Source organism: Bradyrhizobium sp. SZCCHNR1051 (genome assembly GCF_032489615.1).
GTDB lineage: Bacteria > Pseudomonadota > Alphaproteobacteria > Rhizobiales > Xanthobacteraceae > Bradyrhizobium.
This window is the reverse complement of sequence record NZ_JAUEYJ010000015.1, coordinates 114,135-211,728: the sequence shown is the minus strand read 5'-3', so window position 1 is coordinate 211,728 and position 97,594 is coordinate 114,135. Positions and strand designations below refer to the sequence as shown.

The window sequence follows — 97,594 nt, the reverse complement described above, 5'->3', positions numbered from 1 at the left end:
CACGGCGCACGTTATAGGCGCTCTCCCCGGGGATCGGCTGTCTTGCCCCCGTCGCCGGCGGATCATCATCACCGCCGGCTTGGCATCAGCACCGCGATGCCAGGACCACACCACTTCGCCGTCGCCTCGCTCCGTTCGTCGGCGCGGGCTTTGACACCCGGCTGCGGAGCAACGCGCCCATCGCCTCCCCAGCCCGACGCTCGTGACGATCGCGAAACGTCCCTCTTCAGCGAGCCGGGATGCGCGAGAATGTGGAGGTGATTTGCCCGACAACGCAAGTGAGGAGTCCGCGACAAACTGGCACGACGGGCAGTTGGCGCATGTAGGGCATGCGTGGACTGCTCGTCGGGCAGATGATCCATCGCACGACGACCGGGCGTCCGTGAGTCGCCTCGCCCCTCCCCCATCGTCATGGCCATGCTCGGTCACAGCCATCCACGTCGTGGTCATCACGAAGAAAGACGTGGATGCCCGGGCCTTCGTCGCGGGCCCCGCGCTGAACGGGGCAGCGAGGGCGGTCGAGATAGCGAGCGAAGCTCACGAGTTTTCTGCACTGAAGATCATCTAGCCGGCCTCCGCAACCGCGGGGGTGGTGGAGCTAGAGTGAGTTCGTAATGATCGAATCACTTTTGACCACGAGGAGGCGAAGATGATGTACGGCGGGATCGATCTGCATTCCAACAACAGCGTGATCGTGGTGATCGACGAGGCGGATCGCGTCGTGGGACAGAAGCGCTTGCCGAATGAGATATCCAAGATCATCCTCTTTCTGAAGCCCTGGCAAAGCGAGATGAAGGGTGTCGTCGTCGAGTCGACCTACAACTGGTATTGGCTGGTCGATGGCCTGCAGGAAGCTGGCTTCCACGTGCATCTCGCCAACACATCCGCTATCAAACAATATGAAGGACTGAAGCACAGCGGCGACGAGGCCGACGCGCAGCATCTCGCTCACTTGCTTCGGCTGGCTATCCTGCCGACGGGAACGATCCTGCCGAAGGAGCACCGCGTCGTGCGAGATCTGGCGCGCAAGCGCATGCAGCTGGTGCATTCGTGCACGGCGCATGTCCTCGCGGTGGAAAACATCCTGACCCGACAGTTGGGCAGACGAATGACCAGCAACCAGATCAAGCGACTGACCAACGACACGATTGACAGCTTGCCGTTGGTCGCCGATGTGGGCTTGGCAATCAAGGCGAACGTCGCCGTCATTGCGACACTGCAGGCGCAAATCGAGGTTCTCGAGATACGCCTGCAGGAATGCGTCAAACGCCAACCGCAATATCGCCTGCTAACCAGTGTGCCAGGGATCGGTCAGACGCTAGCGACCGTCATTCTCCTGGAAACCGGTCCAATCGAACGGTTCGCTGACGTCGGCAATTTTGTATCATACGCGCGCTGCGTCGACAGTGTGCACACCAGCAATCGCAAGAAGAAAGGCGAAGGCAACGTCAAGAACGGCAACAAATATCTTGCCTGGGCATTCGTCGAGGCGGCGAACTTCGCCAGGCGCTTTTGCCCCGAGGCCAGCCGATTCCATGAACGCAAGAAGGCCAGGACCAACAACATCGTTGCGACCAAAGCGCTGGCGCATAAGCTGGCCCGGGCCTGCTACCACATCCTGAAGGAGGGCAAGCCGTTCGATATAACGCGCTGCTTTGCCTGAAGGACGACGACGATCCGGTGAGCCGCGTACGGTGACTGGAGCTGCAACCAGCTGCACTGAATTGGACGCCGGATCGCCGTCACCAACTGCACGATAGCGGATCGCCCGAACTGCAAGCCATCCGGAGATTGGCGCCGGCACGCCGACAGCCATGGTTCTGTGAAACTCTTTTGGATGCGGGACGGCACCAACGTTCTTCTGGGGCGGCTATGCCGCCAGGGCAAGGTCTCGATTGGGCCGCTGCTTGATCCTCATGGGTGTCTGGCGCGATCCGCGATGCGGGCGCAGCCAACGACCGAAGAAACGGGCGCGGTTCAAAACGACGCAGCTGGATACGACGACAAGAATGAATTGGCAGCTGGCGCTGCCAAAAAAAAAAGCTCTGCGGCACTTGACGAACGGCCGGCTAATGGGTGTCACCGTAATCAACCCGGGTTGATCAAGCCCAGATCGCTCGGCTGATCTCGCTAATTCTTGAAGACATCCCCTGTGACGAGGACCAGATCACATCGGAACTCGTCAGAGGTCTTGCCGCCTGCATCTTCAATCCGGTGGTAGCAGGTGTTGTTGCCGAACGGCCTGTTCTCAAATTTACCATTCTTGTCCTGCACGATCTCGGCTCGGATCTTCCCGCCCAGCATGTTGAACAGGACGTGTGCCTTATCGCCTTTGCAGGCAAGAATGATGGCGTCACCGCCGTCTTCCAGGCCCCCGGCGCTCACGGCTTCTTTCAGGCAGTCGTTGATGCTTGCGACGATCAGATCCTTCGATCCGACTTCAGCGGCGGCGGACACACTCGGCAGAGCGAGACAGATGAACATTATGAACTTCTTCATGACGACGGCTCTCCGGGCCGGATTGAACGATTGATCGCCTCACCCTAACCACTTGGGACGATGAGGAATGCCTGCTTTGACAGCCGAGAAACTGGGCGCAAGTCAGGCAGACAACGCAAGAGCTCGTCCAAATCTCGGCGTGCGACATCGGCCGAAGTCCCGTGCCCATTTTTTGGCGCGGCATTGGCAATTTCATTGAGAACCTGCACCCTGATCGCGCCACTGAACCGTTCCGACCGACATGGCCGAGAGGCTGAAGGCCCTGGAACGGGAGAACCGTGAGCTTCGGCAGGCCAATGAGATCCTACGCAAGGCAAGCGCCTATTTTGCGACGGCGGAGCTCGACCGCCGGTCCAAGCCATGATCGCCTTCATCGACGATCACCGTGGGACATATGGGGTCGAGCCGATCTGCAAGGTCTTGCCGATCGCCCCTTCGACCTACCACGCCCATGAGGCCAAGCGGCGCGATCCGACCAAGCTGTCGGCGCGCGCTAAGCAGGACGCCGGGCTGAAGATTGATCTGGTACGAAATCATCGACGGAGCACCAATCGTCTGATTGCGGCCTATCCGCGTTATTTTAGGCTGAAGTAGAGCCTATGCTGACGATACGTCTGGTCGTTCTGCTTTCTTTAGCGCGGAGCTATTCCCATTTTGTTTGAGTGCAGGTCTAGATTGGCGCCAGCTTTGATCAGGCCGCAGCCAACTTCAGTGAGGGCGCGAAATACTTGCGCTTCTCGAGACCCATGATCTCAAGGCTGCCTACGCCCTCACTCCTACCCGATCGTTCCCGGCGGCTTGCTCGTCACGTCATAAACCACCCGGTTCATGCCCTTCACCTCATTGATGATGCGCGTCGCGACGCTACCCAGAAACGTCATGTCGAACGGATAGAAGTCCACGGTCGTGCTATCGGTCGGGGTCGCTGCGCGTCGGCCAACGCAGTGGTCACACGTTCGGCTGCTGCTCAGCGCTCGATCAGTCTTCCCAAGTCACCCAAGACGTGCCAGGTTAGCATAAAACAACCAGGAGGACACACTCTATGCGCCTTGAGCCAGCACTCTCGCGTTCAATGCCCGCAACAGAACCACTGAACATCGGCGGCGACTGGAAAAATGAGCTCCGGTCAGAGATGCACCTAGATCAGAATGGGGCAACTCTCACGGGGCACTACAAGAGTTATAAGAACGACGCCGGCCAGATTGCGGCGGAAGGTCCCTTGGTCGGCTGGGTGAGCGGCAAGCTTGTGACCTTCTCCGTGAATTGGAACGGACTAGACTCGATCACGTCGTGGGTCGGGCAGCATATTGAAGACCAGGACGGGCCGCGGCTGGTGACACTATGGCAGATGACGAAAGCTGTTCCCGACGGCAGCGAATGGGAATCCATCAACGCCGGAGCCGACACATTCTGGCGGGTCTAACGACCCGCTGCCGCCCCCTACTCCCACTCGATTGTCTCGTGCTAGATTAAGGCGTTGATCTTGAAGGCTTTTGCGCAGGTATCGTTTCAGGGCGCCGATCGCGAGACCGACGATTTGGTTTGATCTTGATTCCACAGGAATATCTTGTGCGCTCATGCCGAGCGCCCGTTCGGCAACTATCGGCTGCTATTGCCTACACGGCAATGAGCAACTTCTAACCTTGGTGCCAGCAGCTCATGAATGAGAGCTGAGCGGGAACGACAATTCAACTCCGAAAGCAGCGCGTCGGCCAGGCGATATCAGGAAAAGGCTGCAGAGGCGCATGATGCTCAAGTCGCCTCGTTACGGGGACGTGCAACCATATCATCTCGAGTTGCCCAAATACGAGCACTGTCCGCTACTCGAGCAGCCCCGAGTCGTTCGTCAATTGCAAACTTCCCAAGTTGATCCCGTGTTGCACGCGATATAGCAGCGAGCCGGCGGGGATCCGAAGCGGCGCGACTACGCCAGCGAGCCAGTTACGTGCGTTGGCCGGGCGGCGGGTGGGGAAGGCCACCCCACCCTGGACAACGACAACAGTCCTCCTAACCACTGCCGCGTCCCCACTTCAGGCAACAACCCGTGGCCGACTTTCACAAGCCGCGAAGTGTGACCAAGTCGTTCTCATGCCTCCAGGCTTCGAGAGGTCACATCGAGCCATGCCTGGAGCGAGCTCAAGAGCATGAGAGCCCTCAAACATTCCCGCCGGCGACATTCCTGCCCACGAGCCAGCCGAAGACCAGCGCCGGACCCAACGTGATTCCGGGCCCGGGATAGGCCCCTTCCATGATCGAGGCCATGTCGTTGCCACAGGCGAACAGGCCAGGAATGGATGAGCCATCCGCGCGCAACACCCGCCCGCGCGCATCGGTGACGAGGCCCGCAGACATGCCGAGATCGGCCGGATAAACCGCGACGGCATGGAAAGGCGGCTCCAGGATCGGCGCGACGCAGGGATTGGGATGCTGATCGGCGTCGCCGAGCGCACGCTGATAGATGTTGCCGCCGCGGCCGAAGGCGGGATCCTCGCCGCGCACCGCACCGGCGTTGAACTCCGCGACGGTTGCAGTCAATGCCTGTGCCGGGACGCCGATCGTCTCCGCGAGCGCGTTCAGACTGTCGGCACGCTTGAGATAGCCCGCGGCGACGTCACGCGCGACACTGCGCGTGAACGGCTTGATCTTGCCGATGCCGTATCTCCACAGGAAGCGGCGATCGCAGATCAGCCAGGCGGGAATGGCCGCAGCGTGATCGAGCTGCGCGCGCACGAACTCATGGTAGGATACCGCCTCGTTGACGAAGCGGCGGCCGGTGCCATCGACCGCGATCAGGCCGGGCTTGGCGCGGTCGGTGACCGTGTGCGGGAAGACGCCACGGCTGCCGTCGGCCCGTGTGAAGGTCGAAGCCGGCACCCAGAACGCGCCCGCTTTCGTCGGCGCCGACAGGCACGCGCCCAGGGCCATGGCCAGCTGCGCACCGCGTGGTGCGGCGCCGGGGTCGACGGTGGCCGACAGCAGGCCGGCGGCCTCAGGCACATAGCAGCGGCGCAGCTCGGCATCATGCGACAGCCCGCCGGTCGCGAGCACCACGCCGCGCCTTGCGGTGATCCAGGAGCGGCCGGAGCGATCGATAATTTCGAGCCCCGAGACCCTGCCCTGCGCGTCGGCCTCAAGCTGCTGGGCGGAGGTGCCGGTCCGTATCACGACGCCACGATCGAGTGCCGAGCGCAGCAGCCGCGCCGCCAGCGCGTTGCCGAGATAAAGCGTCGTGCCGCGCCGCGCCGTGAGCCGCTGCAGGCCATAGCGCACGATCAACCTGGCCGCATGCAGGGCCGAGCGCAACGATCGGCCGGCACGGCGCAGATGCGGGATATCCTGGCGGCTGATCATCATGCCGCCGAACAGCATGAACTCCGGCAGCGGATCGCGCAGCAGCGCAAAGGCGTCGCCGAGGCCGCGCGCATCGAATGGCAGCGGCTCAAGCACCCTGCCTCCCGCGGTGGCACCGGGCAGGTCGGGATAATAATCCGGATAGGTCGGCACCGGCTGCAGCCGCAGCGCAGTGCGGACCTCGAGATCGCGCAAGGCTTCGTCGCCGAATGCAAGGAATGTCTCGAGCCGCGTGCGGTCCTGCCCCGGCACGGTCCGGTCCAAATACGTGCGCGCCGCCTCCAGCGTATCCGCCCGCCCCTCCGCGGCCGCCTTGTGATTGGCAGGAATCCAGACCATGCCGCCGGAGATGGCGGTGGTGCCGCCGACGAATTCGGCCTGCTCCAGCAGCAGCACCGAGCAGCCGTCAGCCGCGGCGATGGTTGCCGCCGTCATGCCACCCGCGCCGGCTCCGACGACGACGACATCGAACGTCTCGCCGGCGTGCAGCGCCGCCGTCATGCTCACACCATGCCGCCATTGGGCTGCACGATCTGGCCCTGGATCCAGGAGGCCTCGCCGGAGGCCAGGAAGCGCACCACCTCCGCAATCTCGCCCGGCTTGCCGATGCGATTGAACGGGCTCAACGCCGCCATGCGCTGCTTGGCCTCCTCGGTCTTGCCGGCATTGAAAAGATCAGTGTCGACGGGACCGGGCGCCACCGCATTGACGCGAACACCGCGCGCCGAGAGCTCCTTCGCCATCGACCGCACCAGGCTTTCGACCGCTGCCTTGGTTGCCGCATAGGGCCCGGTGCCCGGCACCGCATGGCGGACCAGCGATGTCGTGATCGCGACGATGGCGCCGCCGTCGCGCACGCGCCGCGCTGCCTCCGCCAGCACGTTGAAGGCACCCAGGACGTTGACCTCCATCAACAGCCGAAAGTCCTCCGGCCTGAAGCTCGCGAGCGGGCCTGCCGGCACGTTGATGCCGGCGTTGGCAATGACGGCCTGCGGCGCAGCACCGAGGTCGGCGGCAACTTGCGCGAAGACCTGCGCGACCGACGCGGCATCGCGAATGTCGACCTTGTATTGTCTGCCGGGCCCTCCGTCCGACGGGTGATGGGTGGCGTAGGTCGAGGCCACCTGCCAGCCGGCGACGGCAAACGCCCGCGCGCAGGCGGCGCCGATGCCGCGGGAGCCGCCGAAGATGAGAACGATCGGAGAAGAAGTGGTCATTTTCGATTCCTTGATGGAGATGGTGTCTTCGCCATCGCGGCCCGCGTCGCTTCGATCGTCGCCTCGATGCCTTTTTGCAGATCGTAGCGCGGCTGGTAGCCGAGCTCCGCTTTGGCGCGGCCGATATCGAGCGCGCCCTTGACGGCGCTCAGCACGCGGCCGCCATGATGATAGGGACCGGTGTCGCCGACCGTGATTCTCGCACCGGGAATGGCGCGATTGACGGCGTCGGCCGTGTCGCGCAGCGTCGGTGCCACACCGGTCGCGACATTATAGGCGTCGAAGCTGTGATGCGGCTTGTCGAGCGCGAGCAGCACGCCAGCCACGGTATCGTCGATATAAACCTGATCAACCGCGAGATTGCCGCCGTCCTCCTGATGGAATGGCTCGCCGCGCAATGCGGCTTCGATGAAGGTGCGGGGCATGCGCAGGCGCGGCAGATGCGGTCCGTAGACCCAGCAGGTCCGCACATTGATGCATTCGAGACCGTGATCGCGCGAATAGACGCGACCATAGTGCTCGGCTGCGAGCTTGGTCACGCCGTAGACGCTGGCCGGCTTCTGCGGGTGCTCCTCGTCGATCACGGCGGATTGGAAGTCGCCATAGGTCTCCTCGGTCGAGATCTGCACGACGCGCCTGACGCCGGAGAGCCGCATCGCCTCGAACAGGTTGATCGCGCCCTCGACATTGACCCGCAGCGCCTTCAACGGAATGTCAGCGGCCTGAACCACACCGACCACCGCGGCGGCATGAATGACTGCATCGGGACGGAATGTCTGGAACGCTCGCAGCACTTCATGCCATTCGCCGAGATCGATCGCAGCGTTGACGAGTGGCTGTTGTTGCGAGGCGAGTGCGGCCATGGCCGGCGAGACCACCAGGTCGATGGCGATGACGCGATCGCCGCGCGCGAGCAGCGCCTGCGCGATGGCCGTGCCGAGCCAGCCGCAGGCGCCGGTGACCAGAATGGTCTTGCTCGTGGTCATGCCCGGCCCCTCACCGCGGCGCCGGCTCCTCGTCGGTCGGCGGGCTGGTGATCACGAGGAACAGCAGCGGGTCGTTGCCGGTGCAGTGGAATTCGTGCACCACGCCCGGCGGAATGTAGGTGACGTCGTTGGCGCGGACCAGCCGGCGCTCGCCATCGAGGATCAGGATGCCCTCGCCCGACAGCACGTGATAGATCTGCTCCTGCACCTTGTGGGAATGGCTCTCGACATGCGCGCCGGGCTCGTAGGAGGAGATGCGATAGTCGAAGAAGCGGCTGCCTGTGGTATCCGGTGTCACGATCGCCTTGGACAGCGCCTGATTGAAGTGGCCAGGATACTGGGTCCAGAAGATCTCGGCGAGATTGCGCGTGGCCGCCTTCTTCTCTTTCGCGGCATTCGCAAAGGCCGTCGGTCCGGGTACGACGATCGTCATGTCTCATCTCCTCAGGAAAGTTCAGATCGCGCCCGCGAGCAGACGCCGATTAGTTGCGAGCATGTGACGCTCATGTGCTGTTGGCCGCGCGTTGCACCGCGTCAGCGGCCTGGGTGATGCCGAGCAAGCGCCCCTGCAGCTCGTGATCGGCCGCGAGCGCAGCGGCGTCACCGACATGGGCCACGCGCCCGTTCACCAGCACATAGGCGCGGTCCGCCATCGCCAGCACGCTCTCGGCATGATGCTCCACGATGACGAGGCTCGCGCGCGACCTCAATTTGGACACGGCGTCGCGGACCTCCTGCACCACGGCGGGCGCCAAGCCCTCGAACGGCTCGTCGAGCAGAATCAACCGGCTCGGCACCATCAACGCGCGCGCGATCGCCACCATCTGCCGCTCGCCGCCGGAGAGATTTTCGGCACGCGCCTTGTGCAGGATGCGCAGCTTCGAGAACAGATCGAACACGTCGTCGAGCGACGCGCCGCCGGCGCGGGTCGCGAGCTTGAGATTCTCCTGTACGGTCAGGTTCGGAAACAGCCGGCGCCCTTCCGGCACCAGCGAGATGCCAAGACGGTTGATCTCGTCCGGCCGTAGCCGGTTGAGCTCCCTGCCGTCGAACGTGATGCGACCGCCGCTCGCCGGCACCGTGCCTGTGATGGCCCGCAGCGCGGTGGTCTTGCCGACGCCGTTGCGCCCTAGCAGCGCCACCACTTCGCCAGGCCGCACGGCCAGGTCGAGCCCGTCGAGCACGGTGCCACCGCCGTAGCCGGCGCGCACGCCCTCGAGCCTGAGCAGCGGCTCGGCGGCGGCGCTGCCGGGAAGCGGCGTCACATTGGTCGCCCGCGACGGAGCCGCCGCGACTTGGCCACGGGCTGTGCCGAGATAGGCCGTGACAACTTCGGGATGCGCCGCCACCTCCGCCGGCTCGCCGTCGGCGATCAGCCGCCCCTGATGCAACACCGTGATGCGGTCGGACATGGCCAGCACGCGGTCGATGTCATGCTCGATCAGCAGCACGGCGTGGGACTTCGCCAGCCGCATGATCAACTCGCCTACGATCTTGCGGTCCGACTCCGCCAGACCGGCCAGCGGCTCGTCGAGCAGAAGGAGCTTGGCATCGATCGCGAGCGACACCGCGATCTCCAAGAGCCGCTTCTCACCATGCGCCAGCGCGGAGCAAAGCTCGGCGGCTCGATCGGCGAGGCCTACGGCATCGAGCAGCGACCACACCTTCGCGTTTGCAGCCGCATCGTCATAGGCATCGCGCCAAAGACCCGTCCATTGCCGGTTGGCAGCCTGCACCGCGATACGCACGTTCTCGAACGCGGTGAGGTTGGGAAAGACGCTCAGGATCTGGAACGAGCGGGCGATGCCGAGCCGCGCGCGCTTGTACGGCGACAACTGATCGATGGGCATGCCCTCGAACAGGATGGTGCCGGCGTTGGCCCGGAGCACACCGGTCAGCAGATTGAACAACGTGGTCTTGCCGGCGCCGTTGGGGCCGATCAGGCTGTGCAGTCCGGTCCGGCTCATCTCGAAGGACACGTCGTTCTGGGTCACGATCGAGCCGAAATGCTTGGACAGGTTGCGGATCGCAAGAATTGGCACCTCTGAGGCCGTCGCCGCAGCCTGGCGTGCACGATCCGGCGCGTAAGGAACGATGTCGCGCGGCCGCGATGGAATGACATTGCGCGTCAGGGTCCAGCGGCTGCGGCCGGCGATGCGCTGGAAGATGCCGTGAATGCCCTCATCTGACAGCAGCGCGAAGGCGATGATGATGGGGGCGAAGACCAGCCACCAATTCTCCGTGATGGCGCTGAGCCGGTCCTCCAAAACGATGAAGACGATGGCGCCCCACAACGGCCCCAGGAAATGATGCACGCCGCCCAGCGCCGCCATCAGCACCGGATCGCCGGCATGCTCCCAGTTCAGATTGTTGGCGTAGACGCCCTGCAGCAGCAGCGCCATCAAACCTCCGGCGACGCCGATGCCGCCGCCGGCAATGACGAGCGCAATCAGCTTGGTGCGGTAGGTGTCGAAACCCAGGCTTGCGACCCGCTGCTCATTGTCGCGCAACGCCTGCATCAGTCGGCCGAACGGCGCATGCGCCAGCCGCCACATCATCCACAACGAGCCGATCACCACGACGAGCGTGAACCCGTGGAAGGCAAGCGCGGAGCGAAACAGCGGACGCGCGACGTTCTGCAGGCCGTTCTCGCCTCCGGTCACTGAGGTCCATTTGAACGCAATCTCGAACGCGATCTGGGAGCACGCCAGCGTCAGCAGCGAAAAGTAGAGTCCGCGCCGGCGAAGGATGATGGCGCCGACGATCAGCGCCAGCAGCAGCGAAAATGCCACCGCGATCGCCAGACCGGTGATTTCGTTGGCGCCCGGCATGAAGCCAAGGCCGATTGCCAGCGCATAGCTCGCGCAGCCGAAGAAGAAGGACGCGCCGAACGGCACCAGGCCGAGATAGCCGATCAGGAAGTTCACCTCCGCGCCGTAGAGCGTGTAGATGGCGATCTGGGTGACGCGATGGATCGGCATGCCCACAGCGAGCGCGATGCCGGAGGCGAGCGCCAGTATCGCGACCGCCACGAGCACCGGGTGACTTGCGAGCCCCTGCAGCACGGGCTTGGCCGTCGTCATTCGAAACGCTCCCAGCGCTCGCCGAATAGTCCGCGCGGCCGCAGCAGCATGATCGCGAACATCAAGGCATACATCGATGCGGCGGCCGCCTCTGGCCAGAACTGAATGGTCAGCGAGGTGACGATTCCAACCGCGAGTCCGGCGACCACTGCGCCCCGAAAGGAGCCGAGCCCTCCGATGGCCACGATCACAAACGCTGGCATCACCGCATTGGCAGCCATTGACGGCGACACCGTCCACAGCGGCGCGGCCAGCACCCCAGCGATCGCCGCCAGCATGCAGCCGAGCCCGAAGACCGCGGTGAGCACCCGCGGCAGATTGATGCCGAGCAACTCCACCATCTCCGGGTCCCGGCTGCCGGCACGCAGGATCCGGCCATAGGGTGTGAACGCCAGGAAGCCCCATAGGCCGAGCAAGGTCGCGGTTGTCGCGCCGAGCACGGCCACGCGATATTTGGTGATCAGGAGAGGACCAACTTCAACGATCCCTGCAAAGGCCGGCGGGGGATTGAACGGCTTGCCGTCGGCGCCCCATGCATAGCGGATCACCGCTTCGATCAGCAGCGCCAGCGCAAAGGTCACGATCAGGCTGAGCAACGGCTCCTTGCCGTAGAGGCGGCGGATGATCGTCACCTCCACAGCCATGCCGATCAGCCCGACCACCGGAGGCGCCAGGATCACGGCGCTCCAGCCGAATAGCTGGAACAGCTGCCAGGCCACGTAGGCCCCCAGCGCGAAGAAGGCGCCATGCGCGAAGTTGATGACGCCGAGCAGGCCGAAGGTGATCGACAGACCTACGGCGATCAGCACGTAGATGAAGCCGAGCACGAGTCCATTGGCCGCCTGGGAGACGAGAGTGTCGAGCATCGTTCGAGCCTGTCGGTGCGCTGCAGGAACCGGGGTCGCCCCGCCTCACAGCGACGGCAGGCTACAGCCGATATCCTCCTTGGTACCGAACGCCTTCGCCGTCTCCTCGGCGGTCGCCGAGGTGTTCTTCAGCACCTCGAAATAGTCGAACTTGTCGGTGATCTGCTTCTTGATCTGGACGATGACGGCCGGGCGCACCAGCTGGTGATCCCAGTCGCGGAAGAAGAATGGAAACTCGCCTTCGGTGTTCTTCCACTGCTCGAGATGCGCCACGAGCTGAGCGGCCTCGGTCGACTTCGCCGCCTCGATCGATTCCAACAGCGCCCGCATGCCGATCCAGCCCGACCACGTCTTGTCCGATGGCGGCTGATTGTACTTCTTCTTGAAATCCTCGATCAGCTTCTGCTCGGCGGCGGTATTCTTCGGATTGTTGTAGTACCACGGCTTGATGTAGATGCCGGTCGAGGCCTGCGGCCCGACGTCCCAGAAGTCGGTGTCCGTGACGGCGACCGCCGCATAGGGGATCTTGTCCTTCATCCCCATCTCGTTCCACTGCTTCAGGAAGTTGGAGAAGTCGCCGCCCACCAGGCCGCCGACGATCACGTCCGGTTTGGCCTGGCGGATCTTGAGGATGTAGGAGCTGTAGTCCGCGGTGTTGATCGGCACCTCGTCGACCCCGACCTCGGTGGCGCCGACCTGCTTCAGCATCGCGCGCGAGGCGCGCAGGATGTCCTGGCCGAAGGCATATGACGCCGTGATGAAATAGACCTTCTTGCCGATGCTGGAGACGTAGGGCATCAGGCCGGCCATCTGAACCGGCACGGTCGCCTGGGTGCGGAACGTGTACTTGCTGCAGCTCTTGCCGGTGATCTCGCTGGCCGCGGCGCCGGTCAGGATCAGCGGCACCTTCTCGCGATTGGCAACGCTCATCATGGCGAGCGCCGAGGACGAGTAGTTGCCGCCGACCACGGCGACCACCTTGCTCTCGTCGACAAGCCGCTGCATGTTCTGCTGCGACACCTGGGGATTGGGCTCGTCGAGCCAGACCAGCTCGATCGGGCGACCCAGCACCTTGCTGCCGGCCTGCTCGACCGCAAGCGCGCTGCCGCGTTGCAGGTACTCACCGATCGAGGCGCCCGGCCCCTGCTTGGCATAGATCATGCCGATGCGGACGGGCCCATCGGACTGGGCTCGCGCGGGACCGCCGACGCCGAGCACGGATGCGGCAGCCACGCCGGCCGACGCGCGCATGAAAGATCGCCGGTTCAGATCACGCTTCAACATGGTGCTCCTCCCTCTCGATGTTGTTATCTTTGTTTTGTATCGTCAGTCGCGTTTGTAAGGCTTGCCGAACACCGGCTCCTTGAATGGGATCGGCGGCAGCTCCCAGGTGCCCGTCGATGGCGGGCGCACCTCGGCGTCGACATGCAGATCGATCACGCAGGGGCGGCGGTTCTTGATCGCGGTCTCGACTGCACCGCGCAGGTCGGCGCTGCGGGTCACCGTCACGCCGTCAGCGCCGCAGGCGCGCGCCCAGGCGGCAAAGTCGGGGTTGTAGCGATCCCCGCCGGGCCCCTGATTGCCGCGATAGAACGCGGTGCCGAGCTCGCGGCCCTCGAACAGGCCATACTGCAAATCGCGGATCGCGCTCCAGGCGAAGTTGTTCCAGACGATCCAGACGCACGGCAGGTCATATTCGACGGCAGTGGCGACGACATATGGCGCCATCATGAAGCCGCCGTCGCCGACCACCGCGACGCAGGGACGGTCGGGCGCGGCCAGCTGCGCGCCGAGCACGCCGCAGACGCCGAACCCCATCGACGAAAAACCCCAGCTGTTCATCATGCTCTGCGGCCGCTTCGGCTGCCAGAACTGCATGAACCAGTTGTGATGCACGCCGGAGTCGAGCGACAGGATGACGTCGTCCGGCAGCACGTCCTGCAGGGCGCCGACGACATATTCCGGCCGGATCGGCGTGGTGTCGGCGCTGAAGTGCGGCCGCACGAACGCCTCCCACTCCGCCTTCCAGGTCCCGATCTGGTCGCGCCACGCCGCGAAATTTTCGCGGCGGATCGCGGGGCGACGCTCCAGCGCCGCGAGCAGTTGCCCGGCGAAGGTCTTGGCGTCGGCGATGATGCCGAGCGTCGGCGGATAGTTGCGGCCGAGCTCCGCCGGATCGATGTCGACCTGCAGCAGCCTGGTCGACGGGAAATTCCAGGAATAGCCCTGGTGCCAGCTCGACGACGAGCGATCGTCGAAACGCGTTCCGATGCAGAGCACGAGATCGGCATGACGGCCGGCCTGGTTGGCGGGATAAGCGCCGTTGCGGCCGATGAAGCCGAGCGTCAGTGGATCATCCGACGGCACGCAGCCCATGCCATTGGGCGAGGTGATGACCGGAATGCCGTAGCGGCTCTGCAACGCACTGATCTCAGGGCCGGCTTCCGAGAGGGTCGTGCCCTGCCCGATGAAGAACACCGGCCGCCTGGCGGCTTCGATCAGATCGAGCGCCTTGGTAACGTCGGCCTCGCTCGCACTCGGCCGGTGACTGCCGTGAACATGCGACAGCGCCGGCAGCTCGACGTCGGCCTCCTCCTGGAAAACATTGTACGGGATATCGAGATTGACCGGGCCGGGACGTCCCGTGACCATGGTGTCGAAGGCTTGGCGCAGCGCCAGCGGCAGCATGTCGACGCGGCTCGGCTGGAACGAGCGTTTCACCACCGGGCGCAGCACCTGGGCGAAATCGGCCTGGTTGTGCGCGTACAATTCCTGGAACGGCGCGCGATTGGCCTGCGACGTCGGAACGTTGGCGGTGATCGCGAGGAAGCTCGAGGAGTCCGACAACGCAGTCGCGAGCGACATCACCATGTTGGCCGAGCCCGGCCCGGTCGACGTCAGGGTCGCGACCGGACTGTGCTTGACGCGGAAATAGGCGTCGGCCATGTGACCGGCGCATTGCTCGTGGCGGGGCGACACCAGCTTGACGCGATCACGGACCTGGTAGAGCGCGTCAAGGATGCCGACGTTGCCGTGGCCGCAGATGCCGATCACGAAAGGCACCTTCTGCTTGACGAGATATTCGGCGATGACTTCGCCGCCCTTCATCTTGGTCATGGTCAGATCCTTGTCAGGTAGCGGTCCGCGTCATGCGAGGATCGTCACGATGCGCTCTTCGCTCATTTCGCGGATGGCGTAATGCGGCCCTTCGCGGCCGAACCCGGAGTCCTTGGATCCGCCATACGGCATGAGGTCCACGCGGGAGCTCGGCGTCTCGTTGATGTGAACGCCACCGACTTGCAATTGCCGCGCGGCCTGCAGAGCCTCGTCCAAGCGCTTTGTGAAAATGCCCGTGGCAAGCCCATAGGGTGTGTCGTTGACGCGCGCGATCGCCTCGTCCAGCACATCGAAGGGCGCGATGCACATCACGGGTCCGAACACTTCTTGGCAGCCGAGCGGCGTCGCCTTGTCGACATTCGTGAGCAGCGTTGGAGGAACCACGGCGCCCACCCGCGCGCCACCGACCAGACGCCGCGCGCCGTTCTGCTCGGCCAGCGCGATCCAGGCCTCGATGCGCTGAGCGGCGGCCTCGCTGACGACCGGCCCAACAACGGTGTCGTCCTCGCCGGGGTCTCCGTAGGGCAGCCCGGCAACGAGCTCTGAAAGTCTCTGCTCCACCTGCCCGATCAGCGAACGCTGCACCAGCAGCACCTGGATCGATGTGCAGACCTGGCCGGCCTTGCGGAAGCCGGCGTTGACGACCTTCGGCAGTGCAATATCGAGGTCGGCGTCCTCGCAGATCAGGCAGTGCGAGATCGAGCCGAGCTCCATCTGGGTTCGGCGTAGTCCCGCCTTGCTTTGGATGATGCGGCCAATTTCTGTGCTGCCGGTGAAAGCGAAGAACTTCACGGCAGCTTCGCTCATCATCCAATCGGCAACCTCGCTATCGCCATGGACTACCGACATCAGGCCCGATGGCAGACCGGCTGCGATCAGGCACTCGGCCATGATGCAGGACGTCATCGGCGTATGCAGCGACGGTTTCAGCACCACGGCGTTACCAGCCGCCAGTGCAGGCGCAACCTTGTGCGCCACCGTATTGAGCGGAGCATTGAACGGCGTAATCGCGGCCACGACGCCGAGCGGCACACGGATGGTGAAACCGATACGGCCTTTCTGGCCAGCTGCTCCCTCCATCGGCACCATCTCGCCGGCCAGCCGCCGCGCCTCTTCGGCGGAGAGCCGAAACGTCGTCGCACAGCGCTGGAGTTCGCCCATTGCATCGCGGCGTGGAAAGCCCGCCTCCTGGCGCAGCACCTCCACCAGCTCCGACGCACGCTTCTCTAGCTCGACCGCAGCGCGATCGAGGATGAGGCCGCGATCATAGGGCGTCAGCACATTGGCTTGGAACGCCCGCTCCGCGGCGATCATGCAGGTGCGGACCTGCTCGCGCGACGGCAGATGCGCGGACATGGCGGGCTGTAGGCGATATTTGTCGAGCACGGCGACGGTGTGCGTACCCTTCACCCATTCCCCGGCGATCAAGAGGCGGCACGATGGCAGTTCGGCCGACGCCTGTCTCTGAACCGCAGCGTCCGCCATCGTCTGGTTCCTCCCAAAGGGGTCTTACGCCTGTTACCCTCGTCCTTAGAGAGAAATTGACATTAGCAAAAATACTGTTTTGGATTAGTTGCTATAAGCTGAGCATATAGCTCGGCGGAAACGTCTCGTTCTTCCCCGGCAGTGCGGTGCCCGCCCATGGATTTGCGTCAGTTGCGCTATTTCGCCCAGATCGTCGAGAGCGGCAGTTTGTCGAAGGCGTCGCGCTGCCTGTTCGTTGCGCAGCCCGCCTTGAGCCAGCAGATCGCAAAGCTCGAGGAGGAAGTGGGCAGGCCCTTGCTACAGCGCTCCTCGCGCGGCGTGATCCCGACCGAGAACGGCCTTGCGCTCTACCATCACGCCCGTTTCATGCTGCGGCAGCTCGACCATGCGCTGTCGATTGCCCGCCAGGATTCGGCAGAGGTGAGCGGCATGGTGTCGGTCGGCTTACCCGCAACGACCGTGCTCGCGATCGGGCTGCCACTCACCAAGTGCATCCGCGCCAAATATCCCGGTATCCTGCTCAATGTCGTCGAGGGAATGAGCGGCCACATCGCTCACATGATGCGGCTTGGCCAGCTCGACCTGGCCATCCTGTTCAACAACGACGTGTCGTCCAAGCTCGACGCGATTCCGCTGCTCGACGAGGAACTGTTCGTGCTTCTCCCTGCCGACAGCCCGCTGGTGCCGCGCCACCGTTGCAGCATCACAGTTGCAGAAGTTGCAAAGCTGCCCCTGATCCTGCCGACGGGAACTCATGGCCTGCGCCGGCGTGTAGCTGCAGAGTTCGAGCGGCGCAACATCACGCCGAATGTGGTCGCCGAGATCGATTCGCTCTCGCTGGTGATGAGCTGCGTCGGTGAGGGCATCGGAGTCACCATCAAGCCGATGTCGGCGCTGCAGGCAGGAGGACGAAGCAGCGAGGACTGGCGCGCCCTGCCGATCTCGGACGCCCGGATCACGCGACGCAACTATGTCTATTCGATCAAGCCGGACCTGTTGGCGCCTGCAGCCCTTGCCGTCGCCAAGGAGCTCCAGGATATGGCGCGAACGCTCGTCACATCCGGACAATGGCGCGGCGTCAGCCTGGTCGACGACTCCATGTCCTCCGCGATCCCGCCGGCGGCCTAGCGCACGCGCCGACCGTCTGACCGGCGGATCGCGACTGCATCGCGATCCGCCCCCGGCCCGGTCTCGTCTACTTCAGCGCCGCCTGCCCGGCCAGAGATACGACGTTGTCCTGGGCGCCCGACCCACCACTCACACCGACGGCACCGATGATCTTGCCGTCCACCATCAGCAGATTGCCGCCCCGCGATGCGATCACGTCATCGAGCGTGGCGAGATAGGCGAAATACGCGCCTTTGCCGAGCAACGTCTCGAACACCAGCGTGGGGCGTCGATAACGTGCCGCCGTGCGCGCCTTGTGCTGAGACAAGCCGATCGACGCATATTGGCAATTGTCCTGCTTTTCGAAATAGACCAGATCGCCGCTCGGATTGACCACGGCGATGCAGAATGCGTTCCAGTTGCGCTTCGTCGTCTCGGCAACGGCCGCAGCAGCCACCTTCTTGGCCATCTCCAGGCTGATCGGCTCGCCATAAGGCGGCGGATTCAGTGCATCCGCGACCGCGTCGTTGGGGTTGTCGGTGTTCGATGTCTGGGCGAGGCTGCTCGATAAGTGCAAAGCTGCGACGCATGCGATGATGCTCAAAATGGCCCGATAGTGCATGTCTTCCTCCCGACCCTGTTGCCTTCTCGTGCTCGTCGGCCAGCCTGGCCGCCTTGTTTCGCTCGACGAGGCGTGTCGTTCTCTGCCTCCGTTGGCGCGCGCTCCGCGCCGGCGGCACCCGGCGCGTCTCTACGCTTCATTCCGACCGCCGCGCTTCCAAGCTGCCGATATCTTCGGGCTGCCCTGTTTGCATCTCCAACGGTGTCATACGCTGCAGGTCAGCGCCGCTCGTCTCGGGCAAAGCCATCGCGGCGATGAAAGCAAGTCCATAGGCGGCGAGCGCGCAAAGGCCCATCGACAAGCCAAGAGGATGCGACGCAGCAAGCACGCCCACGGTCGCAGGCACGACCGAGCCAAACCCACGCCCGCCGCCGAGGCAGAAGCCCTGCCCGCTCGCACGAATCTCGGTCGGAAACAATTCGGCAAAGGTCGGCAACATTCCTGATGCCAACCCACCCTGGAACGCGCCCAGAAAGAAGCTGAGCAGGATCGTCGTGTTGGCGCCGATCGGAGCAAGCAGGTAGATGCTCGCGTTCACGGCCTGGCATAGCAGGAAGATCATGAATGCGGGACGCCGGCCCGTGCGATCCGAAAGCCAGCCATAGAGCAAGGGTCCGACCAACGAACCCAGGATGTTCATGGCAAGATAGCCTGCACTGCTCCCCACCGTCAGGTTGAGGACGGTGCGCAGATAGGTCGGCAGCCACGTGATCATCACATAGGCACCGCCGAAAATGCCGGTGGCCATCGTGACCGCCGCCACGGTACGCCGCACATGGGCCCTGGTGAAGATCGTCCAGGCCGGCAGTCCGGCTGTCTTGTCCGCGCGGCTTTGACGATAAAGCCCGGACTCCGGCACAAGGCGGCGAATGAAGAACACGAGAAAGGCCGGCGCGATCCCGACCGCAAAGAACACGCGCCAGCCAAGCTCTTCAGGAAACAGCGATGAAATCACGGGGAGCAGCGCGACGGAAATCGCATAACCCACCGCGTAGCTGCTCTGCACCGACGCGGCCACCCGGCCGCGCAGCGCGGGCCTGACGACCTCGCTGATCAGGACGCCACCCACGGCCGCCTCACCGCCGTAGCCGAGGCCCTGGAGAAAACGCACGATCAGCAAGAAGTTGAAGCCCGTCGCAAAAGCCGATGCGAGCGTGAACAGGGCGACCCAGAGGATCGTCAGTTGCAGGACCTTGATGCGGCCGATGCGATCGGCAAGGATCCCTCCGCCCCAGCCACCGACGGCTGCACCGACGAGGGCTGCGGTCGCGAGATAGCCGGCTTCAGGGCGCGTCAGTCCGATTGTTGCAATCAGCGCCGGGATGACCAGCGCATAGATCGTCGAATCCAACGAATCGAGACCAAAGCCCGCGAAGCAAGCCCAATACGTCCGGCGTTCGACCTCGTCGAGTTCGGAATACCAGCCCAGTTTCATGATCATTCACTTTCAGGCCAGGACGCGAACCAGATGCGCTTCTTCGTTGGCCGGGAGAACAAGCGCGAGTGCAGTACAATCGGGTGGCCGCATGGACCATGCAGGCGCACTTTCTGCGCGGGCCTGCCGGTCGTGCCCATCATGATTGCCGACAGCTTCATCGCCCGCCAATTGGAGATAGACGGAATTCCAGGACAGCCAAAATACGATTTGGCGTTGGCGCTCATAAGCGAAAGATATGGCTTGGCCGGAGCTCACCGCGGCATCACGGGGCGACCTTGGCGGTGACAAATCCACTTTGATTGAGCGCTCGGCGTACTGTGCCATTCGCCTTGGCATCAGCAAGAAATCCGGCCGCCCACTCCCGCGCCGTCACTTTGCCCTTCGGGACGACCACGACGACGCCCGTTGATTGGATGACCTCGTTCAAGACCCGGCTGCCCGGCAGGCGCCGCGATAGCTCCTCCAATGCTTCCATGCCCATGGCGAGGGCGTCGAGCCGACTCTGACCGATCAAGTCAGCGGCCGCTTCGGGTTTGACGAATTTCGTAACGCTGGCACTTTTCATGCTCGCCTCGACCGTTCTGGACGTCGAGGTGCCTTCGATGCAGCCAACCCGGATTCCCGGACGGTCGATCTCGGCAACGGAGGTGATGTCCGAGCCGGCGCGAATGAGATACCCGCTCATATAGGCGACATAAGCGGGTCCCTGATCGACGAACTGCTCTCGCTTCCGATCCGCAGGCATGAAGGACAGATCCCACGCGCCTTTGCTGCCGGCGGCCGCGATTTCGTCCGAGCTCTGATATTCTACGAGCTCGAGCGGCACATTGAGCTTGCCTGCGGCCGCCTTGGCCAGTTCGACTGTCACGCCGACAGGCCTGCCTGTCGCCGGATCGCGTGTCGTCCAGAACGCCGAGGCGGCCGGCCCGACCGCAACAGCGACGCGCAACACGCCGGTCGGAGCGATCTCGCGCGCATCCTGCGCAGCTGCTCCCGCCATCATGGCCGAGAAGCCCAGGCAAAGACTTGCGATGGCACAACAAAGCGATGCAAGCGGACCGGTCGATTTCATGCGTGGTCTGGCGCGATCCGACATGGGTACCGCCGTGCTGACAATGTGCCGGTCTTTCATAGCGTCGGATTCCACGATGATGGGATCAGCCGATAGCCGGCGCCGTCTTTCTCGACGTGTCCGACCGACGGGAACGCGAAGTGGAATCCGATCACGATCGCCTTCTCCGCGGCCGCCATGTCGTAGAACTTGTGGCGGGTCTGCTGCGCAAGATCGGGGTCGGTGTCGAAGACGACGTGCCAATCCGGATGTCGCAGGAAGAATTCCGGGATGTTGGTGACATCGGATTGGATCAGAACCTTCGCGTTGCCCGACGCGACCGCGAACGAGGTGTGACCTGGCGTGTGGCCGGGGGTCGCGATCGACGTGATCCCCGGAGCGACCTCCTTGTCCCAGTCATATTTCGTCACCTTCGACTCGATACCGGCGAAGGTTTTCCTCACATTGGCGAAGTAGTTCTTCATCATCTCGCTGGACTGCGCCTTGGCCGCGTTGTCCTCGCTGGTCCAGAAGTCCCAATCCTTCGCAGGCACCATGATCTCGGCATTCGGGAACGCCATCGATCCGTCGGCTGCGCGGATGCCGTTGGTATGGTCGGGGTGCAGATGCGACAGCAGCACGACATCGATGGCCTTCAGATCGACGCCTGCCGCAGCAAGGTTCTGCAGGGTTCGGCCGACCGCGCCCTTGCTGGGCTCGAGATTGGCCACACCGTTCCCGGTGTCGATCAGCACGAGCTTGCTGCCGGTATTGATGATTTGGGGGTTGAAGGGGATGGTCACCATCCCTTTCGGCATGTAGGCGGCGTCGGCGGCGGCGACCGCCTCCTCCCTGGACGCGTTGGTGACGAACTTGTCCGGAACCGGAAACGTGCGCGCACCGTCATTGATGGACATGCACTCGAACGATCCCACCTTGTAGCGGTAGAAGCCGGCTGCCTGCGCGCCGGCCGGATTCATAGCCGCTCCGGCGGGCGCCGTGCCGAGGCGAGTAGCGGCCGCAGTCCCTGCCAAGGCTGCGCCGGCCAACAACTGACGACGGTTGAGATTGATCACGTGCCCCTCCTTCTGGTCGATCCAACGACGATGAAATTGAACGCGGCGCGGGACCTCAGACGATCCTGATCGACATGTTAGTTCGCGTCGTGATGTCGTCTTCATGTCTCTCAGTCCCAGAACGGGACGCCCCGTGAAGGCTCCCCGTGGCGTTTTGCTTCAGTGGGCCAGCGGATCAGGCCTCATCTGCACCTTGTAAACCTTCGCCGACGCCTCCTTGCCGCCCTCGCCGTGGAAGCTCGCGCGCGTGCCGGTCGTGGTCCACAGACCTCGTCCCTTCCAGCCGGTGTCGGGATCGTCGATATCGCTTCTCATCGCCATGACAGCCGATCACGCCGCGAATAGTGCGCGCAACCGGCCGATGTCGTCGATTTCTTCGAGCCGCCCGACCATGTCGATCAGCTTCTCCGTCTTCTCACGCCCCAGAACGGGCGTCATCAGATCCCTGGTCTTGGCGTTGACGGCCTCCGTGCTCAGCGGATTCTCCCTGGTGCCCGGCGGATGCCTAGTGAAATGATCGACCTTGCGGCCATCGACCAGAGTCACCTCGACGATCGCACCGCGTGGCGCGGCCGGATCCATCAGACTCTTGTCGCCTACAAGCGTCACCTTCCCACGCTGCTCCAGGATCATCGGGTCGCGCATCAGCGCGACATCATGGCTGTCGGCGAATGAGACGGCCCCCTTGACCAAGGCGAGTGCGACGAGATGCTGACAGTTCACGTCGGGCATGGCGCTGTCGCCGACGATGCCCATCGCGTCGGTCGGAAGCTTGACCAGGATGCTGCGGACGTTGTCTGGAGTGAGCCCGTGCTGTCGGCGCAGCGTGAGCAGCGCATCCAGCGGCGACTGGATCGGATAGCCGACCGAAAAGGTCTTGATGGCGGTTTCCGTGACGTAGAAGCGGCTGCCGAGATCCTTGACCATCTCCTCCGGCTTCGGATCGCTCGACAGCGCGATGAACAGGTTGTGGGTGCCATCGAGCACGTCATCGACGCCGGTGAGCCCCGCCATCACCATGTCGACGGCCATGACGCCGTTGCGCGCGCCCATGCCGGCGAAATCGAATGCCTTCTCGATGTGGTCCTTGTCCTTCACCCAACTCCACAGCCCTGAGACCTGCTGCGCCGAATAGGAAATGGCGTGACGCATGCCCCGCTCGTCCAGCCGGGCCAGCGAGGCCGCCGCGCCGAGCGCACCGAATGTCGACGACGTGCCCTCGGCGCTGCGATGCGAGCCGCGCACCAGGTCCGGCCCGAGCGCCATCAGAAGCCGGCAGGTCAAGTCGTAGCCGAGCACAACGGCGCGGATCACGTCGCGCCCGCTGCAATGCTCCCGTTCAGCCATCGCGAGCGCGGCAGGGATGACCGCGCACCCCGGATGCGCCTTGGTGACCGGTTCGAAATCGTCGGTCTCGTCGGCGTGAGCGCACATGGCGTTTGCCATCGCCGCATTGACGGCCGTCGTCCGGAAGTCGGAGCCGACGACGGACGCCTGCGGCGCGCCGCCGAGGCTGCGCACGTATTTCAGCGCCATCTCGCCCGGATGCATCCGAGCGCCGGACACCATGGCGCCGAGCGTGTCGAACATGCGGTGCTTGCATGCGAGCACCACCTGCTCCGGCAGCTCCTGGTCGCGCGCCGCGACCATGTAGCGCGCCAAGCGTTCGGTTACGCCCGAGCCGGCGGCACGGGAGAAACGGATCGGCATCGCCGAGATCGCAGCAAACGCCCCCGCCGATTGCAGGAGCCGGCGACGTGACAGCTGGGCCCCGTTCTCCATGGTCACGCCGACGCCGACATCTTCGCGATGTCGGCTGCGCTCGACAGGCCCTCGACATTCCAGCAGGCGTCCATGATCCGCCGGATCGATGCGGCAGGAACGATGCCGTCGGCGAGATCGGAGAACTTCGCCTCGAGCTGCTGGTCGGTCATCGGCACTTCAACGCTGCCGACGGCGTGCTCGATGCGGCGGCTGAGCTTCCGCCCATCCTTCAGCACGATCGTCATCTCGACCTGCTCCGGCTTGATCTCGGGCGCGATGACCGGAATGACCTTGCTACGCAGCGACAGCACCGTCGGATCGGTTACCGCGCGATCGCTGAACTGCTTCTCTCCGCCCGCGCCTTCCACGATCGCCACGGCCACCGCGTGATAGATGCTGAACTTGCCCTCGAGCCCCTGCTGCGGCGTCTTCTTGCCGGTCAGCTCGAGCACGAGCGGATTGACCTTGAGATCGACGTGATCGATCCGGTCGCCCGTCAGCCTGTTCTCGTTGCGCAGCTGGATCGCGGCGTCGATCGCCGGATGCAGCACGATGCCGCAGGCGAACGGCTTGTAGGTGTTGAGCGCGGCTTCGTAACGCTTGCCGAGATCGCCGACGATCTCGCCATAGTCCTGCTTCGTGCTGATCGTGTTGGCCCAGCCGCGCTTCGCCTCGATCATCCCGTCCGACGACGTGAAATTCTTCGACGCCAGAATGGCGGCGAATATGCCGTTCGATGCCGCGCGGCCGGGGTTGAAGCTCTTGTTCATGGACCCGAACGATTCGCGCAGGCCGACCGGCTGCGACGCGGCGAGGCCCAGCGCCCAGGTCATTTGCTGCTCGTTGAGCTTCAACAGCTTGCCGGCAGCCGCAGCCGCACCGAACACCCCGGCAGTCCCGGTGATGTGCCAGCCGACATCGTAGTGGTTCGGATAGACGGCGTTGCCGATCCTGCACTCGGTCTCGACACCGAGGACGAGCGCATTCAAGAACTCCTTTCCGGAGACCGGCTGCATTTCCGAGAGCGCAATGATCGCTGAAACCACCGGGCCGGCCGGATGGATGATCGTCTTCAGATGGGTGTCGTCGAAATCGAAGATGTGGCTGGACACGCCGTTGATGAAGGCGGCGTTCATGATGTCGAACCGCTCGCGCCGGCCGAACAGCGACGCCTGCTGCGGGCCTGAGAACGGTGCCAGCGCGGCAACCGCAATATCAACCGTTTCATGTCGCGACCCGCCGATCGCGACGCCGACCCAGTTCAGCAGCGTCCTCACGCCTTCCTTGCGGACCTTGACCGGCAGATCATCATATCCCGCCGAGACGATGTACCGCGCAAGCGTACGCGCGACCTCCTTGGGCGGCGCCGCGGCGGGCGCCGCCGGTGCCTCAGCCTGTGCAAAAGCCGCATTCGCGCCGACCGCGGACAAGGGAAGAGCGGCGGCGGCCTGAAGCAGGGTCCTGCGATCAGTGTACATGTGACGTCTCCCGGGCTTTGAACGAGGCCAATTGCGCGGCGAGCCGGACCGCGCTTTCGAGCGCGCCGGTGTTTGCGACGCCCTTGCCGACGATGTCGAACGCCGTGCCGTGCGAGGGCGTGGTGAAGACGGTCTCGAGGCCGGCCGTGACGGTCACTCCGCGATTGAAGCCGCGCAGCTTCGTCGCGATCTGCCCCTGGTCATGATACATCGCGACGACGCTGTCGAACTCGCCGGCAAAGGCGCGAATGTAAACCGTATCCGCCGGATACGGACCGCTGCAGACAATGCCCTGTTTCGCAATCGCCTCGACCGTCGGCTTGATCATCTCGATCTCGTCGCGACCGAACAAGCCGCCCTCGCCGGCATGCGGATTCAGCGCGGCCACGGCGATCCGCGGCGCGGCGACTCCGGATCTCCGCATCATCCTGTCGACGAGGACCACCGCATCGGTGATCCGCGGCGGGCTGATGTCGTTCAGCGCCTCGCGCAGGGACTGGTGCCCGGTGACGCGCGACATCCATTGTCCATCCAACACGTTCATTTCAGAAAAATAGGTACGGTGCCCGAGCAGGTCCGCGAACATCTTGTGCTCGTCCGGGTACCTCCAGCCGCCGTCGAACATCGCCCGCTTGTTCAAGGGCGCGAAGGTGATGGCATCGATCGCGCCGTCCTTGGCGAGATCGATCGCCCGCGACAGCGTCTCTCCGGTGAGCCGCCCGGACTCGGCGCTGGCCTTTCCGATCGGGTGCCTCGACGGATCGGTGTTGCCGAGATCGATCAGCTGGATCTTGCCGGAAACCCAGGAAGCCTCGCTGGGGGAGCCGATCCGCTCGATATCGAAGCTCACGCCGGCATGCGCCATTCCCATCTCCAGCACGCGGGCATCGCCCACCACGACGAGGCGCGCCGCATCGGCCAGGCGGTGATCGGAGAGGATTCGCGCCGTCTGCTCAGGACCGATACCGGTGCAATCACCGGGAACCAGCGCCACGATTGGCAAGTCTTCACAGAGAACCATGGATCCTACTTTGCTGCTTTCATCTGGACGACCCGCCCCCAATCGTCGTGGTCGAATTCACCATCCCATTTCGCCACCACGATCGCGGCCACTGCGTTGCCGATCGTGTTGGTGATGGCGCGCGCCAGCGACATGAAGCGGTCTACTCCGAGCAATAGCGCGAGGCCTTCGACAGGCAGCCCGGCCGCAACGATGGTCGCCGCCAACGCGGCGAACGCCCCGCCCGTGACACCGGCTGCGCCCTTGCTGGTGAACAGCATCACGACAAACAGGCTCAACTGCTGCGCCGTGCTCAGCTCGATGCCGTAGACCTGCGCCACGAAGATCGTGCTCAGCGGCAATGTCAGCGCCACGCCGTCGAGATTGAAGGAGTAGCCGGACGGAATGACGAGACCGGTCACGGCGCGTCCCACCCCCGCCCTTGGCAGCTTCTCCATCATTCCGGGAATCGCGGTCTCCGACGACGACGTTCCGAGCACGACGAGAAGCTCGGGGCGCAACAGCCGGAGCAGGTCCATCAGCCGGATGCCGACCAGACGGCAGATCATTCCCAGGACGACGAAGATGAAGAACGCCATCATCCCCCAGGCCGTCCCGACCAGGAGCGCGAGGGCGTACAATGTGGCGGCGCCGAACTTGCCGACCGTGAAAGCCATGGCGCCGAAGGCCCCGATCGGTGCCAGCATGACGACGACATGGACCACGCTGAACACGAGCGCGGTCAACCGCTCCATACCCGAGCGCAGCGGCAGCGCCTTTTCGCCGAGCATCAAGAGGCCGATGCCGCACAGCAGCGCGAGCACGAGAACCTGAAGCACGTCGCCGCTGGCAAACGCGCCGAAGAAGCTTTCGGGGATCATGTGCTGGATATAGGCCGACAACGAGCCGACATGGGTCTGCGCATAGCGGGCCACGGCTTCGGCCTGTTGCGGGGTGGCGTGCGCCACCCCCGCGCCGGGCTGGACCCATCGCACCACGACGAAGCTGAACAGCAGGCAGAGCGTCGTGACGATTTCGAAATACAGGAAGGCCTTGAGTCCGATGCGTCCGACCGCCTTCATGTCGCCGACCTGCGCGATGCCCGTCACCACAACCAGGAACACCAGCGGCGCGATCGTGACCTTGATGAGCGAGATGAAGCCGTCGGCGAGCGGTTTGAATTCGAGTGCCGCAGCCGGAAACAGCGCGCCGACGAGTGCACCGAGCACGGCGCCCGCCACGATCAGGACATAAGGCTCCCGCCAAAGCGAGCCGGCACGAGGCGCAGCAGCCTGCGTCGGGAGCGCCTCGGACAAAGGAGTCGTAGTGATCGTCAATTCCGTGTCCTCCCGCCTCGTGCTCTTCGGCGCTGCAAACAGCGTCTCCGCGGCCCTTATCTTTGGCCTGACATTGGACCAGCCGGTGCCGCGGTGCTAATGCCAGATTGGAATAATTCAATAACGAATTGGCATCATGGACCTGAGCTGGATCGAGGATTTCCTCGCTATTGCGGAGGACGGCGGCTTCTCCCGCGCAGCGCTGCGCCGGCACGTGACGCAGCCAGCCTTGAGCCGGCGGATCAAGTCGCTGGAAGCGTGGCTTGGAGCGCCTCTGTTCGAGCGCAGCACCCATGTCGTGAAGCTGACGCCGGCAGGGGAGAGTTTTCGTCCGGTGGCGGAGGACGTCATTCGCAGGCTGTCAAACGGCCGCGAGGAGGCCCTGGAAGCGGCGCGCCTCAAGGCCGAGACCGTTCAATTCGTCGCCACCCACGCACTGTCGCAGACGTTCTTTCCGGACTGGATCCGCCGGGTCGATCGTGCGCGATCCGGTTCCGCCGTTCAGCTCGTGGCGTCGAACTTCGCCGGGTGTGAGAAGCTCCTGCTCGAGGCCCATGCGCATTTCATGCTGGCGCATTACCACCCATCGCTCGCCAGCCGCCTGGACAACGATCGCTTTCAGCGCATCGATCTCGCCGACGATGTCCTGGTCCCGATCAGCGCGACCGGTTACAAGGCCGTCACGCGCAGCGGTCGCCGGCGGCAATCGATGCCGCGGTTTGCGCTGCCTGGCTCTGCGGACAAGCCGCTGCCCTATCTCGCCTATCATCCAGGTTCCGGCGTGGGCCGCATCGTGACCGCCTTCCTCGCGACGAAGCAGCCGAGCGCCATGCTGCTCCCCAGCTTCTCAGCACCGGTGATGCTGCTCATCAACATGGCCCGAGAAGGCCGCGGGATCACCTGGGCTCCACGCAGCCTGGTCGAACTCGATCTCCAGAGCGGCCGATTGGTAAGAGCCGGCCCGAAGGACTGGGACATCAAGATCAACATATGCCTCATCCGCGCGCGGGCGCGGATGATCCATGCCGCTGAGAGTCTTTGGAGCACCGCAAGGAAGCTGGTAGCCACTTAGCCAATTGGCGAGAATTGGTTGCACAGCCAGCGTTGAGGTCAGCCCAGGCAGGGCTTCGGCCTCGCGCTCCATTTCCGCATTTCCTGCGCCTCTTCGACCCGCTACGGCTCGATTCATGTCTCTGGGCAGGCATAACGAGATGTCTGCCGGCAATCGCCTCTGCCTCGACCTCACTTGTCCCAAGATCGCGTAGCTTGATCACAAATATCGGGTCTACAGTCCCCCCGGCGGCAATGTGACCGCGAACGGCGTCGGCATCGCCACCGGCGCCTATACCTCGCTGGGCTGACGCCGGAATTGTCCGGCCGCCGCATGCCGATCCTGTCGAACTCGCTGGTGACGCGCGCGCTCACTGCGGCCGAGCTCGCGGCGACCGGCTTCAAGACCCGGCAGGTGATCTCCGACACGCGCACTTTGCGCTTCTACTACCGGCTGCTGCCGGACGACCGCGTCCAGATCGGCAGCCGGAGCGCCATCACTGGCGCCGACGCTACGCATGACCGGCACCTCCAGCTCCTGATCGACGGCCTGCATCGCAAGTTTCCCGCGCTCACAGGCATCGAGATCGATTATTCGTGGTGGGGCTGGGTCGATGTCAGCCACGACATGATGCCGCGCATCGTGCGTCCCGATGCCCAGGCGAAGCTGGTCTATGCGCTCGGCTATGGCGGCAACGGCGTCTCCTATTCGGCGCAGGCCGGCCGCCGGATGGCGCAGATGCTCGCGGGCCAAGCCTTCAAGGGGCAGGATCTGCCGATCTTCACCTCGGCGCTGCCGACGCATCCCTTCGCGCCGTTCCGCCGCATCGGCCAGCGCCTGCTCTATCGCTGGTATCACCTGCGCGACGAGGCGAGTTGAGGCGCCTCTCGCCGCATGTCGGTCCGACGAGCGTGCGCCTGCAGCAGCAGGGGTTCATGCCGTCGCTTCCCTGATCTCCACACGGATCGGAGTCGGATCGAAACCGTTGCATGGATTGTTCACCTGCGGACAGTTCGAGATCACGAACAGCACGTCCATCTCCGCGGTCACGTCGACGTAGTTGCCCGGCGCGGACGGGCCGTCGAGCACGGTGAAATTGCCGGAGGGCTCGATCGGGACGTTCATGAAGAAGTTCAGGTTGGAGACGATGTCGCGCTTGGTCAGGCCGTGCCGCGACAGCTCCAGGATGAAGTTTTCGCGGCAGGCATGCAGGTAGCGCGTCGCCTCGCCGAAGCGCACGGCATTGCTCTCGCAGGAGCAGCAGCCGGCCGAGGTATCGTGGCGGCCGCAGGTGTCGGCGGTGATCCGCGCCATCACCCGTCCGCGGTTGGAGATCAGCCGCGTCCCAAGCTCGAGATAGGCCGAGCCCTGGACGCGCAAGGTGTCCTGCGCGCTGTAGCGCTCGGCGGTGTCCGCGGCGACGTAGATCAGCGCGTCCACCGCCTGCTCGCCCTCGCTGTCGATGATGCGGAGCGTCTGGCCCCTCTTCAGCACCCGCGACCAGGGCTGCTCGGCGGGAATGTCGAAGCTGTAGACGAGATGGCCGCGATCGGTCGATGACATGATCACGCTCCTCAGGCGAACAGCTGATCGGTGAAGGCGTAGGCGCGCACCGCTTCCGGCGAGGCCCTGCGGCAGACATCATCATCAGCAGGCGGCGGCAGCCGGTGCCGGACCAGCGTGATCGGCGTGGTCGCTGCCGGCCGCGCCGGATCGAGCGGATGGGCGCAGTTGGAGACCGCGACGATCAGGTTCATCTCGGCGCGCAGATCGACGAAGTCGCTGGCGCGCTTGCGCGCAGCGTGCCAGACGAAGCGCCCGTTTGCGTCCGTCGTCACCGGCGCAAAGAAGGTCACGCAAGGCGGGATGTCGCGCAGGCTCAGTCCGATCTTGGCAGCGGCCGAGATGAAATTCGCCTGCGTGTTGCGCGTCACCTCGCCATAGGCCGCCAACGTCGAGTCAGGGGTCGAGCCGCCGACCAGCAGATCATGCGCGCCGGAGGTATCCTCGATCACCGACAGCAGAACCCGTCCCATGTCCGACAGGATCATCCGGCCCTTCGACAGCACCGCGCTCCATTGCACCTTCACAGTGTCGGCGCAGTTGAGCCGCTCGCTTGGATCCTCGCTGCGCCACGCCAGCAGCGACACGCTGGAGCGGCCAAGATCGTCGCGGAGCCGCAGCGCTTCTCCGCACGACAGCCGAACCGTCGCGTGCCACCCCGGCGGCACCTGCTCGGACTGCACGATCGCGTCCTCCGCGACCGGCGCGCCATCGAGCGCCGTTGGCGGCGGCATCTGCTTCAGCTCCTGCCCCGCCGCGCGCAGTTCCTCATAGCGGCGGCGGTTGGCTGCAGCCTGCTCCGCCTTGCCTTCTCCGCTCATGCGTCGGTCACCGTGAAATGTGCCTCGACGGGCTTCCCAGCCTTGCCGTTGATCGGCAGGATGTCCTGCGGACAGGCCGAGAACGCGATCACCAGATCCATCTCCGCGCGCAAGCGCACATGGCCGCCGGGAACGGGGCGCGGCGGCGCGGCAAAGCCCAGCGTGCCCTCGGCATCCCACGGAATGTTCATGAACAGGTTGAGCGGGCTTGGCACCTCCGGCGGCGTCAGGCCGAGTTCGGCCATGCCGGCGAACAGGTTATCCGTGCAATTGTCGTGATGGCCCTCGTGTCCGAGAAACGTATAGCGGTAGCGGTCGCACGCCGCGATCAGCGTATCGTGGATGCCGCCCGAGGTGTCCTCGATCAGGGTCAGGATCGGCCGGCGCTTGTTGGTCCGCAGCACGTCTCCCGGCAGCGGCACCAGATGCAGCGAATGCGCCCGCGTGTGCTCGTTCGACATGAACTCCGACAGGTCAACGCGATTGAACGCCCAGGTGTCGACCACCTGCTCGCCATGGGTATTGATCACGGTGACCACCTGGCCGGCCGTGACGAGCGCCGCCTTGCCGCGCCGCGCCGGAATCTCGATCGGATCCATCGCTCTCTCCTTCAGGGCTTGTAGGCGACCATGTCGATCTCGACGATGCCGCCGCGCGCCAGATCGCAGACGCCGATCGTGGTCCGGCCAGGCCGGTACGCATCGTCGAAATGATTGGAGAAAATCGTATTCATCGCGGCGTAGTCGCGCTTGAAATCGGTCAGGTAGATGCGGGCGAACACGACGTTCGCGAAGCTCATGCCGCAGCCCTTCAGCACACGCGCGAGGTTATCCATGACCTTGCGGGTCTGCGCGTCGATACCGTCCGGGAGCGGCAGCGCGTCGTCATCGGGATCGGTCGCGAGCTGGCCGGTGACGAACAGGAACGGACCGGCCTGCACCGCATGGCTGTAGGGAGTGACCGGCTTCGGCGCATCCGGGAGCAGATGATAAATCGGATCCATGGCGTGTCTCCTCGCGTTGTTTCTGGCTCATCCGGCGGCGTAGCGCTGGATGAACTGGCGCGCGCGTTCGGTTTCCGGGTTGACGAAGAAGCGCTCCGGAGGCCCGGTCTCGACCACGCGGCCGCGATCGAGAAACAGAATGCGGGTGGCGGCTTCGCGAGCAAAGCCCATCTCGTGGGTCACGATCACCATCGTGCGGCCCTCGCGCGCAAGCTCGCGCATCACCACCAGCACCTCGCCGACCAGCTCCGGATCGAGCGCGCTGGTCGGCTCGTCGAACAAGAGGACGTCCGGCTTCATCGCCAGCGCACGCGCAATGCCGACGCGCTGCTTCTGCCCACCGGACAGCCGCACCGGGAACACATCGCATTTGTCGGAGAGCCCGACCTTGGCGAGGAGCGCCATCGCCTCCTCGCGCACCTCGGCCACGGGACGCTTCTGCACTTGCACCGGCGCCTCCATGAGATTCTGAAGGACCGTCAGATGTGGCCACAGCGCGAAATGCTGGAACACCATGCCGATCCGCGTGCGGACCCGCGACAGCTCACGGTCGGACATAACGACGCCACCATTGTTGATGCCGATGCGGTCGCCGTTGAGATAGATCTGACCGGCATCCGGCCGCTCCAGCCAGTTGATGCAGCGAAGCAGGGTCGACTTGCCGGAGCCGGACGGGCCGAGCACGCAGACCGTCTCGCCGCGCGTCACCGTGAAGCTGATATCGGAGAGCACCTCGAGCTCACCGAACCGCTTGGAAATGCCGGCGACGTCGAGCACGGCCATGTCGTCGGTCATCCCGGGCTCCCTCTCAGCGCCGCGCCGCGGCCAGCCGGTCGATGCCGCTGACACCCGCCTCGATCACGAGGCAGAGCCCCCAATAGAGGATCACGGCGGTGATGAAGGCGGCGAACGGCACGTAGTGGCGCGACTGGATCGAGCTCGCGGCATGCGTCAGCTCGGGCAGTGCGATGATAGTTAGAAAAGCGCTGTCCTTGACGATCTGGATCATCTGGTTGCCGATGACAGGACCTGCGGCGAGCAGCAGCGGCGGCAGGATGATGCGGCGGAACAATCGCGCCCCGGAGAAGCCGAAGGCGACGCCGGCTTCGATCGGCTCGCGCGGCTGCGCCGCCCAGGCGCCGCGCAGGATCTCGGCGAGATAGGCGGCGTGATAGACGGTCAGCGCCACCAGCCCCGAGCTCCAATTGTCGAGCCTAATGCCAAACGAGGGCAAACCGTAGTAGACGATGTAGGCGAACAGCAGGAACGGCACGCAGCGCATGCCGTCGACGAACACGCGCACCGTGAGCGCCAGCCAGCGCCGCTTCGACATCAGGGCCGGCGTCAGCACGAAGGCGATCACGAGCCCGGCGATGGCCGACAGCACCGAGAGGATCGTGGTGTTGCCGAGACCGCTCAGCAGCAGACCCCGCTCGCTCCAGACGATGGCGAAATCCCGGATCATGCGGCCTCGGCTGCGAGCTGGCGCCGCTCGATGAAGCGCTGCAGCGAGACCAGCGCGAACACGATCGGCGCATACATCGCGATGGCGACCAGGAACGGCGGCAGCGGCTCATAGGTCTCGGCGCCGATGCGCACCGCCGCGCGGGTGATGTCGACGACGCCAACGACCGCCAGCACGGGCGTGACCTTGATCAGCAGCGACATCTCGTTGACGAGCCCGGGCAGACTGACGCGCACGATCTGCGGCAGGACGATGCGGCGGAAGCGCAGGCTCGCATGCATGCCGACCGACTGCGCGGCCTCGTACTGCTCCTTCGGGAAGTTCATCAGCGCGGCGCGCCAGACCTCGCAATTGAATGCCGAGGTGTTCATCACCAGCGCCAGGATCGCCGCCGACACCGGCCCGATTGCGATCCCGACATTGGGCAGCGCGAAGAACAGCAGCAGCAGCAACGTCACCAGCGGCGTCGCGCGCAGCACCGAGACATACACGGCGACCATGCGGGCGACGACGGGAACATCGGCCCAACGCAGCAGCGCCAGGCCAAGGCCGATCGGCAGCCCGATCAGGATGCCGACCAAGGACAGCGTCACCGTGACCACGGCGCCCTGCAGGATGGCGAGCACGTCGGCCGCGCTCATCGCCGGCCATCCGTGGCGATGCCGGACGGCCGGCGCCCTGCATCGGCCAACCTCGTCCGATGCAGGCGCACCTGGCCGTCGAGCGGACCGGCGCGCAGCGTTCGCCACCCGCACATCAGCTGCACCTCTTCCGCGGCGTCAGAATTCCGGCTCGAACGTGACCGGCAGATCCGGAAAGGCCTCGCCGAACCACTTCGTCTGCAACTCGGCGAACCGGCCGGTTTCCTTCTCCTTGGCGATGAAACCGTTCAGGAATTCGACCAGCTCAGTGTTGCCCTTGGCGACCGCCCAGGCCGGATAGGATTTGCCGGAGACGGGCTGGCCGACCGCGAACACGTTCGGCTTCTCGGCGACCAGCGCCTTGATGTTGATGATGGTGTTGACGACGTAGTCGACACGGCCAAGCGCGAGATCCTGATAGGCTTCGGGATAGGAGGTGTATTCGACCACCTTGCCGAGCTTGCCGCCCTCCTTTTCCAGCATCGCCTGGAGCTCGGGCAGCCGCCCCAGCAGCGCGCTGCCGGCCTGCACGCCGACGGTCTTGCCGCTGAGATCCTTGATCGCGGAGATGCTCTTGTCGTCCTTGCGCTTCACGTAATAGTGCGTCGCGTCGGCGATCGGGCTGGTGAAGTCGAGCGACTTCTTGCGCTCCTTGGTGATGATCGCCGCGGTGATGGCGACATCGTACTTGCCGGTGGAGACGCCGGCCAGGATGCCTGTCCACGGCAGGATCTGCTGCTTGATCTCGAACGGCGCGTATTTGCGCAGATCCTCGATCAGTTCGTTGTCGAAGCCGGTCGGCTTGCCGTCCTTGACGAACTCGAAGGGACGGAAATCGTCCTCGGTCGCGACGATGAGACCGCGCTTCTTGATCTCGTCGAGACTGCCGGCGTTGGCGCTGAACGCGGCCGGCAAGGTCAGCGCGGCGGCCAGCAGCGCAAGCGCTGCTCGCCGCGACGGTAGCGACAGGCGGGGAAACGAAAGCTTGGTCATCTCGGATCTCCTTACATGAACTGATCAGTCGAAGCTGAAGCCGTGCGCGCGCAGATAGGGTGGGAAGGCAGCCCCTTCGGCCTTGGCGGCCTGCCGCGCCTTGTCCTCCGACCAGCCGTAGAAATCGGCCTCGCCGAACTCGGCATTGCCGCGCTGCTGCTCCTTCGGAATCGCGTGCCGCGCATGGCGCCGCCGGTCGTAATCGTCGAGCGCCGCGGGCAGCGCATCGTCGCCGTAGCGGTCGACATGCGTGGTAATGCTGCGCGGCAGCCGCAGGCTGACATGGCCCTCCGCCGCGGGATAGCCGAGACACAGCCCAGCAACGGGAAACACCATGTCGGGCAGCTCCAGCACCTTGGCGACCGTGTCGATCTCGTTGCGGATGACGCTGATCGGACAGGTGCCGAGGCCGGCGGACTCCGCGCACAGGATCATGGTCTGCAGTGCCAGCGCCGCATCGACCGAGGCGTTGAAAAAGCCTTCCAGGGTGCCGTTCCTGACCGGCTTGCCGCGCAGCTCGCCGATCCGCTGCAGCCGCCGCGCGTCACCGAGGAAAACGAAGAACAGCGGCGACGCGCCGATCCAGGGCATGCTCGGAAACAGCCGGCCGATCGCCGCCCGCTTGTCGGCATTGCGCACGCGCATCACCGAAGCCTGCTGGAAATCCGACTTGGCCGAGGCGCTCAGCGCGCAGGCGACGAGCAGGTCGAGCAGCCCCTCCTCCGGCATCCGGTCGCTATAGCGGCGCACCGTCTTGCGCGACAGCACGCCGCGCAGGAACGCATTGGCCTCGACATCGCCGCCATCGGGCCCGCCGTCTCCGAAGCGTGTCGCGAGGGCATCGGCATGCTCGGACATCACAGCGCCCCTATCGCATCACGCGCGACGCGCCAGGTCGAACGAACGCCATTGGCCTGAGCCATGATCGGCGGATCCCGCAGCGGCAGACGTCGCATTGCTCACCCCACGCGCTGCGACATCGGTGTCGCCGCCCCGGATCGATTTCGCCGCGGCTTCCGCGCAGCTATTGTTCGAGATGTGAGCAAGGGACATGCCAGACGTCGCGGGGCCCGGCGCAGCGCGACCGCTCCTGCAACGATCTTCACCGAAAATGAGCAGCCAAATGCGCCAGTTGCGGACAAAACGCCGCAGCACCTGAATGCGGAGCATGCTTCGTATTTACGGCGACGGCGCCCCGACCGGATGCTGCATTCCGGCGACGCGCTGCTTTTCGGGCAGCACCATGCCCATTATCTAATCGGAGCTCATCGCGGTCGGGCGCGCTCAGTCTGGCGATCGTGTCGCATCGAGCCGTTCGCCCTGCGCCTTGACGATCGCCTGCATCATGGCAATGAGCCGTTTCTGATCGGCCTTGGTGAGATCCGCGACCGTCGCGAGATGCGCCGCCCGTGCCGGCCGCTCGATCTTGCGCAGCAATGCCGCGCCGGAACGGGTCAGGCGGCAGGTCCGCGACCGCCGGTCGTGCGGTCCGACGCTGCGATCGACGAAGCCACGCGCCTGCAGCCGCTTCAATGCGCCGGTCGTCGTGGTCCGGTCGAGCGCGATGTCCTGGGCCAGCGCCGTCTGATCCGCCGTCCCCCGTTTTGCAAGCGCCGTCAACAGGCTGTACTGCAACGGCGTGATCTCGTAAGCGGCACATTTCTCCTGGAACAGCGCGACGTGGATCTGATGCAGCCGCCTGATCAGATAGCCCGGACGCTCCTCGAGCGGCCACGACGGATCTGCTTTCGGCTTAGTCTTTCCGGCCATCGAACGGCTCCCGCATAAGCGCTGATCACGCTGCATCAATTTGAAGCTGTCTATGGCACGGATCTTGATGTAATGCGAAGTATGCTTCGTAAATTGGTCGGCGTATCGTCCGCGCCGGCTCGTCGAGGAAGGCTTTGACCGGGACAAACACACCGCCCGGAAAGGAGACCTTGCATGTCCGTGAGCGCCTCGTTCGACCTGCTCCTGCGCGGCGGTCGCGTCATTGACCCCGCCTCCGGCATCGATGGATTGAAGGATGTCGCCATCCGCAATGGCCGCATCGCCGCTGTCCAGTCCGATATCCTGCCGACCAGCGCCAGGGATGTCGTCGACGTCACCGGCCAGCTCGTGCTTCCCGGACTGATCGACACCCACGCCCATGTCTATCAGTACGTCACCGGCCGCTTCGGCATGAATGCGGACATGGTCGGCGTGCAGTCGGGCGTCACCAGCCTGATCGACCAGGGCGGTCCGTCCTGCATGACCCTGCCCGGCTTCCGGCACTTCGTCGCCCAGCAGGCGCAGTCGCGCGTCTATGCGTTCCTGTCGGCCTATCTGGTCGGCGGCCTCGAGGGCCATTACTACCCCGATCTCTATCGGCCCGACTGCGTCGACATCGACGCGACGGTGAAGTCAGCTGTGGCCAACCGCGACCTCGTCCGCGGCATCAAGGCGCATGCCGAGATCGGCGGCTTCGCGCGCTGGGGCATCCGAGTCATCGAGATGGCCGCGGAGATCGGCCGCCGCGCCGAACTCCCGGTCTATGTCCATTTCGGCCAGCTGTGGGGCCTGCCGGCGAGCGGCACCAACGGCGAGGATGTCGACACCATCCTGGAGCGCGTGATCCCGCTGCTGCGTCCGGGCGACGTGCTGGCGCACCCGTTCACGCGGCATCCCGGCGGCTTCGTCAACACCAGGGGCGATGTACATCCGGTGATCCAGGCCGCGCTCGACCGCGGGCTCAAGGTCGACGTCGGCCATGGCAGCCATTTCTCCTACCGGCTGGCGCGCAAGGCGATCGACGCCGGCATCGTGCCGCATACGCTCGGCGCCGACATCCACGGCTACAACACGCATGTGCCGGCGCCCGCCGGCACGCCGGACGAACCTGCCGACGACGAGAACCACCCCTTCGCCGGCCAGGCCAAGTTCAGCCTCGTGCAGGCGATGAGCTCGCTGGTCGCGCTCGGGCTGACGCTGGAGCAGGTCGTGCCGATGGTGACGTCGAACCCAGCTAGCATGCTCGGCCTGTCCGATCAGATCGGCGCACTGCGTCCGGGCATGGACGCCGACGTCGGCGTGCTCCAGGAGAAGCAAGGGCGCTTCGTGCTGCGCGACAACGAGAAGACCGAGGTGATTGCCGATCGGCTGCTGCAGCCGGTGTTCTGCCTGCGCGCCGGCGTCAGGCACGACGCAATGGCGCCGATCCTGCCTACAGCGGTCGCGGCCTGACGTGGCCGGCGCGGCGCCGACCGTCTCGGATGAGCGCGCGCCGCGTGGCGTCGGCGCGCGGCTGCAGCGCAAGGAGGACGATCGCTTCCTGCGCGGCCGCGGCCAGTATGTCGCCGACATCAGGCTGCCGGGGATGAAGGACGTCGCCTTCGTGCGCAGCCCGATGGCGCACGCCAGCATCAAGGCGATCCATATTCCCACGGTGTACCGCGACATCGTCTTCACGGCCGACGACCTCGCCGGCATCAAGCCGATCCGCGCCGTCTCAGGCCTGCCCGGGTTCAAGATCTCCGAGCAGCCGGTGCTGGCGACGGGCAAGGTGCGCCATGTCGGCGAACTCGTGGCGATGTGCGTCGCGCGCAGCCGCGCCGAGGCCGAGGACATCGCCGCTTCCGTCGAGCTCGACCTGGAGCCGCTGCCGGCGGTGCACGACATGCGGCTGGCGCGCGCGGCCGGCGGCGCGCTCGTGCACGAGCATTGGGGCGACAACGTCTTCCTGGAAACGAATTTCGAGGTCGACATCACTGCGGCGCTTGACGCGCCGATCAAGGTGACGCGCGAGATCTCGACGGCGCGCCAGTGCATGGCGCCGCTGGAGGGCCGCGGCGTCGTCGCGACCTTCGATCACCGGCTCGATCAGCTCACGCTGCACACCGGCTCGCAGATGCCGCACATCGTGCGCAACGGCCTGTCCGACTGCCTCGGCATGGACCAGGGCCGCATCCGCATCATCGCGCCCGACATCGGCGGCGGCTTCGGCCACAAGGGCATCCTGCTGCCCGAGGAAGTGTGCCTGAGCTGGCTCGCCATGGAAAAGGGCTGGACGGTGCGCTGGCTCGAGGACCGGCGCGAGCATCTGAGCGCCAGCGCGAATTGCCGCGAGCACGCCTATCACATCACGGTCTATGCCGATCGCGACGGCCGCCTGCGCGGTATCGATTGCGAGGCGATCGTCGATTCCGGCGCCTACTCGTCCTATCCGTTCTCGGCCTGCCTCGAAGCGGCGCAGATCGCGAGCATCCTGCCGGGGCCGTATCGGATGCCGGCCTATCGCTGCCGCACCTACTCGGTCGCAACCAACAAATGCCCGATCCTGCCCTATCGCGGCGTGGCGCGCACCGGCGTCTGCTTCGCGCTCGAGCTGCTGCTCGATGCCGTCGCGGCCGAAGCCGGGCTCGAGCCCGGCGAGGTCCGGCTGCGCAATCTGGTGCAACCGCAGGACATGCCGTTCGACAACATCACCAACAAGCATTTCGATAGCGGCGACTATCCCGGCGCGTTGCAGCGGGCGCTGGCGTCGATCGACGTCCCCGCGATCCGCGCCCGGCAACAGCACGGCGAGGCGGACGGCCGGCTGATCGGGACCGGCGTCTCGATCTATTGCGAGCAGGCCGCACATGGCACCTCGGTCTACGCCGGCTGGGGCATCCCGATGGTACCCGGCCACGAGCAGGCGACGGCGCGCCTGACGCCCGACGGCGGGCTGGAGCTGCGCGTCGGCGTTCATTCGCACGGCCAGGGACTCGAGACTACGCTGGCTCAGGTCGCGTCCGAAGTGCTCGGCGTCGATCCCGGCAACATCCGCGTCGTGCTCGGCGACACCGCGATGACGCCCTACTCCACCGGCACCTGGGGCTCGCGCTCGATGGTGATGGCCGGCGGCGCGGTGGGCACGGCCTGCGCGCAGCTCGTCGCGCGCGCCACGCGCATCGGCGCCAAGCTGCTGCAGCTCGCGCCCGAGGCGGTCGTATGGCGCGAGGGCCGCGCCTGCGGACCGAACGGCAGCGTCGGCCTCGCCGAGATCGCCCACACCTGGTACCGCCGGCCGCAGGACCTTCCCGCCGACGTTGACCCGGCCGGCCTCGAGGTCACCAGCGGCTACAAGCCGGTGCGCGACAGCGGCACCTTCTCCTACGCGGCCCATGCCGTCACGGTCGCGGTCGATCCGGATCTCGGCGAGGTCGAGCTGCTCGACTACGTCATCGTCGAGGATGGCGGTGTCCTCGTCAATCCGATGATCGTCGACGGCCAGATTCTCGGTGGCCTGGCGCAGGGCATCGGCACCGCGTTGTACGAGGAGATGCCGTTCGACGACGCCGCGCAGCCGCTGGCGACGACGCTGGCCGATTACCTGCTGCCGGGTCCGACCGAAGTCCCCGAACCGCGCCTGTTTCACATGGAGACGCCGTCGCCCTACACGATGTTCGGCGTCAAGGGCATCGGCGAAGGCGGTGCGATCGCGCCACCGGCGGCGATCGCCAATGCCGTCAACGACGCTCTCCGTCCGCTTGGTGCGGAGCTGATGCAGTCACCGCTGTCGCCACGCCGCATTGTCGCGGCAGTGCTGGCAGCGAAACAGGCGCAAGCGAGCTCGCCGTGAAGGCTGCATCCTTCGCCTATGAGCGTCCCAACAGCGTCGGCGCCGCGCTCGCCCTGCTCGCGGACGCCAATGGCGGCGCAAGGATCATGGCCGGTGGCCAGTCGCTCGGGCCGATGCTCAATCTGCGCTTGGTGCAGCCGCCGCTGATCGTCGACATCGCGGGGCTCGCCGAGCTTCGTACGGCCGAGCGTGACGGCGATGATCTTGTCATCGGCGCCTGCGTCACCCATGCCGACATCGAGGACGGCCGGCTTCCTGACGTGACTCATGGCGTGCTGCGGCGGATCGCGCGCGGCATTGCCTATCGCGCCGTACGCAACCGCGGCACCATCGGCGGCTCGCTAGGTCATGCCGACCCGGCCGCCGACTGGGTAACGACGCTCACGGCCCTCGGCGCCGGCGTGCGGCTGACGAGCTCCACCGGCCAACGTGACATCGCCGTGGCAGAGTTCATCCAGGGCGCACTGCAGACCGCGCTGCGTCCCGGCGAGTTCGTCGCCGCGATCCGCCTTCCCTCCCTGTCGCCCACGACGCGCTTCGGCTACGCCAAGGCCTGCCGCAAGCCCGGGGAATTCGCGCATGCGATGGCCGCCGTCCTGATCGAGCCCGATAAGTCCCGCAACCGAGTCGTGATCGGCGCCATCGACAGGGCGCCGATCGTCGTCGACGATTCATCGCTGTCCGGCGGAGCGATCACCGATCTCAGGCAGCAGTTCGATCGCGACCTCGCCGACCGCCTGCTGACGCAGGCCGGCGTGACCGATCCAGCCGCCCGCCACATCCATGTGAGCGTGCTCGCTCGGGCGATGGCGGAGGCCGCCGCATGACAACGATCCAGCTCACCGTCAACGGCAGCACGACCAAGGCCACGGTCGAACCGCGCACCCATCTCGCCGACGTCCTGCGTGATCAGCTCGACCTGACGGGCACACATCTCGGCTGCGAGCACGGCGTCTGTGGCGCCTGCACGCTGCTGCTCGACGGCGCTCCGGCCCGCTCCTGCATCACGCTCGCCGTAGCCTGTGACGGTGCCGCCGTCACGACCATCGAAGGACTGGACGAGGATGAGATCGCAGCCGAGCTGCGTGACGCCTTCACGCGCGAGCATGCCCTGCAATGCGGTTACTGCACGCCCGGCATGATCATGTCGGCGCACGACCTCGTGCTGCGCCTCGATCAGGCGGACGAGCAGGCCATCCGTGTCGGGCTGAGCGGCAATCTCTGCCGCTGTACCGGCTATGCCGGGATCGTCCGCGCAATCAGCGCCGTCATCGCGGCGCGACGGCAGCGAGGCGTCGCGGCCGTGATCGGCGCAGGACGAACATCGCTCGGCCCGGTGGGATCGCAGCCGGGCGCGATCCCGACCACCGCGTCGTCGGCGCTACCGACGATGACGGACACCAAGCTTCTCCGCGGAGTCGCCCTCGGTTGGCTCGAACCACCCGAGGTCGTGCCCGCCAAGAGCTTCGATGCGTCGTTCATGGTGAACGCCGCGCCCGAGCAGGTCTTTGCGCTGTTTGGTCAGCCCAAAACCCTGGCCGCCTGCTTTCCCGGCGCCACCATCACGGACCTCCCGGCTGCGGATCGCATCGAAGGTGAGATCAGGGTCGCCATCGGCCCGCTGTCGGCCGTCTTCCGCGGTTCTGCGCGCATCGACCGCAACGCGGCGGATTTGTCGGGCCGGCTCATCGGCACGGGACGTGACCAGCGGAGCCGCACCTCGACCTCCGGACAGATCAGCTGGCGCATGCTTCCGATCGACGAAGGGCGGGCAACCCACGTCGCGCTCGCAATCGGCTACAGCCTCTCCGGTCCCCTGGCGCAGATCGCGCGTGATGGGCTGGTGCGCGATCTGGCCTCGCGCCTCACGACGACGTTCGCACAGAACTGCGACCGGCATCTCAACGGCACCGCGGGCCTGACGGAGACACCAGAGCCGCAGCGCCTCAACGCACTTGCCCTGCTGCTGGACGTTGCGCGCAACCGTCTCACCGGCTTCGCCCGGCGCATGCGCGGGCCATGAGACCGCCGCTCGCCGGTGAATTGGTTCTCGCTCGCGGCCAGCCGTGACATGAGCACCGAACACCCGCGCGGGACATCGTCCCGGCACCTGTCTCCACGTTTCAAACAGCAGGCATGCCTGAGCTTTCTCGCGGCGAGATGCGCCCGAGCTTTGCCATCAGTCGACCTCTTCCTCCGAAGAAGAGGCGCAGGGAAGACCGGGTATCGGCTGATACCCGCGGTCCGCGTGCAGCAAATAAGCACGCGGCAGAACCACAGGTTCAGCCCAATATCCGGCCTTCCCTGCGCGACGGTTTGACGGGTTATAGGCGCTCTCCCCGGGGATCGGCTGTCTTGCCCCCGTCGCCCGCGGATCATCATCACCGCCGGCTTGGCATCAGCACCGCGATGCCAGGACCACACCATTTCGCCGTCGCCTCGCTCCGTTCGTCGGCGCGGGCTTTAACACCCGGCTGCAGAGCAACGCGCCCGTCGCTTCCCCTGCTCGACGCTCGTGACGATCGCGAAACGTCCCTCTTCAGCGAGCCGGGATGCGCGGAAATGTGCAGGTGATTTGCCCGACGTGACAAGGGAGAAGTTCGCGACAAACTGGCACGACGGGCAGTTGGCGCAGATGCGGCATGCAAGGATTGCCCGTCGAGTAGTTCGATGCAGCTAGCTCATACGAGTCCATGAAGATTGCGGCGGCCGTCGATGACGCGGATGACTTCGACCACGTCGATCGACCATCGTCCGTATCCGGCACTGTTCGATAAAGCAGCAGATACGGCGTCTCGACCAGCATGCGCATCGATGGCCTGATATCTGTGCGCCGAACACCCATCCGCGGCTGCGATCTCAGGAGTTCGAGTTCGCCTCGATCCGATCGAGATATCGTTCCGCGGCGGCTGGCTGCTCGACGGCAATCAGGAGGTAGATATCGATCAGATCGGCTTGCGCCTGATTGGACCAGATCAGTTCAATCGGCACGGCCGGATGCTTTCTTCGCACCCTTCAGCCGGTCACGCGCCTGCTTGCGCAGCCGCTTCATGTCGACCTTGGAACGATCCACGCAGTTGCTGGCCTAGCGCAGTGGGTTTTGTGCACTATCACCGTAACCTCGCGCGAGTCCTGACCTGCCGGTGTCCGGACATGCGGGTCGAGGAGCAAGTTACGTGCACTGTTGTCTCAACGACCTCATCCCACCACGTTCACGGCAACGCCGCGAACGGATCACGCACAGCGACACCCAGTGGCTCGAAATGGCGGAGGTTGCGGGATAGGATGGTCAGTTGATGCCGGCGCGCGGTCGCGGCGATGATGATGTCGGCAAAGCCCGGCGCGTGGCCGAGTCCCCTCGCCCGATCCGTCAAGGCGCCGGCGATCCGGGCGGCCTGGATGTCGAACGGGAGAATACGGTAAGCGTAGAGATGCACGACCGTCTCCAGCCACGCGGCGATGTCCGCACTCTTGCGCGTGGCGCCTTCCCGCCGCAGCTTCGCGATCCCGTCCTCGGTCTCCGCGACTGTCACGACCGAGATGAACAGCGACGCCGATTGCGCATCCATCCAATCGACGAGCGCGGCAGAAATTGGACCTCCTGGCGCCGCCGCCGAAATGACGTTGGTGTCGACGAGATACACGATTTCAGAGATCGATGGTTCGTGCCGGAGACGGATCGCGCTCGGGCACATCCTCCGCTGCCAGCGGCGCCGCCATCAACAGCCGGCCAAAGCTCGGCACGTGGGACAGCCGCTCCCATTCCTCGTAGCTCAAGACGACCGCCTCGCGCTTGCCGTGGCGCGTGATGACCGACGGCTTGCCCTCCACCGCCTGATCGACCACGGCGGAGAGATTGGCCTTTGCATCACGAAGCTGAATTTCGCGCATGGCTGTCTCGGTTAAATATGACTACAGTAGTCATATGGCGTAAATGAGCCGCCGATGCAAGCCATCTGGGCCGCCGGCGGCCACGCCTCGACCCAACCTGCTCAACCGGCCTAGCCGTAGGCCCCATCGGCTATCGAGATAACACCACCGCGCTCATTTCAACGTGGAGATCAGCACCAGAACGGTTTCAGACCGCCAAGGACATCAACACCACGCAGGGCCCTATCCCAGATGGGCATTGGCCTTGGGACCACATCAAAATATGCTTGAAGGAATGAGAGCCAACCCTACTACTCAACTACGTTCTCGGCGAACGACTCAGTCTCGAAAACCCGTGCGCGGCTTCCTAACCATCAATGAAAGAACCACAATACCATTCCAGCGATAACAATCGCGGCCAGGATCGCCATCCATCCCTTGGCGTCGAAATCGAATCCAGGACCCTTGAAGCGCAACTGATGGTCGGACATGACACAGCTCTCCATTGAGGAAACTTGAGAGCTGTCTTTCGGGGCGATTTAGATATTAGGGACGGACTTTGATTCCGACGCAAGCCCGCGATTCTCGTAATGCGAGAGTCCGTACGATTTACATATTACGTAATGTCTTTGAATCAATTACTTAGGCTGGTTGTATCGGCGAAAAATAATTTCATAATGTCGCGATAAATAGCAGCCCAAGAACCCTTCTCAACCACATCGCCCGACGCGAATCCATTCCGGCTTCCATGAAGTCGCCGGCTACAAATCCGATGGAGACCCAAAGCAGTATTAAGAGGGGTTGGCGGTCGCCGTAGCGTCTCACCATTCTGTCACGCCTAACCGACGGTATTCGAGGTGTGCTTCGGCTGAGAGCGGGATAACAAACCAATCATGTGCCTTCAGCACCCTTACCTCCCAGAAGGCCCCGAGAGGATGGCCGAGCTCATCAGTCGTAGGCCATTCGGTAGGCGGAACTCGATATTACAGTGCACTGAATTGCGACAACCTGATCATCTAATTAAGTTCACTGCCACCCGCAGTTCCCTCAACCATCAATCGAATATTCGCTATCAAGTGTTTCAGAAGGTCACCCCCAACAACCTCGAGACAACAAGCGATGGCAGATAATAAGAACCAACACTATGTTCCGCGCGTCCATCTCAAGCCATTTACTCTTGATGGGAAGGGTCTTGCGATCAACCTTTTGAACATTGACCGCATGAAACCTATCCGGGGCGCGCCTGTAAAAAATCAATGCTCGGGAGACTACTTCTACGGAAAGGATGAAAGTCTCGAGCGCGCAATCAGTGCGATTGAGGGTCCTTACGGCGAAATCGTACGTATACTCTCAGTTCAACGCCCGACCGTTAGCCCAAAAGCTCGCGTCGTACTCTTGCGGTTCGTCCTACTTCAGTATTTGCGAACTGAGGCGGCCTCCCGCAAGGCTACTGAGATGACAAACGCGATATGTAACGTTCCTGGGTCCGATATAGAAGCCCCCCCGATTCGTGAGGCGATAAAAGCCGCTGTCCGGCACGCTATGCTTACCTTTGCCCATATGATGAGGGTCGTCGACGACCTAAAGGTTTGCATATTGAGCAATCATACCGACCGCCCATTCGTCACCTCCGATAATCCCGCTGTATTGACAAACCGATTGCACATCCAACGTCGAAACAACCGTAGAAGCTTTGGAGTGACAACCGCTGGAACAATCTTTCTTTTGCCACTGTCGCCACGCCTCAGCACAATCATTTACGATCCAGCAGTATATCACAGTTCACAACAAGCCGGCGTGATTGACGTGATGAGCGCGGCCGATATCGATGCAACGAACGAGCACCAAATTCTAAACTGCGCAGCTAACCTCTATTTTAAGGATTGGGAGCAGCGGGAACAACTTATTCAACATGCTGTCGCGCGCCGGGAGCGCAGGCCAAAATGTCGCCACGCCATTGTTCACGCAGCTCTTGACCATTCTACAGAATGGGGACGACATTACTCTGCAAAAGACGTCAAGGACCTCCAAGATGAAGAGGAAGTCCTAGTCCACATAAGGGAGAATCACGCGCAACCGTCTGCTTGGCCTTCGTTCTTGCGATTCCGGCCCGACGCAAAGGCGTATTCAAATAATTCCGGCACCGGCTTGACTCGCAAATCGTGCATTGAGCATGGATTTGTGACAGGCACTGGGTACGAAAAAGTTCGTGTCTGAACTAAAAACGTGCCTCAGGTATTACTCGCTCACTCCCACTCAATCGTCCCAGGCGGCTTGCTCGTCACGTCATACACAACCCTATTCACGCCCTTCACCTCGTTGATGATGCGCGTGGCCGTGTTGCCCAGGAACTTCATGTCGAACGGATAGAAATCCGCAGTCATGCCGTCGGTGGAGGTGACGGCGCGCAGGCCGACGACGTAGTCGTAGGTGCGGCCGTCGCCCATGACGCCGACGGTCTTGACGGGGAGCAGCACGGCGAAGGCCTGCCAGATGGTGTCGTAGAGGCCGGCTTTGCGGATCTCGTCGATGTAGATGGCGTCGGCCTTGCGCAGGATGTCGAGCTTGTCGACCGTGATCTCGCCGGGGCAGCGGATGGCGAGGCCGGGGCCCGGGAACGGGTGGCGGCCGACGAACACGCCGGGAAGGCCGAGCTCGCGGCCGAGCACGCGGACCTCGTCCTTGAACAGCTCGCGCAACGGCTCGACCAGCTTCATGTTCATGCGCGCCGGCAGGCCGCCGACATTGTGGTGCGACTTGATCGTCACCGAGGGGCCGCCGGTGAAGGAGACGCTCTCGATCACGTCGGGATAGAGCGTGCCCTGCGCCAGGAAGTCGGCGCCGCCGATCTTCTTCGCTTCCGCCTCGAACACGTCGATGAAGAGTCTTCCGATGGTCTTGCGCTTCGCTTCGGGGTCGGTGACCCCTGCGAGCTCGCCGAGGAAGAGTTTTGAGGCGTCCACATGCACCAGCGGGATGTTGTAGTGGTGCCGGAACAGATCGACGACAGTCTCGGCCTCGTTGAGCCTGAGCAGGCCGTGGTCGACGAACACGCAGGTGAGCTGGTCGCCGATCGCCTCGTGGATCAGCACCGCGGCAACGGCGGAATCGACGCCGCCGGAGAGGCCGCAGATCACCTTGCGACTGCCCACCTGGGCGCGGATCTTCTTGATCTCCTCGGCGCGAAAGGCGTGCATGGTCCAGTCGCCGCCGAGGCCGGCGATGTTGCGGACGAAGTTGCGGATCAGTTTTGCGCCGTCGGGCGTGTGCACCACCTCCGGGTGGAACATCAGGCCGTAGTACTTGCGCTGTTCGTCCTGGATCACGGCGAACGGCGCGTTCGGCGAGACGCCGGCGACCGAGAAGCCCGGCGGCATCTGGGTGATGCGGTCGCCATGGCTCATCCACACCTGGTGCTGCTCGCCGGTCTGCCAGACGCCGTCGAACAGGCGGCTGTTGGTCTTGACCTCGACATCGGCGCGGCCGAACTCGCGGTGGTGGCCGCCCTCGACGGTGCCGCCGAGCTGGGCTGCCATCGTCATCTGGCCGTAGCAGATGCCCATCACGGGCACGCCGCTCTCGAAGATCAGTTGCGGGGCGCGCGGGGAGCCTTCCTCATGGACCGATTCCGGGCCGCCGGAGAGGATCACGGCCTTAGGTCTCATCTCGCGGAAGGCGGCCTCCGCCTTCTGGAACGGCACGATCTCGCAATACACGCCGTCCTCGCGCACCCGGCGCGCGATCAGCTGCGTGACCTGGCTGCCGAAATCGACGATCAGGATCTTGTCGTGGAGCGCGGCCACGGAGGTGTCGGCGGCGGCGCTGGCGGGGGTGTTGGGCTGGGCTGTCATGGCAAGGAATTACGCCGCGGCGGGAGGACTCGCAACCCTTGCCAGCAAGCGATTCACCGGTGCGTACCCCACCCACCGCTGTCGTCCCGGCCAAGCGGACTGGGGCAATGCGCAGCATTGCGCCAGTTCGCGCCGAGCCGGGATCCATAGCCACAGGACGCGGGGCTCGGGCACGCTGTGGCCACAGCTCGCGCCAGACGACGGCCGCGGAGTATGGGTCCCGGGTCGGCGCCCCACGCGCTACGCGCGCGGGGCTTGCCCGGGACGACAGCGGGAAATGTTCGCGGCGGGGGGGCCGTAGGGTGGGCAAAGGCGCGTGGCACGCCTTCCGTTTGGTCCACGCCGGTGCGCGCCGTGCCCACCGTCGGGCGGCGTTCACCGCGGCGACACGGTGGGCACGACGCCATTGCCATTGTCGTGCGCGGACATGGCGCGGCAGCGCCTTTGCCCACCCTACGGCGGTGTGGGTGCGGCTACGCCTGCTTCTTCAGCACCGACACGAAGAACCCGTCCGTACCCGTCCGGCGCGGGGTCATCAGCCAGCCCTCCGGCGTCTTCAGCGCGGCCTCGGCGAAGGCCTCGGCCTTGTCCCAGAGGACGGTGGCGGTTTGCTCCGGGGGCTGAACCGCGAACTCCGGATGCCGCTCCACGAACGCCCGCACCTGGTCGCCATTCTCCGGCTGCAGCACCGAGCAGGTGATGTAGGCGATGCGGCCGCCGGGCTTGACCAGGGAGGCCGCGCGATCAAGCACTTCGGCCTGGTCCTTCAGACGGATCTCGAGGGCGCCGGGGCGCATGCGCCATTTGGCGTCGGGGTTGCGGCGCCAGGTCCCCGTGCCCGTGCAGGGGGCGTCGATGACGACGAGATCGGCCGAGGCCTTGATATCGGCGAGCGGGTCGGCGTCGCCCTTCGGGCTGCGCACATCGGCGTTGTGGACGCCGGCGCGCGACAGCCGCTCGTGGATCGGCGCGAGCTGGCGCTTGTCGTGATCGGTGGCGATCAGCCGGCCCTTGCCGCCCATCATCGCGGCCAGCGCCAGCGTCTTGCCGCCGGCGCCGGCGCAGAGGTCGATCACCTGCTCGCCGGGCTTGGCCGCGGTGAACAAGGCCGCGAGCTGCGAGCCCTCGTCCTGGACCTCGATGGCGCCCTTGATGAAATCCTCCTCGGCATGGATTCCGGGATTGCGGGCGTCGGCGCCGAGCGTGATGCGCAGGCCAATCGGCGACCACGGCGTCGGCACGGCGCCGAGATGCTTCAGCGAGGCCTGCACCTTGTCGCGCTTGGCCTTCAGCGTGTTGACGCGCAGGTCGAGCGGCGCGCGGCTGGCCATCGCCATGGCCTCGGCGACGCGGTCGTCGCCGAACACCGCAGTGAGATACGGGTCGAGCCAGTCGGGATAGTCGCCGGCGACCGGCGGCGGCGCGCCCTCGGTGGTGCGCGTGGCCAGCGCCCGCTCCTCCTGCGCGTTCAAGGGCGGCGGGGCGAAGCGGCTGCCGTCGCACATCGCACCGATGGTCGCGACATCGAGGCCGCGCTCGAGCTTGAGCATGCCGAGCACGCGGGCGCGCGCCGTGTCGTCCTCCATCAGGTAGGCGCTGGAGGCGCGGCGGCGCAGCACGTCCCAGACGAGGCCCGCGATGGCGGCGCGGTCGCCGGAGCCGGCGAAGCGGTGGCTGGTGCCCCAGTCCTTCAGCGCCTTGGCCGCCGGCGCCCTGTCGGCCTCGATGGTTTCGATGATGTCGATGGCGGCGGACAGCCGGGCGGCGGGGGTCATTCAGGGTCCAGTTCTAGATCAGGAGAAGGATCTTGAGGGCGAAATACAGCCACATCGCCAGCAGCACCAGCGCCGAGGCGGTCCAGGCGAGCCCGCGGTCGCCCTTGGCGCCGCTGACAAGGCCGGCATTGACGAAGCGGGTCACCACGAACACCCAGGACAGCAGCACGATGACCAGATCGGCATGCCGCAGCGGCAGCGCAATCGCGATCAGGGCGTAGAACAGGGTCGGCAGACCGAATTCATCGGCGACGTCAGCGGCTTGCGCCCGCGTCCTGTTCCAGAACAGCAGCGCGAAGGTGAGCCCGACCTCGACGAAGACGGGCAGCAGCACCATGGTCAGCGACATGAGAATCCCCCTCACGAATGTCGAAGGCCCGGCGCGATGCCGGGCCCTCGTGGATGAACCGGTTCCCTCAGGACTCCCGAAAAGCGTCCATGGTTCCCATGTTTTTGCGGAGAGGCTGAAGAATCACATCAAGTGTGGCTCAGGCCTTGTCCGGCCCGACCCGCACCAGCTGCTTGCCGAAATTGGCACCTTTCAGCAGGCCCATGAACGCTGACGGCGCGTTCTCCAGGCCCTCGGTGACGAACTCCTTGTACTTGACCTTGCCGTCGCGGACCCAGGCCGACATGTCCTTGAGGAAGTCGCCATGGCGGGAGGCGAAGTCGGAGACGATGAAGCCGCGGATGGTGAGCCGCTTGGTCAGCACGTTGCGCATCAGCGCGCCGGCCCATTTCGGCGCCACCGACTGGGTGTCGTTGTAATGGGCGATCAGGCCGCAGACGGGCATGCGGGCGAAGGCGTTGAACAGCGGGAACACCGCCTCGAACACCGGGCCGCCGACATTCTCGAAATAGACGTCGATGCCCTTCGGGCAGGCTTCCTTGAGCTTGGCGGCGAGATCGGGATCGCGATGGTCGAGGCAGTCGTCGAAGCCGAACTCGGATTTCACATAGTCGCATTTGTCCTTGCCGCCGGCGATGCCGATGGCCCGGGCGCCCTTGATCTTCGCGATCTGCCCGACGGCCGAGCCGACCGCGCCGGAGGCTGCGGCGACCACCACCGTCTCGCCCGGCTTGGGCTGGCCGATGTCGAGCAGGCCGGTATAGGCGGTCATGCCGGGCATGCCGAGCACGCCGACGGCGGTCGAGATCGGCGCCAGCTTGGGGTCGACCTTGGCGAGGCCCTTGCCGTCGGAGATCGCATGCGTCTGCCAGCCGGCGCGCGCCAGGACGATGTCGCCGGCCTTGAAGCCGGGATTGTTGGAGGCCACCACCTCGCACACGGTCCCCGCCTCCATCACGCCGCCGACCGGCACCGGCTGGGCATAAGACGGCCCGTCGCTCATGCGCCCGCGCATGTACGGATCGAGCGACAGCCAGATCGTGCGCAGCAGCACCTCGCCCGCGCCGGGCGTCGGCACGGCGTGCTCCTCGAGACGGAAGTCGGTCGGCTTGGGCTCGCCGACGGGACGGGCGGCGAGAACGATGCGCTTGGCTTGGGACATGGGATGTTTCCTCTTTTGTTGGTTGTGACGGTCGATGCTGGTAGCCCCACGGGCGCCGTCATTGCGAGAAGCGAAGCGACGAAGCAATCCAGGGCTTCACGCGCCGCCCTGGATTGCTTCGCTTCGCTCGCAATGACGGAGAGAGCAAGCGTCGCTTACACCCCGCCCGGATAGTTCGGGCTTTCGCGCGTGATCGTCACGTCATGCACGTGGCTTTCGCGCAGGCCCGCGCCGGTGATGCGGACGAACTCGGACTTGGAGTGAAACTCGCCGAGATCCTTGGCGCCGACATAGCCCATGGCGGCACGGAGGCCGCCGGCGAGCTGGTGCATGACGTTGCCGACCGGGCCCTTGTACGGCACCTGGCCCTCGATGCCCTCCGGCACGAGCTTGAGCGTGTCCTTGATGTCCTGCTGGAAGTAGCGGTCGGCCGAGCCCCGCGCCATCGCGCCGACCGAACCCATGCCGCGATAGGCCTTGTAGGACCGGCCCTGCCACAGGAACACCTCGCCGGGCGTCTCGTCGGTGCCGGCGAGCAGCGAGCCGACCATGGCGACGTCGGCGCCGGCGGCGAGCGCCTTGGCGAGATCGCCGGAGAACTTGATGCCGCCGTCGGCGATGACCGGCACATCGGCCTTCTTGGCCGCCTCGACCGCATCCATGATCGCGGTGAGCTGCGGCACGCCGACGCCGGCGACGATGCGCGTGGTGCAGATCGAGCCCGGGCCGATGCCGACCTTGACGGCGTCAGCGCCGGCATCGATCAGCGCCTGCGCGCCGTCGCGGGTGGCGATGTTGCCGGCGATGACCTGCACGGCGTTGGAGATGCGCTTGATGCGGTTGACCGCCTCGAGCACGCGCGAGGAATGACCATGCGCGGTGTCGACCACGATGAGGTCGACACCGGCCTCGATCAGCCGCTCGGTGCGCTCGAAGCCGCCCTCGCCGACCGTCGTGGCGGCGGCGACGCGCAGCCGGCCCTGGCCGTCCTTGCAGGCCAGCGGATGCGCGACCGCCTTCTCCATGTCCTTGACGGTGATCAGGCCGACGCAGCGGTACTGATCGTCGACGACCAGCAGCTTCTCGATGCGGTGCTTGTGCAGGATCTTCTTGGCCTCGTCCTGGCCGACGCCTTCGCGCACGGTGACGAGGTTCTCGTGCGTCATCAGCTCGGAGATCTTCTGGCGCGGATCGGTGGCGAAGCGCACGTCACGATTGGTGAGGATGCCGACCAGCTTGCCGGGGATGCCCTTGCCGCCGCCGGTGACCACCGGGATGCCGGAGAAGCCGTAATCCTTCATCAGCGCCAGCGCGTCGGCGAGCGTCGCGTCGGGCGAGATGGTCAGCGGGTTGACCACCATGCCGGATTCGAACTTCTTGACCTGGCGCACCTGGGCGGCCTGGCCCTCGGGATCGAAATTGCGGTGGATGACCCCGACACCGCCGGCCTGCGCCATGGCGATCGCCATGCGCGCTTCGGTGACGGTATCCATGGCGGACGCCATGATCGGAATGTTGAGCGGGATCTCGCGCGTCACGCGCGAGCGGATGTCGACCTCGGAGGGAAGCACATCGGAGAGGCCCGGCTTCAGGAGCACGTCGTCGAAGGTGAAGGCTTCGCGAAGTGTCTGGACGGTCGCCATCGTCAACTCCTTGTCTGCGGCCAAAACGGCCGCGATGCGGGTACGGATGAGCGACGCCGCCGTCGAGACCATGCCTCGCCGTCGAATCGGTGCCCATCGGTGGGGTTGACGCGGGTCGATAGCATGGGCCTGTGACGAATCAAAGGGCCGATCCACCATCCTCCCGCGATTGCGAAGAACGGCTGACAACGGCCCTCATTCGCGTGCCGCGCGCAATAAAAGATCGTGAATACCCTGAATCCGGAGCAGAAATTCCGCTCGCCTCCGGACCCGCGCCTCAGCGCCAGGCTCCCGGCGGCGGGCCGTAGCGCCGGATCGCGTCGACCACCTCGCGGTGCCGCCGGTCCTCCCGCCGCATGTGCACGGCGATCAGCGCGTGAGCCGAGGGCACCAGCAGCAGCACGTGGAAGAACAGGCCGAGGACCAGGCACACCACGCAGAGCAGCAAGTTGAACACCGCCGCAAACGGCTGCCCGTTGAGCAGCAGGCCCAGCGGCGGCACCAGAGCGGCGAGCAGGTAGATCATCGGCACATCTCCAACAACGGGACGCGACAGCGTCGCGCTGCATTTAGGGGGCCATGCCAGCAGCGCAATGGCCTCGTTCGTCGCAGGGTGTTAAAGCCGCACCGCCCGCCTGCCCTCCCCCGCCGCCGACCTCCGATGAACAAGCAACGCGTCATTCCGCTGATCGTCGCCACCGCCCTGTTCATGGAGAACATGGACTCTACGGTGATCGCGACCTCGCTGCCGGCGATCGCCAGGGACATCGGCACCAGCCCGCTGACCTTGAAGCTCGCCATCACCTCCTATCTGCTGTCGCTGGCGGTGTTCATCCCGGCCAGCGGCTGGACCGCCGACCGCTTCGGCGCGCGACGCGTGTTCTCGAGCGCCGTCTTCGTGTTCATGATCGGCTCGATCGGCTGCGCCTTTGCCAACTCGGTCGAGAACTTCGTGTTCGCCCGCATCCTGCAGGGCATGGGCGGCGCGATGATGACGCCGGTCGGGCGTCTCGTTCTCTTGCGTTCCGTCGACAAGAGCGCGCTGGTCGGCGCGATGGCCTGGGTCACCATTCCCGCGCTGATCGGCCCGGTGATCGGGCCGCCGGTCGGCGGCTTCATCACCACCTATTTCTCCTGGCACTGGATCTTTCTGATCAACATCCCGATCGGCATCGTCGGCATCATCATGGCGCTGCGCTTCATCGATCCGATCAAGAGCGAGAACCCCGAGCCGTTCGATCTCACCGGCATGGTGCTCGCGGGCATCGGCCTCGCCGGTCTCGCCTTCGGCCTCTCCGTCGCCGGCCTCAATTTGCTGCCATGGTCGGTGGTCGGCAGTCTCGTCGCGATCGGCGCGATCTCGATGACGCTCTACGTCCGCCACTCCTGGCGCACCAACTCTCCGGTGCTCGACTTCTCGCTGCTGCGACTGCCGACCCTGCGCGCCTCGATCGTCGGCGGCTTCATGTTCCGGCTCGGCATCGGCGCACTGCCTTTCCTGCTGCCGCTCTTGATGCAGCTCGGCTTCGGCCTGTCGCCGTTCCAGTCCGGCCTCGTCACCTTCGGCTCCTCGGCCGGCGCGATGGGCATGAAGGCGCTGGCCGCGCGCCTCATCCGCGCCTTCGGCTTCCGCCATCTGATGACGGTCAACGCCGTCGTCAGCTCGGTCTTCCTCGCCGCCTGCGCGCTGTTCACGCCGGCGACGCCGCTGCTGCTGATCCTGATCATTCTCGTGGTCGGCGGCTTCTTCCGCTCGTTGCAGTTCACCGCGATCAACACCGTCGCCTATGCCGAGGTCGAGACTGCGCAAATGAGCCGCGCCACCACGCTCACCAGCGTCAACCAGCAGCTCGCGATCTCCGCCGGCGTCGCGGTCGGCGCGTTCTCGGTGGAGACCACGATGTGGATGCACGGGGCGAGCCAGCTCACCGCGTCGTCCTTCGCGCCCGCCTTCATTGTCGTCGCCATCACCTCGGCGCTGTCGTCGATCCTGTTCTGGCAGATGCCGGATGACGCCGGCAGAGAGATCTCAGGCCGTAAGGTGGCTGCGATCGCGAGCCGCAAGGGCGCTGAGAAGGGCGCGGAGAAGGCCGCCAGGAAATCGGCGAGCGAGACCACGCAGGACGTGCGGGATCAGCGGCTGGGGTAGCGATCGTTCTCCGGTCAAGGTCTCCTCGCGCCGGACTTCCAGAACTCGGCGAGGCGATCCGCCCACATCCGCGCGTGCAGCTCCGTGCCGGCACGGCTCATATGGCAGCCGTCATGGCGCAGCGTAGACCCGATCTGGTCGGTATCCGGGCCCAGATAGACGCCGAGCGCCGGGTTCGGCACGGCGGCCTGTGCCGACCGGATGATCTCGTCGGGAACGCTGCCGCAGAGCGTTGCCGTAGCGACGAAGATCGGCGCCGTCACGTCGGCCGCGCGCAGCCCGGCAACGATCTCGAGATCGTTCCGCAAGTACGACAGCCGTCCCGCCTCCTTCATCTTCGCAGTGACTTGCAGATGCGTGCCGTCCTCCGCCCCGTTGGTCGAGAAGGCGAAGGCGTTGGACTCGCCCTGATGCCAGAGCACCGCGCTCGGCTCGAGACCGGCGTCGCGCAGGCCGGCGATGGTTGCGAGCAGCACCTCGAAATACTTGCCGCCGCGGGCGCGCCACTCCTCCAGATAGGTGCCGCCGATCGCCACCGGCGCAATCAGCACCGTCTTCGCCAGCCCGCGATCGATCAATTCGTCGCCCAGCCGGGTGGCGACGTTCTCGCCCCCGCCCGGCGTTCCCAGCAATGGATTGCGCGCCACGTAGCAGCGGCCGTCGAAGCGGTCGAAATTGTAGAACCGGTTGTGAGGCTGATAGAGCCGGCCACTCTGATCGGGCGCGCCGGTGTTGGAGATGTTCGACTGGCCCGCGGTCAGAAGCACCACCAGCCCCTCGCGCGGAATGGCGTCGCAGGCAATTGGCGTCGCCCTGGCACGCGCAGCCTCGTTGTCCCCCATGAGACAGCGCGAGGCGTTGCCGCCCGCGATGAAATCCGCGTCAGAACCGTACAGCGCAAGGGCAAGGTTGCGTCCCTGCAGCAGGCTCTGCACCTCCGGGTCGCTGCTCGCGCCGTCGATGCGACGGTCGATGTCGGCAAAGGCGGCGCGCCGCGTGCGTACCTGCTCCAACAGCGCCAGGAAGCCTGGGCGGGTCGAGATCGGTCCGACGGCGCAGGGAACGCAATTGCCGTCGCGTGACCTGGCAGAGGTTGTCGGCTGGCAGACGTCGCGAGCCGGCAGCACCTCCGCAGCTCCTGCCGTGGCAGTCAACGAGACGGCCAACCACGCACCGACAAGCGTGGCCGCGATTGCGCGTCGCATCATGTTCGGATCACTTCCTTCGCCTCGTTTGACGGCCGCCTCAGGCGCCGGGCCCCTGACTTCCCAGCCATGCGCGCGACACGGCCTCGTTCGAACATGCGTCGGGAGCGCGGGTTTTCCATTATAGTCCGACTTCATGAAAGAGAGCCGAATCGACCCGCAGCCGCTCGCGGCGATGGCGATGAACTGTTGGCCGTCCGCGCTTCTCCTGGCAGCGACGGCGCTTGCCGTCCCGGCACTCGGCGGCCTTGTCAGGCCGGCCTTCGTGCTCGGCTGCGCGGTCGCCGGCTGGTTCGCGTGGCGTCGCAGCCCCGAAGCCCACGTTCAGTCGGCGATCCTGATGTTCGCCTTCGCTCCTTTCGTGCGCCGCCTGGTCGACATCTCCGCAGGATTCGATTCGTCCGGCGTCATGCTGAGCGGCCCGCTGCTGTTCATCATCGCGCCAGTTCCGAGTCTGGTGCTCTCGCCCTCGGACAAGGACAGGCCGGGCAATCCCTGGCTCGTGGCGCCGCTCATCATCCTCGCCTGCATCGTCTATGGCGGCGCGCTTTCGATCTTCCAGAACGACTGGTTCAACGCCGCCAATGGCGGAATGAAATGGGCCGCGCCCGTACTCTATGCGATCGCCCTGCAGCAGCGGGCGCAATCCGACGGCGCCCTGCTCGATGCCATCACGCGCGTGTTCCTGCTGGTGCTGCCGCTCACCGGCCTCTACGGCATCTGGCAATATGTCGATCCGCAAGGCTGGGATCGGTTCTGGATGGTGAACGCCAGCATCACCTCGGCCGGCTATCCGCTGCCCTACATGGTGCGCGTGTTCAGCACGATGAACGGCCCGGCCAGCTACGCGACCTTCACGGCCACGGGCCTGCTGCTGGTGGGTTTCCTGCGCCCGGGATGGCTGGCACTGGCGGCGATGGCGCCGGCGGCGCTCGGCCTGTTGCTGTCGCTCTACCGCACCAGCTGGATCACGCTCGCGGTGGGCGTGCTGTTCTGCATGTTGTTCCCCGCGACGCGGCGTCGGGCCGTATCGATCACGGGCGGACTGGTCGGCGCGGTGATCGTCACCGTCATGTTCACGCCGTTCGCGGAGGTCATCACCTCCCGTCTGGAATCGCTCGGCAGCGTGTCGCAGGACAGCAGCGGCAGCGAGCGGTTGGATGAGTTCGTCACGCTGTGGAATGCGCCGAACAGCATGGTCCTGGGATCTGGCTTCACCATCACGGACGTCGGCGTCGCCGGCGCGATGCCGATCGACGGGCAGATCATCGCAAGCTGGGTGACGATGGGCATTCCGGTCGGACTGATCTGCCTCGCGGCCTATGTCTGGGTTGGGCTCGCCGCCACCGGTGCCGCCTGGCGGATGCCGACGCGCGAGGGCGCCGTGCTCGGCGCGCTCGCCATCAGTGCGCTGCTGATCCAGCTGCCGCTGACCAGCATCTCCTCCGGCGAGGTCTCGGCGCTGTTCTGGATGCTCGTCGCCATGGCCTGTCCGCTCGACCAGATGGCCGGCGGCGCACGGCGCACCGTCGCCGCTCAGCAGCATCAGGCCGGCGCCTGATCGGACGTTGCAACGCGCGGCGCGATCGCTGCGGCCTGCGGCTTGCGGGAGGCCGGCGGTGCAAGCCCGAAGACCGGCAGCAGATGCAGCCGCTGCAGGATGGCGTGCGCCATCAGAGGAAGCACGACACCGGCCACCGTCCCGGCCAACAGATAGACCCATGGCGATGGCGGGATGTGCAGCTTGAGCATGATGATGCGCATGCCCGAGCCGCTGAGGATGTGCAGGACATAGATCGTCATCGACGCGACGCCTGCGGCCGCAAGCCAGCGATGACGCGCCGGGGCAAGCAGCTTGCAGAGCCCGACCGTGCCGGCGATCCCGAGCACACAGGCCGGCAGGGAGGCGAGCCCGTTGGCGTCCATGCCGGACAGCCGGCCGCCCAACGCCACTGCGGCCGCAAACGCAATCCCGATCACGGCCATGAAGGACCAGCCGAACGGCCGCCATTCCGCCACCACGCGAACACCGTAGACGCCCGCAACGTAGAACGGCAGATGATGCAGGGTGAGCGCGAGGTCAGGCCGGATCGGCAGCGTGAGGAACACGCAGAGCCCGGCCAGCGCGAGCGTGATCAAGACCGTCCGCGACGGGACCAGCACCGCGATCACGTGGCAGATCATCAACGCGTAGAGGAACCAGAACTGCGCGATCGGACGATACCAGATCGCGGCGAGATCGCCGGGATGGATCGGGATGTTGGCATCCCGTGCCAGCAGCATCGTGATCCCGCCCTGGATCAACGACCACAGCACGTAGGGATAGGCGATGGTCCAGAGCTTGGACGTGAGGAAGGGACGCGCGCCGCGCCGCAAGCTGTGCTGCACGTTCAAGCCGGCCAGGAAGAAGAACAGCGGCATGTGGAACGTGTACAGCGTGTAGTCCATCCAGCGCGCGACGGCTCCGTCCGGGAAGATGCCCGGGCGCACCAGACCGCCAAGCACGTGACCGTACACGACCAGGATGACGCCGAGGCCGCGCGCGAAATCGATCCACGCCGTGCGCGCGGTGTCAGCCGTTGCCCTCTGCGTTCCAGCCTCCACGCCCGATATGTCCTACCCTGTCGCGCAGCCCGCGTCCGGTTTGCGATCCTGCGAAGTCAGCGCCGCATTCATCCAAGTCATAGCGCAGCCGGCTTTGCAGCGCCGTCGGCGCCTACCAGGACATCGGGGGTATTCTCGCGTTAGTCTTAACCAACCGATAAGCCTCTGCCGGATGGCTGCCGGCTACGCCGGGGATCGCGACCAGAGGTGGCGCGGTTCGGCTTGCGCGCCACACTCAATCCTCATTCGCCTTGAAGCGCCCGAGTCCCTTGAGGACGAACGGCGCGACGAGCGCAATCAGCGCGACGACCAGCAGCGTTGCAGAGATCGGCGACTGCAGCAGGGTCATGGGATCGCCGAGGCTGATCGCGAGCGCCCGCCGCAACTGGCTCTCGGCGATCGGCCCGAGGATGAGCCCGACCACGACCGGCGCAATCGGGAAATCGAAGCGGCGCATCAGGAAGCCGAGCACGCCGAAGCCGGCCAGCATCGACAATTCGACCACGGACGGCTTTGCGGCGATCGTCCCCATCGTGGCGAACACGAGGATGCCCGCGTAGAGCCAGGGTGTCGGGATCGCGAGCAGCTTCACCCACAGACCGACCAGCGGCAGGTTGAGCACCAGCAGCATCGTGTTGGCGATGAACAGGCTGGCGATCAGGCCCCAGACCAGGTCGGGCCGCTCGGCGAACAGCAGCGGGCCCGGATTGAGGCCATATTGCTGGAAGCCGGCGAGCATCATCGCGGCGGTCGCCGAGGTGGGCAGGCCGAGGGTCAGCAGCGGCACCAGCGTGCCCGCGGCGGAGGCGTTGTTGGCGGCCTCAGGACCGGCGACGCCCTCGATCGCGCCCTTGCCGAACTGATCGGGATATTTGGTCAGCCGTCGCTCGGTCGAATAGGACAGGAAGGTGGGGATCTCCGCCCCACCGGCCGGCAGCGCGCCGATCGGAAAGCCGAACATCGTGCCGCGCAGCCACGGCTTCCACGACCGCTTCCAATCCTCGCGCGTCATCCACAGCGAGCCCTTGATGGCCTCGATCTTCTCCTCGCTATGGTGCCGGCGCGAGGCGACGTAGAGCGCCTCGCCGACCGCGAACAGGCCGACCGCCAAGGTCGTCACCTCGACGCCATCGAGCAGCTCCGGCACGCCGAAGGCGAGCCGCGCCTGTCCCGTCAGTTTGTCGATGCCGATCAGGCCGAGCGTCAGGCCGATGAACAGGCTGGTGAGGCCGCGGATCGGTGAATCGCCGAACGTCGCGGACACCGTGACGAAGGCGACGCACATCAGCGCGAAGTAGTCCTCCGGACCGAAGCGCACGGCGATGTCGACGAGATACGGCGACAGGAACGCGAGTCCGATGGTGGCGATGGTGCCCGCGACGAACGAGCCGATTGCCGCCGTCGCCAGCGCCGGGCCGCCGCGGCCGGCCTTGGCCATCTTGTTGCCCTCGAGCGCGGTCGCCATCGAGGCGCTCTCGCCGGGGGTGTTGATCAGGATCGCGGTGGTGGATCCGCCATACATGCCGCCATAATAGATGCCGGCGAACATGATCAGCGAACCGCCGGGATCGAGCTTGTAGGTCACGGGCAGCAGCAGCGCGACGGTGAGCGCCGGCCCGATGCCCGGCAGCACGCCGACGGCGGTGCCGAGGAACACGCCGACCAGCGCATAGAGCAGGTTCATGGGCTGGACGGCGATCGCCATCCCATGCGCGAGCGCGGCAAAGGTGTCCATCAGAGCAGTCTTTCGAGCGGACCGGCGGGAAGGCTCAGGGTGAGGAGGCGGTCGAATGCGAGATAGATCAGCGTCGTCAGCACCGCGCCGATGACGAGATCGGTGACGAAGGCGCGCCGGCCGAACGCGGCCGACGTCGTCACGAACAGCGCGGTGGTCGCCAGGATGAAGCCGCCACCGAAGCCGATGATCGCGATCAAGAGCGCAAGGCCGGCGAGGATCAACAGCACCGCCTTCGGATCGGAGCTCTCGCGCGGCGGCAGGTTGCCTCTGAGGGCATCGATCAGATTGGCCAGTGCAAGAATGCCGAGCCCGATCGCGATCACGACCGGCATGACCTGCGGGCCCATGCCGTACATCGTGGTCGCCGGGATCTGATTGGCGTCATAGACAAGCACGAGTGCGACAGCCGCCAGCAGCGCCGCAATGACGATGCCGGCCTTGTCGACGCCTCCCGAGGCGGGTGTCTCGGTGCCGGCACTCTCCGTCGTCATGACTTGACGAGGCCGACCGACTTCAACACGTCGGTGACGCGGACGTTCTCCTTTTTCAGGAAGTCAGCGAACGCATCACCCGGAAGATAGGCGTCATCCCAGCCCTTCTGCTTCAGGATCTCCTTCCACGCATCCGACTTCACCATCTTCTCGACGGCCTCGCTGAGCGTCTTCTTCTGCTCCGGCGTTATGCCGGGCGCCGCGACCACCGAGCGCCAATTGGCGAGCACGAGATCGATGCCCTGCTCCTTGAAGGTTGGGATGTCGACCCCTGGAATGCGTTTCTCCGAGGACACACCGATGGCGCGCAGCTTGCCGCTCTTGATCTGCCCGTCGTATTCCGACAGGCCGGAAATGCCCGCCGTGACCTTGCCGCCGAGGATCGCCGCCAGCGACTCGCCGCCGCCCGAGAACGGGATGTAGTTGACCTTCTTGGCGTCGGCGCCGACGGCGCCGGCGAACAGCGCCGCCATCACGTGATCGACGCCGCCGGCCGAGCCGCCGGCGAAGGTGACCTTGGCGATGTCGGCCTTCAGCGCCGCGGCGAGATCCTGCGCCGTCTTGATCGGCGAGTTCGCGGGCACGACGATGACCTGGATCTCCTCGGTCAGCCGCGCGATCGGCGTCACCTGCTCCAATGTCACCGGCGACTTGTTCATGGCGAGCGCGCCGACCATGACGAAGCCGTTGACCATCAGCTGGTTGCCGTCGCCCTTGGCGCCGTTGACGAACTGCGCGATGCCGACGGTGCCGCCCGCCCCCGCCACGTTGGTAACCTGGACGCTGCGCGCCACGCCCGACGCCACGAAGGCCTGCTGCATGGCCCGCGCGGTCTGGTCCCAGCCGCCGCCGGGCGCGGCCGGCGCCATCACCTTCAGCTCGAGCTGCTGGGCGAAGGCCGGAGCACCGGCAAGGAAGGTCAAAGCGACGACGGCGCCGAACAGGCGCGTACAGAACGAATTCAAAGCGGTCCTCCACGGTCGGCCGAACGAACGGCTCGCGTTTCTTCTCTTGCCCCTCACGAGCGGCATTTCAGCGGGAAATGCGGCCTCTGTCCAGACGGGATTGCTCGCGCCGTCGCCCGCGTTGCAGCAGCAGCCCTGGGAGGACGAGACGGTTGTGGGAGGAGCGGCCTAACCGCAAGTCCAGACCATCCCCACTGGCGTCCGCGTCCAGCACGGGCCGAAGCTGCCGCCATTATAATGGCCGCGATAGAAGCCTGGCTGGCCGAAATAGTGCCACTCGCCGTTGTAGAGCATGTATTTCGGCGTGCCGTCGATATACCAATGGCGGCGGCTGCCGCGCGGCCCGTTGCGCATGGCCTCCTTGTCGGCATAGAGCGGCAGGCTGTTGTTGGGCGGCTGCTTGTAGCCGGGCAGGAAGCCATAGCCCTGCCAACGGTGCGCCTTGCGCTTGTGCGACGGCGCGGCGGTCGCGATCGCGGGGACCAGCAGCAGAAGCATCACGATCGCGACGATGAAACGATGCGGCATCACGGCAGCCCGATGGGTACGAGGGTCTCGAATCTTCAGTTCGATTGCGGCACGGCAACGGCCGTTCCGTCATGAAATGTTTCAGCGATGCCGCCGATGCGCGCGGCGCGGCGGAGGCGACGGCGGGGCGTAGAAGGGATTGAGGTCGCACATCGCCGCACGGCCCGACGCCGTCGCGCGACATTGCGGCAGCGACGTGTAGCTGCAGTCGATCCACTCGCCACCGCCAAACCGGCCGCCCTCATAGACCTTCATGCACACGGGATAGCGCGGATCGTAGGCCTGGGCGTGAGCCGGCCCCGATATGGCCGAGCCCACCATCAAAGCGACCGCGACAGCGCTGCAGGTCAGGACACGCATTTCGGGACCTCCGGAACGGGTCTCGTCGGCCCAAGCCGATTCCCGAGACCTTGTTGCATCTGCTCTGTATCGCCGGCGCGGGCCGGTCGCAATGACGCCGTTACAGCAGGTCGGCCTGCTCTCCGCCGCGGAACCCCATCGCCAGCACGTAGCGCTCCGACGAATCCTGCCGGCTCGCCGCCGGCTTGACGTGGCGGACGCTGGCGTAATCGCGCTTGAGCTGCGCCATCAAGTCGGCATCGGCGCCGCTCTGGAACGTCTTGGCGAGAAAGCTGCCACCCGGCTTGAGCACCTCGCTGGCGAAATGCGCGGCGAGTTCGACGAGACCGACGATGCGCAGCTGGTCGGTCTTGCGGTGGCCGGTGGTGTTGGCCGCCATGTCCGACATCACCACGTCGGCACGCCCGCCGAGCATCGCGCGGAGCTTTTCGGGCGCATCCTGGGCATGGAAGTCGAGCTGGGCGAAGGTGACGCCGGGGATCTCGCCCATCTCCAGCAGATCGATCGCGATCACCTTGCCCTTCCCGGCTTCGGCCCCGACCCGACGCGCCGCGATCTGGCTCCAGCCGCCGGGTGCGGCGCCGAGATCGACCACCGTCATGCCGGGCTTGAGCAGCCGGTATTTGTCATCGATCTCGAGCAGCTTGTAGGCCGCGCGCGAGCGATAGCCGTCGCGCTTGGCCTGGACGACATAGGGATCGTTGAGCTGGCGCTCCAGCCAGAGTTTCGAGGAGAGCTTTCGCTTGCCTCCGGTCTTGACCTGCACATGCATGCGGCCGGTCGTGTCTTTTGCCATGTGTTTCTCGGTCGTCGTGACCAGACGCGGGAGGCGAAAATCCGTCCATGCTCGAGGTCTGGCGGAACTACAAAGGTCACCCTCCCCTGGAGGGGGAGGGTCGATCGGGAGCGAAGCGAGCGATCGGGGTGGGGTGAGCCACACGAAGACTGCTCGTGGAACTCACCCCACCCCGTCTCACATTGCGCTGCGCTCCATGTGAGACGCCCCTCCCCCTCCAGGGGAGGGTAAAGTCGCTACGCCGTGCGCAGCGCACCGTCTTCGCGCATCATCTCGACCAGCATGCCCTCGCGCAGGCCGCGATCGGCGACGCGCAGCCGCGGCAACGGAAACGCCAGGCGAATCGCGTCGAGAATGGCGCAGCCCGCGAGCACGAGGTCGGCACGGTCGATGCTGATGCAGTTGTTCTCGGCGCGCTCCTGGTAGCTCATCGCCAGCAGCTTGGCGATCGTCGTCGTGATGTCGGCATCGTTGATCCAGATGCCATCGACCCGGCGCCGATCGTAACGCGCGAGGTTGAGATGAATGCCGCCGAGCGTCGTCACGGTGCCGGAGGTGCCGAGCAGGTGCATGCCGGAGAGGTCGCCGCCGTTCTCGGCCGCGAACGGCCCGACATGCTCGGCCACGGCCTCGACCATGGCGGCATAGATCTCTGACGTCACGTCGCGGCCGCCGAAGCGTTCGGCCAGCGTCACGACGCCGAGCGGGATCGACATCCAGGCCTTGATCCTCGGCTCGGCGTTGCGGTCTGCCGGATCGCGCTCGATCCGCACCAGCTCGCTGGAGCCGCCGCCAATGTCGAACAGGATGGCCCCGCGCCCGCCTGGATCCAGTAGCGGCGCGCAGCCCTTGACGGCCAGCGCCGCCTCGGTCTCGCGGTCGATCACCTCGAGCTCGATGCCGGTCTCCGCCGCCACCCGGCTGCGGAACCCCTCCGCATTGGAGGCGGCGCGGCAGGCCTCGGTCGCGATCAGACGCAGGCGGCTGGCCTTCTTGGATTGGATCTTGTCCCGGCAGATGCTGAGCGCGGCGATGGCCCGATCCATCGCCGCATCGCTGATGCAGCCGGTGGTCGAGATGCCCTCGCCCAGCCGGACAATGCGCGAGAAGGAGTCGACCACGCGGAAACTGTCGCCCGAAGGACAGGCGATCAGGAGCCGGCAATTGTTGGTTCCGAGGTCCAGGGCCGCGTAGACGCTGCTGCCATTGCTGGCGCAGGAAGGCGTCGCGACGTCCAGACCCGGACGCAAGCCGGGCTCCAGGTTCCCGCGCGGCGTGGGACTCTCCCGCAGCCGCGTGTCATTGATCATTCAAATGTCTTTCCGCTGGCCGAACCGGCCCAGATGGAAGTTCTCTTTCGTGAGACATTATCAGTGGATAGCGCCGGCGCAACAGCCCCTCCGTCAGGCGTGATGCACCATTCCTAATCAACCGTTGTCCGGCCGCGGGCGCTGCACTATCTGGGAACAGCCCGCATTTGCGACCAATCCAGCCTCTTGGGTCCTCATTCATGCAAGATCACACCGTCCCGGCCTCCCTCGAAAACGCGATCGCGCTGCAGAAATTCGGCGTCGGGCAGCCGGTCCGGCGCAAGGAGGACGACACGCTGGTGCGCGGTCACGGCAAATATACCGACGATTTCAACCTGCCCGGCCAGGCCCATGCCTGGATCGTGCGCTCCAGCCACGCCCATGGCATCATCAAGAGGATCGACACCGCGGCCGCCAAGGCCATGCCCGGCGTGCTCGGGGTGTGGACTGGAGCCGACCTCGCCGGAGCCAACTATGGCCCGTTCACCTGCGGCCTGCCACTGAAGGGCCGGGACGGCTCGCCGCTGCTGCAGACCAACCGGCCGGCGCTCGTCACCGACAAGGTGCGCTTCGTCGGCGACCCCGTCGCGTTCGTGGTGGCGGAGACCGCGGCCCAGGCCCGCGACGCGGCCGAGGCGGTCGAGGTCGACATCGAGCCCCTGCCCGCGGTCACCAATGCCGAGGAAGCCGCCAAGCCCGGCGCGCCGCAGCTCTATGACCATATCCCCAACAACGTCGCGCTCGACTATCATTACGGCGACACGGCCAAGATCGAAGAGGCCTTCGCCAAGGCCGCGCACGTCACCAAGCTCGACATCGTCAACACCCGCGTCGCCGTGGTGTCGATGGAGCCGCGCGTGGCGCTCGCCGCGTTCGACGGCAAGACCGAGCGCTTCACCTTGCAGGTGCCGACCCAGGGCGTGTCCGGCAACAAGGCGACGCTGGCCAAGATCCTCAACGTCGCACCGGACAAGGTCCGCATCCTCACCACCAATGTCGGCGGCTCCTTCGGGATGAAGAACGTCTCCTATCCCGAATACGTCTGCATCCTGCATGCAGCCAAGCAGCTCGGCCGTCCCGTGAAGTGGCGCGACGAGCGCACCACCGCCTTCCTGTCCGACAGCCAGGGTCGCGACCAGATCATCCATGGCGAGCTGGCGCTCGACGCCGACGGCAAGTTCCTCGCTGTCAGGCTGTCCGGCTACGGCAATCTCGGCGCCTACATCATGGGCGTGGCGCCGCTGCCGCTGTCGCTCAACACCGGCAAGAACCTCGCCAGCGTCTACAAGACGCCGCTGCTGGGCGTCGACATCAAGACCGTGCTCACCAACGTCACCCTGATGGGCGCCTATCGCGGCGCCGGCCGCCCCGAGGCGAACTACTTCATGGAGCGGCTGATCGACACCGCCGCGCGCGAGATGGGCATCGACCGTCTCACCATCCGCAAGCGCAACTTCATCAAGCCGAGCCAGATGCCGTTCCCGGCCGCGTCGGGCGTGACCTACGACTCCGGCGACTTCGCCGCGGTGTTCGAGAAGGCGCTGCAGGTCTCCGACTACGCCGGCTTCGCCAAGCGCAAGCGCGAGAGCCGCAAGAACGGCAAGCTGCGCGGTATCGCCGTCGGCTCCTATCTCGAGGTCACCGCGCCGCCGTCAGGCGAACTCGGCAAGATCACCTTCGACGCCGATGGCGGAGTGACCCTGACGACCGGCACGCTCGATTACGGCCAGGGCCACGCGACCCCGTTCTCGCAGGTCTTGTCGGCGCAACTCGGCGTGCCCTTCGAGAAGATCAGGCTGGAGCAGAGCGATTCCGATCTCGTGCGGTTCGGCAACGGCACCGGCGGCTCGCGCTCGATCACCGCGACCGGCCAGGCAATCGTCGAGTCCTCGCAGCTCGTCATTGCCAAGGGCAAGCAGGCGGCGGCGCATCTGCTCGAAGCCTCGGAAGCCGACATCGAGTTCGCAGACGGCCAGTTCACCATCGCCGGCACCGACCGCAGCATCGACGTCATGGAGCTAGCGCGCCGCCTACGCGACGGCAAGATGCCCGAGGGCGTGCCGGCCTCGCTCGACGTCGACCACAACTCGACGGTCACGGAGTCGACCTTCCCCAATGGCTGCCACGTCTGCGAGGTCGAGATCGAGCCGGACACCGGCGTCGCGCAGATCGTCGCGTATACCGCAATCAACGACTTCGGCACGGTGATCAATCCGATGATCGTCGCCGGCCAGCTGCATGGTGGCGTCGCCCAGGGCATCGGCCAGGCGCTGATGGAGCATCTGCGCTACGACGAGAGCGGCCAGCCGATCACCGGCTCGCTGATGGACTACGCGCTGCCGCGCGCCTCCGATGTGCCGATGATGACGGTGGACAACCATCCGGTGCCCGCCAAGAGCAATCCCCTGGGCACCAAGGGCTGCGGCGAGGCCGGCTGCGCCGGCTCGATGGCGAGTGTGATCAATGCGGTGATCGACGCACTGTCGGATTACGGTGTGAAGCATCTCGACATGCCGCTGACCACCGAGAAGCTCTGGCGCGCGATCCAGGACGGCAAGGCGAAGACCGCGGCGTGAGCGACGCCGCCTTCGTCAGGTACTGAGTGATAGCCCCGCCCTCTCCTCCGTCATGGCCGGGCTTGACCCGGCCATCCACGAGCCCCAGGCGATGAACGACGTGGACGGCCGCGCCAATGCGGCTTCGGCCGCGTAGGGGACAAGCCCGAACATGACGGCTGATTGTTGGAAGACAGCGTCATTGCGAGCGCAGCGAAGCAATCCAGGGTGGTGGGCGGGACTCTGGATTGCTTCGCTGCGCTCGCAATGACGGAGTTTCGGGCAAGCGGCATCCCGCAACCCCTGTCATCGTCCGCGAAGTATTTAGCCCGGAGACGTAGCTGGCGGCTGTGATCGACCTGAGCCGCCGCGGCGTACTGGATGCCCGCCTTCGCGGGCATGACGGCCGAATGTAGGGAGGCCGCGTGCCTCTTGCCAGTCCGCTACGCCGCCGCCTGCGCGCGCGGCTGGTAGATCGCCACATGGTGGCAGTGCGCCAGCGGCCGCGTGCCGTTCGCCACCACCAGCGCATCGATCTCGACGAAGCGGTGCCCCTTCTTCTCGTAGTTCGCGACCACCCGGCCACGCGCGGTGATCTCGTCGGTTTCGGCAATCGCCGACAGCAGCTGCATGCGGCTGCCGACGTGAATCCACGGACCGAGCACGATGTTGTCGACCAGCAGGCGGTTCATCACCCGCTGCAGCATGCCGGGATGACCGAGCCGCTCGCTGGAATAGATCGGATCGCGCTCGCGGATCTCGGCGAGATAGGCCGTCGCCGCCTGCCCCGGCCAGGCGCGTGGCGCAGTGCCCAGCCAGCTGCCGACGGCGAACGAGTCTGCGCCGATCGCCGACCGCACCGCTGCTGGCGGAACATCGCGATAGCCGGCCAGCACCACGTCGGGCGCCGCCGCCGGCAACGACGCGGAACCGGTGGCGCAGATCTCGCCTTTACTCGTCACCTCCAGGCGGAGCCCGTCGCCGACCTCCTCCGCCCTGACCTCGGCGATCTCGCCGTCATAGACCGGCTTGGTGAACCGCGCCTCGATCAGCCCACGTTCCAAGAACGCCCGCCCCCAGCGCGCGACCGGCTGATGCAGCATATAGGCCAGCACCTCGACGCCGGGCACGAGGCCGCCGGCAAAGCCGAACCGCCGGGCCACGCTGTCGTCGTGCATCTTGTTCTCGGACTGCTTGGCCGTGTTGAACGCCTCGACCGCATACGCCGCGATTCCGTCTGCCATCCTTGCCTCCCGTTGCCCCATTTTTGGCCGATGGTAGCGGCCGGAAAGGCCGTGGCAAGCGGCGCGTTTGGCTCGCAATTCCCGCTGCGATGGAGTACCAACCGGACCATTCCAACCGATGGCCCGATGACGACCGAAACCGCCCCGATCAACATCTATGTCGACGCCGACGCCTGCCCGGTGAAGGACGAGATCTACCGCGTCGCGATCCGGCACGGTCTGCCGGTGATCGTCGTCGCCGGCGGCTTCATCCGCGTGCCGGAGGATCCGTTGATCACGCGCGTGGCGGCCGGCAGCGGCATGGATGCCGCGGATGACTGGATCGCAGAGCGCGCCGGCGCCGACGACATCGTCGTCACCGCGGACATTCCGCTGGCGAGCCGCTGCGTCAAGGCCGGCAGCGCCGTGATCGCACCGAACGGCAAGCCGTTCACCGAGGAGTCGATCGGCATGACGCTCGCTGTGCGCAACCTCATGACCGATCTGCGGTCATCGGGCGAGGTAACCGGCGGCCCGCGCTCGTTCACGCCGCGCGACCGCTCGACCTTCCTCTCCACCCTCGATACCACGATCCGCCGCCTGCAGCGCCAGCGCGCGGCGCGGGTCCAGCAGCAAAGCTAGAGATATGGCGCCGCCTCTCATCCAACTCAAAGACATCCGCCTGACCTTCGGCGGCACCGCGCTGCTGCAGGGCGTCGAACTGTCGGTCTCGCCCGGCGAGCGCGTCTGCCTGATCGGCCGCAACGGCTCCGGCAAGTCGACGCTGCTCAAGATCGCCGCCGGCCTCGTCGAATGCGACAGCGGCACCCGCTTCGTGCAGCCGGGTGCCACGGTTCGCTATCTGCCGCAGGAGCCGGATTTCTCCGGCCATGCCACCACGCTGTCCTATGTCGAGGCCGGGCTCGGCCCGGGCGACGATCACTATCAGGCGCGCTATCTCGTCGAGCAGCTCGGACTGACTGGAGAAGAGGATCCCGCGCATGTCTCCGGCGGCGAGGCGCGCCGCGCGGCGCTGGCGCGCGTGCTTGCGCCCAACCCCGACATCCTGCTGCTGGACGAGCCGACCAACCACCTCGACCTCACGACCATCGAGTGGCTGGAGAACGAGCTCGACGGCCGAAGCTCGGCGCTGGTGCTGATCAGTCACGATCGTCGTTTCCTCACCAATCTGTCCCGCGCGACAGCGTGGCTCGACCGCGGCCAGATCAGGCAGATCGACCGCGGCTTTGCGGCGTTCGAGGCGTGGCGCGACGAGGTGCTGGCGGAGGAAGAACGCGAGCAGCACAAGCTCGACCGCAAGATCGTCAACGAAGAGCACTGGCTGCGCTACGGCGTCTCCGGCCGCCGCAAGCGCAACGTCAAACGGCTCGCCAATCTGCATGCGCTGCGCCAGCAGCGCCGCGACTATCGCGGCACGGCGGGCGCCGCCAACCTCGCCGCGGCCGAGGCCGACAAGTCCGGCAAGCTGGTGATCGAAGCGAAGGGCGCATCGAAGAGCTATGGTGATCGCAAGATCGTCGACAACTTCTCCATCCGCATCCAGCGCGGCGACCGCATCGGCATCGTCGGCCCCAACGGCGCCGGCAAGACCACGCTGGTCAACCTGCTCACCGGCGGCAGCGAGCCGGACAGCGGCAGCATCCGGCTCGGCGTCAATCTGGAGACGGCGACGCTCGACCAGCACCGCGAGAGCCTCGATCCCCGGACGACGCTCGCCGAAGCGCTGACCGGCGGCCGCGGCGATCACGTCATGGTGGCCGGCAAGCCGAAGCACGTCGTCGGCTACATGGAGGACTTCCTGTTCTCGCGCGAGCAGATGCGCACGCCGCTCGAAGTGCTCTCCGGGGGCGAGCGCGGCCGGCTGATGCTGGCGCGCGCGCTGGCCAAGCCATCGAACCTGCTGGTGCTGGACGAGCCGACCAACGATCTCGACTTGGAGACACTCGACGTGCTCGAGGACATGCTCGGCGACTACGAGGGCACGGTGATCCTGATCAGCCACGACCGCGACTTCCTCGATCGCGTGGTCACCTCGGTGATCGTCCCCGAGGGCAACGGCAAATGGCAGGAATACGCAGGCGGCTACAGCGACATGCTGGCGCAGCGCGGCGCCGACCTGAAGCGCCAGCATGCCAAGGCGGCCGAGGAGAAGAAGGAAACCAAGCACGCGGCCGCGGCGCCTGCGAGCGCGCCGAAGCGCAAGCTCTCCTTCAACGAGAAGCACGCACTGGAGACCTTGCCGAAGACGATCGCCAAGCTGCAAGCCGAGATCGCCAAGCAGCAGGCCGTGCTCGCCGACCCCGCGCTGTATGCGAAAGACCGCAAGAAATTCGACGCCGCCTCCCTCGCGATCGCCACTGCGCAAGCCGAGCTCACCGCCGCCGAAGACCGCTGGTTGGAGCTCGAAGTGCTGCGCGAGGAGATCGAGGGCGCGTGACGTTCATCGAAATCACTTCGTCATTGCGAGCGAAGCGACATGTCCGCCATAGCCCGAAGGGCGACGGCGGAAGCAATCCAGGGCTGCAGTCGTGACTCTGGATTGCTTCGTCGCTTCGCTCCTCGCAATGACGGCTATATGGAGTAAATGACATGACCACCCCGCTCGCCGCCAAGATCGCCAGGGACTACGGCACGCCCTGCGCCGTCATCGACATGGACAGAGTTGAGCGCAACATCGCGCGCATCCAGACGCAATGCGAAGCCGCCGGCGTCGCCAACCGCCCGCACATCAAGACCCACAAGAGCCCGGTGCTTGCCAAGCTGCAGATCGAGGCGGGCGCGCAGGGCATCACCTGCCAGAAGATCGGCGAGGCTGAGATCATGGCGGATGCCGGCATCGCCGATATCCTGATCAGCTACAACCTGATCGGCGAGGAAAAGATGGCGCGCCTCGCCGCGCTGCAAGCCAAGGCCAACATGACGGTTGCCGCCGACAACGCGACCGTGATCTCCGGCCTGCCGCAGGCGGCAAAGCAATCCGGCTGCACGCTGTCGGTCGTGGTCGAATGCGACACCGGGCGCAAGCGCGCCGGCGTCGAGACGCCGACGGAAGCGATCCAGCTCGCGCGCCAGATCGCAGCGTCAGACGGCCTGCGCTTCGCCGGCTTCATGCTGTATCCGACCGAGACCGGCTGGGACGAGGCGCAGCGGTTCTATGACGAGGCGCTGGCCGGCGTCCGCGCCGACGGGTTGGACGCGGCCATCGTCTCGACCGGCGGCTCGCCGAACCTGAAGAATCTCGGCAAGCTCAAGGGCGCCACCGAGCACCGGCCCGGCACCTACATCTACAACGACCGCATGCAGGTCGCCGCCGGTGTCGCCAGCTGGGACGACTGCGCGCTGCACATCTACTCCACCGTCGTCAGCCGCGCCGCGCCCGAGCGCGGCATTCTGGATGCCGGCTCGAAGACGCTGACCACCGACACCGGCGGCCTCGACGGCCACGGCCTGATCCTGGAGCACCCGGAAGCGAAGATCGCCCGCTTCGCCGAGGAGCACGGCTTCCTCGATCTCTCCCGCAGCAACACCCGCCCCAATGTCGGCGACGTCGTGCGCATCATCCCCAACCACGTCTGCGTCGTCGTCAACATGATGGACGAGGTCGTGATGGTCCGCGGCGAGGAGATCCTGGGCACGTTGCCGGTCGCGGCGCGGGGCAAGCTGCGGTAGGACGAAGCTCTCTCGCAGCGTCACTGCGAGGAGCGAAGCGACGATGACGAGAAATCTGTAGGGTGGGCAAAGGCGCGAAGCGTCGTGCCCACCGCGTTCTTGTACGAATGCCAATGGTGGGCACGCTTCGCTTTGCCCACCCTACAATTCGAGCCGCTTCAAGACGCCCCTGCCCGCGGCGGCCCCGGTCGCGAACGAGGCTTGCAGCAGATAGCCGCCGGTCGGGGCCTCCCAATCGAGCATCTCGCCGGCGGCGAACACACCGGGCAGGCGTTTGAGCATGTAATCGGCGTCAAGCTCGTCATGCGCGATGCCGCCGGCGCTGGAGATGGCGCGGGCGAGTCCGGCGGTGCCCGTCAGCTTCAGCGGCACGGCATTGATCAGCGCCGCGAGACGATCGGGCGGCAGCGACGAGAGTGACAGGCCGTGCGCCCTGGCCGCCTCCTGCAGCAGCCCGATCGCCACCGGCGACAACTGCACCGCCTTGCGCAGCACGTTCGAGAACGACTGCTTGCCGCGCGGTGCCGAGAGCCGCGTGACGAGATCGGCTGTCGCGAGGTCGGGCCGCAGCGCGACATGCAGGATCGCCCCCCCTGTCAGCGCGATCGCCTCGCGCAGCTCGGCCGACAGCGCATAAACGGCGCCGCCCTCGATGCCATCGCGCGTGACGACAGCCTCCCCGCGCACGCCGCGATCACCGAACGACAGCGCGATGCCCTTCAGCGGCTGGCCCTCGAAGCGATCGCGGAAGATGTCCGACCAGGCGACGGTGAAGCCGCAATTGGCCGGCCGCAGCGGCGCGATCGCGACGCCCTTCGCCGCCAGGATCGGCACCCAGCCGCCGTCGGACCCGAGCCGCGGCCAAGAGGCGCCGCCGAGCGCGAGCACGACAGCGTCAGCGGCGACCGCGCGCGCTCCCGCCGGCGTCTCGAATGTGAGATGTCCGTCCGCGTCCCAGCCGGTCCAGCGATGCCGCAACTCGACGCGCGCGCCCTGCGCATCGAGGCGGCGCAGCCACGCGCGCAGCAGCGGCGAGGCTTTCATTGCCCTCGGAAACACGCGGCCGGAGGAGCCGACGAAGGTCGGCTCGCCCAGCGCCTCGCACCAGTCGCGCAGCCGCTGCGGCGGGAACGCGCGGATCGCCGGCTCAAGCCACGCCGCCGCCTCGCGGTAGCGCGCCAGGAAGGCGGGCAGCTCTTCGCTATGGGTGAGGTTGAGGCCGCCGCGGCCGGCCATCAGAAACTTACGCGCCACCGACGGCATCGCATCGTAGACGGTCACGGCCGCACCGCCCTCAGCCAACACCTCCGCCGCCATCAGCCCGGCCGGGCCGGCTCCGATGACGGCGACCTTGTTGAGCAGGCGGTTGGCCGTGTCCGACACGATATCTCCAGGCATCGACTCAGCCCCTCATCCTGAGGAGCGGCTGTAAGCCGCGTCTCGAAGGATGAGGCCCGTGCGCGGCCTCATGGTTCGAGACGTACGGCTTTGCCGTGCTCCTCACCATGAGGGTCCTACGAGTTTGCACTTACAGCTTGAGCCCCAGCCGCGCCGCAGCCTGGCCGACGTATTTCTGCGTCTGCTCGAATGCGCCCTGCAGCGCCCTCGCCTTCGACATGTCGCTGATCTCGGCAAAATGCGCGGCGATCGCGTCCGGCGTCCACTCCTCCGGCGGCAGGTTGATGCCCTCGCTCTCCAGGATCTTGATCACCGCGAACGAGCCGGCGCCGGCGCCCATGATGGTGCGGGTGGGCGCTTCCTCGCTGAGAAGATATTCGACCGCCGGCGTGATCGATTCCGGCTTCATCAGCTGCAGCGCCTGCGGTGGCAGCAGTTCCTCCGTCATGCGCGTCGCCGCCGTCGGCGAGATGATGTTGACGCGGATGTTGGTCTTGCGGCCCTCCTCCGCCAGCACGTTCATGAGGCCGACCATGCCGGTCTTGGCCGCGCCGTAGTTGGCCTGCCCGAAATTGCCGAACAGGCCCGAGGACGAGGTCGTCAGCACGATGCGGCCGTAATTGCGCTCGCGCATGCCGTTCCACACCGCCTTGCAGCAGTAGAAGCTGCCGACAAGATGCACATCCAGCACCTTGGCGAAATCGGCAACCTCCATCTTGCCGAACGACTTGTCGCGCAGGATTCCGGCATTGGCGCACATGATGTCGACGCTGCCCCACTCTTTGGTTGCGCGCTCGACCATCGCCGTGACCTGTTCGAAATTCGAGACGTCGGCACCGTCAGCCATCGCGGTGCCGCCGGCTTTGCGGATCTCTTCGACCACCGTCTCCGCCGCGGTCATCGAGCCGCCGGTGCCGTCGCGCGCGCCGCCGAAATCATTGACCACGACCTTGGCGCCGCGGCTCGCCAGTCCCAGCGCATGCGCGCGTCCGAGACCATTGCCTGCGCCGGTGACGATGGCGACGCGTCCGTCGAATCTGATTGCCATGATGTTTGTCCTAGGTTCTAGGCTCGTCATGCCCGGGCTTGACCCGGGCATCCATCACTTTCCATCAGTGAGATGGATCGCCGGGTCAAGCCCGGCGATGACGAGGGGTGGGTTGGGACGAAGAGAGTTAGCTGAGATAGATCAGTCCGATCCAGTCGGCGACCAGCGCGGGCTTGTCCTCGCCTTCGATCTCGACCGTGACATGGGTGCGCGACTGCAACTCCTTGGGCTTGCGCAGCGTGGCTTCCGCCAGCACGAAGCGGCCGCGCACGCGCTTTCCCGATTTCACCGGCGAGATGAAGCGCAGCTTGTCGAAGCCGTAATTGACGCCCATCGCCGTGCCCTCGATCGCCGGCATGACCTCGTAGGACATCACTGACAACAGCGACATCGTCAGGAATCCGTGCGCGATCGTGGTGCCGAACGGCGTCGCCTTGGCTTTCTCCGGATCGACATGGATGAATTGATGATCCTCGATCACATCGGCATAGGTGTCGATGCGCTGCTGATCGAGCACGTGCCATGACGACACGCCGATCTCCTGGCCCACCATGGCCTGATAGGCTGCGAGCGAAATCGGCGGCTTCTTCCAGATCTGGTTCATGCGTTCCTACACCTCGTGCCCGGACGGCCTGGTCTTCAGCTCCGGGAAATCCTCTTCCTTGAACTCCGTGCCGCGCAGATGATCCGTGCGGTCGTCCTCATGCTCCAGCCGGCGCAGCTGCACGCGGCGGATCTTTCCGGAGATCGTCTTCGGCAGCTCGCTCACGAGCTCGAGCCGGCGGATGCGCTTGAACGGCGCCAGCCGCGCCTGAAGATGCACGAAGATCGACAGCGCCGTGGCGCGCGAGCGCTCCGCGCCCGCCGTCAGCAACACATAGGCTTTCGGGATGGCGAGACGGATGGGATCCGGAGACGGCACAACAGCAGCCTCGGCGACGGCCTCATGCTCCAGCAGCACGCTTTCCAGCTCGAACGGCGAGATGCGGTAGTCGGACGATTTGAACACGTCGTCGGAGCGGCCGACGAAGGTGAGATAGCCGTCGCCGTCCTGGAACACGACGTCACCCGTGCGGTAGCGCGTGCCATCGGCGCCGGACAGCTTACCGTCGTCGCCCTGATAGCCCTGCATCAGGCCGGCCGGACGCTCGCCGGTGAGCGCCAGCGTGATCTCGCCTTCGCTGGCGAGATTGCCGTCGATGTCGGCGACCTCGACGCGATAGCCCGGCAGCGGCCGACCCATCGAGCCGATCTTCAGTTTCTGGCCCGGCGAGTTGCCGACGATGGCCGCGGTTTCCGTCTGGCCATAGCCGTCGCGAATCGTCAGCCCCCAGGCGGCACGCACCTGATCGATCACCTCCGGATTGAGCGGCTCGCCGGCGCCGCAGGCCTCGCGCAACGAGACCTTGAAGTCGGCGAGGTGCTCCTGGATGAACAGCCGCCACACCGTGGGTGGCGCGCACAGCGTCGTGACGCCGCAGCGTTTGATGATCGCGAGCAGCCCCTTGGCGTCGAAGCGCGGCTGATTGACCACGAATACCGTGGCGCCGGCATTCCAGGGCGAGAAGAAGCAGCTCCAGGCATGCTTGGCCCAGCCCGGCGAGGAGATGTTGAGGTGCACGTCGTCCGGCTGCAGGCCGAGCCAGTACATGGTCGAGAGATGGCCGACCGGATAGCTGCGGTGGCTGTGCCGCACCAGCTTCGGCTTGGCCGTGGTGCCCGAGGTGAAATACAGCAGCATCGGATCATCCGGCTGCGTCGGCCCATCCGGCGTGAACGCCTCGGCCGCGTCGGCCGCCTGCTCGAACGGCAGCCAGCCGGCAGGCGCTGCCGGCGCGCCGACGACGATGCGGACGAGATCATCGGCGCCGAGATCGGCGAACTTCGCCACCTGGTCCTGCGCGGCGACCACGGCCTTGGCGCGGCCGCGCTCCAGACGATCGCGCAGCTCGTCGGTCGTCAGCAGCGTGGTCGCGGGGATCACGACGACGCCGAGCTTCATCGCCGCCAGCATCGTCTCCCACAGCGGAACGACGTTGCCGAGCAGCAGCAGCAGATGGTCCCCACGCTTCAGCCCCTGCGCGCGCAGGAAGTTCGCGACCTGGTTGGAGCGGTGCGACAGCGCCGCGAAGGACAGCTTGGTCTGGCGGTCCTGCGCGGCATCGAAGATCCATAGCGCCGTCCGCTCGCGACTCTCCGGATCAGATGCGAGTTCGGCATCGAACCAGTCGAGCGCCCAGTTGAACGGGACGGGATCGGGCCAGCGAAAACCCTTCACGGCCGCATCGTAGTCGGTGCGATGCGCCAGCAGAAACGCGCGTGCGTCCTTGAATGTCGTCATCAGATGGTCCCGGCGAGCTTGCGAACGTGCTGAATGATCCCGGAAAAATCGACGCCGCTATGGCCGGCGGCCTCGAACGCCTTGTAGATTTCCTGCGCGTGCTGGCCAAGCGGGGTCGCCGCGCCGGCGGCCTTGGCGGCGTCCTGCGACAGCGTGAGGTCCTTGAGCATCAGCGCGGTCGCAAAACCGGGCTTGTAGTCATTGTTGGCCGGCGAGGCCGGCACCGGGCCCGGCACTGGGCAATAGGATGTCAGCGACCAGCACTGTCCTGACGAGGTCGAGGCGACGTCGAACAGCGCCTGATGCGACAGGCCGAGCTTCTCGCCGAGCGCAAAGGCCTCGCTCACCGCGATCATCGAAATGCCAAGGATCATGTTGTTGCAGATCTTGGCCGCCTGCCCCGCGCCGGCGCCGCCGCAATGGACGATCTTCTTGCCCATCTTCTCCAGGATCGGCTTGGCCGCAGCGAACGCGCTTTCCTCGCCGCCGCACATGAAGGTGAGCGTTGCGGCCTTGGCGCCGCCGGTGCCCCCGGACACCGGCGCGTCCACGGCGGCGATGCCGTGCTTCGCGGCCAGCGCATGCGCGGCGCGCGCGCTCTCGACGTCGATGGTCGAGGAATCGATGATCAGCGCGCCCTTCGTCATTGCCGGCACGACCTCGGTCCAGACCGCCAGCACATGCTTGCCGGCCGGCAGCATGGTGACGACGGCATCGGCGCTTTTGGCCGCGGCGACGGCGCTGTCGGCGATTTCGGCGCCATCGGCCCTGGCCTGGACGCGCGAGGCCTCGACCAGATCGAACGCGACCACCTTGTGGCCGGCCTTGACCAGGTTGGCGGCCATTGGTCCGCCCATGTTGCCGAGGCCGATGATTGCGATCGTTGCCATGGTTCGTTCTCTCCCCTCGACCTGATTGTTATTTGCTCTGCGGAAAGGTCAGCTCGTCGGCGCCGATCTCGGCGAGATATGGCGCCAGCATCTCCGGTGTCACCTGATCGACATCAGGCGGCGACCATCTGGGCTCGCGGTCCTTGTCGATGATCGCCGCACGCACGCCCTCGCGGAAATCGTCGCTGCGGAACACTTCGAGCGCCGCACGATACTCGCGCACCAGGCATTCCTCCAGGGACGCCGCACCGCGTGCCAGTCGCAGCAGCTTGAGCGTCACGACCATGCCGCGCGGCGACTTCTCCTTCAGCGTCTTCAGCGTCGCCAACGCGAGCTCCGAGCCGTCCGCTCTCAGCGCGGTAAAGATGTCGTGCATGCTGTCATAGGCGAACCACGCGTCGATCTTCGCCTGCTGCGCCGCCACCGGGCCGGCCGTCTCCGACGTCGCGAAGCCGGCGATCAGCCGGTCGATCTCGATCGACAGCGTGCCCGGCCTGACTTTGGTCAGGACCTCGCGCAGCGCCGGCCATTTCTCGGTCGGCACCACGGCATCGGCAAAGCGCGCATGGATCGCATCGGGCCCGTTCATGGTCTGCCCGGTCAGGCCGAAATAGGCGCCGAGTTCGCCAGGCGCGCGCGACAAGAGCCAGGTGCCGCCGACGTCGGGAAAGAAGCCGAGGCCGACTTCCGGCATCGCGAGCTTGGTCTTCTCGGTCACGATGCGGTGACGGCCATGCGCCGACAGCCCGACGCCGCCGCCCATCACCAGCCCGTCCATGTAGGCGACATAGGGTTTTGGGAACGCCGCGATGCGCGCGTTCATGATGTATTCCTGGCGCCAGAACACCTTGCCGAGATCGCCGTTCGTCTTCGAGCTCTCATAGAGCCCGCGGATGTCGCCGCCCGCGCAAAGTCCACGCTCGCCCGCGCCTTCGAGCACGACAATTGCGACGGCCGGATCGCCCTCGAACCGATCCAGCGCGGCGTCGATGCCCATCGACATCTCCAGCGTCATCGCGTTGATCGCCTTCGGCCGATTCAGCCGGATGATGCCGGCCGAGCCTTCGCGGCGGATGATCAGGTCGCCTTCGATGACCTCGCTCATCGCGCCGCCTCGATCAGCTTGCGCGACACGATCAGGCGCATGATCTCGTTGGTGCCTTCGAGGATCTGGTGCACGCGCAGATCGCGGACGATCTTCTCGATGCCGTATTCGCTCAAATAGCCGTAGCCGCCGTGCAGCTGCAGCGCCTGGTTGGCGACCTCGAAGCCGACATCGGTCCCGAAGCGCTTGGCCATGGCGCACAGCATGGTCGCGTCAGCATCCTTGCGGTCGAGCGCAGCCGCCGCGCGCCAGACGAAGGTGCGCGCCGCCTCCAGCTCGATCGCCATGTCGGCGATGCGAAACTGCAGCGCCTGGAATTCGTCGAGCCGCTTGCCGAACGCCTTGCGCTCTTTCGTATAAGCCAGCGTCTTGTCGAGCGCCGCCTGCGCGCCGCCGAGCGAGCAGGCAGCGATGTTGAGACGGCCGCCGTCGAGCCCCGCCATCGCGATCTTGAACCCAATGCCCTCCTCGCCCAGCCGGTTGGCCACCGGCACCCGCGCATTCTCGAAGATCACGGCGCGGGTCGGCTGCGCATTCCAGCCCATCTTGCGCTCATTGGCGCCGAACGACACGCCGGGGGTATTGGCGTCGATCACCAGCGTGGAGATGCCTCCGGGACCATCGGCGCCGGTTCGCACCATCGCGACGAGGATGTCGGTGGCGCCGGCACCGGAGATGAACTGCTTCTGCCCGTTGAGCACGTAGTCGTCGCCCTCGCGCACCGCGCGCGTGCGCAGCGCCGCCGCATCGGAGCCCGCGCCCGGCTCGGTCAGGCAGTAGCTCGCGATCAGGTCCATGGCGCAGAGCTTCGGCAAGTAAGCCTGCCTCTGCGCCTCGGTGCCGAAGGTGTCGATCATCCACGAGGCCATGTTGTGGATCGAGATGAAAGCCGAGACCGTGGGGCAGCCCGTCGCCAGCGCCTCGAAGATCAGTGCCGCGTCGAGCCGGCTCAGGCCCGAGCCGCCGACATCGTCGCGGATGTAGATGCCGCCCATGCCGAGGCCCGCCGCCTCCCGCATCACATCAACGGGAAAATGCTTCTCCTCGTCCCAGCGCAGCGCATGCGGGGCAATCTTCTCGGCCGCGAAGGCGCGCGCCATGTCGCGCACCGCGATCTGATCCTCGTCGAGAGCGAACTGCATCCGTTCTCCGCGTTTCCTGGTCTTGTTTGTTGGTCTTTGCGCTTTCCTCATGCGCCGTCATTGCGAGGAGCCGAAGGCGACGAAGCAATCCAGACTGCCTCTGCAGAAAGATCCTGAATTGCTTCGCTTCGCTCGCAATGACGAAGGAGAGAGTCCGAACGGACCCGACCTCACTTCATCAGCGGGATCGAGAACTCCGCGCCTTCCTTGACACCGGACGGCCAGCGCGAGGTGACCGTCTTGGTCTTGGTGTAGAAGCGGATCGAATCCGGACCGTGCTGGTTGAGGTCGCCGAAGCCGGACTTCTTCCAGCCGCCGAAGGTGTAGTAGGCGATCGGCACCGGGATCGGCACGTTGATGCCGACCATGCCGACATTGACCTTGGCCGCGAAGTCGCGCGCCGCGTCGCCATCGCGGGTGAAGATCGCGACGCCGTTGCCGTAATCATGCTCCGACGGCAGCGCCAGCGCCTCGGCGTAGTCCTTGGCGCGCACGACCGACAGCACCGGGCCGAAGATCTCCTCCTTGTAGATCCGCATGTCCTTGGTGACGTTGTCGAACAGACACCCGCCCATGTAGAAGCCGTTCTCGTAGCCCTGCATCTTGAAGCCGCGGCCGTCGACGGCGAGCGTCGCGCCTTCCTTGAGGCCAATATCGACATAATTCTTGACGCGCTCGACCGCCTCGCGGGTCACCAGCGGACCGAAATCGGCCGAGGGATCGACCGAGGTGCCGATCTTCAGGCTTTCAACGCGCGGGATCAGCTTCTCCATCAGCCGGTCGGCCGTGGTCTTGCCGACGGGCACGGCGACCGAGACCGCCATGCAGCGCTCGCCGGCCGAGCCGTAGCCGGCGCCGATCAGCGCATCGACCGCCTGGTCGAGATCGGCGTCCGGCATGATGATGGCGTGGTTCTTGGCGCCGCCGAAGCACTGGCAGCGCTTGGCGTGCGCAGCCGCGCGCTCATAGATGTACTGCGCGATCGGCGACGAGCCGACGAAGCCGATCGCCATGATGTCCGGATCCTCGAGGATGGCGTCGACCGCCTCCTTGTCGCCGTTGACGACGTTGAGGATGCCCGCCGGCAGCCCGGCCTCGATCATCAGCTCGGCGAGCTTCATCGGCACGCCCGGATCGCGCTCCGAGGGCTTGAGGATGAAGGCATTGCCGCAGGCGATGGCAGGGGCAAACTTCCACATCGGAATCATCGCCGGGAAATTGAACGGCGTGATGCCGGCAACGACACCGAGCGGCTGGCGCATCGAATAGATGTCGATGCCGGGGCCGGCTCCCTCAGTGTACTCGCCCTTCATCAGGTGCGGAATGCCGCAGGCGAACTCCGCGACCTCCAGGCCGCGCTGGATATCGCCCTTGGCGTCGGGGACGGTCTTACCATGCTCCCGCGCAAGCAGATCGGCGAGCTGGTCATAGTCGCGCTGGACGAGTTCGACGAACTTCATCATCACGCGGGCGCGGCGCTGCGGATTGGTCGCGGCCCAGGCCGGTTGCGCCGCCTTTGCGTTCTCGACAGCGGCACGGAGCTCGGCGCGAGAGGCCAGCGCGACCTTGGCCTGAACGTCGCCGGTCATGGGCTCGAAGACGTCGGCCGTCCGTCCAGACGTGCCCTTGACCTCTTTGCCGCCAATGAAATGACCGATCGAACGCATGGGGTATCCTCCGCAGGGGTAAGCAGTGCCGATTTGGCCGGCATCTTGCAGTCTTTGCGGCGTTTGGGAAGGGTCTAAGCGCTGCCCGGCGCTGCGAAAATGCCGCCCCTTCGCTCGGCCGGCACGATCACGGCAGGCCCTGCAGCGTGGCGAGCTGCGTCCACCATCCGAGCCGCGCGACGGATCAGCGCTTCGCGGCTGCCGCCTTCTTCACGGGCCTTTTCGCGGGCGCCCGCGCAGGGGCCCTCCCCGCCGGCCCGCCGCCGCTGGCGACAGCCAGCGCCACCTCGCGCCCGGAGCTCAGGATTTCGTCTGACAATTCGCCGCTGCCCATGAGCCGCGCCATCACGAGCGTCCCCATCAGCGTCGCGAGCATCGCCGAAGCCCGCCTTCGCGCAGTCTTGGCCGGCACGTCGCTGATGTACTCGGCGAACAGGGCGATCAGCTCTTCCAGCTTCGCAGCAAAGGCCTTGCGGGTCTTTGCGCTCTCGCGGGCGATTTCCGCTCCAAGCGCAGGAACCGCGCAGCCGTGACCGACATCGTCGCGATGAGCCGCGGACAGATAGCCGTCGACGATGGCCGCGAGTCGCTTCTGCGGCGGCAGTTGGTCCAGCAGCTTGCGCCAATGCTCAATCGAACGGTCGATCGCATAACCGAACGCCTCCACGACCAGCGCCTCGCGCGAATCGAAATGCGCATAGAAGCCGCCATGAGTCAGCCCGGCCTCCTTCATCAGGTCGGCAACCCCGACACCGTGAGCACCACGCTCGCGCAGCCGCACCGATGCCTTGCGCACGATCCGCGCGTGGGTTTCCGCCTTGTGTTCCGGAGAGTAACGCATTGCCGTCCCATTGAATGTCTGCGGTCATACAATAACAGTTCTGCGTCCTGCTGACTGCAGCTATTTGATGAATTCGAGTTGATCTAAATCAACTTCGCTGGCCTGATTTATTCCCGGCACACTCTCCCTTGCCCAGGAACCCGACGAGGACAACCATGGACATGCTCAATTCCCACTGCGGCGTGAGTCGTGACGGCCGCGGCGTGGTCCGGCTGACGATCTGCAATGCCGGTCCGCTCAATATTCTCGGTTCGGCGGCGATTCTCGACATAGAAGCCGGCCTGCAATCGCTCGCCGCCGAAGCCGGCATTCGCGTTCTCGTTTTGGCCGGCGAAAGCGGGAAGAGCATGATCGGCGGCGCCGACATCAAGGAGATGGCGACGCTCGATCAGGCTTCAGCGGAAACGTTCATCTCGCGACTTGCCGGGCTCTGCGATGCGGTGCGAAATTTTCCTGCACCCGTGATTGCGCGGATGCCAGGGTGGTGTCTGGGTGGCGGATTGGAGGTCGCAACGGCCTGCGATATCCGTGTCGCGGCACATGATGCCAAGTTCGGCATGCCCGAGGTTCGTGTCGGCATCCCCTCGGTCATTCATGCCGCGCTGCTGCCGCGTCTCATCGGCTGGGGCCGCACGCGCTGGCTGCTGATGACGGCCGAGACGATCGACGCGCCGACGGCGCTCGCCTGGGGCCTTGTCGACGCCGTCGCCGCCGAGGGAGAGCTCGACATCGCGGTCGAGAAGGCCGTGGCATCCCTGCTCGCCTGCGGTCCCGAAGCGCTGCGGACTCAGAAGGCTCTGCTGCGGCAATGGGAGGAGCTGCCGCTGAAGGAGTCCGTCGAGATATCGATCGGCGCCTTCGGACGGTCGTTCCTGACCGACGAGCCGAAACGGCTGATGCAGCAGTTCATCGACCGCAAGCGATAGCAATTTTCTCCAAGTCTCATCTCGCGGATCCCGGCAGTGTCGCGCCAGCTTCACGACAAGTTCAGCGCGATTGCCGGGGTTTCCTTTTTCGCGATGTTATTATATGATGATCATCATCTTTTTTAAGGGAGCCTGTCATGGCCTCGTCCGATCCCGTCGTGATCCTGTCCGCTGCCCGCACTCCACTCGGCCGCTTCATGGGCGAATTGTCGCCGCTGAGTGCGCACAAGCTCGGTGCGCACGTGATCAAATCCGCGCTCGAACGTGCCGCCGTTTCGCCTGACGCGGTCACGGAGGTTGTCATGGGCAACGTGCTTCCTGCAGGTCAGGGCCAGGCTCCGGCGCGGCAGGCGGCACGGGGCGCCGGCCTGCCCGATGCCACGGGCGCCACCACCATCAACAAGGTCTGCGGCTCTGGAATGAAGGCCACGATGCTGGCGCACGATATCATCCAGGCCGGTTCTGCCGACCTCGTCGTGTCCGGCGGCATGGAAAGCATGAGCAACGCGCCGTATCTGCTGACCAAGGCGCGCGGCGGCTATCGTGCCGGGCACGATCGGATCCTCGATCACATGATGCTGGACGGCCTGGAGGACGCCTATGAGACCGGACGCTCGATGGGCGATTTTGGCGAGGCGACGGCCGAGGCCTATCAGTTCACCCGCGCCGACCAGGATGCCTACGCCGTCGAGACGCTGACGCGTGCGCGCAGGGCGGTCGAGAGCGGCGCGTTCAAGGCCGAGATCGCGCCGATCACGCTCGTCGAGAAATCCGGCGCACGCCTGGTCGTCAATGACGAGCATCCGCTCAAGGTCGATCCGGCGAAGATCCCGGCGCTCAAGCCGGCGTTCCGCAAGGACGGCACTATCACGCCCGCGGCGTCCTCTGCGAACGCGGATGGTGCCGCAGCGCTCGTGCTCGCCAAGCGCTCGCGTGCGGACCGTGACGGGCTGCCCATCATCGCGGAGATCAAGGGCCACGCCACGCACAGCCAGGAGCCGCAATGGTTCACGACCGCGCCGATTCCGGCGATCAGGAAGCTGCTCGACAAGGTCGGCTGGCGGGTGGAGGATGTCGACCTGTTCGAGATCAACGAGGCGTTTGCGATCGTCGCGATGGCCGCGCAGCGCGACCTTGGCATTGCGCGTGACCAGCTGAACGTCAACGGCGGCGCCTGCGCGCTGGGCCATCCCATCGGCGCCACCGGCGCGCGGCTGATCGTGACGCTGCTGCATGCGATGCAGGCCCGCGGACTAAAGCGCGGCGTGGCGTCGCTATGCATCGGCGGCGGCGAGGCGACTGCGATCGCCGTAGAGCGACCTTGATGTCCTGAAACGAGGGAACTTAGCCATTTATGTCGTTGAGGCGTCCTGGCAGAATGGCGCGAAATCCCCATCGAACTGAGAAGCACATGATCTCGAACCGGCTCGCGGCAGCACTCGAACGGCGCAACATCCACTATGGCTGGATCATGGTGGCCGTAACGTTCTTCACGGCCCTGGTATCGGCCGGCACGGTGGGAGCACCCGGCGTGTTCATCGTGCCGCTCCAGCAGGAGTTCGGCTGGAGCACCGCGGAGATCTCCTCGGCACTGTCGATCCGCTTCGTGCTGTTCGGGCTGATGGCCCCCTTCGCCGCCGCCCTGCTCAACCGCTACGGTCTGCGCAACATCACGCTTTTGGCCCAGTTGATCGTCGTGACCGCGCTGCTTTCGTCGTTGGCGATGACCCATGTCTGGCACCTCGTGCTGCTGTGGGGCGTCGTGATCGGCATCGGCACCGGCATGACCGCGCTGGTGCTGGGCGCCACCATCGCGACGCGCTGGTTCGTCGCGCGCCGCGGCCTCGTCGTCGGCATCCTCACCGCCAGCGTCGCCACCGGACAGCTGGTGTTCCTGCCGCTGCTCGCCAGCCTCACCGAGCGGCTCGGCTGGCGCGTCGCGCTCGGGCTCATCTGCGTCATGCTCGGCGTTTCCGCCACCGCCGTGCTGCTGCTGATGCGCGATCGCCCGAGCGATCTCGGCCTGCGTCCCTTCGGCGACAAGGGCACCGACCCGATCGCCGCACCCGCGCCCGTCACCACACCGATCCTCGCCGCCGCGCTCGGCACCCTCCGCGATGCGGCGCGCGCACCGGTGTTCTGGATGCTGTTCGCGACCTTCTTCATCTGTGGCGCCTCGACCAACGGCCTCGTCCAGGTCCATCTGATCCCGATGTGCCTCGACTTCGGCATTCCGCAGGTGCAGGCGGCGAGCCTGCTCGCCGCGATGGGCATGTTCGACTTCGTCGGCACGATCGTCTCGGGATGGCTGTCGGACCGGTACGACAATCGCTGGTTGTTGTTCTGGTACTACGGCTTGCGCGGGCTCTCGCTGCTGTTCCTTCCGTTCACCGACTTCTCTTTCTATGGCCTGTCGCTGTTCGCGATGTTCTACGGCCTCGACTGGATCGCCACCGTGCCGCCGACGGTGCGGCTAACCGCGCAGCGGTTTGGGGCCGAGCGGGCCAATCTGGTGTTCGGCTGGGTGTTCGCCGGACATCAGCTCGGCGCCGGCACCGCCGCGTTCGGCGCCGGCCTGTCGCGCACTCTGTTGCAGAGCTACCTGCCGGCGTTCTTCACGGCGGGCGCACTGTGCATCGTCGCCGCGCTCCTGGCGCTGGCGATCGCGCGGCAGGCGAAGCCCGCCGCGGCTTAACATCAGCGGCTCACGGCCGAGTCGTCATCGCCGTGGGCGGCCCGGGCGTGCGCAGCGGCTCGGCAAGGCGCGCGAACTCGCACAGCAGCGCGCGCGTCTTGCGCGGGTCGATGATCTCCTCGACCCAGAACTTCTCGGCCGAGCGGAACGGCGAGCGCAGCTTGTTCAGCCGATCCTCGATCTCCTTGAGCTTGGCTTTCGGGTCGGGCGCGGCGTCGATCTCGGCGCGATAGGCCGCCTCGATGCCGCCTTCGAGCGGCAGCGAGCCCCAATAGGCCGACGGCCAGGCGTAGCGGATCGAGAACCGGTCGGCTGGCTGATGCACGACACCGGCGACGCCGAAATTGTTGCGCACGATCACCGTGCACCACGGCACCGTCGACTGATTGACGGCGGCCATCGCGCGCACGCCATGGCGGATGGTTGCCGCCTTCTCCGCCTCGAGCCCGACCATGAAGCCGGGGCAATCCATCAGGTAGACGATCGGCAGATGGAAGGTCTCGGCGAAATCGACCCAGCGGATCACCTTCTGGCAGGCATCCGCGGTCCACGAGCCGCCATAGTGATAGGGATCGCTCGCCAGCACCATCACCGCGCGGCCTTCGAGACGCGCGAGGCCGATGATGATCGGACGCCCATAGTTCTGCGTCACCTCGAAGAACGAGCAGTTATCGACGACGGACTCGATGATCGGCCGCATCTTGTAGACGCGCCGGCGATCCCGCGGCACCGCGCTGATGAGCTGCTCGTCGACACGCTGCGGGTCATCGGTGCAGGGCAAGGTCGGCGGCAGCTCGTAGACCGACGATGGCAGGTAGGACAGGAAGCGCCGCGCGCAGGCGAACGCCTCCGCCTCGGTGTCCACCGCATGATCGACGCCGCCGGCGCGGGTCTGGATGTCGGCGCCACCGAGCTCCATCTTGCCGAGGTCCTGCCCCAGCCGCTTCACGACCGGCGGGCCGGCGACGAACATCGCCGACTGCTTGGTCATCACCGAGTAGTGGCTCGCCGCGAGCCGCGCCGCGCCTAGCCCTGCGACCGAGCCGAGGCCGAGCGCGACCACGGGCACCAGCGACATGTTCTCGGTCGTGTAGCGGTACCAGCGATTGCCGCCGATGCCGCCAGGCAGGTTGGCCGCGCCCTTGGTCTCGATCGTCTTGACCGAGCCGCCGCCGCCGGAGCCCTCGATGATGCGGATGATGGGCAGGCGGAAGTCGTGCGCCATCTCCTCCGCCATCAGCGGCTTGGCGGCGATCGATGCGTCGGCCGAGCCGCCGCGCACGGTGAAGTCATCCCCGACCACGACGACGGTGCGGCCGTCGATGCGGCCGCGCCCGAACACGCAATTGGCGGGCGTCACATGCGTGAGCTCGCCCTGCTCGTCATACTCGCCGATCCCTGAGACCGCGCCGATCTCGTGGAAGCTGCCGGGATCGACGACGCCGTCGATGCGCTCGCGAACGGTGAGGCGGCCCTGGTCGTGCTGACGCTTGACCTTGTCAGGCCCGCCCATCTCCCGCGCGAAGGCCTCGCGCCGGGCCAGTTCCTCGAGCTCCGGCTGCCAACTCATTCGTTCCCCCTGCCCCGGTGATGGTCTTGTTCTTATGGTTGGTCTTCGCGTTCACCTGGAGCGGCTTTCTGTCCATCCGGCTGTTGAAGACGTCGGCTTCCGCGCCCTGCAGCAGCGCGGCGATGCTGCGGCCGAGCTCGCGCATCGGCTGGGCGACCTCGTCGTGCAGCCGCTGCTCGTCGTACATCGCCGACAACAGGCCGATCGTGAGCACGACATAAGTCTGGTATTGCGGCGACCACAGCGGCAGCGCGACGCCATTGATGTGCGGACTCCACAGGCCGCAGGCTACGACGTAGCCATGCTCCTTGAGAAACTGTCTGTTGTGCTCGAGGCGTGGCCGCAGCAGCTTGGCCGCGTCCGGCATCTCGCGCTCCATCTCGGCCAGCAAGGCGTCGCCGACCTCCGGCTCGAGCGCGGCGACATAGGCATGACCGGCCGCGGTCGAGGCCATCGAGATGCGGCTGCCCGTGGTCTCATGCAGGCCGAGCGCATTCGCGGCGCGGCCGAACTCGAGATAGACGAGGTGGAAGCGGTCGGGAATGACGAAGCCGACGGTGCCGGGCAACTGCTCGGCGACGTCCTGCAGCCGCTGCCGGATCAGATTGCGCAACTGCAAGCCTCTGGTCATCGACGTGCTCATCGCCACGGCGCTCGGGCCGATGCGGTATTTCTGATCGCGCGGCAGGTAGACCAGCTGGCCCATGCGCGTCAGCGTGTGTGTCAGCCGCGACACCGTCGACCGCGGCAGGCCGCAGCGGTTGGAGATTTCGAGATTGCCGAGCCGCGCCTCGTGCCCCTCGAAACAGCGAAGCACGTCGAACGCCCGCGACACCACCTGAATGACCTCGCCCTCGCCGGCGAGATCTCCGGGCAGCATGCTGCTCCTGCTCAATCGCTCAGACCGTCGTCCCATGCGTTTCCCACCAATTCCGTCATGCGGAATGATATTCCGCTTATTGAACAAGCTAACCCAGCCGTTTTGCCGTCACAACAGTAGACCGTCTCTAAAAGCCGCCATTCTTCAGCGTGTTGGCACAAGACTCGGCATCTCCCCGGCAATCGGCAGCACGGGTCGGAGATGACCACGATCGCCGGTTCCGAAGCGCAGCACTGCGCCGGCAGGCTCCCGCTCAATCGGTGAGCAGCGGCAACATTTGACCAGTGTTGCGACAAGTGTGGGCTGGCTGCGCCCTCGCGGCTGCGACATAACCAGCGCGAGACCTTGTTCCCCGCCGAGCTTCCCATGACCACCCACCCCCGGCCGATCCGACATCCGCAGCATTGGGCGACGGCCGCGATGCCGCCGCTGCAGCGCTTCCTGTCGGCCTGCCATGCCGACTTCTGGCCTGACCACGACGGCGCGGTCGCGAACTACATTCCCGAGCTCGGTAAAGCCGACCCGGCGCATTTCGGCATCAGCCTCGCCACGCTCGACGGCCATGTCTATGAGGTCGGCGACAGCCGCGTGCCGTTCACGATTCAATCAATGTCGAAACCGTTCGTGTTCGCGCTCGCGCTCGATACGCTCGGCTCCGACGAGGTCGAGCGCGTGATCGGCGTCGAGCCGTCCGGCGATCCCTTCAATTCGATCCGGCTCAATGCCGAGAACCACCCGTTCAATCCGATGGTCAATGCCGGCGCGATCGCCTGCAGCGGCCTGATCCGCAGGGCACGGCACGACGACGCCTTCGAGACCATCCGCGATGCGCTCGGCCGCTTCGCCGGCCGCAAGCTCGATGTCGACGACGCGGTGTTCGCATCGGAAGCCGCCACCGGCGATCGCAACCGCGCGATCGCCTATCTGCTGCGGACTTCCGACGTCATCAGGGAGCCTGTCGACGACGTGCTCGCGGTCTACTTCAGGCAATGCGCCGTGCTCGTCACAGCGCGCGACTGCGCGATCATGGCGGCCACGCTCGCCAATCGTGGCGTCAATCCGGTCACCGGCGAACAGGTGGTGACGCCCTATGCGGTGTCGCGCACGCTGTCGGTGATGACCTCGTCGGGCATGTATGACTTCGCCGGCGAGTGGATCTACCGCGTCGGCATTCCCGCCAAGAGCGGCGTCGGCGGCGGCATCCTGGCAAGCCTGCCGGCACGGCTCGGGCTCGGCAGCTATTCGCCCAGGCTCGACGGTCACGGCAACAGCGTGCGCGGCATCAAGGTCTGCGAGGCGCTGTCGGCGCATTACGGCCTGCACATGCTGAACCGTTCCGACGATGCGCGCACCACGATCATCGCCGACTACGACATCGGCGCCAATCCGTCGCGACGCAGCCGCCGCGCTCAGGAGCGCAACATCCTCTCCGCCCATCCCGACGCGGTGCGCGTGCTCGAGCTGGTCGGCACGCTGTCTCTTTCCAGCGTCGACTACGTCTCGCGCCAGCTTGCGGCGAGCACGCGACCGCAATTCGTCATCGTCGACCTCCACCGCGTCACCGCGATGACACAAGCAGGCCTGCGCCTGCTCTCCGAGCTGTTTCACGAGCTCGCCGACTTCCACGTCACCGTCGTGCTGTCGGGCATCCGACGCAGCTCGCCGGAATGGCAGGAGATCGCGGCCCGTACCGGCGACAGCAAGAACGTGCGCGACTTCTACCTGCTCGACACCGCGATCGAATGGGCCGAGGACCAGATCGTCTATCGCTATGGCGGCGCCATCGATTTCCTCGAAACCACCGAGCTCGCCGAGCAGCCGCTGCTCGCGGGGCTCTCCGCGGACGAGCGCCATGAGCTCGCGGCACTGGCGATCATCCGGCACTATCAGCAGGGCGAACGCATCCTCGCGGCCGGCGATGCTGCGGCCTCGTTGTTCTTCCTGCGCTCCGGCGTCGTCCACGTCACCCTGCCCGACGGCATCCGGCTCGCGACGCTGACGGCAGGGCAATGCTTCGGCGAGATGGCACTGCTGGAGCCCGTGCGCTCCGCCGACGTCGTCGCGGATTTCTCGGCCACCGCTTTCGAGATCTCGCTGGTGGATTTCGAACGTTTCCGCGTGCGACATCCGAAAGCCGGCGAGCGGATCATGCGCAATCTGGCGCAGCTGTTGGCCGAGCGTCTGACTGTCGCCAATGCGCGGCTCAATTTGCTTGCGGCAGACTGATCTCAGTGCGTCGAAGTCCGTCATCGAAGTGTCGCACGCGGTCGAAGCAAACAATTACTCAAGGTTGCAATCCACAGTAACTAACAGCTTTCGGTCGATAATTCGCATCACTCGTATTTGTACGGGCTCGCCTAAACGTTACCGGGACTCGGTCGCAGGACAACCATAAGCGAGCCCAATTCACGCCGCATTACCCGACGATGTTCTGAACCGTCGATGAACGCCGAGTGGGGACTCGCGAAGCGGACGTCGAAGTGGGGTGTTCCGAGTAAAATTCCAGCCGACGTAGCGTGTGTATTTGCGCCACGGAGAGTCGTGTCCAGTGTCCAGGGAGGAACGGCATGAAGGAAGCCACTAAGAGGGCAACGTCGGAGGCACTCGCGCATATGCTGGCGGTGACGTCCATGATCGTCATCGCCAGCGTCCTGTTCTACGGGCGATGAAGGGCTGTCTGGAGGTTCTGCGTCGCAGTTTCTTCATCGCCCGTAGGTAGGAATGTGAGCTTGATTGCTCACGCGAACGACCGAGTAGAGTTGCGTTTGAGTTGGTGAGCGTAGCGTAACAGTTTTGCGTCAATCGCGCGGCGATCCGGGTCGGGACGAATGTGTGTTGCGTATCGTCCCGCCTCGGCCGCCTGCGGTCGACCTTTTCAGACGTCGTTCTGTTCCCCATCTTCATTTGACTTTCCCGAAGTACGGCACGATGCCGCCGGCGAAGGTGACGAAGCGGGCCGTGACGAGATCGCCGATCGCAAGTTCGTGGTCGCCATGGGCCATCATGCGAAAGCCCTCGCGCATATCCACCAGCACGATGTTGTAGGGCACATGCGCGCGCGTCTCTGGAGTCGCGGCCCGGCAGACCAATGATGCCGCATAGATGGTGCCTTCGCCCGTCGCCGCGTGATCGGTGAGCGCAAGCGAGCCGCAGGCCGCGCAGAAGTCGCGGCGGAAATACTGCAGGTGGACGCAGCACGCGCAGCGCTGAAAGCGAATCGTTGCAACACCCCTGGTCCAGTCTGCCGATTCGCTCATCGCACCCGCTCCCAGAACATGCTGACATGCGAGGACAGCACGCCGCCATCGCCGTGCAGCAGCGCCAGCGCTGCTTCGCGGACTTGGCGAGGTCCGGCGCGCCCCGTCATCTGCAGATGCGCTTCGCTCAGATGCGCCATGGCGCCGCCGACGCCACAATGACCGTAGCTGAGCAGCCCGCCATGGGTGTTGAGCGGCACGGCGCCGTCGCGGCTGAAATGACCGGCCCTGACCCGCGCCGCCGCCTCGCCGCGGCCGGCGAGGCCGAGATCCTCGAGCAGCATGCAGAGCGTGATGGTGAAACTGTCATAGACGGCGGCGTAGTCGACGTCTTTGATGTCCACACCCGCCGCTGCCTTCGCCTTCGCGATCGCAATCTCGGCACCGAGCTCGCTCAGGGCCGGCGCCGCCGTGACGTGCTGATGCGTGTGCGCCTGGGCGCAGCCGCGCACGCGCACCGCTGTCGCTCCGGTCGGCTCGCGGCTGATGATGATGGCGGCGCCGCCGTCGGAGACCGGACAGCAGTCGAGCAGCTTCAGCGGCCGCGCCACCGGCTTCGATGCCATGACGTCGGCCACCGTGATCGGCTCTTGGAACTGCGCGCCGGGATGATCCAGCGCATGCGCCCGCATCAGCACGGCGAACTCGGCGAGGTCATGCTCGGTGACGCCGTATTCGTGCATGTAGCGCGAGGCGACGAGGCCGTAATAGGCAGGGATGGTCGGCCCCAGCGGCAACTCGTAGTCGGGATGGCCGACTTGCGCCAGCGCCTGGATCGAGGCGTCGCGGCTCTGCCCGGTCAGGCGGTTCTCGCCGGCGACCACGAGCATGTGCTTGACCACGCCGGCCTCGACCAATTGATGCGCCAGCATTGCCATCGCGAGCCCGGTGGCGCCGCCGACCTGGACGGCGTGAGCATAGGACGGCGTGAGGCCGAAATGCTCGGCGAACACGGTCGCGAGCATGATGTGCGGCGACACCGTGGAATAGCCACACAGGATGCCGTCGATGTCGCGCCGCCTCAGCCCGGCATCGTCGAGCGCGAGCTGCGCGGCCAGGCTCATGAGATCGAGCGAGGAGCGGCCGTCGTGACGGCCGAAGGATGTCAGGCCAGTGCCGGCGATATAGGTCATCGCGCCATGCCCTCTGCCGTCATTCCGGGGTATCGCGCAGCGATGAACCCGGAATCTCGAGCTGAGAAACGAATGCGCAAAACAATCTCGAGATTCCGGGTTCGCGACTTCGTCGCGCCCCGGAATGACGGCCACACAACGAATCTTTGCTGGGTACCCCCCTCCCTGCCCCTCCCCCACAAGGGGGGAGGGAATGCAGGCAGCGTTCGTCCCTGACAGCTGAATGGTTCATCATCTCAATACAGGCTCGTCCCACTACGACATCTCAATACGACTTCGGCAGGCCGAGGACCTTCTCGGCGATAAAGGACAAAATCAGTTGCGGGCTGATCGGGGCGATGCGGGGGATCAGGGATTCGCGCAGGTAACGCTCGACGTGATACTCGCGCGCGTAGCCGAAGCCGCCATGGGTCATCACCGCCTGCTCGCAGGCGTGAAAGCCGGCCTCTGCCGCGAGATATTTCGCGGCGTTGGCGGCCGGGCCACACGCCAGGCCCTGGTCATATTGCCAGCCGGCCTGCAGCACCATCAGCCAGGCGGCCTCCAGCTCCATCCAGTTCTTCGCCAGGGGATGCTGGATGCCCTGGTTCTGACCGATCGGGCGGTTGAACACGTTGCGCGTCCGCGCATAGGCGCTCGCACGTGACAGCGCGAGATGACCGAGCCCGACGGCTTCGGCGGCAATCAGGATGCGCTCGGGGTTCATCCCATGCAGAATGTAGTCGAAGCCCCGCCCCTCCTCGCCCAGGCGGTCCTCGACCGGGATCTCGACATCCTCGAAGAACAGCTCGTTGGAGTCGACCGGCTTGCGGCCCATCTTCTCGATCTCGTGCACCTTGATCCGGCTGCGATCGAAATCCGTGTAGAACAGGCTGAGCCCATGGGTCGGGCGCTTCACCTCCTCCAAGGGCGTCGTTCGCGCCAGCAGCAGGATCTTCTCGGCGACCTGCGCGGTCGAGATCCACACCTTCTGGCCGTTGACGATGTAGCGGTCGCCCTTGCGCACGGCGCGGGTCTTGAGCTGGGTGGTGTTGAGTCCGGTGTTGGGCTCGGTCACCGCGAAGCAGGCCTTCTCGCTGCCATCGACGATACCCGGCAGCATCCGCGCGCACTGCTCTTTAGTCCCGAACACGACGACCGGATTAAGCCCGAACACGTTCATGTGGATCGCCGAGGCACCGGACATACCGGCGCCGGATTCGGCGATGCTGCGCATCATGATCGCAGCATCGAGAATGCCGAGGCCGGAGCCGCCAAACTCTTCCGGGATGCAGATGCCGAGCCAGCCGGCATCTGCCAGCGCCTTGTGGAAGTCGAAGGGGAAGCCGCCCTCCTTGTCCTTCTTCAGCCAGTAGGCGTCGTCGAAATCAGCGCAGATTCTTGCCACCGCGTCGCGGATCGATTCCTGGTTGGCGGAGAGCGCGAAATCCATCGTCTCACTCCCTGGCTGGCGCCGGCGTCGTCACGCCGTCGCGGATCATCGCATCGATCTCCTCGTCCGAGAAACCAAGCTCGCGCAAAATCTGCGCGCCATGCTCGTTCGGCCGCGCCGCCAGACGCTGCGGCTCGGCCTTGGTCTCGGACCAGGTCGCGGAAACGCGGGTGCTGCGGATCGGACCTTCGGTCGGATGTTCGACCACGGGAAAGAAATCGGTCGCCACGAGGTGCGGATCGTTCAGCAGGCTTTCGAGATCGTGCATCGGCATGACCGGAATATCGGCGGCATCCAGCAGATCGGTCCATTCGGCCGTGGTGCGCGTCTGAAAGATGCGCGCGAGCTCGGCATAGACGAAATCGATGTTGGCGGCACGCCGGGCAAAGCTGTTGAACCGGTCATCGGCCCGCAGATCGGTGCGGCCTGACGCGGTGAAGAACGCGTCCCATTGCTTGTCGTTGTAGACGATCACGCAGATGTGGCCGTCGGCGGTCTTGTAGGGCCGGCGGTCGGGCGACAAATGCCGCGCATAGCCGCCCTTGTCGAGCGGCGGCTCGTAGGTGAGCCCGCCCATGTGGTCGCCCATGATGAAGGCCGACATGGTCTCGAACATCGGCACGTCGAGACGCTGGCCGCGCCCGGTGCGGTCGCGATGCACGAGGCTGGCGCAGATGGCGCCGACCGCGGTCAGGCCGACGATGCGGTCGACCAGCGCATTGGGTACATAGCGCGGGGTGCCGTCACCGGCGACCGCCATCAGGTGCGACAGCGCCGCCCCACCCTGGATCAGGTCGTCATAGGCGGGCTTGGCCGCATAGGGACCGTCCTGGCCGAAGCCGAACACGCCGGCATAGATCAGCCGCGGATTGAGCGCGGAGACGACATCATAGCCGAGGTTCAGCCGCGCCATCGCCTGCGGCCGGATGTTGTAGAGCAGGACGTCGGCGTCCTTGATGAGCCGCAGCGCGGCCTCGCGTCCCCTGGGCTTCTTGAGGTCGAGGCAGATCACGCGCTTGCTGCGGTTGGTATTGAGATAGACCGGCCCCATGCCCGGATGATGCCAGGGGCCGATCTTGCGGGTGACGTCTCCTTCCGGCGATTCCACCTTGATGACATCTGCGCCGTAGTCGCCGAGCGTCTGGGCAGCATACGGCCCCATCAGCACGGTGGTCATGTCGATGACCTTGATGCCCGCAAGCGGTCCCATCGTGGCGTCGGCTCCCTCGATCCTTGTTGTCGCCAGAGCTAACGGCACCTGATGTTCCCTAGCAAGCGGGCCTGCGGGTATGGGGCCATGCGTCTGATCCCCGCCGCAACATTCCGTGTCGCGGATCACGGACGAGGACCGCTGCGCTGCACCAGATGTTCCCTGCAGCGAGCTGCATTCTAGGATTCCATTTCAACGTTCAGGTGTGTCAGCATGCCGGTCCAACATCCAGAACACACACGAGGGAGAACGCTCTCATGACGCTCTATCAGGGCAAATGCTTCTGCGGCACGGTCGAGATCGAGGCCGACGGCGAGCCGGAGGCAATGGGCTATTGCCATTGTTCGTCGTGCCGGTCCTGGTCGGCCGGCCCGGTCAACGCCTTCACCCTGTGGAAGCCACAGAGCGTGCGGGTGACAAAGGGCGCCGATGCGATCGGCACCTACCACAAGACCGACATGAGCTACCGCAAGTACTGCACCAAGTGTGGCGGACATCTGATGACCGACCACCCGCCGCTCGGCATGATCGACGTCTATGCCGCGACGATTCCGACGCTGAAGTTCACGCCCGGCGTGCACGTCAACTACGCGGAGACGGTGCTGCCCATCAGGGACGGCCTGCCGAAGCTGAAGGATTTCCCGGCCGAGTTCGGCGGCTCCGGCGAGATGATGCCGGAGTAAGGCAAGGTCTGCTTCCAGCAACCACGCGAGCATCAGGGGCCTCGCGACAGGATCTGTCCGAGCTGTGCTGATCGAAGCCGCCCCCTTCGAAACAGAGGGCGCAGGGAAGGCCGGGTGCCGACTGGCACCCGTGGCCCCCGTGCGAGAGAAAGCACGGGGAGAGAACCACAGGTTCAGCCGGACCGACCCGGCCTTCCCTGCGCGATGGTTTTCACGCTTACTTCGCGATCTCCTCGGTGCACCGGCTTTTGGCCACCGTCGCCGTTGGGATCATCATGCCCCTTAGGCTTGGCATCAGCGTCGGGATGCCGGGACCACGCGACTTCACGTCCGCGCCATGCCGTTCGTCCGCGCAGACAAGCTACGCTGCGACACGTCGCGGCCACCGCCTCCCTGCCTCAACGTTCGTGACGATCGCGAAGCGCCCCTCATGGCGAAGCAGGATGGCGGGAGTGAAACATATTTTCTGTAAAAACGAAACATGAATATTTTTCGC

The 97,594-nt window shown here is 65.6% G+C and carries 82 protein-coding genes, 4 pseudogenes and 1 other annotated feature; of the genes and pseudogenes, 22 read left to right on the top strand and 64 right to left on the bottom strand.

What is annotated here, in order from left to right:
• The first annotated feature begins 649 nt into the window (after window positions 1-649).
• Entirely contained in the window at window positions 650-1,663 is a 1,014-nt protein-coding gene (locus tag QW868_RS19980; RefSeq protein WP_316231284.1) for an IS110 family transposase, read from the top strand.
• Between the two features lie 467 nt (window positions 1,664-2,130).
• Here QW868_RS19980 and QW868_RS19975 read toward each other — a convergent pair whose 3' ends face one another.
• Window positions 2,131-2,499: a hypothetical protein gene (locus tag QW868_RS19975; protein WP_315739234.1), complete on the bottom strand. Its 369-nt coding sequence runs from the start codon at window positions 2,497-2,499 to the stop codon at window positions 2,131-2,133.
• A 235-nt stretch (window positions 2,500-2,734) separates the two neighbouring features.
• Between QW868_RS19975 and QW868_RS19970 the strand changes: the two are divergent.
• Window positions 2,735-3,030, top strand: a pseudogene (locus QW868_RS19970) (IS3 family transposase); the annotation flags it as partial.
• Window positions 2,818-2,934 (top strand) — a sequence feature (AL1L pseudoknot). (Overlaps the previous pseudogene by 117 nt.)
• Before the next feature lie 245 nt (window positions 3,031-3,275).
• Here the strand turns inward: QW868_RS19970 and QW868_RS19965 are convergent.
• Window positions 3,276-3,458, bottom strand: a pseudogene (locus QW868_RS19965) (GMP synthase (glutamine-hydrolyzing)); the annotation flags it as partial.
• Between the two features lie 83 nt (window positions 3,459-3,541).
• Here QW868_RS19965 and QW868_RS19960 point away from each other — a divergent pair.
• Window positions 3,542-3,922, top strand: coding sequence for an avidin/streptavidin family protein (locus QW868_RS19960; RefSeq protein WP_315786501.1), 381 nt, complete (start codon window positions 3,542-3,544; stop codon window positions 3,920-3,922).
• A 731-nt stretch (window positions 3,923-4,653) separates the two neighbouring features.
• On the opposite strand, the gene QW868_RS19955 is transcribed toward QW868_RS19960, so the two are convergent.
• From QW868_RS19955 to QW868_RS19915, 9 genes are all read right to left on the bottom strand, one after another.
• Window positions 4,654-6,351, bottom strand: a complete 1,698-nt coding sequence (locus QW868_RS19955) for an FAD-dependent oxidoreductase (RefSeq protein WP_316231283.1) — start codon at window positions 6,349-6,351, stop codon at window positions 4,654-4,656.
• Between the two features lie 2 nt (window positions 6,352-6,353).
• Window positions 6,354-7,067 (bottom strand): SDR family oxidoreductase, encoded by a 714-nt coding sequence (locus QW868_RS19950; RefSeq protein WP_315776797.1) that lies wholly within the window; start codon window positions 7,065-7,067, stop codon window positions 6,354-6,356.
• Entirely contained in the window at window positions 7,064-8,053 is a 990-nt protein-coding gene (locus QW868_RS19945; protein WP_316231282.1) for an NAD(P)-dependent oxidoreductase, read from the bottom strand. The genes QW868_RS19950 and QW868_RS19945 overlap by 4 nt, the downstream gene beginning before the upstream one ends.
• Window positions 8,054-8,063: 10 nt before the next feature.
• The gene (locus tag QW868_RS19940) at window positions 8,064-8,486 is read right to left on the bottom strand and encodes a cupin domain-containing protein (protein ID WP_316231281.1); all 423 of its coding nucleotides are present in this window, start codon (window positions 8,484-8,486) and stop codon (window positions 8,064-8,066) included.
• Between the two features lie 70 nt (window positions 8,487-8,556).
• Entirely contained in the window at window positions 8,557-11,136 is a 2,580-nt protein-coding gene (locus QW868_RS19935) for a branched-chain amino acid ABC transporter ATP-binding protein/permease (RefSeq protein WP_316231280.1), read from the bottom strand.
• Entirely contained in the window at window positions 11,133-12,002 is an 870-nt protein-coding gene (locus QW868_RS19930) for a branched-chain amino acid ABC transporter permease (protein WP_315739227.1), read from the bottom strand. Before QW868_RS19930 ends, QW868_RS19935 begins: the two co-directional genes overlap by 4 nt.
• Before the next feature lie 45 nt (window positions 12,003-12,047).
• Window positions 12,048-13,286, bottom strand: coding sequence for an ABC transporter substrate-binding protein (locus tag QW868_RS19925; RefSeq protein ID WP_315744915.1), 1,239 nt, complete (start codon window positions 13,284-13,286; stop codon window positions 12,048-12,050).
• A gap of 42 nt (window positions 13,287-13,328) precedes the next feature.
• Window positions 13,329-15,119 carry a thiamine pyrophosphate-binding protein gene (locus QW868_RS19920; RefSeq protein ID WP_316231279.1) on the bottom strand — a complete coding sequence of 597 codons (1,791 nt, stop codon included), beginning with the start codon at window positions 15,117-15,119 and terminating at the stop codon, window positions 13,329-13,331.
• Window positions 15,120-15,149: 30 nt separating this feature from the next.
• Complete coding sequence (locus tag QW868_RS19915) at window positions 15,150-16,604, bottom strand: aldehyde dehydrogenase family protein (protein ID WP_316180419.1); 1,455 nt, start codon at window positions 16,602-16,604, stop codon at window positions 15,150-15,152.
• Between the two features lie 156 nt (window positions 16,605-16,760).
• Here QW868_RS19915 and QW868_RS19910 point away from each other — a divergent pair, with 156 nt between their 5' ends.
• Window positions 16,761-17,732, top strand: a complete 972-nt coding sequence (locus QW868_RS19910; protein WP_315776802.1) for a LysR substrate-binding domain-containing protein — start codon at window positions 16,761-16,763, stop codon at window positions 17,730-17,732.
• A 67-nt stretch (window positions 17,733-17,799) separates the two neighbouring features.
• Here the strand turns inward: QW868_RS19910 and QW868_RS19905 are convergent, their stop codons facing one another.
• The 9 genes from QW868_RS19905 to QW868_RS19865 form a co-directional block, all read right to left on the bottom strand.
• Window positions 17,800-18,333, bottom strand: coding sequence for a GlcG/HbpS family heme-binding protein (locus tag QW868_RS19905; RefSeq protein ID WP_316231278.1), 534 nt, complete (start codon window positions 18,331-18,333; stop codon window positions 17,800-17,802).
• A 136-nt stretch (window positions 18,334-18,469) separates the two neighbouring features.
• Window positions 18,470-19,774, bottom strand: a complete 1,305-nt coding sequence (locus QW868_RS19900; RefSeq protein WP_316231277.1) for an MFS transporter — start codon at window positions 19,772-19,774, stop codon at window positions 18,470-18,472.
• A 259-nt stretch (window positions 19,775-20,033) separates the two neighbouring features.
• Window positions 20,034-20,843: a transporter substrate-binding domain-containing protein gene (locus tag QW868_RS19895; RefSeq protein ID WP_316231276.1), complete on the bottom strand. Its 810-nt coding sequence runs from the start codon at window positions 20,841-20,843 to the stop codon at window positions 20,034-20,036.
• A 56-nt stretch (window positions 20,844-20,899) separates the two neighbouring features.
• Complete coding sequence (locus QW868_RS19890) at window positions 20,900-21,898, bottom strand: MBL fold metallo-hydrolase (protein ID WP_315744920.1); 999 nt, start codon at window positions 21,896-21,898, stop codon at window positions 20,900-20,902.
• Between the two features lie 159 nt (window positions 21,899-22,057).
• On the bottom strand, window positions 22,058-22,219 hold the full coding sequence (locus tag QW868_RS19885) for a hypothetical protein (protein WP_315786481.1): 162 nt from the start codon (window positions 22,217-22,219) through the stop codon (window positions 22,058-22,060).
• 9 nt (window positions 22,220-22,228) lie between these two features.
• The gene (locus QW868_RS19880) at window positions 22,229-23,680 is read right to left on the bottom strand and encodes an MmgE/PrpD family protein (protein ID WP_315799234.1); all 1,452 of its coding nucleotides are present in this window, start codon (window positions 23,678-23,680) and stop codon (window positions 22,229-22,231) included.
• Window positions 23,681-23,682: 2 nt separating this feature from the next.
• On the bottom strand, window positions 23,683-25,140 hold the full coding sequence (locus tag QW868_RS19875) for an MmgE/PrpD family protein (RefSeq protein WP_316231275.1): 1,458 nt from the start codon (window positions 25,138-25,140) through the stop codon (window positions 23,683-23,685).
• Window positions 25,130-26,161 (bottom strand): PdxA family protein, encoded by a 1,032-nt coding sequence (locus QW868_RS19870; RefSeq protein WP_316231274.1) that lies wholly within the window; start codon window positions 26,159-26,161, stop codon window positions 25,130-25,132. Before QW868_RS19870 ends, QW868_RS19875 begins: the two co-directional genes overlap by 11 nt.
• A 5-nt stretch (window positions 26,162-26,166) precedes the next feature.
• Window positions 26,167-27,477 (bottom strand): cation:dicarboxylate symporter family transporter, encoded by a 1,311-nt coding sequence (locus QW868_RS19865; protein ID WP_316231273.1) that lies wholly within the window; start codon window positions 27,475-27,477, stop codon window positions 26,167-26,169.
• Between the two features lie 136 nt (window positions 27,478-27,613).
• On the opposite strand from QW868_RS19865, the gene QW868_RS19860 reads away from it, so the two are divergent.
• Complete coding sequence (locus QW868_RS19860; RefSeq protein WP_316180434.1) at window positions 27,614-28,549, top strand: LysR family transcriptional regulator; 936 nt, start codon at window positions 27,614-27,616, stop codon at window positions 28,547-28,549.
• A gap of 223 nt (window positions 28,550-28,772) precedes the next feature.
• A pseudogene (locus tag QW868_RS19855) lies at window positions 28,773-29,407 on the top strand (NAD(P)/FAD-dependent oxidoreductase); the annotation flags it as partial.
• Between the two features lie 54 nt (window positions 29,408-29,461).
• Here the strand turns inward: QW868_RS19855 and QW868_RS19850 are convergent.
• From QW868_RS19850 to QW868_RS19805, 10 genes are all read right to left on the bottom strand, one after another.
• Complete coding sequence (locus tag QW868_RS19850) at window positions 29,462-30,091, bottom strand: urea amidolyase associated protein UAAP2 (protein ID WP_316231272.1); 630 nt, start codon at window positions 30,089-30,091, stop codon at window positions 29,462-29,464.
• A gap of 11 nt (window positions 30,092-30,102) precedes the next feature.
• A complete protein-coding gene (locus QW868_RS19845; protein ID WP_316231271.1) occupies window positions 30,103-30,912 on the bottom strand; it encodes an urea amidolyase associated protein UAAP1 in 810 nt (269 codons plus the stop codon).
• The gene (locus QW868_RS19840) at window positions 30,909-31,511 is read right to left on the bottom strand and encodes an urea carboxylase-associated family protein (RefSeq protein ID WP_316231270.1); all 603 of its coding nucleotides are present in this window, start codon (window positions 31,509-31,511) and stop codon (window positions 30,909-30,911) included. Before QW868_RS19840 ends, QW868_RS19845 begins: the two co-directional genes overlap by 4 nt.
• An 11-nt stretch (window positions 31,512-31,522) precedes the next feature.
• On the bottom strand, window positions 31,523-31,915 hold the full coding sequence (locus QW868_RS19835; protein WP_315744929.1) for a RidA family protein: 393 nt from the start codon (window positions 31,913-31,915) through the stop codon (window positions 31,523-31,525).
• 27 nt (window positions 31,916-31,942) lie between these two features.
• The gene (locus QW868_RS19830; RefSeq protein WP_316231269.1) at window positions 31,943-32,710 is read right to left on the bottom strand and encodes an amino acid ABC transporter ATP-binding protein; all 768 of its coding nucleotides are present in this window, start codon (window positions 32,708-32,710) and stop codon (window positions 31,943-31,945) included.
• A gap of 13 nt (window positions 32,711-32,723) precedes the next feature.
• The gene (locus tag QW868_RS19825) at window positions 32,724-33,380 is read right to left on the bottom strand and encodes an amino acid ABC transporter permease (protein WP_315705368.1); all 657 of its coding nucleotides are present in this window, start codon (window positions 33,378-33,380) and stop codon (window positions 32,724-32,726) included.
• Complete coding sequence (locus tag QW868_RS19820) at window positions 33,377-34,021, bottom strand: amino acid ABC transporter permease (protein WP_316231268.1); 645 nt, start codon at window positions 34,019-34,021, stop codon at window positions 33,377-33,379. Before QW868_RS19820 ends, QW868_RS19825 begins: the two co-directional genes overlap by 4 nt.
• Before the next feature lie 138 nt (window positions 34,022-34,159).
• Window positions 34,160-35,014: a transporter substrate-binding domain-containing protein gene (locus tag QW868_RS19815; protein WP_316231267.1), complete on the bottom strand. Its 855-nt coding sequence runs from the start codon at window positions 35,012-35,014 to the stop codon at window positions 34,160-34,162.
• A 24-nt stretch (window positions 35,015-35,038) separates the two neighbouring features.
• Window positions 35,039-35,872 carry a nitroreductase family protein gene (locus tag QW868_RS19810; RefSeq protein ID WP_315799241.1) on the bottom strand — a complete coding sequence of 278 codons (834 nt, stop codon included), beginning with the start codon at window positions 35,870-35,872 and terminating at the stop codon, window positions 35,039-35,041.
• 426 nt (window positions 35,873-36,298) lie between these two features.
• Window positions 36,299-36,784, bottom strand: coding sequence for a MarR family winged helix-turn-helix transcriptional regulator (locus QW868_RS19805; protein WP_316231266.1), 486 nt, complete (start codon window positions 36,782-36,784; stop codon window positions 36,299-36,301).
• A 174-nt stretch (window positions 36,785-36,958) separates the two neighbouring features.
• Here QW868_RS19805 and QW868_RS19800 point away from each other — a divergent pair, with 174 nt between their 5' ends.
• The 4 genes from QW868_RS19800 to QW868_RS19785 are packed head-to-tail and all read left to right on the top strand — an operon-like array spanning window position 36,959 to window position 42,639.
• Window positions 36,959-38,236 carry an amidohydrolase/deacetylase family metallohydrolase gene (locus QW868_RS19800; protein ID WP_316231265.1) on the top strand — a complete coding sequence of 426 codons (1,278 nt, stop codon included), beginning with the start codon at window positions 36,959-36,961 and terminating at the stop codon, window positions 38,234-38,236.
• Window position 38,237: 1 nt separating this feature from the next.
• On the top strand, window positions 38,238-40,616 hold the full coding sequence (locus QW868_RS19795; protein ID WP_316231264.1) for a xanthine dehydrogenase family protein molybdopterin-binding subunit: 2,379 nt from the start codon (window positions 38,238-38,240) through the stop codon (window positions 40,614-40,616).
• Complete coding sequence (locus QW868_RS19790) at window positions 40,613-41,443, top strand: FAD binding domain-containing protein (protein WP_316231263.1); 831 nt, start codon at window positions 40,613-40,615, stop codon at window positions 41,441-41,443. Before QW868_RS19795 ends, QW868_RS19790 begins: the two co-directional genes overlap by 4 nt.
• Window positions 41,440-42,639 carry a 2Fe-2S iron-sulfur cluster-binding protein gene (locus QW868_RS19785; protein WP_316231262.1) on the top strand — a complete coding sequence of 400 codons (1,200 nt, stop codon included), beginning with the start codon at window positions 41,440-41,442 and terminating at the stop codon, window positions 42,637-42,639. Before QW868_RS19790 ends, QW868_RS19785 begins: the two co-directional genes overlap by 4 nt.
• Window positions 42,640-43,475: 836 nt before the next feature.
• On the opposite strand, the gene QW868_RS19780 is transcribed toward QW868_RS19785, so the two are convergent.
• From QW868_RS19780 to QW868_RS19770, 3 genes are all read right to left on the bottom strand, one after another.
• On the bottom strand, window positions 43,476-43,607 hold the full coding sequence (locus QW868_RS19780; protein ID WP_316231261.1) for a type II toxin-antitoxin system RelE/ParE family toxin: 132 nt from the start codon (window positions 43,605-43,607) through the stop codon (window positions 43,476-43,478).
• Window positions 43,608-43,828: 221 nt separating this feature from the next.
• Window positions 43,829-44,260: a type II toxin-antitoxin system VapC family toxin gene (locus QW868_RS19775; protein ID WP_316231260.1), complete on the bottom strand. Its 432-nt coding sequence runs from the start codon at window positions 44,258-44,260 to the stop codon at window positions 43,829-43,831.
• Between the two features lie 4 nt (window positions 44,261-44,264).
• Entirely contained in the window at window positions 44,265-44,507 is a 243-nt protein-coding gene (locus QW868_RS19770; protein WP_316231259.1) for a type II toxin-antitoxin system Phd/YefM family antitoxin, read from the bottom strand.
• Window positions 44,508-45,605: 1,098 nt separating this feature from the next.
• On the opposite strand from QW868_RS19770, the gene QW868_RS19765 reads away from it, so the two are divergent.
• Window positions 45,606-46,703 (top strand): DUF4238 domain-containing protein, encoded by a 1,098-nt coding sequence (locus tag QW868_RS19765; protein ID WP_316231258.1) that lies wholly within the window; start codon window positions 45,606-45,608, stop codon window positions 46,701-46,703.
• 29 nt (window positions 46,704-46,732) lie between these two features.
• On the opposite strand, the gene guaA is transcribed toward QW868_RS19765, so the two are convergent.
• From guaA to QW868_RS19735, 6 genes are all read right to left on the bottom strand, one after another.
• Complete coding sequence (guaA, locus tag QW868_RS19760; RefSeq protein ID WP_316231257.1) at window positions 46,733-48,337, bottom strand: glutamine-hydrolyzing GMP synthase; 1,605 nt, start codon at window positions 48,335-48,337, stop codon at window positions 46,733-46,735.
• Window positions 48,338-48,810: 473 nt separating this feature from the next.
• A complete protein-coding gene (locus tag QW868_RS19755; protein WP_316231256.1) occupies window positions 48,811-50,112 on the bottom strand; it encodes an RsmB/NOP family class I SAM-dependent RNA methyltransferase in 1,302 nt (433 codons plus the stop codon).
• Window positions 50,113-50,125: 13 nt separating this feature from the next.
• Complete coding sequence (locus QW868_RS19750) at window positions 50,126-50,461, bottom strand: MAPEG family protein (protein WP_316231255.1); 336 nt, start codon at window positions 50,459-50,461, stop codon at window positions 50,126-50,128.
• Between the two features lie 139 nt (window positions 50,462-50,600).
• Complete coding sequence (locus tag QW868_RS19745; RefSeq protein WP_316231254.1) at window positions 50,601-51,623, bottom strand: NADP-dependent oxidoreductase; 1,023 nt, start codon at window positions 51,621-51,623, stop codon at window positions 50,601-50,603.
• A 155-nt stretch (window positions 51,624-51,778) separates the two neighbouring features.
• Window positions 51,779-53,266, bottom strand: coding sequence for an IMP dehydrogenase (guaB, locus tag QW868_RS19740; protein WP_315739185.1), 1,488 nt, complete (start codon window positions 53,264-53,266; stop codon window positions 51,779-51,781).
• Window positions 53,267-53,543: 277 nt separating this feature from the next.
• Window positions 53,544-53,792 carry a hypothetical protein gene (locus QW868_RS19735; RefSeq protein WP_315797695.1) on the bottom strand — a complete coding sequence of 83 codons (249 nt, stop codon included), beginning with the start codon at window positions 53,790-53,792 and terminating at the stop codon, window positions 53,544-53,546.
• A 135-nt stretch (window positions 53,793-53,927) separates the two neighbouring features.
• Here QW868_RS19735 and QW868_RS19730 point away from each other — a divergent pair, with 135 nt between their 5' ends.
• On the top strand, window positions 53,928-55,415 hold the full coding sequence (locus QW868_RS19730; RefSeq protein WP_316231253.1) for an MDR family MFS transporter: 1,488 nt from the start codon (window positions 53,928-53,930) through the stop codon (window positions 55,413-55,415).
• A gap of 14 nt (window positions 55,416-55,429) precedes the next feature.
• Here the strand turns inward: QW868_RS19730 and QW868_RS19725 are convergent, their stop codons facing one another.
• Window positions 55,430-56,623 (bottom strand): sialate O-acetylesterase, encoded by a 1,194-nt coding sequence (locus QW868_RS19725; RefSeq protein WP_316231252.1) that lies wholly within the window; start codon window positions 56,621-56,623, stop codon window positions 55,430-55,432.
• A 133-nt stretch (window positions 56,624-56,756) separates the two neighbouring features.
• Between QW868_RS19725 and QW868_RS19720 the strand changes: the two genes are divergently transcribed.
• A complete protein-coding gene (locus QW868_RS19720) occupies window positions 56,757-58,181 on the top strand; it encodes an O-antigen ligase domain-containing protein (protein ID WP_316231251.1) in 1,425 nt (474 codons plus the stop codon).
• On the opposite strand, the gene QW868_RS19715 is transcribed toward QW868_RS19720, so the two are convergent.
• From QW868_RS19715 to QW868_RS19680, 8 genes are all read right to left on the bottom strand, one after another.
• Complete coding sequence (locus QW868_RS19715) at window positions 58,166-59,224, bottom strand: acyltransferase (protein WP_316231250.1); 1,059 nt, start codon at window positions 59,222-59,224, stop codon at window positions 58,166-58,168. The two genes, QW868_RS19720 and QW868_RS19715, sit on opposite strands and share 16 nt — an antisense overlap.
• Window positions 59,225-59,459: 235 nt before the next feature.
• Window positions 59,460-60,959, bottom strand: coding sequence for a tripartite tricarboxylate transporter permease (locus QW868_RS19710; protein ID WP_315757907.1), 1,500 nt, complete (start codon window positions 60,957-60,959; stop codon window positions 59,460-59,462).
• Entirely contained in the window at window positions 60,959-61,453 is a 495-nt protein-coding gene (locus QW868_RS19705; RefSeq protein WP_315776840.1) for a tripartite tricarboxylate transporter TctB family protein, read from the bottom strand. Before QW868_RS19705 ends, QW868_RS19710 begins: the two co-directional genes overlap by 1 nt.
• Window positions 61,450-62,418 carry a Bug family tripartite tricarboxylate transporter substrate binding protein gene (locus QW868_RS19700; RefSeq protein WP_316231249.1) on the bottom strand — a complete coding sequence of 323 codons (969 nt, stop codon included), beginning with the start codon at window positions 62,416-62,418 and terminating at the stop codon, window positions 61,450-61,452. The genes QW868_RS19705 and QW868_RS19700 overlap by 4 nt, the downstream gene beginning before the upstream one ends.
• Window positions 62,419-62,586: 168 nt before the next feature.
• On the bottom strand, window positions 62,587-62,946 hold the full coding sequence (locus QW868_RS19695; RefSeq protein ID WP_315739174.1) for a hypothetical protein: 360 nt from the start codon (window positions 62,944-62,946) through the stop codon (window positions 62,587-62,589).
• Between the two features lie 81 nt (window positions 62,947-63,027).
• Window positions 63,028-63,306, bottom strand: coding sequence for a DUF3551 domain-containing protein (locus QW868_RS19690; protein WP_315739173.1), 279 nt, complete (start codon window positions 63,304-63,306; stop codon window positions 63,028-63,030).
• Window positions 63,307-63,406: 100 nt separating this feature from the next.
• Window positions 63,407-64,102 carry an RlmE family RNA methyltransferase gene (locus QW868_RS19685; protein ID WP_315781017.1) on the bottom strand — a complete coding sequence of 232 codons (696 nt, stop codon included), beginning with the start codon at window positions 64,100-64,102 and terminating at the stop codon, window positions 63,407-63,409.
• 236 nt (window positions 64,103-64,338) lie between these two features.
• A complete protein-coding gene (locus QW868_RS19680; RefSeq protein ID WP_316231248.1) occupies window positions 64,339-65,412 on the bottom strand; it encodes a Ppx/GppA phosphatase family protein in 1,074 nt (357 codons plus the stop codon).
• Window positions 65,413-65,612: 200 nt separating this feature from the next.
• On the opposite strand from QW868_RS19680, the gene QW868_RS19675 reads away from it, so the two are divergent.
• Window positions 65,613-67,988: a xanthine dehydrogenase family protein molybdopterin-binding subunit gene (locus tag QW868_RS19675; RefSeq protein ID WP_315739169.1), complete on the top strand. Its 2,376-nt coding sequence runs from the start codon at window positions 65,613-65,615 to the stop codon at window positions 67,986-67,988.
• Window positions 67,989-68,410: 422 nt separating this feature from the next.
• Here the strand turns inward: QW868_RS19675 and QW868_RS19670 are convergent, their stop codons facing one another.
• Window positions 68,411-69,211 (bottom strand): hypothetical protein, encoded by an 801-nt coding sequence (locus QW868_RS19670; RefSeq protein WP_315781020.1) that lies wholly within the window; start codon window positions 69,209-69,211, stop codon window positions 68,411-68,413.
• A 126-nt stretch (window positions 69,212-69,337) separates the two neighbouring features.
• Between QW868_RS19670 and QW868_RS19665 the strand changes: the two genes are divergently transcribed.
• From QW868_RS19665 to QW868_RS19655, 3 genes are all read left to right on the top strand, one after another.
• Window positions 69,338-69,832 carry a YaiI/YqxD family protein gene (locus tag QW868_RS19665; protein ID WP_315781022.1) on the top strand — a complete coding sequence of 165 codons (495 nt, stop codon included), beginning with the start codon at window positions 69,338-69,340 and terminating at the stop codon, window positions 69,830-69,832.
• A gap of 4 nt (window positions 69,833-69,836) precedes the next feature.
• Window positions 69,837-71,648: an ABC-F family ATP-binding cassette domain-containing protein gene (locus tag QW868_RS19660; protein ID WP_315776847.1), complete on the top strand. Its 1,812-nt coding sequence runs from the start codon at window positions 69,837-69,839 to the stop codon at window positions 71,646-71,648.
• 152 nt (window positions 71,649-71,800) lie between these two features.
• On the top strand, window positions 71,801-72,880 hold the full coding sequence (locus QW868_RS19655; protein ID WP_316231247.1) for a D-TA family PLP-dependent enzyme: 1,080 nt from the start codon (window positions 71,801-71,803) through the stop codon (window positions 72,878-72,880).
• 141 nt (window positions 72,881-73,021) lie between these two features.
• Here the strand turns inward: QW868_RS19655 and QW868_RS19650 are convergent, their stop codons facing one another.
• The 9 genes and pseudogenes from QW868_RS19650 to QW868_RS19610 all read right to left on the bottom strand — a co-directional run bounded on the left by QW868_RS19650 (window position 73,022) and on the right by QW868_RS19610 (window position 83,312).
• The gene (locus QW868_RS19650; RefSeq protein ID WP_410051311.1) at window positions 73,022-74,278 is read right to left on the bottom strand and encodes an NAD(P)/FAD-dependent oxidoreductase; all 1,257 of its coding nucleotides are present in this window, start codon (window positions 74,276-74,278) and stop codon (window positions 73,022-73,024) included.
• 130 nt (window positions 74,279-74,408) lie between these two features.
• On the bottom strand, window positions 74,409-75,326 hold the full coding sequence (locus QW868_RS19645; RefSeq protein ID WP_316180489.1) for an SDR family NAD(P)-dependent oxidoreductase: 918 nt from the start codon (window positions 75,324-75,326) through the stop codon (window positions 74,409-74,411).
• A gap of 127 nt (window positions 75,327-75,453) precedes the next feature.
• Window positions 75,454-75,930, bottom strand: coding sequence for a MaoC family dehydratase (locus tag QW868_RS19640; protein ID WP_316231246.1), 477 nt, complete (start codon window positions 75,928-75,930; stop codon window positions 75,454-75,456).
• Window positions 75,931-75,936: 6 nt separating this feature from the next.
• The gene (locus QW868_RS19635; protein ID WP_316231245.1) at window positions 75,937-77,667 is read right to left on the bottom strand and encodes an AMP-binding protein; all 1,731 of its coding nucleotides are present in this window, start codon (window positions 77,665-77,667) and stop codon (window positions 75,937-75,939) included.
• Window positions 77,667-78,575 (bottom strand): annotated as a pseudogene (mmsB, locus tag QW868_RS19630) (3-hydroxyisobutyrate dehydrogenase); the annotation flags it as partial. The pseudogene mmsB and the gene QW868_RS19635, both read right to left, overlap by 1 nt.
• Window positions 78,576-78,585: 10 nt before the next feature.
• Complete coding sequence (locus QW868_RS19625; RefSeq protein ID WP_316231243.1) at window positions 78,586-79,662, bottom strand: enoyl-CoA hydratase/isomerase family protein; 1,077 nt, start codon at window positions 79,660-79,662, stop codon at window positions 78,586-78,588.
• Window positions 79,659-80,804, bottom strand: a complete 1,146-nt coding sequence (locus tag QW868_RS19620; protein WP_316231242.1) for an isobutyryl-CoA dehydrogenase — start codon at window positions 80,802-80,804, stop codon at window positions 79,659-79,661. The genes QW868_RS19625 and QW868_RS19620 overlap by 4 nt, the downstream gene beginning before the upstream one ends.
• A 170-nt stretch (window positions 80,805-80,974) precedes the next feature.
• The gene (locus QW868_RS19615) at window positions 80,975-82,471 is read right to left on the bottom strand and encodes a CoA-acylating methylmalonate-semialdehyde dehydrogenase (RefSeq protein WP_315739156.1); all 1,497 of its coding nucleotides are present in this window, start codon (window positions 82,469-82,471) and stop codon (window positions 80,975-80,977) included.
• A 184-nt stretch (window positions 82,472-82,655) separates the two neighbouring features.
• Window positions 82,656-83,312 carry a TetR/AcrR family transcriptional regulator gene (locus QW868_RS19610; protein WP_315739155.1) on the bottom strand — a complete coding sequence of 219 codons (657 nt, stop codon included), beginning with the start codon at window positions 83,310-83,312 and terminating at the stop codon, window positions 82,656-82,658.
• 155 nt (window positions 83,313-83,467) lie between these two features.
• Between QW868_RS19610 and QW868_RS19605 the strand changes: the two genes are divergently transcribed.
• From QW868_RS19605 to QW868_RS19595, 3 genes are all read left to right on the top strand, one after another.
• Window positions 83,468-84,238, top strand: coding sequence for an enoyl-CoA hydratase (locus QW868_RS19605; protein WP_315739154.1), 771 nt, complete (start codon window positions 83,468-83,470; stop codon window positions 84,236-84,238).
• Between the two features lie 137 nt (window positions 84,239-84,375).
• Window positions 84,376-85,563 carry an acetyl-CoA C-acyltransferase gene (locus QW868_RS19600; RefSeq protein ID WP_315812316.1) on the top strand — a complete coding sequence of 396 codons (1,188 nt, stop codon included), beginning with the start codon at window positions 84,376-84,378 and terminating at the stop codon, window positions 85,561-85,563.
• An 86-nt stretch (window positions 85,564-85,649) separates the two neighbouring features.
• Complete coding sequence (locus QW868_RS19595) at window positions 85,650-86,933, top strand: MFS transporter (protein ID WP_315739152.1); 1,284 nt, start codon at window positions 85,650-85,652, stop codon at window positions 86,931-86,933.
• A gap of 10 nt (window positions 86,934-86,943) precedes the next feature.
• Here QW868_RS19595 and QW868_RS19590 read toward each other — a convergent pair whose 3' ends face one another.
• Window positions 86,944-88,503 (bottom strand): acyl-CoA carboxylase subunit beta, encoded by a 1,560-nt coding sequence (locus QW868_RS19590; RefSeq protein ID WP_316231241.1) that lies wholly within the window; start codon window positions 88,501-88,503, stop codon window positions 86,944-86,946.
• Window positions 88,433-89,419 (bottom strand): IclR family transcriptional regulator, encoded by a 987-nt coding sequence (locus tag QW868_RS19585; protein ID WP_315739150.1) that lies wholly within the window; start codon window positions 89,417-89,419, stop codon window positions 88,433-88,435. Before QW868_RS19585 ends, QW868_RS19590 begins: the two co-directional genes overlap by 71 nt.
• A 330-nt stretch (window positions 89,420-89,749) precedes the next feature.
• Between QW868_RS19585 and glsA the strand changes: the two genes are divergently transcribed.
• Window positions 89,750-91,609 (top strand): glutaminase A, encoded by a 1,860-nt coding sequence (gene glsA / locus QW868_RS19580; protein WP_315739149.1) that lies wholly within the window; start codon window positions 89,750-89,752, stop codon window positions 91,607-91,609.
• A 674-nt stretch (window positions 91,610-92,283) separates the two neighbouring features.
• Here the strand turns inward: glsA and QW868_RS19575 are convergent.
• The 4 genes from QW868_RS19575 to QW868_RS19560 all read right to left on the bottom strand — a co-directional run bounded on the left by QW868_RS19575 (window position 92,284) and on the right by QW868_RS19560 (window position 96,415).
• On the bottom strand, window positions 92,284-92,640 hold the full coding sequence (locus tag QW868_RS19575; protein WP_316231240.1) for an OB-fold domain-containing protein: 357 nt from the start codon (window positions 92,638-92,640) through the stop codon (window positions 92,284-92,286).
• A complete protein-coding gene (locus QW868_RS19570) occupies window positions 92,637-93,773 on the bottom strand; it encodes a thiolase family protein (RefSeq protein ID WP_316231239.1) in 1,137 nt (378 codons plus the stop codon). Before QW868_RS19570 ends, QW868_RS19575 begins: the two co-directional genes overlap by 4 nt.
• Window positions 93,774-94,038: 265 nt before the next feature.
• A complete protein-coding gene (locus QW868_RS19565) occupies window positions 94,039-95,205 on the bottom strand; it encodes an acyl-CoA dehydrogenase family protein (RefSeq protein ID WP_316231238.1) in 1,167 nt (388 codons plus the stop codon).
• A 4-nt stretch (window positions 95,206-95,209) separates the two neighbouring features.
• On the bottom strand, window positions 95,210-96,415 hold the full coding sequence (locus QW868_RS19560) for a CoA transferase (protein WP_316231237.1): 1,206 nt from the start codon (window positions 96,413-96,415) through the stop codon (window positions 95,210-95,212).
• 257 nt (window positions 96,416-96,672) lie between these two features.
• Between QW868_RS19560 and QW868_RS19555 the strand changes: the two genes are divergently transcribed.
• Window positions 96,673-97,098, top strand: coding sequence for a GFA family protein (locus tag QW868_RS19555; protein WP_315739144.1), 426 nt, complete (start codon window positions 96,673-96,675; stop codon window positions 97,096-97,098).
• Window positions 97,099-97,594 lie beyond the last annotated feature (496 nt).

What these genes read in the sequence shown, in the direction of transcription:
- QW868_RS19680 (WP_316231248.1), bottom strand. Translation starts at nt 65,412, where the DNA reads ATGATCAATGACACGCGGCTGCGGGAGAGTCCCACGCCGCGCGGGAAC.
- QW868_RS19600 (WP_315812316.1), top strand. Translation starts at nt 84,376, where the DNA reads ATGGCCTCGTCCGATCCCGTCGTGATCCTGTCCGCTGCCCGCACTCCA.
- QW868_RS19755 (WP_316231256.1), bottom strand. Translation starts at nt 50,112, where the DNA reads ATGACCCCCGCCGCCCGGCTGTCCGCCGCCATCGACATCATCGAAACC.
- QW868_RS19940 (WP_316231281.1), bottom strand. Translation starts at nt 8,486, where the DNA reads ATGACGATCGTCGTACCCGGACCGACGGCCTTTGCGAATGCCGCGAAA.
- QW868_RS19725 (WP_316231252.1), bottom strand. Translation starts at nt 56,623, where the DNA reads ATGATGCGACGCGCAATCGCGGCCACGCTTGTCGGTGCGTGGTTGGCC.
- QW868_RS19945 (WP_316231282.1), bottom strand. Translation starts at nt 8,053, where the DNA reads ATGACCACGAGCAAGACCATTCTGGTCACCGGCGCCTGCGGCTGGCTC.
- QW868_RS19595 (WP_315739152.1), top strand. Translation starts at nt 85,650, where the DNA reads ATGATCTCGAACCGGCTCGCGGCAGCACTCGAACGGCGCAACATCCAC.
- QW868_RS19925 (WP_315744915.1), bottom strand. Translation starts at nt 13,286, where the DNA reads ATGTTGAAGCGTGATCTGAACCGGCGATCTTTCATGCGCGCGTCGGCC.
- QW868_RS19640 (WP_316231246.1), bottom strand. Translation starts at nt 75,930, where the DNA reads ATGAACCAGATCTGGAAGAAGCCGCCGATTTCGCTCGCAGCCTATCAG.
- QW868_RS19620 (WP_316231242.1), bottom strand. Translation starts at nt 80,804, where the DNA reads ATGCAGTTCGCTCTCGACGAGGATCAGATCGCGGTGCGCGACATGGCG.
- QW868_RS19650 (WP_410051311.1), bottom strand. Translation starts at nt 74,278, where the DNA reads ATGCCTGGAGATATCGTGTCGGACACGGCCAACCGCCTGCTCAACAAG.
- QW868_RS19670 (WP_315781020.1), bottom strand. Translation starts at nt 69,211, where the DNA reads ATGGCAGACGGAATCGCGGCGTATGCGGTCGAGGCGTTCAACACGGCC.
- QW868_RS19565 (WP_316231238.1), bottom strand. Translation starts at nt 95,205, where the DNA reads ATGGATTTCGCGCTCTCCGCCAACCAGGAATCGATCCGCGACGCGGTG.
- glsA (WP_315739149.1), top strand. Translation starts at nt 89,750, where the DNA reads ATGACCACCCACCCCCGGCCGATCCGACATCCGCAGCATTGGGCGACG.
- QW868_RS19810 (WP_315799241.1), bottom strand. Translation starts at nt 35,872, where the DNA reads ATGTCCGAGCATGCCGATGCCCTCGCGACACGCTTCGGAGACGGCGGG.
- QW868_RS19910 (WP_315776802.1), top strand. Translation starts at nt 16,761, where the DNA reads ATGGATTTGCGTCAGTTGCGCTATTTCGCCCAGATCGTCGAGAGCGGC.
- QW868_RS19870 (WP_316231274.1), bottom strand. Translation starts at nt 26,161, where the DNA reads ATGGTTCTCTGTGAAGACTTGCCAATCGTGGCGCTGGTTCCCGGTGAT.
- QW868_RS19845 (WP_316231271.1), bottom strand. Translation starts at nt 30,912, where the DNA reads ATGAGCGGAGAAGGCAAGGCGGAGCAGGCTGCAGCCAACCGCCGCCGC.
- QW868_RS19785 (WP_316231262.1), top strand. Translation starts at nt 41,440, where the DNA reads ATGACAACGATCCAGCTCACCGTCAACGGCAGCACGACCAAGGCCACG.
- QW868_RS19675 (WP_315739169.1), top strand. Translation starts at nt 65,613, where the DNA reads ATGCAAGATCACACCGTCCCGGCCTCCCTCGAAAACGCGATCGCGCTG.
- QW868_RS19860 (WP_316180434.1), top strand. Translation starts at nt 27,614, where the DNA reads ATGGACCTGAGCTGGATCGAGGATTTCCTCGCTATTGCGGAGGACGGC.
- QW868_RS19730 (WP_316231253.1), top strand. Translation starts at nt 53,928, where the DNA reads ATGAACAAGCAACGCGTCATTCCGCTGATCGTCGCCACCGCCCTGTTC.
- QW868_RS19660 (WP_315776847.1), top strand. Translation starts at nt 69,837, where the DNA reads ATGGCGCCGCCTCTCATCCAACTCAAAGACATCCGCCTGACCTTCGGC.
- QW868_RS19570 (WP_316231239.1), bottom strand. Translation starts at nt 93,773, where the DNA reads ATGACCTATATCGCCGGCACTGGCCTGACATCCTTCGGCCGTCACGAC.
- QW868_RS19835 (WP_315744929.1), bottom strand. Translation starts at nt 31,915, where the DNA reads ATGGATCCGATTTATCATCTGCTCCCGGATGCGCCGAAGCCGGTCACT.
- QW868_RS19850 (WP_316231272.1), bottom strand. Translation starts at nt 30,091, where the DNA reads ATGTCATCGACCGATCGCGGCCATCTCGTCTACAGCTTCGACATTCCC.
- QW868_RS19635 (WP_316231245.1), bottom strand. Translation starts at nt 77,667, where the DNA reads ATGACGACATTCAAGGACGCACGCGCGTTTCTGCTGGCGCATCGCACC.
- QW868_RS19980 (WP_316231284.1), top strand. Translation starts at nt 650, where the DNA reads ATGATGTACGGCGGGATCGATCTGCATTCCAACAACAGCGTGATCGTG.
- QW868_RS19955 (WP_316231283.1), bottom strand. Translation starts at nt 6,351, where the DNA reads ATGACGGCGGCGCTGCACGCCGGCGAGACGTTCGATGTCGTCGTCGTC.
- QW868_RS19750 (WP_316231255.1), bottom strand. Translation starts at nt 50,461, where the DNA reads ATGTCGCTGACCATGGTGCTGCTGCCCGTCTTCGTCGAGGTCGGGCTC.
- QW868_RS19805 (WP_316231266.1), bottom strand. Translation starts at nt 36,784, where the DNA reads ATGGCCGGAAAGACTAAGCCGAAAGCAGATCCGTCGTGGCCGCTCGAG.
- QW868_RS19885 (WP_315786481.1), bottom strand. Translation starts at nt 22,219, where the DNA reads ATGGCGATGAGAAGCGATATCGACGATCCCGACACCGGCTGGAAGGGA.
- QW868_RS19655 (WP_316231247.1), top strand. Translation starts at nt 71,801, where the DNA reads ATGACCACCCCGCTCGCCGCCAAGATCGCCAGGGACTACGGCACGCCC.
- QW868_RS19930 (WP_315739227.1), bottom strand. Translation starts at nt 12,002, where the DNA reads ATGCTCGACACTCTCGTCTCCCAGGCGGCCAATGGACTCGTGCTCGGC.
- QW868_RS19950 (WP_315776797.1), bottom strand. Translation starts at nt 7,067, where the DNA reads ATGACCACTTCTTCTCCGATCGTTCTCATCTTCGGCGGCTCCCGCGGC.
- QW868_RS19590 (WP_316231241.1), bottom strand. Translation starts at nt 88,503, where the DNA reads ATGAGTTGGCAGCCGGAGCTCGAGGAACTGGCCCGGCGCGAGGCCTTC.
- QW868_RS19975 (WP_315739234.1), bottom strand. Translation starts at nt 2,499, where the DNA reads ATGAAGAAGTTCATAATGTTCATCTGTCTCGCTCTGCCGAGTGTGTCC.
- QW868_RS19770 (WP_316231259.1), bottom strand. Translation starts at nt 44,507, where the DNA reads ATGCGCGAAATTCAGCTTCGTGATGCAAAGGCCAATCTCTCCGCCGTG.
- QW868_RS19900 (WP_316231277.1), bottom strand. Translation starts at nt 19,774, where the DNA reads ATGATCATGAAACTGGGCTGGTATTCCGAACTCGACGAGGTCGAACGC.
- QW868_RS19915 (WP_316180419.1), bottom strand. Translation starts at nt 16,604, where the DNA reads ATGGCGGACGCTGCGGTTCAGAGACAGGCGTCGGCCGAACTGCCATCG.
- QW868_RS19555 (WP_315739144.1), top strand. Translation starts at nt 96,673, where the DNA reads ATGACGCTCTATCAGGGCAAATGCTTCTGCGGCACGGTCGAGATCGAG.
- QW868_RS19610 (WP_315739155.1), bottom strand. Translation starts at nt 83,312, where the DNA reads ATGCGTTACTCTCCGGAACACAAGGCGGAAACCCACGCGCGGATCGTG.
- QW868_RS19745 (WP_316231254.1), bottom strand. Translation starts at nt 51,623, where the DNA reads ATGTCCCAAGCCAAGCGCATCGTTCTCGCCGCCCGTCCCGTCGGCGAG.
- QW868_RS19585 (WP_315739150.1), bottom strand. Translation starts at nt 89,419, where the DNA reads ATGGGACGACGGTCTGAGCGATTGAGCAGGAGCAGCATGCTGCCCGGA.
- QW868_RS19765 (WP_316231258.1), top strand. Translation starts at nt 45,606, where the DNA reads ATGGCAGATAATAAGAACCAACACTATGTTCCGCGCGTCCATCTCAAG.
- QW868_RS19815 (WP_316231267.1), bottom strand. Translation starts at nt 35,014, where the DNA reads ATGACCAAGCTTTCGTTTCCCCGCCTGTCGCTACCGTCGCGGCGAGCA.
- QW868_RS19720 (WP_316231251.1), top strand. Translation starts at nt 56,757, where the DNA reads ATGAAAGAGAGCCGAATCGACCCGCAGCCGCTCGCGGCGATGGCGATG.
- guaA (WP_316231257.1), bottom strand. Translation starts at nt 48,337, where the DNA reads ATGACAGCCCAGCCCAACACCCCCGCCAGCGCCGCCGCCGACACCTCC.
- QW868_RS19820 (WP_316231268.1), bottom strand. Translation starts at nt 34,021, where the DNA reads ATGAGCGCGGCCGACGTGCTCGCCATCCTGCAGGGCGCCGTGGTCACG.
- QW868_RS19735 (WP_315797695.1), bottom strand. Translation starts at nt 53,792, where the DNA reads ATGATCTACCTGCTCGCCGCTCTGGTGCCGCCGCTGGGCCTGCTGCTC.
- QW868_RS19560 (WP_316231237.1), bottom strand. Translation starts at nt 96,415, where the DNA reads ATGGGACCGCTTGCGGGCATCAAGGTCATCGACATGACCACCGTGCTG.
- QW868_RS19625 (WP_316231243.1), bottom strand. Translation starts at nt 79,662, where the DNA reads ATGAGCGAGGTCATCGAAGGCGACCTGATCATCCGCCGCGAAGGCTCG.
- QW868_RS19710 (WP_315757907.1), bottom strand. Translation starts at nt 60,959, where the DNA reads ATGGACACCTTTGCCGCGCTCGCGCATGGGATGGCGATCGCCGTCCAG.
- QW868_RS19880 (WP_315799234.1), bottom strand. Translation starts at nt 23,680, where the DNA reads ATGGAGAACGGGGCCCAGCTGTCACGTCGCCGGCTCCTGCAATCGGCG.
- guaB (WP_315739185.1), bottom strand. Translation starts at nt 53,266, where the DNA reads ATGGCGACCGTCCAGACACTTCGCGAAGCCTTCACCTTCGACGACGTG.
- QW868_RS19605 (WP_315739154.1), top strand. Translation starts at nt 83,468, where the DNA reads ATGGACATGCTCAATTCCCACTGCGGCGTGAGTCGTGACGGCCGCGGC.
- QW868_RS19825 (WP_315705368.1), bottom strand. Translation starts at nt 33,380, where the DNA reads ATGATCCGGGATTTCGCCATCGTCTGGAGCGAGCGGGGTCTGCTGCTG.
- QW868_RS19575 (WP_316231240.1), bottom strand. Translation starts at nt 92,640, where the DNA reads ATGAGCGAATCGGCAGACTGGACCAGGGGTGTTGCAACGATTCGCTTT.
- QW868_RS19645 (WP_316180489.1), bottom strand. Translation starts at nt 75,326, where the DNA reads ATGGCAATCAGATTCGACGGACGCGTCGCCATCGTCACCGGCGCAGGC.
- QW868_RS19665 (WP_315781022.1), top strand. Translation starts at nt 69,338, where the DNA reads ATGACGACCGAAACCGCCCCGATCAACATCTATGTCGACGCCGACGCC.
- QW868_RS19920 (WP_316231279.1), bottom strand. Translation starts at nt 15,119, where the DNA reads ATGACCAAGATGAAGGGCGGCGAAGTCATCGCCGAATATCTCGTCAAG.
- QW868_RS19905 (WP_316231278.1), bottom strand. Translation starts at nt 18,333, where the DNA reads ATGCACTATCGGGCCATTTTGAGCATCATCGCATGCGTCGCAGCTTTG.
- QW868_RS19685 (WP_315781017.1), bottom strand. Translation starts at nt 64,102, where the DNA reads ATGGCAAAAGACACGACCGGCCGCATGCATGTGCAGGTCAAGACCGGA.
- QW868_RS19800 (WP_316231265.1), top strand. Translation starts at nt 36,959, where the DNA reads ATGTCCGTGAGCGCCTCGTTCGACCTGCTCCTGCGCGGCGGTCGCGTC.
- QW868_RS19615 (WP_315739156.1), bottom strand. Translation starts at nt 82,471, where the DNA reads ATGCGTTCGATCGGTCATTTCATTGGCGGCAAAGAGGTCAAGGGCACG.
- QW868_RS19705 (WP_315776840.1), bottom strand. Translation starts at nt 61,453, where the DNA reads ATGACGACGGAGAGTGCCGGCACCGAGACACCCGCCTCGGGAGGCGTC.
- QW868_RS19875 (WP_316231275.1), bottom strand. Translation starts at nt 25,140, where the DNA reads ATGTACACTGATCGCAGGACCCTGCTTCAGGCCGCCGCCGCTCTTCCC.
- QW868_RS19935 (WP_316231280.1), bottom strand. Translation starts at nt 11,136, where the DNA reads ATGACGACGGCCAAGCCCGTGCTGCAGGGGCTCGCAAGTCACCCGGTG.
- QW868_RS19690 (WP_315739173.1), bottom strand. Translation starts at nt 63,306, where the DNA reads ATGCGTGTCCTGACCTGCAGCGCTGTCGCGGTCGCTTTGATGGTGGGC.
- QW868_RS19840 (WP_316231270.1), bottom strand. Translation starts at nt 31,511, where the DNA reads ATGGATCCGATCGAGATTCCGGCGCGGCGCGGCAAGGCGGCGCTCGTC.
- QW868_RS19960 (WP_315786501.1), top strand. Translation starts at nt 3,542, where the DNA reads ATGCGCCTTGAGCCAGCACTCTCGCGTTCAATGCCCGCAACAGAACCA.
- QW868_RS19695 (WP_315739174.1), bottom strand. Translation starts at nt 62,946, where the DNA reads ATGCCGCATCGTTTCATCGTCGCGATCGTGATGCTTCTGCTGCTGGTC.
- QW868_RS19895 (WP_316231276.1), bottom strand. Translation starts at nt 20,843, where the DNA reads ATGAAATCGACCGGTCCGCTTGCATCGCTTTGTTGTGCCATCGCAAGT.
- QW868_RS19830 (WP_316231269.1), bottom strand. Translation starts at nt 32,710, where the DNA reads ATGACCGACGACATGGCCGTGCTCGACGTCGCCGGCATTTCCAAGCGG.